This window comes from Bombilactobacillus mellifer, assembly GCF_000970795.1.
GTDB lineage: Bacteria > Bacillota > Bacilli > Lactobacillales > Lactobacillaceae > Bombilactobacillus > Bombilactobacillus mellifer.
On sequence record NZ_KQ034028.1, the window covers coordinates 67,541 to 182,883 of the forward strand.

At 41.5% G+C, this 115,343-nt stretch carries 112 protein-coding genes, 1 tRNA gene, 1 riboswitch and 1 other annotated feature (1 of these 115 cut by a window edge); of the genes, 79 read left to right on the forward strand and 34 right to left on the reverse strand.

Annotation, left to right across the window (positions count from 1 at the left end; translation table 11 throughout):
* From sufC to JG30_RS00340, 9 genes are all read left to right on the forward strand, one after another.
* A partial coding sequence (gene sufC, locus JG30_RS00300) for a Fe-S cluster assembly ATPase SufC (protein WP_046315170.1) occupies window positions 1–751 on the forward strand: 751 nt, incomplete at its 5' end.
* 30 nt (window positions 752–781) lie between these two features.
* Window positions 782–2,062, forward strand: coding sequence for a Fe-S cluster assembly protein SufD (sufD, locus tag JG30_RS00305; protein WP_046315172.1), 1,281 nt, complete (start codon window positions 782–784; stop codon window positions 2,060–2,062).
* Window positions 2,055–3,284: a cysteine desulfurase gene (locus JG30_RS00310; RefSeq protein WP_046315173.1), complete on the forward strand. Its 1,230-nt coding sequence runs from the start codon at window positions 2,055–2,057 to the stop codon at window positions 3,282–3,284. Before sufD ends, JG30_RS00310 begins: the two co-directional genes overlap by 8 nt.
* Window positions 3,281–3,727, forward strand: coding sequence for a Fe-S cluster assembly sulfur transfer protein SufU (sufU, locus tag JG30_RS00315; protein WP_143443864.1), 447 nt, complete (start codon window positions 3,281–3,283; stop codon window positions 3,725–3,727). Before JG30_RS00310 ends, sufU begins: the two co-directional genes overlap by 4 nt.
* An 18-nt stretch (window positions 3,728–3,745) precedes the next feature.
* Complete coding sequence (gene sufB / locus JG30_RS00320) at window positions 3,746–5,152, forward strand: Fe-S cluster assembly protein SufB (protein WP_046315175.1); 1,407 nt, start codon at window positions 3,746–3,748, stop codon at window positions 5,150–5,152.
* A gap of 633 nt (window positions 5,153–5,785) precedes the next feature.
* Window positions 5,786–6,379: a hypothetical protein gene (locus tag JG30_RS00325; protein ID WP_046315177.1), complete on the forward strand. Its 594-nt coding sequence runs from the start codon at window positions 5,786–5,788 to the stop codon at window positions 6,377–6,379.
* Window positions 6,380–6,406: 27 nt separating this feature from the next.
* Window positions 6,407–11,731: a prealbumin-like fold domain-containing protein gene (locus JG30_RS00330; protein WP_046315180.1), complete on the forward strand. Its 5,325-nt coding sequence runs from the start codon at window positions 6,407–6,409 to the stop codon at window positions 11,729–11,731.
* A gap of 178 nt (window positions 11,732–11,909) precedes the next feature.
* Complete coding sequence (locus tag JG30_RS00335; protein ID WP_143443865.1) at window positions 11,910–13,010, forward strand: YibE/F family protein; 1,101 nt, start codon at window positions 11,910–11,912, stop codon at window positions 13,008–13,010.
* Window positions 13,007–13,753: a YibE/F family protein gene (locus JG30_RS00340; protein ID WP_052725138.1), complete on the forward strand. Its 747-nt coding sequence runs from the start codon at window positions 13,007–13,009 to the stop codon at window positions 13,751–13,753. Before JG30_RS00335 ends, JG30_RS00340 begins: the two co-directional genes overlap by 4 nt.
* Here the strand turns inward: JG30_RS00340 and JG30_RS00345 are convergent.
* From JG30_RS00345 to JG30_RS00360, 4 genes are all read right to left on the reverse strand, one after another.
* Window positions 13,722–14,249 carry a macro domain-containing protein gene (locus tag JG30_RS00345; RefSeq protein ID WP_046315185.1) on the reverse strand — a complete coding sequence of 176 codons (528 nt, stop codon included), beginning with the start codon at window positions 14,247–14,249 and terminating at the stop codon, window positions 13,722–13,724. The genes JG30_RS00340 and JG30_RS00345 overlap by 32 nt on opposite strands.
* A 222-nt stretch (window positions 14,250–14,471) precedes the next feature.
* Window positions 14,472–16,268 carry a heavy metal translocating P-type ATPase gene (locus JG30_RS00350; RefSeq protein WP_046315187.1) on the reverse strand — a complete coding sequence of 599 codons (1,797 nt, stop codon included), beginning with the start codon at window positions 16,266–16,268 and terminating at the stop codon, window positions 14,472–14,474.
* A gap of 92 nt (window positions 16,269–16,360) precedes the next feature.
* Window positions 16,361–17,308, reverse strand: coding sequence for a nucleoside hydrolase (locus JG30_RS00355; protein WP_046315189.1), 948 nt, complete (start codon window positions 17,306–17,308; stop codon window positions 16,361–16,363).
* On the reverse strand, window positions 17,301–17,756 hold the full coding sequence (locus JG30_RS00360; RefSeq protein WP_046315191.1) for a MarR family winged helix-turn-helix transcriptional regulator: 456 nt from the start codon (window positions 17,754–17,756) through the stop codon (window positions 17,301–17,303). The genes JG30_RS00355 and JG30_RS00360 overlap by 8 nt, the downstream gene beginning before the upstream one ends.
* A 153-nt stretch (window positions 17,757–17,909) precedes the next feature.
* Here JG30_RS00360 and JG30_RS09010 point away from each other — a divergent pair, with 153 nt between their 5' ends.
* Window positions 17,910–18,068, forward strand: a complete 159-nt coding sequence (locus JG30_RS09010) for a hypothetical protein (protein ID WP_179854004.1) — start codon at window positions 17,910–17,912, stop codon at window positions 18,066–18,068.
* A gap of 98 nt (window positions 18,069–18,166) precedes the next feature.
* On the forward strand, window positions 18,167–18,853 hold the full coding sequence (locus JG30_RS00365) for an FAD-dependent oxidoreductase (RefSeq protein WP_046315193.1): 687 nt from the start codon (window positions 18,167–18,169) through the stop codon (window positions 18,851–18,853).
* Window positions 18,854–18,996: 143 nt separating this feature from the next.
* On the opposite strand, the gene JG30_RS00370 is transcribed toward JG30_RS00365, so the two are convergent.
* Complete coding sequence (locus tag JG30_RS00370; RefSeq protein WP_046315195.1) at window positions 18,997–19,995, reverse strand: D-2-hydroxyacid dehydrogenase; 999 nt, start codon at window positions 19,993–19,995, stop codon at window positions 18,997–18,999.
* 332 nt (window positions 19,996–20,327) lie between these two features.
* Here JG30_RS00370 and JG30_RS00375 point away from each other — a divergent pair, with 332 nt between their 5' ends.
* Window positions 20,328–21,614, forward strand: a complete 1,287-nt coding sequence (locus tag JG30_RS00375) for a nucleobase:cation symporter-2 family protein (RefSeq protein WP_282433251.1) — start codon at window positions 20,328–20,330, stop codon at window positions 21,612–21,614.
* A gap of 306 nt (window positions 21,615–21,920) precedes the next feature.
* Here JG30_RS00375 and JG30_RS00380 read toward each other — a convergent pair whose 3' ends face one another.
* The 5 genes from JG30_RS00380 to JG30_RS00400 all read right to left on the reverse strand — a co-directional run bounded on the left by JG30_RS00380 (window position 21,921) and on the right by JG30_RS00400 (window position 28,138).
* The gene (locus JG30_RS00380; RefSeq protein ID WP_046315200.1) at window positions 21,921–22,751 is read right to left on the reverse strand and encodes a phosphoenolpyruvate hydrolase family protein; all 831 of its coding nucleotides are present in this window, start codon (window positions 22,749–22,751) and stop codon (window positions 21,921–21,923) included.
* Between the two features lie 6 nt (window positions 22,752–22,757).
* The gene (locus tag JG30_RS00385; protein WP_046315202.1) at window positions 22,758–23,972 is read right to left on the reverse strand and encodes a Tm-1-like ATP-binding domain-containing protein; all 1,215 of its coding nucleotides are present in this window, start codon (window positions 23,970–23,972) and stop codon (window positions 22,758–22,760) included.
* Between the two features lie 85 nt (window positions 23,973–24,057).
* Window positions 24,058–25,239: a phosphoenolpyruvate hydrolase family protein gene (locus JG30_RS00390; RefSeq protein WP_046315204.1), complete on the reverse strand. Its 1,182-nt coding sequence runs from the start codon at window positions 25,237–25,239 to the stop codon at window positions 24,058–24,060.
* A gap of 154 nt (window positions 25,240–25,393) precedes the next feature.
* Window positions 25,394–26,737 (reverse strand): M20/M25/M40 family metallo-hydrolase, encoded by a 1,344-nt coding sequence (locus JG30_RS00395; protein WP_046315205.1) that lies wholly within the window; start codon window positions 26,735–26,737, stop codon window positions 25,394–25,396.
* Between the two features lie 165 nt (window positions 26,738–26,902).
* Entirely contained in the window at window positions 26,903–28,138 is a 1,236-nt protein-coding gene (locus JG30_RS00400; protein WP_046315207.1) for an MFS transporter, read from the reverse strand.
* Window positions 28,139–28,316: 178 nt separating this feature from the next.
* On the opposite strand from JG30_RS00400, the gene pyrF reads away from it, so the two are divergent.
* The 3 genes from pyrF to JG30_RS00415 all read left to right on the forward strand — a co-directional run bounded on the left by pyrF (window position 28,317) and on the right by JG30_RS00415 (window position 31,294).
* On the forward strand, window positions 28,317–29,027 hold the full coding sequence (gene pyrF, locus JG30_RS00405) for an orotidine-5'-phosphate decarboxylase (protein WP_046315209.1): 711 nt from the start codon (window positions 28,317–28,319) through the stop codon (window positions 29,025–29,027).
* Window positions 29,027–29,671, forward strand: coding sequence for an orotate phosphoribosyltransferase (gene pyrE, locus JG30_RS00410; protein WP_046315211.1), 645 nt, complete (start codon window positions 29,027–29,029; stop codon window positions 29,669–29,671). Before pyrF ends, pyrE begins: the two co-directional genes overlap by 1 nt.
* Window positions 29,672–30,010: 339 nt before the next feature.
* The gene (locus JG30_RS00415; protein WP_046315213.1) at window positions 30,011–31,294 is read left to right on the forward strand and encodes a solute carrier family 23 protein; all 1,284 of its coding nucleotides are present in this window, start codon (window positions 30,011–30,013) and stop codon (window positions 31,292–31,294) included.
* A gap of 77 nt (window positions 31,295–31,371) precedes the next feature.
* Here JG30_RS00415 and JG30_RS00420 read toward each other — a convergent pair whose 3' ends face one another.
* On the reverse strand, window positions 31,372–31,800 hold the full coding sequence (locus JG30_RS00420) for an Hsp20/alpha crystallin family protein (protein WP_232354680.1): 429 nt from the start codon (window positions 31,798–31,800) through the stop codon (window positions 31,372–31,374).
* A gap of 202 nt (window positions 31,801–32,002) precedes the next feature.
* Window positions 32,003–32,740: a TerC family protein gene (locus JG30_RS00425; RefSeq protein ID WP_046315215.1), complete on the reverse strand. Its 738-nt coding sequence runs from the start codon at window positions 32,738–32,740 to the stop codon at window positions 32,003–32,005.
* Window positions 32,741–33,083: 343 nt separating this feature from the next.
* Here JG30_RS00425 and lplA point away from each other — a divergent pair, with 343 nt between their 5' ends.
* The 16 genes from lplA to rhaD all read left to right on the forward strand — a co-directional run bounded on the left by lplA (window position 33,084) and on the right by rhaD (window position 47,778).
* Window positions 33,084–34,097, forward strand: coding sequence for a lipoate--protein ligase (gene lplA, locus JG30_RS00430; RefSeq protein ID WP_046315217.1), 1,014 nt, complete (start codon window positions 33,084–33,086; stop codon window positions 34,095–34,097).
* 175 nt (window positions 34,098–34,272) lie between these two features.
* Window positions 34,273–34,602, forward strand: a complete 330-nt coding sequence (locus JG30_RS00435) for a PTS sugar transporter subunit IIA (RefSeq protein ID WP_046315219.1) — start codon at window positions 34,273–34,275, stop codon at window positions 34,600–34,602.
* 135 nt (window positions 34,603–34,737) lie between these two features.
* Entirely contained in the window at window positions 34,738–35,193 is a 456-nt protein-coding gene (locus JG30_RS00440; RefSeq protein WP_052725139.1) for a CopY/TcrY family copper transport repressor, read from the forward strand.
* A complete protein-coding gene (locus JG30_RS00445) occupies window positions 35,186–35,572 on the forward strand; it encodes a cupredoxin domain-containing protein (RefSeq protein WP_046315222.1) in 387 nt (128 codons plus the stop codon). The genes JG30_RS00440 and JG30_RS00445 overlap by 8 nt, the downstream gene beginning before the upstream one ends.
* A gap of 3 nt (window positions 35,573–35,575) precedes the next feature.
* Window positions 35,576–35,845 (forward strand): cupredoxin domain-containing protein, encoded by a 270-nt coding sequence (locus JG30_RS00450; protein WP_376856426.1) that lies wholly within the window; start codon window positions 35,576–35,578, stop codon window positions 35,843–35,845.
* Window positions 35,842–37,761 (forward strand): copper-translocating P-type ATPase, encoded by a 1,920-nt coding sequence (locus JG30_RS00455; protein ID WP_046315224.1) that lies wholly within the window; start codon window positions 35,842–35,844, stop codon window positions 37,759–37,761. The genes JG30_RS00450 and JG30_RS00455 overlap by 4 nt, the downstream gene beginning before the upstream one ends.
* A 595-nt stretch (window positions 37,762–38,356) precedes the next feature.
* Entirely contained in the window at window positions 38,357–39,163 is an 807-nt protein-coding gene (locus JG30_RS00460; protein WP_046315226.1) for an SDR family oxidoreductase, read from the forward strand.
* Window positions 39,164–39,178: 15 nt separating this feature from the next.
* Window positions 39,179–41,032: a BglG family transcription antiterminator gene (locus JG30_RS00465; RefSeq protein ID WP_046315228.1), complete on the forward strand. Its 1,854-nt coding sequence runs from the start codon at window positions 39,179–39,181 to the stop codon at window positions 41,030–41,032.
* A complete protein-coding gene (locus JG30_RS00470; protein ID WP_046315230.1) occupies window positions 41,033–41,548 on the forward strand; it encodes a transcriptional regulator GutM in 516 nt (171 codons plus the stop codon).
* On the forward strand, window positions 41,545–42,099 hold the full coding sequence (srlA, locus tag JG30_RS00475; RefSeq protein ID WP_046315232.1) for a PTS glucitol/sorbitol transporter subunit IIC: 555 nt from the start codon (window positions 41,545–41,547) through the stop codon (window positions 42,097–42,099). Before JG30_RS00470 ends, srlA begins: the two co-directional genes overlap by 4 nt.
* A 15-nt stretch (window positions 42,100–42,114) precedes the next feature.
* The gene (srlE, locus tag JG30_RS00480; protein ID WP_046315233.1) at window positions 42,115–43,158 is read left to right on the forward strand and encodes a PTS glucitol/sorbitol transporter subunit IIB; all 1,044 of its coding nucleotides are present in this window, start codon (window positions 42,115–42,117) and stop codon (window positions 43,156–43,158) included.
* 19 nt (window positions 43,159–43,177) lie between these two features.
* Window positions 43,178–43,558 (forward strand): PTS glucitol/sorbitol transporter subunit IIA, encoded by a 381-nt coding sequence (locus JG30_RS00485; protein ID WP_046315235.1) that lies wholly within the window; start codon window positions 43,178–43,180, stop codon window positions 43,556–43,558.
* 15 nt (window positions 43,559–43,573) lie between these two features.
* On the forward strand, window positions 43,574–44,257 hold the full coding sequence (locus JG30_RS00490) for a fructose-6-phosphate aldolase (RefSeq protein WP_046315237.1): 684 nt from the start codon (window positions 43,574–43,576) through the stop codon (window positions 44,255–44,257).
* Window positions 44,258–44,660: 403 nt separating this feature from the next.
* Window positions 44,661–45,428 (forward strand): DeoR/GlpR family DNA-binding transcription regulator, encoded by a 768-nt coding sequence (locus JG30_RS00495; RefSeq protein ID WP_046315240.1) that lies wholly within the window; start codon window positions 44,661–44,663, stop codon window positions 45,426–45,428.
* Between the two features lie 247 nt (window positions 45,429–45,675).
* A complete protein-coding gene (locus tag JG30_RS00500; protein ID WP_046315241.1) occupies window positions 45,676–46,482 on the forward strand; it encodes an SDR family oxidoreductase in 807 nt (268 codons plus the stop codon).
* A gap of 477 nt (window positions 46,483–46,959) precedes the next feature.
* Window positions 46,960–47,778 carry a rhamnulose-1-phosphate aldolase gene (gene rhaD / locus JG30_RS00505; protein WP_046315243.1) on the forward strand — a complete coding sequence of 273 codons (819 nt, stop codon included), beginning with the start codon at window positions 46,960–46,962 and terminating at the stop codon, window positions 47,776–47,778.
* A gap of 215 nt (window positions 47,779–47,993) precedes the next feature.
* Here rhaD and JG30_RS00510 read toward each other — a convergent pair whose 3' ends face one another.
* The 8 genes from JG30_RS00510 to JG30_RS00545 form a co-directional block, all read right to left on the reverse strand.
* A complete protein-coding gene (locus tag JG30_RS00510; RefSeq protein ID WP_046315246.1) occupies window positions 47,994–48,509 on the reverse strand; it encodes a YjbQ family protein in 516 nt (171 codons plus the stop codon).
* A gap of 2 nt (window positions 48,510–48,511) precedes the next feature.
* Window positions 48,512–49,189, reverse strand: coding sequence for a triose-phosphate isomerase (locus tag JG30_RS00515; protein ID WP_046315248.1), 678 nt, complete (start codon window positions 49,187–49,189; stop codon window positions 48,512–48,514).
* 14 nt (window positions 49,190–49,203) lie between these two features.
* The gene (locus JG30_RS00520; protein WP_046315249.1) at window positions 49,204–50,037 is read right to left on the reverse strand and encodes a class II fructose-bisphosphate aldolase; all 834 of its coding nucleotides are present in this window, start codon (window positions 50,035–50,037) and stop codon (window positions 49,204–49,206) included.
* 11 nt (window positions 50,038–50,048) lie between these two features.
* On the reverse strand, window positions 50,049–50,906 hold the full coding sequence (locus JG30_RS00525) for an L-ribulose-5-phosphate 3-epimerase (protein ID WP_046315251.1): 858 nt from the start codon (window positions 50,904–50,906) through the stop codon (window positions 50,049–50,051).
* Entirely contained in the window at window positions 50,903–52,474 is a 1,572-nt protein-coding gene (locus JG30_RS00530) for an FGGY-family carbohydrate kinase (RefSeq protein WP_046315253.1), read from the reverse strand. Before JG30_RS00530 ends, JG30_RS00525 begins: the two co-directional genes overlap by 4 nt.
* Window positions 52,475–52,881: 407 nt before the next feature.
* The gene (locus JG30_RS00535) at window positions 52,882–53,466 is read right to left on the reverse strand and encodes a glycerol-3-phosphate responsive antiterminator (RefSeq protein ID WP_046315255.1); all 585 of its coding nucleotides are present in this window, start codon (window positions 53,464–53,466) and stop codon (window positions 52,882–52,884) included.
* Between the two features lie 272 nt (window positions 53,467–53,738).
* A complete protein-coding gene (locus JG30_RS00540; protein WP_046315257.1) occupies window positions 53,739–54,179 on the reverse strand; it encodes a universal stress protein in 441 nt (146 codons plus the stop codon).
* Between the two features lie 26 nt (window positions 54,180–54,205).
* A complete protein-coding gene (locus JG30_RS00545) occupies window positions 54,206–55,786 on the reverse strand; it encodes an Nramp family divalent metal transporter (protein ID WP_046315259.1) in 1,581 nt (526 codons plus the stop codon).
* A gap of 275 nt (window positions 55,787–56,061) precedes the next feature.
* Here JG30_RS00545 and JG30_RS00550 point away from each other — a divergent pair, with 275 nt between their 5' ends.
* From JG30_RS00550 to JG30_RS00590, 9 genes are read left to right on the forward strand one after another with little or no spacing between them, the layout of a single operon-like run.
* Entirely contained in the window at window positions 56,062–56,907 is an 846-nt protein-coding gene (locus JG30_RS00550) for a class II aldolase (protein WP_046315261.1), read from the forward strand.
* Window positions 56,908–56,933: 26 nt separating this feature from the next.
* A complete protein-coding gene (locus JG30_RS00555) occupies window positions 56,934–58,817 on the forward strand; it encodes a BglG family transcription antiterminator (protein ID WP_046315263.1) in 1,884 nt (627 codons plus the stop codon).
* A 16-nt stretch (window positions 58,818–58,833) separates the two neighbouring features.
* Window positions 58,834–59,241: a PTS sugar transporter subunit IIA gene (locus tag JG30_RS00560; RefSeq protein ID WP_046315265.1), complete on the forward strand. Its 408-nt coding sequence runs from the start codon at window positions 58,834–58,836 to the stop codon at window positions 59,239–59,241.
* A 12-nt stretch (window positions 59,242–59,253) separates the two neighbouring features.
* A complete protein-coding gene (locus tag JG30_RS00565) occupies window positions 59,254–59,730 on the forward strand; it encodes a PTS sugar transporter subunit IIB (protein ID WP_046315267.1) in 477 nt (158 codons plus the stop codon).
* A gap of 13 nt (window positions 59,731–59,743) precedes the next feature.
* Window positions 59,744–60,520, forward strand: coding sequence for a PTS mannose/fructose/sorbose/N-acetylgalactosamine transporter subunit IIC (locus tag JG30_RS00570; protein WP_046315269.1), 777 nt, complete (start codon window positions 59,744–59,746; stop codon window positions 60,518–60,520).
* Complete coding sequence (locus JG30_RS00575) at window positions 60,513–61,358, forward strand: PTS system mannose/fructose/sorbose family transporter subunit IID (RefSeq protein ID WP_245626278.1); 846 nt, start codon at window positions 60,513–60,515, stop codon at window positions 61,356–61,358. Before JG30_RS00570 ends, JG30_RS00575 begins: the two co-directional genes overlap by 8 nt.
* Window positions 61,359–61,380: 22 nt before the next feature.
* A complete protein-coding gene (locus JG30_RS00580) occupies window positions 61,381–62,424 on the forward strand; it encodes a zinc-dependent alcohol dehydrogenase (protein WP_046315273.1) in 1,044 nt (347 codons plus the stop codon).
* 14 nt (window positions 62,425–62,438) lie between these two features.
* Window positions 62,439–63,917, forward strand: a complete 1,479-nt coding sequence (locus tag JG30_RS00585) for a xylulokinase (RefSeq protein WP_046315275.1) — start codon at window positions 62,439–62,441, stop codon at window positions 63,915–63,917.
* Window positions 63,914–64,453: a hypothetical protein gene (locus JG30_RS00590; RefSeq protein ID WP_046315276.1), complete on the forward strand. Its 540-nt coding sequence runs from the start codon at window positions 63,914–63,916 to the stop codon at window positions 64,451–64,453. Before JG30_RS00585 ends, JG30_RS00590 begins: the two co-directional genes overlap by 4 nt.
* Before the next feature lie 71 nt (window positions 64,454–64,524).
* On the opposite strand, the gene JG30_RS00595 is transcribed toward JG30_RS00590, so the two are convergent.
* Window positions 64,525–65,361 carry an aldo/keto reductase gene (locus tag JG30_RS00595; protein WP_046315277.1) on the reverse strand — a complete coding sequence of 279 codons (837 nt, stop codon included), beginning with the start codon at window positions 65,359–65,361 and terminating at the stop codon, window positions 64,525–64,527.
* A 148-nt stretch (window positions 65,362–65,509) separates the two neighbouring features.
* Here JG30_RS00595 and JG30_RS00600 point away from each other — a divergent pair, with 148 nt between their 5' ends.
* Entirely contained in the window at window positions 65,510–65,980 is a 471-nt protein-coding gene (locus tag JG30_RS00600) for a hypothetical protein (protein WP_046315279.1), read from the forward strand.
* Window positions 65,981–66,057: 77 nt separating this feature from the next.
* On the opposite strand, the gene cls is transcribed toward JG30_RS00600, so the two are convergent.
* The 3 genes from cls to JG30_RS00615 form a co-directional block, all read right to left on the reverse strand.
* Window positions 66,058–67,515, reverse strand: a complete 1,458-nt coding sequence (cls, locus tag JG30_RS00605) for a cardiolipin synthase (protein ID WP_046315282.1) — start codon at window positions 67,513–67,515, stop codon at window positions 66,058–66,060.
* A gap of 61 nt (window positions 67,516–67,576) precedes the next feature.
* On the reverse strand, window positions 67,577–67,969 hold the full coding sequence (locus JG30_RS00610; protein WP_046315284.1) for a hypothetical protein: 393 nt from the start codon (window positions 67,967–67,969) through the stop codon (window positions 67,577–67,579).
* Between the two features lie 4 nt (window positions 67,970–67,973).
* Entirely contained in the window at window positions 67,974–68,834 is an 861-nt protein-coding gene (locus JG30_RS00615) for an alpha/beta hydrolase (RefSeq protein ID WP_084616611.1), read from the reverse strand.
* 79 nt (window positions 68,835–68,913) lie between these two features.
* Here JG30_RS00615 and JG30_RS00620 point away from each other — a divergent pair, with 79 nt between their 5' ends.
* The gene (locus tag JG30_RS00620; RefSeq protein WP_046315286.1) at window positions 68,914–69,579 is read left to right on the forward strand and encodes a ribonuclease H family protein; all 666 of its coding nucleotides are present in this window, start codon (window positions 68,914–68,916) and stop codon (window positions 69,577–69,579) included.
* 242 nt (window positions 69,580–69,821) lie between these two features.
* On the opposite strand, the gene JG30_RS00625 is transcribed toward JG30_RS00620, so the two are convergent.
* Window positions 69,822–70,670: an alpha/beta hydrolase gene (locus JG30_RS00625; protein ID WP_046315289.1), complete on the reverse strand. Its 849-nt coding sequence runs from the start codon at window positions 70,668–70,670 to the stop codon at window positions 69,822–69,824.
* A 177-nt stretch (window positions 70,671–70,847) separates the two neighbouring features.
* Between JG30_RS00625 and JG30_RS00630 the strand changes: the two genes are divergently transcribed.
* The gene (locus JG30_RS00630) at window positions 70,848–71,252 is read left to right on the forward strand and encodes a MerR family transcriptional regulator (protein WP_046315290.1); all 405 of its coding nucleotides are present in this window, start codon (window positions 70,848–70,850) and stop codon (window positions 71,250–71,252) included.
* A gap of 50 nt (window positions 71,253–71,302) precedes the next feature.
* On the opposite strand, the gene JG30_RS00635 is transcribed toward JG30_RS00630, so the two are convergent.
* On the reverse strand, window positions 71,303–72,244 hold the full coding sequence (locus tag JG30_RS00635) for a DUF1002 domain-containing protein (protein ID WP_046315292.1): 942 nt from the start codon (window positions 72,242–72,244) through the stop codon (window positions 71,303–71,305).
* 151 nt (window positions 72,245–72,395) lie between these two features.
* Here JG30_RS00635 and JG30_RS00640 point away from each other — a divergent pair, with 151 nt between their 5' ends.
* The 22 genes from JG30_RS00640 (at window position 72,396) to prdC (ending at window position 92,061) form a co-directional block, all read left to right on the forward strand.
* Window positions 72,396–73,457 carry a D-alanine--D-alanine ligase family protein gene (locus JG30_RS00640; protein WP_046315294.1) on the forward strand — a complete coding sequence of 354 codons (1,062 nt, stop codon included), beginning with the start codon at window positions 72,396–72,398 and terminating at the stop codon, window positions 73,455–73,457.
* Window positions 73,458–73,737: 280 nt separating this feature from the next.
* Window positions 73,738–74,739, forward strand: coding sequence for an ornithine cyclodeaminase (locus tag JG30_RS00645; protein WP_046315295.1), 1,002 nt, complete (start codon window positions 73,738–73,740; stop codon window positions 74,737–74,739).
* A gap of 214 nt (window positions 74,740–74,953) precedes the next feature.
* Window positions 74,954–75,289: a sulfurtransferase-like selenium metabolism protein YedF gene (yedF, locus tag JG30_RS00650; protein WP_046315297.1), complete on the forward strand. Its 336-nt coding sequence runs from the start codon at window positions 74,954–74,956 to the stop codon at window positions 75,287–75,289.
* 87 nt (window positions 75,290–75,376) lie between these two features.
* Window positions 75,377–76,042 (forward strand): 5-methyltetrahydropteroyltriglutamate--homocysteine methyltransferase, encoded by a 666-nt coding sequence (locus JG30_RS09325; RefSeq protein ID WP_046315299.1) that lies wholly within the window; start codon window positions 75,377–75,379, stop codon window positions 76,040–76,042.
* Window positions 76,043–76,099: 57 nt separating this feature from the next.
* Complete coding sequence (locus JG30_RS09330; protein ID WP_046315301.1) at window positions 76,100–76,561, forward strand: methylcobamide--CoM methyltransferase; 462 nt, start codon at window positions 76,100–76,102, stop codon at window positions 76,559–76,561.
* A 212-nt stretch (window positions 76,562–76,773) separates the two neighbouring features.
* On the forward strand, window positions 76,774–78,717 hold the full coding sequence (gene prdA, locus JG30_RS00665) for a D-proline reductase (dithiol) proprotein PrdA (RefSeq protein ID WP_046315303.1): 1,944 nt from the start codon (window positions 76,774–76,776) through the stop codon (window positions 78,715–78,717).
* 6 nt (window positions 78,718–78,723) lie between these two features.
* Window positions 78,724–79,068 (forward strand): CBO2463/CBO2479 domain-containing protein, encoded by a 345-nt coding sequence (locus JG30_RS00670; RefSeq protein WP_046317094.1) that lies wholly within the window; start codon window positions 78,724–78,726, stop codon window positions 79,066–79,068.
* Window positions 79,049–79,501: a glycine/sarcosine/betaine reductase selenoprotein B family protein gene (locus JG30_RS09335; protein ID WP_046315304.1), complete on the forward strand. Its 453-nt coding sequence runs from the start codon at window positions 79,049–79,051 to the stop codon at window positions 79,499–79,501. Before JG30_RS00670 ends, JG30_RS09335 begins: the two co-directional genes overlap by 20 nt.
* Window positions 79,502–79,528: 27 nt before the next feature.
* The gene (locus tag JG30_RS09340) at window positions 79,529–79,774 is read left to right on the forward strand and encodes a hypothetical protein (RefSeq protein WP_218837825.1); all 246 of its coding nucleotides are present in this window, start codon (window positions 79,529–79,531) and stop codon (window positions 79,772–79,774) included.
* Between the two features lie 52 nt (window positions 79,775–79,826).
* A complete protein-coding gene (prdD, locus tag JG30_RS00685; protein ID WP_046315308.1) occupies window positions 79,827–80,567 on the forward strand; it encodes a proline reductase cluster protein PrdD in 741 nt (246 codons plus the stop codon).
* A 19-nt stretch (window positions 80,568–80,586) separates the two neighbouring features.
* Window positions 80,587–81,066, forward strand: coding sequence for a glycine/sarcosine/betaine reductase component B subunit (locus tag JG30_RS00690; RefSeq protein WP_046315309.1), 480 nt, complete (start codon window positions 80,587–80,589; stop codon window positions 81,064–81,066).
* Window positions 81,067–81,111: 45 nt separating this feature from the next.
* Window positions 81,112–82,128 (forward strand): proline racemase family protein, encoded by a 1,017-nt coding sequence (locus tag JG30_RS00695; RefSeq protein ID WP_084616613.1) that lies wholly within the window; start codon window positions 81,112–81,114, stop codon window positions 82,126–82,128.
* Between the two features lie 14 nt (window positions 82,129–82,142).
* Window positions 82,143–83,033: a sulfite exporter TauE/SafE family protein gene (locus JG30_RS00700; RefSeq protein ID WP_046315311.1), complete on the forward strand. Its 891-nt coding sequence runs from the start codon at window positions 82,143–82,145 to the stop codon at window positions 83,031–83,033.
* Window positions 83,034–83,175: 142 nt separating this feature from the next.
* Window positions 83,176–84,228 carry a selenide, water dikinase SelD gene (selD, locus tag JG30_RS00705; protein ID WP_046315313.1) on the forward strand — a complete coding sequence of 351 codons (1,053 nt, stop codon included), beginning with the start codon at window positions 83,176–83,178 and terminating at the stop codon, window positions 84,226–84,228.
* A gap of 40 nt (window positions 84,229–84,268) precedes the next feature.
* Complete coding sequence (gene yedF, locus JG30_RS00710) at window positions 84,269–84,943, forward strand: sulfurtransferase-like selenium metabolism protein YedF (RefSeq protein ID WP_046315315.1); 675 nt, start codon at window positions 84,269–84,271, stop codon at window positions 84,941–84,943.
* 17 nt (window positions 84,944–84,960) lie between these two features.
* A complete protein-coding gene (locus JG30_RS00715) occupies window positions 84,961–85,239 on the forward strand; it encodes a putative Se/S carrier protein (RefSeq protein WP_046315317.1) in 279 nt (92 codons plus the stop codon).
* Between the two features lie 4 nt (window positions 85,240–85,243).
* Window positions 85,244–87,142: a selenocysteine-specific translation elongation factor gene (selB, locus tag JG30_RS00720; protein ID WP_046315319.1), complete on the forward strand. Its 1,899-nt coding sequence runs from the start codon at window positions 85,244–85,246 to the stop codon at window positions 87,140–87,142.
* On the forward strand, window positions 87,139–88,296 hold the full coding sequence (locus JG30_RS00725; protein WP_046315320.1) for an aminotransferase class V-fold PLP-dependent enzyme: 1,158 nt from the start codon (window positions 87,139–87,141) through the stop codon (window positions 88,294–88,296). Before selB ends, JG30_RS00725 begins: the two co-directional genes overlap by 4 nt.
* Window positions 88,297–88,298: 2 nt before the next feature.
* On the forward strand, window positions 88,299–89,720 hold the full coding sequence (selA, locus tag JG30_RS00730) for an L-seryl-tRNA(Sec) selenium transferase (protein ID WP_046315322.1): 1,422 nt from the start codon (window positions 88,299–88,301) through the stop codon (window positions 89,718–89,720).
* Window positions 89,698–90,021, forward strand: coding sequence for a metal-sulfur cluster assembly factor (locus tag JG30_RS00735; RefSeq protein ID WP_143443868.1), 324 nt, complete (start codon window positions 89,698–89,700; stop codon window positions 90,019–90,021). Before selA ends, JG30_RS00735 begins: the two co-directional genes overlap by 23 nt.
* Window positions 90,022–90,070: 49 nt before the next feature.
* Entirely contained in the window at window positions 90,071–90,661 is a 591-nt protein-coding gene (locus JG30_RS00740) for a VIT1/CCC1 transporter family protein (protein ID WP_046315326.1), read from the forward strand.
* Window positions 90,662–90,747: 86 nt separating this feature from the next.
* Window positions 90,748–92,061 carry a proline reductase-associated electron transfer protein PrdC gene (prdC, locus tag JG30_RS00745; RefSeq protein WP_052725141.1) on the forward strand — a complete coding sequence of 438 codons (1,314 nt, stop codon included), beginning with the start codon at window positions 90,748–90,750 and terminating at the stop codon, window positions 92,059–92,061.
* A 317-nt stretch (window positions 92,062–92,378) separates the two neighbouring features.
* On the opposite strand, the gene JG30_RS09015 is transcribed toward prdC, so the two are convergent.
* Window positions 92,379–92,475 (reverse strand) — tRNA-Sec (locus tag JG30_RS09015).
* A 373-nt stretch (window positions 92,476–92,848) separates the two neighbouring features.
* Here JG30_RS09015 and JG30_RS00750 point away from each other — a divergent pair.
* Window positions 92,849–94,441, forward strand: a complete 1,593-nt coding sequence (locus JG30_RS00750) for an APC family permease (protein ID WP_084616688.1) — start codon at window positions 92,849–92,851, stop codon at window positions 94,439–94,441.
* 72 nt (window positions 94,442–94,513) lie between these two features.
* Here the strand turns inward: JG30_RS00750 and JG30_RS00755 are convergent, their stop codons facing one another.
* The 3 genes from JG30_RS00755 to JG30_RS00765 are packed head-to-tail and all read right to left on the reverse strand — an operon-like array spanning window position 94,514 to window position 96,979.
* Window positions 94,514–94,987, reverse strand: coding sequence for an S-ribosylhomocysteine lyase (locus JG30_RS00755; protein WP_046315330.1), 474 nt, complete (start codon window positions 94,985–94,987; stop codon window positions 94,514–94,516).
* A gap of 17 nt (window positions 94,988–95,004) precedes the next feature.
* Window positions 95,005–95,841 carry a MetQ/NlpA family ABC transporter substrate-binding protein gene (locus tag JG30_RS00760; protein ID WP_046315332.1) on the reverse strand — a complete coding sequence of 279 codons (837 nt, stop codon included), beginning with the start codon at window positions 95,839–95,841 and terminating at the stop codon, window positions 95,005–95,007.
* Window positions 95,831–96,979, reverse strand: coding sequence for a 5-methyltetrahydropteroyltriglutamate--homocysteine S-methyltransferase (locus JG30_RS00765; RefSeq protein ID WP_046315334.1), 1,149 nt, complete (start codon window positions 96,977–96,979; stop codon window positions 95,831–95,833). The genes JG30_RS00760 and JG30_RS00765 overlap by 11 nt, the downstream gene beginning before the upstream one ends.
* A 706-nt stretch (window positions 96,980–97,685) precedes the next feature.
* Here JG30_RS00765 and JG30_RS00770 point away from each other — a divergent pair.
* The gene (locus JG30_RS00770) at window positions 97,686–99,104 is read left to right on the forward strand and encodes a glycoside hydrolase family 32 protein (RefSeq protein WP_046315336.1); all 1,419 of its coding nucleotides are present in this window, start codon (window positions 97,686–97,688) and stop codon (window positions 99,102–99,104) included.
* Between the two features lie 7 nt (window positions 99,105–99,111).
* Here the strand turns inward: JG30_RS00770 and JG30_RS00775 are convergent, their stop codons facing one another.
* The gene (locus tag JG30_RS00775) at window positions 99,112–99,873 is read right to left on the reverse strand and encodes a tyrosine-protein phosphatase (protein ID WP_046315338.1); all 762 of its coding nucleotides are present in this window, start codon (window positions 99,871–99,873) and stop codon (window positions 99,112–99,114) included.
* 86 nt (window positions 99,874–99,959) lie between these two features.
* Here JG30_RS00775 and JG30_RS00780 point away from each other — a divergent pair, with 86 nt between their 5' ends.
* The 3 genes from JG30_RS00780 (at window position 99,960) to JG30_RS00790 (ending at window position 102,409) form a co-directional block, all read left to right on the forward strand.
* Window positions 99,960–100,703: a glycosyltransferase family 2 protein gene (locus JG30_RS00780; protein ID WP_046315339.1), complete on the forward strand. Its 744-nt coding sequence runs from the start codon at window positions 99,960–99,962 to the stop codon at window positions 100,701–100,703.
* 43 nt (window positions 100,704–100,746) lie between these two features.
* Window positions 100,747–101,127, forward strand: a complete 381-nt coding sequence (locus JG30_RS00785; protein WP_046315341.1) for a YueI family protein — start codon at window positions 100,747–100,749, stop codon at window positions 101,125–101,127.
* Between the two features lie 133 nt (window positions 101,128–101,260).
* Window positions 101,261–102,409, forward strand: coding sequence for an oxidoreductase (locus JG30_RS00790; protein ID WP_046315343.1), 1,149 nt, complete (start codon window positions 101,261–101,263; stop codon window positions 102,407–102,409).
* A 53-nt stretch (window positions 102,410–102,462) separates the two neighbouring features.
* On the opposite strand, the gene JG30_RS00795 is transcribed toward JG30_RS00790, so the two are convergent.
* On the reverse strand, window positions 102,463–104,763 hold the full coding sequence (locus JG30_RS00795; protein ID WP_046315345.1) for an HAD-IC family P-type ATPase: 2,301 nt from the start codon (window positions 104,761–104,763) through the stop codon (window positions 102,463–102,465).
* Window positions 104,764–104,875: 112 nt separating this feature from the next.
* Between JG30_RS00795 and JG30_RS00800 the strand changes: the two genes are divergently transcribed.
* From JG30_RS00800 to asnA, 7 genes are all read left to right on the forward strand, one after another.
* Complete coding sequence (locus JG30_RS00800; protein WP_052725142.1) at window positions 104,876–105,523, forward strand: HAD hydrolase-like protein; 648 nt, start codon at window positions 104,876–104,878, stop codon at window positions 105,521–105,523.
* A 2-nt stretch (window positions 105,524–105,525) separates the two neighbouring features.
* Window positions 105,526–106,449: an alpha/beta hydrolase gene (locus tag JG30_RS00805; RefSeq protein WP_046315349.1), complete on the forward strand. Its 924-nt coding sequence runs from the start codon at window positions 105,526–105,528 to the stop codon at window positions 106,447–106,449.
* A gap of 10 nt (window positions 106,450–106,459) precedes the next feature.
* Window positions 106,460–106,834 (forward strand): iron-sulfur cluster biosynthesis family protein, encoded by a 375-nt coding sequence (locus JG30_RS08540; RefSeq protein ID WP_052725143.1) that lies wholly within the window; start codon window positions 106,460–106,462, stop codon window positions 106,832–106,834.
* 109 nt (window positions 106,835–106,943) lie between these two features.
* On the forward strand, window positions 106,944–107,810 hold the full coding sequence (gene fba / locus JG30_RS00815; protein WP_046315351.1) for a class II fructose-1,6-bisphosphate aldolase: 867 nt from the start codon (window positions 106,944–106,946) through the stop codon (window positions 107,808–107,810).
* A 102-nt stretch (window positions 107,811–107,912) separates the two neighbouring features.
* A riboswitch (TPP riboswitch) is annotated at window positions 107,913–108,013 on the forward strand.
* A 74-nt stretch (window positions 108,014–108,087) separates the two neighbouring features.
* A complete protein-coding gene (gene cytX, locus JG30_RS00820) occupies window positions 108,088–109,269 on the forward strand; it encodes a putative hydroxymethylpyrimidine transporter CytX (RefSeq protein ID WP_046315352.1) in 1,182 nt (393 codons plus the stop codon).
* A gap of 171 nt (window positions 109,270–109,440) precedes the next feature.
* Window positions 109,441–109,659 carry a hypothetical protein gene (locus JG30_RS00825; RefSeq protein WP_143443869.1) on the forward strand — a complete coding sequence of 73 codons (219 nt, stop codon included), beginning with the start codon at window positions 109,441–109,443 and terminating at the stop codon, window positions 109,657–109,659.
* 103 nt (window positions 109,660–109,762) lie between these two features.
* Window positions 109,763–110,011 (forward strand) — a binding site (T-box leader).
* A 55-nt stretch (window positions 110,012–110,066) separates the two neighbouring features.
* The gene (asnA, locus tag JG30_RS00830) at window positions 110,067–111,074 is read left to right on the forward strand and encodes an aspartate--ammonia ligase (protein WP_046315357.1); all 1,008 of its coding nucleotides are present in this window, start codon (window positions 110,067–110,069) and stop codon (window positions 111,072–111,074) included.
* 256 nt (window positions 111,075–111,330) lie between these two features.
* On the opposite strand, the gene JG30_RS00835 is transcribed toward asnA, so the two are convergent.
* The gene (locus JG30_RS00835; RefSeq protein WP_046315359.1) at window positions 111,331–112,170 is read right to left on the reverse strand and encodes a DNA-binding domain-containing protein; all 840 of its coding nucleotides are present in this window, start codon (window positions 112,168–112,170) and stop codon (window positions 111,331–111,333) included.
* Window positions 112,167–113,465, reverse strand: coding sequence for a sensor histidine kinase (locus tag JG30_RS00840; protein ID WP_046315361.1), 1,299 nt, complete (start codon window positions 113,463–113,465; stop codon window positions 112,167–112,169). The genes JG30_RS00835 and JG30_RS00840 overlap by 4 nt, the downstream gene beginning before the upstream one ends.
* A 112-nt stretch (window positions 113,466–113,577) precedes the next feature.
* On the opposite strand from JG30_RS00840, the gene argF reads away from it, so the two are divergent.
* Window positions 113,578–114,573 (forward strand): ornithine carbamoyltransferase, encoded by a 996-nt coding sequence (gene argF / locus JG30_RS00845; RefSeq protein ID WP_046315363.1) that lies wholly within the window; start codon window positions 113,578–113,580, stop codon window positions 114,571–114,573.
* Between the two features lie 13 nt (window positions 114,574–114,586).
* A protein-coding gene (gene arcC, locus JG30_RS00850; RefSeq protein ID WP_046315365.1) for a carbamate kinase crosses the window boundary here: on the forward strand, window positions 114,587–115,343 show its 5' portion. It continues 188 nt past the right edge of the window; only the first 757 of its 945 coding nucleotides appear in the window; its start codon is at window positions 114,587–114,589; its stop codon lies off the right edge, out of view.

Genomic DNA, 115,343 nt, shown 5'->3' on the forward strand with positions numbered 1-115,343 from the left:
CCGAGATCTACACGTTGAAGTGAAGGCTGATCAAGAACAATCAGCCAAACCGATTTTAAAAGGGGTTAATTTAGTTCTAAAAACCGGCGAAATTCATGCCATTATGGGCCCGAATGGTACGGGGAAATCAACCTTGGCAGAAACCATAATGGGAAATCCCACGTATCAGGTAACCCAAGGAGACATTTTACTGAATGGCGAAAGCATTTTGTCCATGCCGGTCGATGAGCGGGCTCGCAAGGGGCTTTTTTTAGCAATGCAATATCCCGCAGAAATTCGCGGGGTCACTAATGCTGAATTCTTAAGAACCGCGATTAATGCGCGCCGCCCGGATGATGAGCGGTTGTCGATTACGGATTTTTTGCAGGAACTCAATAAAAATCTGGATTTATTGGAAATGGATCAAGCCATGATTGAGCGTTATCTCAATGAAGGCTTTTCCGGCGGTGAAAAAAAGCGCAATGAAATTTTACAATTATTAATGATTAAACCCGAATTTGCTATTTTAGATGAAATCGATTCCGGCTTAGATATTGATGCGTTAAAAATCGTGGCCCGCGGAGTGAATTCCATGCGCGGTTCCGGTTTCGGCTCGTTAATTATTACCCATTACCAGCGGTTATTAGACTATATCGTGCCAGACACTGTGCATATTATGATTGATGGTAAAATTTCACAAACTGGGGGCCCCGAATTAGCGGCCCAGTTAGAAAAAGAAGGGTATAAAGATTTAGAAACTGCCGCCAAATAAGCAGATTATTGAAGTGGAAGGTTTTATAAAATGACTACATTTGCTGTAAATCCAGAAATGGTGAAACAATTAACCCAAGCGCATGCAGAACCGTTAGGTTTGGCACGGCGCCGCAATCAGGCATATCAATTGTGGACGGACTCCACTTTACCGGAAATTCGGCAATTTAAGTTTCGCAATTGGGATTTTTTCGATCCTTTGACGATTCAATGGCAAAATTCGGATCCACAACTCTTGGACCAGACGCAAGTTTTAAAGCAAAATCAAGGACTAGTACAATTCGGGCAAACGACCACGGCTGTCCATTTGTCGGCAGACTTGGAGGAGCAGGGCGTCATTTTATCCGATATTTTTAGTGCGTTTCAGATGTATCCGGAGCTGTTGGAACAATATTTTAATCGCGCTTGGGAGCAAATCACTACAGATCAATTACTTAATTATAATAATGCCTTTTTTACATCAGGGATCTTTTTATATATTCCGCCGCAAACCGTGATTTCCGAGCCGCTCGAACTTCAGATCATTCAAGATAGTACTCGCAAACAGCCGCTGATTAGTCATTGTTTAATTGTGGTCGCCGAGAATAGTGCGGTGACCATCGATGAACATCTCTCCACAGTGGGAGCCAACTCGAATCAGGCGAATTTGTGTACAGAAGTGCTCGCCGGTGCTAATAGTCAAGTTAAGTTTGCAGCGTTGGATGAATTGGCCGAGGCGACTACTTTTTATTTTCGAAAGCAAGCGCTTTTAGCCGACAATGCCCATATCGAATGGTCTGTGGGTTTAATGAATTCCGGCAATACGGTAGGACAGATTGAATCGCGGTTAGCAGCTCCCGGTAGTCGGGCCGATTCCAATGTCATTGCCGTCACGGAAGGCCAGCAACAAGTGGGTATCAATAACACGGCGATTAATGAAGCGCCGCATACTGTCAGCAATATTAATCAGCACGGAGTTTTATTAAATGACTCCCAATTAGTTTTTAATGGGATTGGCAATATTATTCACGGAGCACATGGTTCCCAAGCTGAACAAAAGAATAAGATTTTGATGATGTCCAATCAAGCTGTGGGAAAAGCAAATCCGATTTTATTTATCCATGAAAATGATGTGGAAGCCGGACATGCAGCTAGCGTCGGACCTGTTGATCCTTCTCAGTTATATTATTTGACCAGTCGCGGCATCCCTTATGCGCAAGCCAAACGGTTAGTAATTCGTGGATTTTTGGGTTCCGTGATTGGCTCCGTGACCTCGAAGGCTACGCGGCAGCGGATGATTGCGGTTCTGGAGAGGAAGTTACAGCGTGAATAAGGGCTTAAAGAATTGTAAAAAGGACTTTCCGCTTTTAAGCCGTCAGGTTAATCACCAGCCGCTGGTGTATCTGGATAATGCCGCCACCACTCAAAAACCGCAAGCAGTGATTCAGCGGATTGTCGATTTTTACCAGCAGTCGAATGCTAATGTTCATCGCAGTGTCAACACTTTATCTCTCCAAGCCACAGAGCAATATGAACAAGCCCGCAGTAAGGTGCAACATTGGATTAAGGCGGCCAAGCCGCAAGAAATTATTTTTACGCGTGGGGCGACGGAGGCTGTCAATTTCATCGCGTCTACTTATGGAGCAGACCATATTCAGGCTCAAGATGAAATAGTAGTCACAGTGGCGGAACATCATAGTAATTTGGTACCGTGGCAGCAGTTAGCTAAGGCCTGCGGAGCGCAGCTCAAATATATTAAAGTGGATGCTCAAGGTCATTTGGATTTACAAGATGCAGCTCAAAAAATCACCGCCCGGACCAAAATCGTGGCCTGTACGCAGGTCAGCAATGTTTTAGGGACTATTTTTCCTTTGAAACAAATTGCGGCTTTAGCACATCAACAAGGTGCCATTGTGATCGGTGATGGTTCACAAGCCGTACCCGTCATGGCTGTGAATGTCCAAGACTTAGATGTTGACTTTTATGTGTTTTCGGGACATAAAATGCTGGGACCGTCCGGCATTGGCGTGCTATATGGCAAAGAAGCCCTCCTGCAAGCTTTAACTCCTTATCAATATGGAGGAGAAATGATTAATGAAGTAGACTGGGAAGACAGTACTTTTAGTGAATTACCCAGTCGCTTAGAAGCCGGCACCCCGAACATTGAGGGCGCGATTGGATTGGGGGCGGCGATTGATTATCTTGATCAGTTATCGATCCGCGCGGTGACCCAATATGAACAAAAGCTGATGCAGTATTTGTTACCCCAATTGCAGGCCTTAGACGATGTTCAACTTTTGGGTAGCGAGGATTGGACGCAGCGCACCGGAATTGTTTCTTTGAACTTAGGCAATATTCATCCTCATGATGTCGCCACGGTCTTAGATTTTCAAGGGATCGAAGTACGGGCGGGTCATCATTGCGCGCAGCCTTTAATGCGCTTTTTCAATGTCACGGCGACGGTGCGGGCGAGTTTTTATATCTATAATACTAAAGAAGATATTGACCGCTTCGTAGCGGCCTTAAAAATGGCGAAGGAGTTTTTTGAACAGTGATATCCAACGAGTTGAGTCAATTATATCGAGAAATGATTTTAGATCACGCCAATCATCCCCACCATAAAGGTGCGTTAGCACATTATACAGATCAAGCGCATCTGCAAAATACTACTTGTGGTGATGATCTAACTGTTCAAGTCGATATTTCACCGCAAAAAGTCATTGAAAAAGTCGCATATACCGGCTCTGGTTGTACGATTAGCCAGGCTTCAGCTAGTATGATGACGGATGCCATTCAAGGGCAGACTCTTGCCGTGGCCGCTCAAGCAGCTAAGAGTTTTTCGGATATGGCTTTGGGCAAACCCGTGGCTGCCGCCGATTTAGCGACGCTGCAAGATGCGAAAATTTTAAGCAATATTATGCAATTTCCGACCAGGATTAAGTGTGCTACGTTAGCATGGTGGGCGCTACAAAACATTTTGGCGCGATATAATTTTTAAGCAAATAAGGAGATCATTATGAGTAAAGTCGCGGAAGTTTTGGGGGATCGGCAAAGTTATGAGTATGGCTTTCATGACGATATTCAACCGAAGGTTACGACCGGACGGGGGCTGAATGAACAAGTCATTCGAGAAATTTCCCGTACCAAGCATGAACCGCAATGGATGTTAGATTACCGGTTACAGAGTTTTAAAATTTATCAACAGTTAGACATGCCTCACTTTGGTCCGGACTTGTCCCAGCTGGATTTGGACAATATGTATTATTATCAAAAAATGACTGATAAAAAGTATCGTGATTGGTCCGAAGTCCCGGAAACGTTAAAACGGACTTTTGAACGTTTAGGAGTTCCGGAAGCAGAAAGAAAATACTTAGCCGGTTCATCAGCCCAGTATGAATCGGAAGCGGTTTATAATAATATGCGAGCCGAATTTCAAAAATTAGGGATTATTTTCACGGATACCGATACGGCCTTGCGGGAATACCCGGAATTATTTAAAAAATGGTTTGGCAAGTTAGTACATCGTAATGATAATAAATTTGCGGCATTAAATGGTGCCGTCTGGTCCGGGGGCTCTTTTATTTATGTGCCGCGGGGCGTGCAAGTCAAAACGCCTATTCAATCGTATTTCCGGCTAAATTCTGAAAATTCGGGTCAATTTGAGCGGACGTTGATTATTGTCGATGAAGGAGCGAGTGTGGACTATGTTGAAGGCTGTACTGCTCCGAATTATTCTTCGGATAGCTTACATGCCGCAGTGGTGGAAGTGTTTGTTAATCAAGATGCATATTGCCGATATACTACCATTCAAAATTGGTCCGATAATGTATACAGTTTGGAGACCAAACGGGCTTCGGCCGGCACGAATGCCACGATGGAATGGGTCGATGGCAATTTAGGTTCGCGGGTCACGATGAAATATCCGAGTGTTTACTTAAATGGCCCGGGAGCCAAAGGGACAATGCTATCGATTGCCGTAGCACAAAATGGAATTCATCAGGATTCGGGAGCACGGATGATTCATAATGCTCCCAATACCTCCAGTTCCATCATTTCCAAGTCCATTGCCCGCACGGGCGGCTCCACAGATTACCGGGGCCAAATCCGCTTTAATAAAAATGCCGCGGGTTCTAAAGCCCACGTCGAATGCGATACTATTATTATGGATGATCAATCTTCCTCCGATACAATTCCCTATAATGAAATTAATAATTCCGATACGACCATGGAACATGAAGCGCGGGTTTCTAAAATTTCCGAAGAAAAATTATACTACTTGATGAGCCGTGGGATTTCGGAACGCAAAGCAACGGAAATGATTATTATGGGTTTTATTGAACCTTTTACCAAGACCTTACCTATGGAATATGCAGTGGAATTGAATCGTTTGATTAGTTTTGGTATGGAAGGGTCCATCGGCTAAAAAATGCTACAAAATCTTCAAGCCCCGTTAATCGGGGCTTTTTTGCTGATCTTTAAAAATTGTTTTTACTAAAAAGTCCGGATTTTGGGTTTTCAAATGATTCTCCAATGACTATAATTAAGATCGATTGAAATAATCTTGTAGAAATAACTAATAAATAAAGGGGTGACAATTAACAATGACAAAAAAGTCAAGATATAATTTAAATATCAATAGCAATTACCCCGCTCTGTATCAGCAGTCAAAGGTTTTGAAAGCGTTTACGGGGGGGGGGCCGTAATCCGCAAGCAAAAACCGAACGTTTAAATGCCCTGCTTGCTCAAATAATCACGATTACTGATAATCCCGCTTTGAAGCTCTGGAGAAGCAGCGACGTTGTTTAGTCGCTGTTTTTTGATGCGCTTTTTAACAAGTTAGTGTGATAAATAAATAATAAACGAGTGATTTTTTAAATATGCGATTAAATTTAGAAAGATTTACATAAAAATAACTTTTAATATGGATTCTCGGGGCAGCTTCGAAAGAGCTAATTTTAATTATTAGAGCTGGTCTGCTTATTTGGCTGCCCAAAATTTCTTGGAGATTGGCATATCCAGTTGAAAAGCAGATGTATGTGGTAATGAAGGGGTTTAGATGCAAAAAAAATTATTTCAGTGGTATCAGCAGTTACGACAGCAACTGTGTATGATTTCGCGGCATTGGTGGTGGTTAACCGGAATTCTGGCCTTGTGCTTGGTACTTTGGAGCGGTCAACAAATTTGGGAAAGCCGACATATTAGTCAGCAAAATTTAGTGGGCATTGTGAATCCACGGGCACATTTACAAACCAGCACCCATCAAAATGTTGCCGTTTCTCGGCAAGCCGGTAGTGTATGGGTAGTCGCCACCCGACCCCCAGCACGACAACAGGTGAAAATAAAAGTTTATTTTTTAGGTAATTATGGGCGGGTGCCTGATAATTTACGAATTTTTCTAGTTCCGCTAACTCGTAAGGGACGAGTAATCCATGTGCGCCACGTTATAACTACTGGGGCTCACTGGCACATCAGCCATCATTGGCCTTCCGGTTTAATTCAACTGCGGACGCGTCAAGCTTGGCGGGCCCCAGAACACACTAGTTATCACTGTACTTTACAAGTGCGTGATAATCACTTGATTCATCATTTTCAATTTGCGGTTCTATGGCCGGACGGTCAAGGCATGAATCAAGGACAAGTATCATTATAAATTCAATATGGCAAAGGAAGAGTAAGGATGAAAAAATCAAGGTTATGGTCATTAATTATTCAGGTTATTTTAACCCTGATCTTAATGGTGGGACAATTACCACTCTCGGCTTGGGCGGATACCGGTTCTACTCCAACCCCGGGACCTAAATTGGTAACCCCAGCTAAAGCTAAGAACAAACAAGCAACTTTTCAACAGGGCGTGATCCAATCACCTCAAGCTCAAGATAACCGTTATCAAATTACAACCAATTTAGCGGCTTTTCAACAAACTCCAAATTTGCAGGCTGTAACGATCCAAATCCAACCGCAAGCACAAAAAATTGTTGCGCATACTAAGTGGATTCTACAAGTCCCTGTTTTAGCAGTAGATCTCACGCAGTTGAGTAAAGAATTACCTGCGGGTTTGCAGCTGACAAAAGATGACGAACACGGGATTGTAACTGTTAAAGCAGACCACGACTTGAAACTAAAACGGCAGCAAAATGTTCAATTAAACTTTCCAGTACGTGCCGTAGCAGGAGAATTTCCCTTTTATTTGGCTATGGTTTATGGACAGACTCAAACTACGTTACCAACAACTAGTCTGGGGACTTTGAAATTAAGCGGCCTTTTGGCGCACTATCAACCCCAAACTCAAACACGGTCCCTTGAAAAAGTTTTAGGCCACCCCGTTGCCACTCCTGCCAAAACGCGCTCAATTTCGCCAGAACATGCAAAACCCAGTTCACCTGCCACACACTCTTCAAATTCTGCTACCCCAGCTCCAGCAAGACAGGTTAAATCAGAATATCATGCACCAACTAAATCGCAAACACGTAAACCTCAGCCATTTTCCCAAACGCCCACTACTGCTGAGCCCACTACAAATACGGCAAAAGTAATTCAACAGTTGGCACATAAACCGCAATTGAAATCCACTGCAACTGCTTCAACGAATACGACGCCGCCGGCTAACGCTTTTAATAGCAGTATTGCCCAACGCTCCGATACCCCGCCGGCAGCCATTAATAATAGCGATCAAGGAATCAAAATACACGCTGAAAATACTCAAACTCACGAATTAGTCCAAAAACTTAACGATGATAGCATTAGTACTCAAGACGTGACGCCGGAGTTTGCGGCCTATTTTGACGGTGAAGGCATGGATAATCCGGATACTACTCCCACGGCCACGGTCCGGGTGGACGCTCATGGGAATGGCACTTTGAATGTAAAGCAGAGCGGCTGGTATATTTTACACCAAACGAATAATTATCAAATTAATAGTGGCTGGACTTATCTGGTGCTGAATATTGATGGTTCGTATACGCATAGTACAATGGCCAATTACTATGCGGCTTATTATGATGCTGATAAAAATCAAGTCACCCAAGCCATGAGCGGCGGATCACAATTTTTATTGCCGGTGTATGCCAGTGATGTTACGGAATATTTAAAATATATGAATGATTATTTTTCGAGCTCAATATATTATTCGTGGTCTCAAGCGTGGAATTATATACAAAAAAATGGTGGGGACGTCACTTTCTATGGCACTGGGGATTTAACTAAACAACTAGGTCAATATGAAGGGACAACCTATAAGTATATGGGTTTAAATTCCTTTGCATATGATAGTAAACATAAAACTCAGTATTGGAACTATGTACCCGAAGATCAACGTTATAAATACGGTTTATGGTTGCGAAATGCCATGCAGTATTCAAAAGTGTTGAAGCACCCGTTGCCCCAAAATATTGATGTGACCCAGACGCCGTTGGCTTTAAGTACAACAAAGCCCGCTTTACAAAAAATAACTACTACTTCATGTAACAGTGCGGATACTTCTGTGCAGTGGACTTCAGATTTAGTAACTTTGGGTAGTCGCAAGATGCAGCGGGTTAATATCTCGACTCAAGACCGAACCACTCAGAAAACTTTGCCGGCCAGTCAATATAATGTGTTTTTTGCTGGAGTAGAAGGTAATGGTAATGATGGTACTTTGGGGGTAACCTTACAAAAACAGCGGGATATGGTAAATCAGCTAACCGGGAAATTGTACTTAAGTAATTTTAATCGTGATGGTTGGTATATTTTACAGCAAAAAGACGTGACGAATAATGAAACCGATAATGAAACCGATTATCAGGTTAATGGCAGTTACTATGCGGTGAAATTTTCGGTACTAAAAGGTATTACTGAATATTTTCGTGTCAGTCAACAATATGGAGATCAGATCCCCCTGCCGCCCTTTGTCAGTGATGTCACGGAATATTTAAAATATATGAATGATTATTTTTCGAGCTCAATATATTATTCGTGGTCTCAAGCGTGGAATTATATACAAAAAAATGGTGGGGACGTCACTTTCTATGGCACTGGGGATTTAACTAAACAACTAGGTCAATATGAAGGGACAACCTATAAGTATATGGGTTTAAATTCCTTTGCATATGATAGTAAACATAAAACTCAGTATTGGAACTATGTACCTGAAGATCAACGCTATAAATACGGTTTATGGTTGCGAAATGCCATGCAGTATTCAAAAGTGTTGAAGCACCCATTGCCCCAGGCGATTAAGGTGGATGAAACGCCGCTTGATTTATCCACTAAGAACCAGGAGTATCTGGATTTGGCACCAGATCAACCTGCTTATAATCAAGGCTTGACTACTGCGGATGGATTTCTCACCGGACAAAATGGGGCGCTCAACTTTCGTGATAAATTTATTGGTATTCAAAAAGTGGATCAAGATGATAATCACCAGACTCTCTCAGGGGCTACTTTTAAAGTTTTTGATTCCGGGCTCGATGGGAAACAAACTCCTCAATCTAATCCGAAAGTCAGCAAATCAACAGATAGTCACGGAATTACCCAGATGCCGGTAGCCGGTGGAGATTGGTATATTATCCAAGAACAGGGTCCACCGGAAGGCTATAGTCAAAATCCCAATTATTATGCGTTAAAGATTGATGCCACGGACGGGATTGTAGCTATGATGAAGGACTATTCACCGACTTTGCAGCCAGTGTTTAAGTCGAGTGGGCAGTCCAATTATGGCACTGAACTATCTTTAGCTCCAGACACGCCCGCTTATAAGCAACCTGCATTAACTACGGATGGGTTTTTAATTGCTCAAGCGGGGCACTTAATTTTTCAAGATAAGTTTACGGGATTAGCTAAACTAGATTATTATGACTCTACGGTACCTGTCAGTGATGCCCAATTTCACCTCTGGTATACGGGGATAGATGGAGATCAAGCTCCTGTAGTAGTAGATAATCATAGCCGCATACCGACAGATAGTGGCTACGACGAGACGCAAACCACGTTTACCACTCAAGGGAAGGGTTTATTGAAATTAAACATGACGGCTACAGGCTGGTATGTATTGGCGGAGGGAGAACCTGCGCCAGGTTATCGGGATCATCAAGGCTTTTATTATGCTTTTCACTGGTCGGGAGGCAGTGGTGTAGATCAATTTTGTCAAGGGCATGAACTACATTTAGTCCAACCCTTTGCCAGTGATGTTACGGAATATTTAAAATATATGAATGATTATTTTTCAAGCTCAATATATTATTCGTGGTCTCAAGCTTGGAATTATATACAAAAAAATGGTGGGGGCGTCACTTTCTATGGCACTGGGGATTTAACTAAACAACTAGGTCAATATGAAGGGACAACCTATAAGTATATGGGTTTAAATTCCTTTGCATATGATAGTAAACATAAAACTCAGTATTGGAACTATGTACCTGAAGATCAACGCTATAAATACGGTTTATGGTTGCGAAATGCCATGCAGTATTCAAAAGTGTTGAGGCATCCGTTACCCCAAACAATTAAGCTGGATAAGACGCCGTTGGCTTTAAGTACTAAGAGTCATAGTATTGTTCAATTACCGTATGCAGATAAACAAAACTATAATGCGCCTTATCGTAAGGGAGTCACGAGTTTTGATGGTTTCTTGACTGCTAAAAATGGTGCCTTATATATGCGTAATGTCCCCGTAACGTATCTCACTTTAGATGAAGATAATCCTTTGGTCATTAGACGCAGTGATTTGGGAAAAGTGAGTTGGCGTGGTACGTGGCATGATTTGTATTGCCAGCCTAATAATCAACAAACTGCAAAGGTTAGTTTACAGATTGATGATCAAAAGGCTGCTGATATTACTCAGCCGACAACTGCGCGAATAGTGGGAACTGATGAATTTGGTCAAAATGATTTTAGTGTGCAATTTCTCAATGATACCAGTGCGCCGACGGCAATAGATGCTACTCATGGCAGTGCCGGACTCATTACAGCAAATCATGATACTGCTTTGGGAGAACACACCTTGACCTTTCAAGCCCATGGCAGTGTAGATTCAGCCGTCATCAAGAAAAAGCTCATTGTAGTGCCGGACAATTACCCTTACGGTGCACAAATCACCAAGGACTTTACAGTCAATCAAAAAAACAAACATCAGACCCAAGCCGTCTTAAGTGATTTGCAACATGGTACTGGTGATCTAGTAACAGTCTATACGCATTTAAAGAATACTGGTGATCCACTGCATGCAGGCAAAATAACTACCCAAATTCCGAGCCAATTTAATTATTTAGGCCCCACTCAAGGAACCATTGAGCTAACTACTCAAACGCAAGAAAAGGTGTCCGCAGCGGTCACTTTTGATGGCACGAATTTAACTGTAACTTTACCTGATCCTTTGCCACAAAATAGTGAATATACGTTACAGTATGATTTACAACAAATTGCCCCGATGCCGCTATCTTATCCCGGACCTAGCGGTGGTGCCCAAGCGCAAGATCATTTTAGTGCTGATAGTGGCAATACAGAGTATCCCTATTATGGGACGAACTCTAATACAGTACATTGGTATAGCAATCAAGCTTTGTGGGTGCAATTATTGCGTGTTCCGCCATTGGACTTTGGGACGAAGCTTTTGATTAAAGATTATAAAAATGCCTTTTTCAATAATACTGCTACGACGGAAGATGCTACACAAAATGTGCTGCAATTAAAAGATCGCGGCTATAATCAACAAAATACCTGGCAGTTAACAGCTAACCTATCGGCTTTTAGCAATCTGCAAGACCCGACAGCAACGTTACCGGATGCTTATATCCACTATGGTAATGACCAAACCTTTAATCAACCAGCCAATACGACTTTCAATAAAGATATTTATCCGAACCAACCGCCAGTAGTGTTATTAGAACGCACTTCCGGTAAGTTGCCCGGTGGGGCTGATATTATTCAGCAATTAAAACAAGTTCGGTTGCAATTAGGTTCTCAAGATCCTAAACCCGGCAGTTATCGTGCGACTATGACTTATACTTTGACACAAAGTTTGCAATAATTTAGCTGATCTTTAAAAGCAGACCCTAAGGGGTCTGCTTTTTTTTTCAGAATGTGTTTTTCTAAATTAGCAGTACATCATAGTCCATATTTCTACGCGGCCGTGTCGAGAAATATTTTCTTTTTTTCTTAGAATTGGTTATGCTAATACCAATAATTAGAAAGTCAGGTTTCTGGATGTGACTCAACTAAAGCAACTTTCCAATCGGCGGCAGAACTACTGGCTCATGGTGGCTGGTTTCATGATGATCGGTTTAGTATGGGGATTGTTTCAACTTCAATCCACAACCACTATCGGTGTTGTAGAAAAAGTACAGGTTCTACAACGCCAGCCCATAACCAGCAGCTACCAGAATCATGACCAGCAAATTACTCAACGTTTACAAGTCCGATTAGTGACGGGTCCAAAACGTGGTCAACGTTATCAAGTGCGCAATCGTTATATGCGCTCACAAGCTGTAACCAATCGCTATTTTGTAGGTACGCCGGTTGTGGTCCAGCGAGCATCTGCCTCCACCTTGATTTTATTAGGACCCCAACGCAGTGCTTCGCTCTTAGTCTTATTGAGTGTGCTGCTTTTCGTCTTGGTGGCCGTGTTGCGACAATCTGGTTTGGTGATAATAATTAGTGCCGTTTTAAATAGTTTGTGGTTTGTGGCAGCGTTGCTGGTGATGACCCATTGGCAAAATCAACACATGCTTTTAATTACCAGTTGCGCGGCCTTACTGATGACTTTAGGAACCGGTATTTTAGTTTTTGGGCTCTCTCGTCAAACCCAAGTAGCTCTGAGCGCTACGTTGATTAGTATTATTTTGACTTTAGGGATCAGTTTATTGTTCCTCACGCTGAGCCATGATCAGGGTTTGCACTATGAGACGCTGGCTTACGGGGTGCAACCCTACAAAACCGTCTTTATTGCCGAAACTATTTTGGGTTTATTAGGTGCAGTCATGGATGAAACTACGGATATCACGGCTTCCATTGAACAATTAATGCAAGAAAATCCGGATTTAAAACCGCGCCAATTGTATCAAAGCGGGTTGCAGGTAGGGCGCGAGATTGTCGGGCCGTTAGTTAATATTTTATTTTATCTATTTTTAGCGGAGTTAATGCCGTTGATTATTTTATATTTACGCAATGGAAATACTTTACAATTTACCTTATCGCGGACGATGACCTTAGGCTATACGCAAACGGTAATTAGTGCCATTGGGATTGTCATGGCAGTACCAATTACTGCTATTTTGGCGGAGAAGTGGCTACAAGGTGAAAGCAAATGATTTATTTAACGGGATTGTTGTTATTGCTACTCTGGCTGGTCTGTGGCCGCCATGGCTGGGTAATTTTTGGCAGCTTGGCCGGTAGTTTTATTACTTTAATGTTATTAGTTATGTTAATCGCTGATGAATTTAACCCGGTGGTGGTTGGCGTAATTTTAGCAGTGGTACTCGTCTATTGGGCCATTTATCCTAATACGCCTAATCCGCAAGTGCGACGCACGGCATTAGTTTGCACTCTAATGACTTTATTATTGTTGTTAGCGTTGGCCGTTGTGTTTATTTATGGCACTTTTAGTTATGGCTTTGCTAGTGAAGATACGGAAGAAATCGAACAATTTGTCACCAGTATCGGGATTTCTTTTCCGCAAATTCAAGTCATTGTAGTTTTGTTAAGTTCTTTAGGGGCCGTGGCGGAAGCTAGTATTGCGATCAGTGCCGGAATGTGGGAGCTGGTTGCTTATCAGCCGCAGATTAGTGCCCAGCGTCTGTGGGCTGCGGGTCTGGCTTTAAGTCGGAAGAATTTAATCACTGCTTTTAATACATTATTGTTTGGCTTTTTTGGCAGTTATCTAACGTTAGGATTATGGTTTTTACAACTGCATTATGCTCCTGTCAAAATTATCAATAATGTGATTGTGAGCACAGCAGTAGTTGAGTTGGTACTGGCTTTTGGCGGGATTTTATTGGTGATGCTTCTAGTGAATGGCTATATCATTTGGCAGCGGCGCCACCAGACGAGGTAATTTGTTGGAACGCTTCTTGATAAGCTTGTAAGGTGGAAGAATCAAAACAAACCATAGTCACTGCCAAGGCAGCCGGAAATTGTAAAATAGTCTTGACGGCAAGAAGAGCTGCTTGAGCCAATGGGTATCGATAGACCCCCGTACTGATGGAGGGGAATAAAACAGTCTGGCAATGGTGAGTTGTTGCCTGCATTAAGCTATGGCGATAACAGGCTTGCAGTAGCTGGGCTTCGTGGTATCCGCCACCATGCCAGATCGGACCGACAGTATGAATGATAATGTGGGCTGGTAAATTGAAAGCAGGCGTAACTTTGGCTTCGCCGGTAGGGCAGCCGTGTAATTTTTGACAGGCGGCTTGTAATTCTTGGTTGCCGGCGGCTTGATGAATTGCACCGTCGACACCGCCACCGCCGCTGAGTTGGGTATTCGCCGCGTTGACGATGGCATCAGCTGGAATTTTAGTAATATCGCCCGTAATAATTTGTAAATTACTCATCTTTACACTCCCTTAATTGAATTCAATCATCCTCAGTAGCTGGATCTTGTTCTGGGTAAACGCCACAGATACTGCACCAGTCTGGAAACTCTGGTTACTCTAATTGTACTACGAAGATTGGGAGTTGATTGGAGCAAGATGTCGTCCCAGCCAGCAGCAATAAAAAAAAGAAGGCCTGCTATAAGCACCTTCTTTTTTGAAGTAAATATCTAATGTAGAGATTTAATTAAATTGGGTAACTCCACGACGTGCACGTAAGGACCACAGAATAGACACTGTATCAATTACTTCCTGGAGTAAAGCACCAATAATTGTCGGAATAATACCAAAGGCGGCAATTAACATCAGTGCAGTACAGATAAAGATCCCAATGAGCACGGCTTGTTTAGCAATGACCATCGTTTCGCGCGAAATAATAATGGCGCGTTCCAACCGACTGAGGTCATCTTTTAAAATCACGACGTCCGCCGACTCACTAGCTGCAGTAGAACCTTTGGCGCCCATGGCAATACCCACATCGGCAACAGCTAAAGAAGGGGCATCGTTGACCCCGTCACCTACCATGCCCATTGGCCGTTGGTTGTCGGGACAACTTTTTAAGGCGTCAATTTTATCTTCGGGTAATAATTCTGCTTGTACTTGGGTTAGGCCGACTTGTTGGGCTACGGCTTGAGCCGTAGCTTGGTTATCGCCGGTTAACATGGACAGATTGTTAATTTGTAATTTTTTTAAATGCGCGATGGTGGAAGCCGCCTCATGGCGAATCTGATCGACGAAGGTAATTTTACCAGCATAGTGTCCATCTAAAGCAACGTAAATCGTGGGTTGATCAGTGACCAAGTGTTGGTCAGGATCTACAAATTCAATCCGTCCCGCTTTGACTTGATGCCCATTAATTGTCGCACTGACTCCTTGAGCTGTTTTTTCCGATAAGTTTTCCGGAGTTAATAATTTACCATGATAGGAATGTATCAAAGATACCGCTAAAACGTGATTTGACTGTTGTTCGGCACTGGCTGCATATTGCAATAACTCGTCTGCAGACAAAGGAGCGACTGGTTGCACTTCGTCAAAGGATAATTCACCGGTGGTAATAGTTCCTGTCTTATCAAAGAAAATAGTCTTCAATAAGGCCATCTTTTCAATTGCTGTCCCACTTTTAACAATGATCCCGTTGCGACTGGTCCGACTCATACCGGAAACTAAGGCAATGGGTGCTGCTAAAATTAAAGGACACGGAGAAGCCACGACTAAGACCTGGGCAAAACGATTTGGATCGCCGGTCATGATCCAGGCGATACCGGAAATGATGATGGCGATAAGCGTAAAGGGCACAGCATAACGATCCGCTAAACGTACAAAATGCGCCGGTTGATTTTGCGATTCTTGCACTAAACGAATAATCTTCTGATATTGAGAATCAGCCGCTAGTTTAGTAGCTCGAAATTCAATCGGGCTATCACCGTTCACAGAACCGGACATCAGGTCACTACCTACGGTTTTATTTACTGGTTTGGATTCGCCTGTCAAGGAAGATTCATCGAAAGTCCCGCTACCTTTGGTTACTCGACCATCGACGGGGGCTTGTTCGCCGGGTTTAATTAATAACAAATCATTAATTTGCACTTCATCCAGTTGGAGATCTTTTAATTGACCGTCGGCTTGAATTAAATGGGCCTGTTCCGGCGCTTGCTCTAAGAGGGCCTTTAGTTCACTGCCGGCTTTGTTCGCAGCGTAATCTTCCAGGGTATCGCCGCCCACCAACATTAACAAAATAATCAAACTGGCCCAATATTGACTCACGGCTAAGGTCGATAAAATGGCCATGATAGCTAACAGATCAACGCCATATTTTCCCGAACGTAAGGTCTTAATCATTTCCCAAGTCATGGAAATGGCTAAGATTAAACCGACAATAGTGATCAGTACTTGAGCCCATAAATTCTGATGAAAGCCAAATTCTAAAATACAAGCAATAATGCCGATTCCGAAGATGACTAATAACTTTCTATAATGCAACCAAACCACCTCGTAGTTTTTTCTAGTTTATAATCATTATAAACTAGCAGCGAAAAAGTACAAGGCTTTAGCCTAAATTCTCTTCCAGCAGTTTAACTTAATTGTTGGTCTAACCAAGTTAAAGAATCAAAAAGAAGCTGAGCCACTAATGGGCGATTGACTTGATTCAAAACTAAAATGTTCGCAGGCTGAGACGAGTTTTCTACCGATTGGACTTGACCACGCTGAGCGCCCCAAGAAGTATCCACTTGTAAAGTTGTCTGCCAACCATGAAAATATTCCGGATGTAAAAGATAAGAAATTGTCGTTAAATCATGAATAGCGGCGATGGAGCTAGCAGCAGTGGTTTCGCCGGTTTCGGCGGCAAAATAAGGTACGAGAATTTGATAAGCCAATTGACTAGCTGGTCCGCGGTGGGCTAATTGTTGGATTTCAGTGGCAGTTAAACCCGTGTGATTGGTAACATCCAAACCACATAAGACAATGTTTAACCCCGAAGTGAGTACAATCTGTGCAGCATCTGGATCTACATAGAAGTTAAATTCTGCCACCTCAGTGACATTACCTTGACTTAAACTGCCCCCCATAACAATAACTTGTTTAATCTTGGTTTGATCTTCGGGGAACACTTTCAGTAATAAAGCGATGTTAGTTAAAGGACCGGTGGCAACGATTGTTACTGGAGTTGTACGAGCTTGGAGTTGTTGATGTAAAAAGTAAACACCATTTTGACTGGCTAGCGGATAGTGATCGGCACTGGCAGGAAATGTCGGCCCGGCCAAGCCATTAGCTCCATGGATTTCGGCAGCATTTTGAAGATTTTTAATAATAGGTCCTGCTTGTCCGGGGGCTATGGGTGTTTTTTGGTGTAAAAACCACAGTAAATGTTGTAAATTACGGGTGACATAATTTAAGGTTTGATTGCCTCCCACTGTGGTCATTGCGATCACTTGCAAGGACTTGGGGTGCGCAAAGGCTTCTAAAATGGCAATAGCATCATCGCTGCCGGGATCACAATCAAATAAAATCGGTTCACTCATGGGTGTAGTCCTCCTGTTTTTCCTCACGGGCTAATTCTTGGGGCATTTTTTCTAAGGCCTTCAAAAAACTATGTCGCTGGAGTGTGCTCAGGCAACTTAATAATTGAGCATTGCTGCTTTCTAAAAATTGACTAATTTGCGGTTGGAGTTCTTCTGCTTTCGGTAAGGCAGAAATCACTTTAACACGGGAATCAGAAGGAGAAACGTTACGCACAATCAATTCGTTTTCTTCCATTTTTTGCAAAACGCTGGTAGCCGTCGAACGGCGAATATTAAACGCTCGTTCAATGTCTTTTTGATAAACAAATTGATTTTGAGGTAAATGATTTAAGTAATCAATAATTTGCACTTGTACACCAGTTAAACCAAACTGTTTGGCAAAATTATTAATTTTTCGGGACAATTGATTGGAAAGAATTTTAATCATGTGCATGATATTTTCTGTCATAAATTAACCTCCTTAATATAATGCTAGCATACTAACTAATAAATTACATGTTGGGTAAATTATTTCGAAATTGCTACTGGAAAAGCTTGAATAATAGCTGATTATTTTTTAGAATGAAGGGGTTAAGTTGAGAATAGGGAGGAGGGTTGATCGATGGCTAATACGCACAAAGGTGTGACTGGACGCCGCCGCCCAACTAATAAAGTAAATGAGGCTAAGCGGGTGCGCCAAACTGAACAAGTTCGGGAATTTTTATTTAATGGCCTAGATGATCTAAAAAAGCAAGCTGCTAACAAAACCGCTACCAAATAATTTGGGTAGTGGTTTTTCACACTAATGCGATTTTGGCCGGCAGTGATATAATTAATTTAATCGATCAGACTGATTGTTTAATTAAAGGGAGATCAATAATGGCTAATGAAAAACAATATACCTTAGAATTTCAAGCAGCTCAGCATTTAACCCAAGATTATTATGAGATTACCTTAAAAGCTCCGGCGAACTTTACTTGGGAACCGGGACAATATACACATTTCAGTTTGCCCGACCATGAAATTGAAGGCAAGAAACAACGGGCGCTATCTTTTGCCAGCTTGCCGGATGAAAAGCATATTTTGTTAGGGACCCGGACGCGGCAAACGCCAAGTAGTTTTAAAGCTACTTTCTTAGGTTTAGCTCCGGGGGCTCCGGTAGTCTCCGATGGTCCTCAAGGCGAGTTTTTATTACCGGAAGCCGATGTACCGCTAGTCTTTTTTGCTGGTGGTGTAGGGATTACGCCTATTCGGGCTTTAATCCGAGCTTTGACCTTAAGTAACCGGCAGCAACCTTATACATTGATTTATTCATCAGATGACTTTTACTTTTTTGATGATGATTTCAGTACTTGGGCTCAACAGCAAGCCCAGTTTACGTACGTTAAGACGCAAACAGTAGACCAGACGCATGAGCAATTACAAAGTTTAGTACAGACGGCGTCAGCACAAACACAGTATTATCTGTCCAGTTCACCAAAGATTGTACAATCGATGAAAGAATTTTTGGGAACCCTGGCTGTCGATCCGGAACAAATTCATCTAGATCAACTTTATGGCTATTAATGGTCTGGAAAGTAACCGCAGAATTTCAGAAAGAAATTCTGCTTTTTTATTGAGCTAAACTTCCCACTCTGTAGTTCCCATTAACAAAAAACTCTTGAGTTCGCTGCTCAAGAGTTTATCTATGGCTATTTATAAATTGAGGACTAATCTAATTTAACTAAATTATCAGCTTTTTCGCCTTTAATTAATTGGACGTTGCAGTTATGTGAAATTTGAACCATGTTTTTAACAGCTGTTTCAGTGTAAAAGGCTGTATGAGGGGTAATAATCACGTTTTTGCGGTTTAACAGGTTTTCTAACCGTTGATCTGGGAATGCTTTACCTTCCCAATCTTCATTAAAGACACCGACTTCTTTTTCATACACGTCTAAGCCGGCAGCGCGAACTTTCCCACTATCTAGGCCGCGAATTAAAGCATCTGTATCTACTAAATCACCCCGTGCCACATTGATAATAATGACGCCATCTTTCATTTGAGCGATCGAATCATCGTTAATCATATGGATATTTTCTTTGAGTGATGGAACATGCACAGTTACAATATCGGCTTGTTGATAAAGATCGGCTAAATTATCTACATAAACGCCTTCTTTTTCTAATTCCGGGTTCTTGAAGACATCATAGCAAACAATTTTAGCGCCAAAACCTTTGAGAATATCAATTAGTACGCGGCCAATATGTCCAGTACCGATGACTCCGACCGTTTGCATCCGCATTTCCCGGCCTATTTCTGGAGCCCAACGTAAATCATGTCGGTTGATTTTAGCGGTGTATTCGGGTTCCCGCCGCAACAAGCGCCCCATTAACCAAGCAGCATGTTCGGCAATGGCATTAGGGGAATAAACTGATACGTTGGTAATTTGGAAGCCTAATTCCTTAGCAGCCGCCATATCAATGTTATCGGTACCGACATTACGCAGAGACATTTTATTAATACCTGCATCATGTAGAGCTTGCAAAGTAGCGCGATCATAAGGTAGTTGTTGATACACCACGACCCCATCGGCTCCTTGAGCTTTAGCTGCTGATTCGGGGGTCAAAAGTTCATGTTCAATTTGAACTTCGACGTCGGGATGTTGTGCTTGCCATTCTTTCAAGGCCGGCATTTCGTCATCTCGAATACTGTAGCTGACAATTTTCATTTTAAAATCCTCCTTTAATTATACACTTTTATTCTAGCCTTTTGTGGATAAACGATCAATCTTTTTCAATCTTTTGAATCGAATAGGATCGGGAGTAGAGATTTTTCTTATTTTTTAAAAATAGCTATTTACAAATTGGTTTCAAGTGAGTAATCATTGATAATGAAAGGAAGTGAGCTACTTTAAGCGGGATAATATAATACTATTTCTGAAAAATAAAGAGCAGCAATACTTACTAGTCAGCGTTAGTCAGCACGATCAGCGATGACGGCTTGGGCAATTTTGGAAGAAAAACTGCCGTGGAGCAAACAACATTGGAGGAGGATTTATTGGTGGAAAAGCAACAATCAACCTGGCATACGGCCATTTTAGGCTTGCAACACCTACTAGCGATGTATTCCGGCGATATTTTAGTACCACTGTTAGTCGGGAGTGCTTTAAAATTTAACAGTCAGCAGATGGCATACTTAATTTCGGCGGATATTTTTATGTGTGGCATTGCTACTTTGCTGCAAATTAAACGGACACCTTGGACGGGGATTGGTCTGCCAGTCGTCTTAGGGTGCGCAGTAGAATATGTCGCACCTTTACAACATATTGGGACCACTTTAGGGCATAGTTATATGTATGGTTCAATTATTGCCGCCGGCTTATTTTTATTGCTCTGCGGCGGAGTGTTTGCTAAATTACGGCGCTTTTTTCCCACAATTGTAACAGGATCGTTAATTACTTTAATTGGTTTTACTTTGATTCCAGTCGCGTTCCAAAATTTAGGCGGGGGCAATGCCCAGGCCAAAAATTTTGGTTCGCCTATTAATTTACTATTAGGTTTCAGCACGATTATTATTATTCTTGTTCTCAATGTTTGGACGCGGGGCTTTATCCAACAGATTGCGATTTTATTAGGCATTGTGGCCGGCTCGCTTTTAGCTGTGATATTAGGGCAAGTGGGCTTTGAGCCGGTGGGACAAGCCCAATGGTTTCAGTTACCGCAATTATTTTATTTTGCTCAGCCCCACTTTGAATGGTCGAGTATTGTGACCATGGTTTTAACCGCGATTACTTGTATGATTGAATCCACCGGAGTCTACTTTGCTTTAAGTGAAGTGGTAGGCCAGGATTTGAAGGAACAAGATTTAGCCGCCGGTTATCGGGCCGAAGGCTTAGCTGCGATTTTGGGGGGCGTGTTTAATACTTTTCCTTATTCGACTTTTTCTCAAAATGTCGGAATTGTTCAATTATCAGGCATTAAAACCTTAAGACCAGTTTATTTTTCGGCCTTCTTTTTGTTAATTTTAGGTTTAATTCCCAAAGTGGGTGCGATTGCGACTTTAATTCCGACTTCTGTCTTAGGCGGGGCCATGGTGGTCATGTTTGGAATGGTAGGTGCGCAAGGTATTAAAATGTTAGCGGCGGTCGATTTAAATACCAAGAATTTATTAGTAATTGCGATCTCACTGGGCTTGGGTTTGGGTGTGAGTGCCCAACCCCATTTATTTCAATTTTTACCGGCGACTTGCCAAACGGTGTTAAGTAATGGCATGGTAGTAGGTAGCTTAACAGCCGTGATTTTAAATCTATTACTTAATGGTGCACCGCATCAAGATACTGCTCATTAACTCTTCTAAAGTTGAGGCTGGAACAAAAAACTCCCTCTTGTAATAGTGACAAAAATTCATGCGCCATTAGATGGTAATTATTTTTTCTATGAGTTTGAAGGAGTTAGCAGCCCTGAGACTTTTTGAAGGGTTGGGTGACGGGGTATCAATTATTAAGATGCGATGATGGTAGATGAGTAGAACTATTCATGATGGTGATCAATAGATTAAAAACCTTGTAGGACTGCAATTAGTTCCACAAGGTTTTTTCAATGGCTCAATTTCTTGTAAAAAAAAAGCCCGCCAGCGGCGAGCTTTTGAGATTGATTACTTGGTAATTTTCTTGAAGGCTTCGGTTTGTTGTTTAATACCTTTTTCTGCTGCAAAGCGTTCGATACTGGAAGCTCCAAAGAAGCCGTCAATGCCATCAACACGGTCAATCACATATTGTGCATCTTGAGGTTCGGCAATTGGACCACCATGACAAATAACCATAATGTCGGGGTTAACTTTTCGACCAGCATCCAAGATAGCTTGAACCTTCTTCACGCTTTCATCCAAAGTAAGTGCAGTTTCGGCCCCAATGGAACCTTTAGTCGTCAAGCCCATGTGGGCAACTAATAAGTCTGCGCCGGCTTCAGCCATTTTAGTAGCTTGTTCAGGATCAAAGACATATGGCGTTGTCAACATGCCTAATTCATGCGCTTGGCGAATCATGTCAACTTCTAAGTCATAGCCCATGCCGGTTTCTTCCAAGTTTTGCCGGAAAACGCCATCAATAAGACCAACTGTCGGGAAGTTTTGAACGCCGCTAAAGCCTTGAGCTTGTAGTTGTTGAAGATAAATTTTCATAACCCGGAATGGATCAGTACCACAAACACCTGCTAAAACGGGTGTATGTTGCACGACTGGTAAAACTTCGTGACCCATGTCCATCACGATTTGGTTAGCATCGCCGTATGACAATAAACCAGCTAAAGAACCCCGACCAGCCATTCGGTAACGACCAGAGTTATAAATAATTAGCATATCCGCGCCGCCGGCTTCACTGCTTTTGGCAGTAATACCTGTACCGGCACCAACACCTACTAAAATTTCTTTTTGAGCACGTTTAGCTTGAAAGTCAGCAATAATCTGCTCGCGATTTCGATTGTCCATAATAATTTAATTCCTTTCTGCCATTAACTGTTGTAAGGCCTGCACACAATACTCGGTAAATTCGGGATCATTAATGTTATAAGGCAGTTCAATGATCTCGACTTGCGCATTTGTAATCTCTTGGTGCAAAGTTGTAATTAACGCTTGATCAGCCTCGGGATCATCAAAAGGTTGACCACTAGCATCTAATTGCGAAAAACCCTTAGTGGGCAAGACCAATTTCAAAGGTGCTTGGGCAGCATTAAGCTTTTGGGCGATAAAGTGCGCCATGCGGACATTTTCTTCCCTAGTGGTCCGCATTAAGGTTACCGATGAATTATGTTTGACTAAATTACGCTGCTGATAAGCTTCAGGGACCGTATCCCAGGCGCCAAAATTCACCATGTCTAATGCTCCTGGTGCAATAACTTGTGGAATTTTGGCATTAATACCGGCTTCCAAACGTTGTGGTCCGGCGGCTAAAACTCCCCCAAACAATTGATCGGCAATTTCCGTAGTAGTTAAATCTAAAACTCCTTGGAAATAGCCCTGGGTAATGAGTTTTTCTAAAGTACGGCCACCTGTCCCAGTAGCGTGGAAAACCAATGTATCAATGTTTTGTTGTGCCAAAAGCTCCCGGGCATGGTCCACAGCCGGTGTGGTCACCCCAAACATCGTAGCACCCACCACGGGCTTATCTTCGGCTGCCAAAGGAACTTCATTTTGAACCATGCCCGCTAAGGCACAGGCAGCATTTCTAAAGATCATGGTGGAAACAGGATTTAACCCTGAAACATCGACAATGGATGGAAACATGTTAATATCACTAGTGCCCACATACAAACTGGTATCACCGGAAGCCACAGTGGAAACCATGACCTTCGGCACACCTAAAGGTAATTCTTGTAATGCTGGAGTGACTAAAGAAGTGCCTCCTGAACCGCCTAAAGACATGATACCTTGGAAGCGATTTGCTTGATAAAGTTGAGGTAAAACTTTTTTTAAGCCTTGAGCCAAAATTTCGTTAATCTCACCTCGGGTGCTGTGCCCTCGTAAATCGGCTAACGTTTGACCTTGAGCTGCCGCTATCTGCTCGGCCGCGATATCCGGTTTTAACTTAGGGGTAAATACTCCCACATTAATAGTTAAAACTTGTAGTTTTAAATGTTCGAGTACTTCTTTAACATAGGCAAATTCTGCTCCTTTAGTATCAAAAGTCCCGACTAAAGCAACTGTTTTCATTAGCTACCCTCCTTGATGATTACGGTTACGATGATATCGTTTTACTTCGCAGAATAACAGGTCTTGATGTTTGAATAACTAGTGTTTAAATCCGGCTCTGATAAGTGCGGGGCGACAAATGAAAATATTTTTTAAAAGTTTTATTAAATTGCGCATAGTCCGCATAACCAACCATTGCCGCGATATTCGTTAAGGTTTGGGGACTATCATGCATTAATTCAATGGCTTTATTAAGTCGATATTCAATTAAATAGTTAGTAAAAGTTTGGTGAGTGCGCTGTTTAAACAAACTACTGAGGTAGTTCTTGGATAAATGTAAAGTTTGGGCAAAATCAGCTAAGTAGATGGGCTCGGAATAATGCTGGGTAATATATTCTTTAATATAAACTATGGGATCTACATAAGGTTGTTCTTGCTGGAGAATTTGGTTGGTTAAGGCATCGTTGGTAGTCACATTGGCGTGTTTAAAGGCTTTGATTTGTTCCATAATGGTTTGTTCAGGAATAATACGTTCAAAAGTAGAGCCCCCAATATAGCCCGCCAGATTAGGGAGTAAATTATACATATAACGCACTTCGGTGAGATTATTTAACACGCCGCCATAAATCATAATCAAACTGGTGCTGCGAGCTTTCTCTAATTTGGTACAAATATCTTGAGTAGTGCGAATCATATTTTCAAAACTAGTAATCCGATTGGCCCCTAAGCGACCGCCCGCCGTCAAACCTAAATGAATACAAATAATATCTGTGGGAATGCTACTAGCCGCTAGTGCTTCTTGACTGTTTGTGACAAAAGCCACCGTGAGTAGTTGGGCTTGATGCGCTAATTGGAGAAAGTCAAGTTCCTGCTCAAAAGTAATCCCGGCTTCCGTCAGTCCTTCGCGAAATTGCCCATCAATGAGACTGACGGTTGGATAATTCACCACCCCAGCCAAATTATGTTGACGTAAAAAGTTTAATAGGGAATTGAAATTAAGCTGCGGATCCGTCGCGTTGATCCCTAAAATACAAGGCGCCTTGGGAGCTACTGGTAAGATTTCTTGCGTAGCAATTTGTTGAATCTGCTGGTTACTATTAATAAAGGGTAAATAGCCGGCTAATGAGGAACGTCCCATTTGACGAAATTTGCCAGAATTTAAAATCATAATAAAATCAATCCCCGCATTCATGGCATTTAAAGCACTCATGCCGGTAGCGGTACTGAGGCCTAATAACGGTAGCTGCAGTTGGTGTTGGACCATTAATTTTTGTTGTAAATTTGTCATAAACGTACCTCATTCTTCACAGAATCACACCTTTTTACTTTTTATTATAAGAAAGTTTTGAGTAAAAATTGTGGTGCACTGAAGAATTTTTGACATTAAAAAACTCTGACGATGAAGTCAGAGCTTGTATTTTTATAAACTAATTAAGAAATATTTAATGGTGAGAGGCACCATAAGTGGCTAAAACGCGGGCGAGATAATAAGTTCCGGTTTGATAATCTTGTAAGCGGATATTTTCATTAGGGGAGTGGGGGTGACTGCCGGCATAGCGAACACCGACCAGGACAATCGGAGTGTGCAGTTGATCTAAAAATGGTTTGATTGGACCCGCGCCGGGCATATTAGGAATTAATTTGACCTGCTCTGCCCCATAAACTTGATCAGCAATAGTTTTGGTCATTTGAATAAAGGGATCTTCTAAATTACTGCGACCGGCAGCTTCGCCTAAACGGTACTCTACTTGGACATCCCCGAAACCGTTGTGTTCCAGCTGTTGTTGAATCAAGTGGACTATTTTGTGCGGGTCTTGGTTAGGCACTAAGCGGCAATCAAGCTTCGCATGGGCTTCTTTGGGAATAATGGTTTTACTGCCAGGCCCGGTATAACCTGCCGTGAGGCCATTAATGGTTAACGTGGTACCATTGACTAATTCCATTTTCGGATCTTTAGTGATCAGCGGCTGCTGTAAGTCATAATTACGTCGCACCTTATCTTCGTCAAAATCCATTGCTTGGGTAGCGGCTTGTTCAGCAGCCGTGAGCGGGCGAATATCATCATAAAATCCGGCAACCGCAATGTGATTATCAGGAGTTTTGAGAGAAGCCAGGGCTTGCACTAACCGCCAAGCGGCATTATCAGCGTAGACAGCTAAGGAAGAGTGGAGATCCGCCGCGGCCGTTTTTACATGTAAGTCGAAACTGACTGCGCCTTTAGCGCCACAAACAATTTGAAAATTCTCATTTTCGTCTTTACCACCGCCTTCCCAAATACAGACATCGGCTTTTAAATCAGCAGCATGGGCGGTGACATATTGAGCAATATGCGGACTGCCGATTTCTTCTTCACCTTCGATAATAAATTTTAAATTACAAGGCAGTCCGCCGTGATCTTGAAAATACTTAATCACTGTCAACCGGCACATCAGCTCGCCTTTATCATCACAAGCACCTCGAGCAATTAAGCGACCATCTTGGATGGTGGGTTCAAAAGCAGGTGTTTTCCATTCATCTAAAGGTTCGGGCGGCTGGACGTCATAATGATTGTAGAAAAGCACAGTCCGGTCACTTTGGCCTTGAAATTCAACAAACAGCACTGGATTGCCGCCTTGATCTGTCCATTGCTCAACGCGCTGGGCGCCTAAATCGGTAAATTGTTGTTGCAGCCAAGCACAAGTTTCCGTAATACCCTGGTTTTGGGCCGACACACTGGGTAGCGTCAGATATTCTTGTACTTGGGGGAGATGATCTAAAGCAAATTGTTCTAAAGTCGTTTTTTCCATAAACTTCTAACCTCACTTCTGTATGATTCCACGGCGATAGCTTGTGGGCTATTATAACACACGTTTTCTAATTAAATTAAAAAAATATAATAAAAGGCATAAAAAAACCTCTGTCGCAATTATTGAACAGAGGTTCAGCTTATAAAGTAGCACGCAGTGGCCAAGTTATTCGTTGATTTTACCTAAATGGCGGAAACTCGGAATACTAAGCATCGTCAGAAAACTAATAACATATAAAATCGATAAAAATCCCATTACAACTAAGAGAGAATAATGATCCATTAAAAAGCCAATAACCACTGAGGAAAAACCGCCAATTGCGCGTCCTACATTCACAATGACATTATTGGCGGTCGAGCGAATGGCTGTCGGATATAAGCGGCTAATCACGGCGCCGTAGCCACCAAACATTCCATTAGAAAAGAAACCTAAAATAGCACCTGCCAATAGTAAGGTGATTTGATTAAAGGCTAAAGTAATGCCAAACACGGAGAGGGCAGAAGCCAATAAGAAAATACCAAAGGCCCGCCGGGGACCAAAATAATCTAAAATTTTACCAAAAGTCATCATGCCGATACTCATGCCCACAATTGTGGCAATCATCCACAAGGAGGAACCGGAAATGCTCAAACCCAAGCGCTTTTGCATAATTGAAGGCAACCAGTTCATTAAGCCAAAGTAACCGGCAATTTGGACAATCACCATTAACATTAAGGCTAAAGTTTGATAAGTACGTTGAGGAGTTTGGAATAAAGCTAGCACACTGACTTTTTGTGCGGACGTTTGTTGTTGCTGTTTGACCTGTAAGAATTCTTCACTTTCGTGGACATGCCGCCGGATAAAATAAGTTAAAAGTACCGGAATCAGACCAAATAAGAATAATTCCCGCCAGCCAAATAAAGGCAACATAATCGCCGCACAGACGGCTGCCAAGATAGCGCCAATTTGACCACCAATCGCGGCGACTGACGTCATAGTACCAATATGATCCCGGTCAAAATTTTCAGCAATCAAAGTGATGCCGACACCATATTCACCGCCGGCGCCGATACCAGCTAAAAAACGTAAGATGTAAATCGTAGTGATATCTTGAGCCCAATACATTGCCGCAGTAGCAAAAGCAAAAATAAAAATAGTATAAGAAAAAGTTTTGACACGGCCAAAACGATCTCCCATGATGCCAAATAAAATACCACCCACTAACATGCCTAAATTAGTAATGGACGAAATCAAACCCGCTTGCGCGCCGTTGATTTTTAAAGTGGCGGCGATGGATGAAAGTGCAAAAGATAAAAACATAACATCCATGTTTTCTAAAGCAAACCCCGCCGAAGTGGAAGCAATGGTCCATTTCTGATTAGTAGTTAGTGCGTGGTGTTTCGCAGCAGTTAAAGCCTGCATAACTGATCCCTCCAAAATGAATGCTCACCGACATTCGATTATTTTGTTTAGCTGTCGCTATAATTACACAAAATTAAGGAAAAAGCAAATTTTAATTTTAAAATTTTTTGAGTTTGACGAAATTTCATTCTTGGTTTAAGCTACCGCTAGCAAATGTAATTGGTTAAAGGTGGTAATCATGAAACCGGTATTTATTGCTTTAGATTTTGCTTCACAGGCCGAAGCACTCGATTTTTTAGATCAATTTCCAGCAACACAACCATTAGCGGTGAAAGTAGGCATGGAATTATTTTACAATGCGGGTCCGCAATTGCTGCAAATTTTTCAACAACGCCACATTCAAGTGTTTTTGGATTTGAAACTATGTGATATTCCCCATACTGTGCAACAAGCTGCCGCACAACTAGCTCAACAACAAGTAGCTTATTTAACAGTGATGGCTCTGGGCGGCAGTAAAATGATTCAAGCAGCTCAACGTGGTTTAGCTCAAGGGCATCAACCCGGCACACCACGTCCAAAATTACTTGCCGTGACACAATTAACGTCGATGTCTGAACAACAGATGCAACAAGAATTGCAGGTACAGACTTCCTTGCCGGAATCGGTCACCCATTTAGCGCAATTGGCACAAGCAAATGGGGCTGATGGCGTGATTGCTTCGGCGTTAGAAGATCCGAAAATTCATCAAGCAACCAGTGCCAATTTCTTATGTATTAATCCCGGTATTCGGCTACAAACCATGACTGCCGACGATCAGGAACGCGTCGTGACACCGCAACAGGCGGCGCAATTGGGCAGCGATGGTTTAGTAGTGGGACGGCCGATTACCCGCGCCGCAGATCCTGTCGCCGTGTATCAGCAAATTTTACAAGAATGGAGTGCCGAATAATGTCTGATTTTAATCAACAAATTGCCACAGATTTGTTGGATATTCAAGCAGTGCAATTAAATTTATATCAACCGTTCACTTGGGCCAGTGGCATCCAATCCCCGATTTATACGGACAATCGTAAAACTATCGCCTATCCGCTGGTGCGCCAACATATTGCCGCCGGCTTGGCTGAGTTAATTCAAACTTATTATCCTCAAGCAACTGTCGTGGCCGGTGTGGCGACTGCCGGGATTCCACATGCCACTTTGGCTGCAGATCGTTTAGCACTACCTTTGAGCTACGTGCGCCCGCAGCCCAAAGACCATGGTACAGGGCAACAAGTAGAAGGCTATCAAATGCAGGCCGCTGACAAAGTTGTAGTTTTGGATGATTTGATTTCTACAGGCGGCAGTGCTTTAAAAGCAGTCCAAGTAGTCGCACAAACTAAAGCGCAAGTGCTAGGAGTGGCGGCCATTTTCAGTTATGAACTGCCTGACAGTCAAAATAATTTTGCCCAAGCCCAAATACCATTACACACACTGACTAATTACAGCACTTTGACCCAACAAGCCCATGCCCAGGGGCAGTTTAGTGCACAAGAATTCGCCTCCTTAACACAATGGCGTCAAGATCCGTGGCATTGGCAAGGTTTGCATAAGTAATTATTGAAAAATAGTTGTGCTTGCTCTCCAGCAAATTTGGGGGGGCAATTCTTTTTGCATAACTGCTAGTAGCAGTGCTAAGTTATTCACTAGACACTGCTGCATATGTCATTTGTCAACGAAAACTCGTAGAAACCAGGTCTTCAGGTGAACTCTTGAGGGGACCACTACAAACAAAAGAAGTCATAGTTGACAATTACTACTTTTCATTTTAACATGTACAAAATCAATCCTTTAAGAATAGTCCCGTGAGACTGTGAAGGTTAACTAAGAATCCTTGTAAACCACTTAACTCCTCATAGTTCACGACTATGGGGATTTTTTTCGGGAGGAAATTCAATGGCAACGAAAAATCAGGAAATTGTGCTGGATATTTCTGATCGTCCCACGCCCGGTCATTGGTTTGGCTTGTCGTTACAGCATTTGTTTGCAATGTTTGGTTCCACTGTCTTGGTGCCAATTTTAGTTGGACTCAATCCGGGGATTGCGCTCTTTAGTTCTGGTGTCGGCACGTTGATGTATATTCTGATTACTAAAGGTAAAATTCCTGCTTATATGAGTTCCAGCTTTTCTTTCATTGTACCGATGGTAGCTTTAATGAAAACTGTAGGCTATCCCGGCATTGCCCAGGGAACTATTGCAGTCGGAGTCGTATATTTAATTGCTTCATTAATCGTAGCGGCTATTGGGTCCGATTGGATTGATCGTGCTTTGCCGCCCATTGTCGTGGGCCCAATTGTGATTGTGATTGGGTTATCGTTAGCGGGTACGGCCGCCAAAGATGCCACTATGAACGGTAAGAATTATGATGTGAAATATTTTATCGTGGCACTGGTAACCGCGTTAGTGACAGTGGCTTTTAATATGTATCTCAAGGGTTTTTGGAGCCAAATTGCGATATTGCTGGGAATTATTGTCGGATATCTGATTGCTGTGGCCTGTGGCTTGGTGAATTTTACGCCGGTATTGCAGACCCCTTGGTTTAAGATCCCTGATTTTGAAATACCTTTTGTGACCTATCGACCGCACTTTTATTGGGGAGCCATTGTGAGTTTAGCGCCGATTGCTTTTGTGACGATGACGGAACATATGGGCCATATTATGGTCTTAGACGGATTAACTCATCGCAATTTCTTTAAAGATCCCGGTTTAAATCATACCTTGGCAGGTGATGGCACGGCCTCGATTTTGGCTGGTTTAATTGGTGGGCCACCGATTACGAGTTATGGCGAAAATATTGGCGTGATGGCCATTACTAAAATTTATAGTGTGTGGGTTATTGGTGGTGCCGCAGTTTTAGCAATGATTTTTGGTTTTGTCGGCAAATTGAGTGCCCTTATTCAAAGCATTCCTTCACCAGTTATTGGCGGGATTAGTTTCTTATTGTTTGGCGTGATTGCTTCCAGTGGGTTACGAATTCTCATTGATAATCAGGTTGACTTTAATCAAAAGCGTAATTTAATGATTGGTTCGTTGATTTTGGTGATTGGAATTGGGAATGCTTATTTGCAGATTGGACAGTATCAGTTTTCCGGGTTAGCTGTAGCGACTATTTTAGGAATTATTTTAAATCTAGTTTTGCCTCAGCAAGCAGCCAGTGAACAAGCTGCCGATCCACATTAACTTAGTACTGGTTTGATAGGACAAAAAAAGAGTACCTCTGGTTTGTAAGAGGTACTCTTTTTTAAATAGTTCATTAATTATTGAATTTCTATTTTATGATCATTGTGGGGTAATTCATGAGCTTTAGGTAGATGAATTTTTAAGCAGCCGTCTTCATATTTCGCGGTAATGCCGGGACGATCAACATTAGGTAGACGATATTGCCGGCTGAAGCGTCCAAAAGAACGTTCATTCATAATCATATCGCCTTGTTGATTGCTGGCGTCACTTAAAGAATCGCGATGAGCGGAAACCGTCAAGATGTCATGATCGTAATCTAGAGTAATGTCTTTTTTATCAATATCTGGCAGGTCAATTTTGACATCATAAGCTGCTTTGGATTCAGCTACATCTGTTTTCATATTGTTATTTGGTAAGGCATGATTCCAATCGTTAAACCACCGATCCATGTCATTAAACATATCAAACATATCACCACGCCGGTTCATTAAATTGTTTGCCATCATTGATTACTTCCTTTCTGATTACATCATTATAATAGTCCTTTTTTTGATAAGATGCAAGTAATTATCACTATAAATTGATGAGTGCTAATGATTTTTTTACTCCAGATCAAAGTCTGCTAGCAAAAGAGTGCAGCGCTAGGCTGAAGAGCAGTCTGTGCTAAATAAAAAGGCTTAGCTATGGGTTATAGCTAAGCCAGATCATTTAATTAGAACGGTGATGTTTTCGCCAAAAATGAATGATAAAAGTGATTACAAAAGCAACGACCAGCACGAGCGTAAAGATAGAAGTCGGAATTTCGATATCAATGGCTGGAATAGATAGGAAAAGTTTTGCCGCAATGAAAAAGATCAAGATATAAGCCATTGGTTCCAACTCGGGGATTTTATTCATGAGGTCCATAATTAGTTCAGCTACCCCTCTCATAGCCACAATACCTACAATACTACCGATTAAAATAATGACGGGATTATTGGATACCGCAATCAGTGTCAAAACGGAATCCAACGAAAACATGATATCAGTAAATTCTACAGAGATAACAACCTGCCATACTGGAGAGAGGCCTTTAATACGAAAAAGATGGATTTTCTTTTTCTTTTTAGTAATTTTTTCATGGAAAAAACGCCACGACATGTAAACCAGATATAAACTACCTAAGACCTTAATCCAAACTAAATTAATTAGATAAGTGCCAATACCAATAACTAAAAATCGGAAAATAAAAGCTCCCCAGATTCCGTAAAACAAAGCCTCTTCTTGTTGCTTGCGTTGAGGTAGCGTATGGGCTTGGGCAGCTAAGACAATCGAATTATCTACTGACAGTAAACATTCCATAATTACTAACGATAAAATTAACAACCAATCATTGGGAGAAGTAATAACCGTCTGCCAATTATGCAGATCAAAAAAAGGTTTATAGAGATTAATTAAAAACTCCAATCGTAGCTCCTTTACAAAATAAAAATTACATTTTTTCTGAATATCAATATACCATATCTCTCAAGCGGGGGTGTAGTTTTATCTGCTTTTACAGCTCAGCAAATTAAAGAAACCGCTTGCTTTTTGATAAGTAGTGAATTATTTTTAAATTAGACATTTAAGTAGGAACACCAGCAAAAAATTGGGGCTGCTCTCAGTGTTTAGCAATTCAGGGCACTGATTATCGCAACTGCTTTGTTCCACGGCCATTTTGTGCTGGAAAAAGCTAGTCATAAGATGGGATTATTTCAGTGGAAAATCGGCTAGCGTCAAGTTACTTTAAAGTAAAGGAGTACTGTAAGTTATGTATTATGTTGTCATGCCTTCGCGGGATATTCGCGAGAATTTAGCCACAGAACAATATTTAATGAATCAGAAAAACTTTGATGAACCTTTAGTATTATTCTATATTGAAAAGCCTTGTATCATTGTCGGCCGGAACCAAAACACAATGGAAGAATTAAATAATGATTATGTCCGTGAACATCAGATCACGGTAACTCGCCGGCTTTCAGGTGGTGGGGCAGTATATCAGGATTTAGGTAATTTATGCTTCAGTTTTGTGGTGGATGCGCAAGATGAAAAATTTGGCGACTTTCAAAAAATTACTCAACCCATGGTCGACGCCTTACATCAATTAGGCGCAACAGGGGCAGCAGTTTCTGGCCGGAATGATATTTTAATTGATGGCAAAAAATTTTCCGGAAATGCAATGTATACACGCAATGGCAAAACTTTCTCGCACGGAACATTGTCCTATGATGTCGACTTAGATGTTTTGACCCATGCCTTGAAAGTGAACCCTGATAAAATTCAATCTAAGGGAATTAAATCCATTCGCAGCCGCGTCACTAATATCCGTCCTTACTTAAAACCAGAGTATCAAAATCTGACCACAGAACAATTTCGGGATATTTTATTATTGGCATTGTTCCATGCTGATAATTTGGCAGATATTCAAGAGCACGAATATCAAATTACCGCGGCTGATCAAGCCCAAATTGATCAATTGCGTCAGCAATACTATGACAATTGGGATTGGGTCTATGGCAAATCGCCAAAATTTACTGTGAAAAATCGTAAGCATTTTGATATGGGAACAATTGATGCCCGGTTACAAATCGAGCATGGCAAAATTCAAGGTATCAAATTTTACGGCGATTTTTTCGGTTCGCAAGATGTACAGCAATTGGAACAACAGCTTGTGGGCGTGGTTTATAACTATGATGCTTTACAACAGGCGCTACAACCGATTGACTTAGATCAATATTTCCATGGCATTGATGCGACCGCTATTTTAAATTTAATTGCCCCTTAAAAGAGCAATCCAGTCAACACCCAATTAGTTTTGACTATTAAGGGCAGAATATTGTGTGCTCTTTAGGGCAGTAATTGTTTCTCATTTTAGGACACCACTGTCAACAGAACAGCTACCATTATGCCGCAATTAAAACCCCGATAACTAACTAAATCTGAAGATCACGGAGGAGTTCATGGCCGCTATCCCCACGCATTTAGAAATTCTGATGGGCTTGATTATTACTGGTTGTAATGCCAAAGGGGCTGCTTTTGAGGCCATTAAAGCAGCTAAAAAACAAAATTTTGTGCAAGCTCTGCAAAAATTGCAGGAGTCTGACCAATTCTTAAGTCAAGCCCAGCAAACGCAATCGCAAATGTTGACTGAAACCGTTGCAAAGAAGCAATCAACCGTTACCTTTTTAATGATTCACGCGCAAGATCATTTAATGAATGCCCGAACCTTTCGCGATTTGGCGGGTGAATTAGTCGATGTCTACCAGCAATTGCTTGATCATTCAAATTAATGTTTAAAAAGTCCACTTTTTTTCATCTCTCGGCTGAGAGATGATTTTTTTGAGTAAATGGTTTACAAATGTAAACCAAACGGGTATGATAAGTTCAGTTGACAAATGTAAACATTAAGAAAGGGAGGCCGATAGTTGACAAGTACAAGTAAGCAGATCAGCTCGGCGGAATGGGAATTAATGCGGGTTGTCTGGACTTTAAAAACCGCCAGTAGTAGGGAAATCATTCAAGCCGCCCAGCAACAGCAAGCTTGGAGTGCTTCCACCATTAAAACTTTATTACGGCGTTTAGTTCAAAAAGGCGCTTTACAAACCCAAAAGACACCGCATCATTTTGTCTATTCCCCACAAATTACCGAAGGGCAAGCGCAAGTGGACTTGGCCGAAAATTGCTGGCAGCAAATTTGTGATATGAAAAAAGGATCCATATTACAGCATCTAGTACAACAAAGCCCGTTAAGTCAAACGGATATCCACCAATTACAAAAAATTTTGACTACCAAACTGCCCAGTGCGCCCCAAAGCGTTCCTTGCAATTGTTTGGCAACTGCAGATCATTGTTGCATCGGAAAGGAGACGCAAGATGACTAAAATAATTGTTTTCTGCTTAGGTTTAGTATTAATCGGCTTGATTATTTGGTGGTTTTTATTACCCCATGCCACCACGACGGCAACAGCGCAAGTGCAAGACCAACAACAAGTAGTCGATGTGCAAGTGGCTGGCGGTTATGATCCGGAAACAGTGGTCTTGCGCCAAGGGATTCCAGCGGTCTTGAATTTTCGCCGCAGCGATCCCTCCAGTTGTTTAGATCATGTGGTCTTTCCGGATTTTGGGATTAATCAAGCCTTGCCCCAAAATCAAGTAGTTCCTATTAAAATTGATACGCAAACTGCAGGTGAGTATTCTTGGGCTTGTGGTATGGATATGTTTCATGGCAAATTAATCATTCAAGCGGCACAGGAGGAATAAATGATGGCAATGCAAAAACAAACAATTATCGTCGATGGTCAATATCAACCGGCAGTTGTGAAATTTCAGCAAGGGCAGCCGGCCCAACTAACGTTTGTGCGGACGAGTGATCGAGGCTGTTTACAACAAGTCCAATCGCAAAGTTTGGGTTTTAAATTAGATTTGGCATTGAATGAACCCCAAACAGTCACCATCGCCACAGAGCAAGCGGGAACCTATAACTTTGCTTGTGGTATGGATATGGTTCATGGCAAAGTTGTGATTGAGCCATGAGTTTAAAGTGGCGTTTTGGAGTATCTTTAATATTATCATTACCTATGGTATTGGAGATGGTACTTCATCCATTGATTCATTGGATGTTGCCTGGTGGGAACTGGACGATGTTAGGATTAACCACGATCATTATGATTATTTCTGCTCGACCCTTTGCTCAAAGTGCTTGGGCCGCCTTCAAAAAGCACCATGCCAATATGGATACCTTAGTTGCCGTAGGCACCACTACTGCTTATGTCTATAGTATTTATGCGATGTTGACCCACCAAGCAGTTTTTTTTGAGAGTGCAGCCTTAGTCACCACCTTCGTGTTATTAGGTCAAGTCTTGGAAGAACGGATGCGGTCCCGAGCCTCTACCGCTTTGGAAAAATTAATGGATTTACAGGCACAAACGGCTACCGTCCAACGGGCCGACCAATGGGTAGAATTACCGCTCAATGAAGTTCAAGTAGGCGATCTAATTCAAGTTAAGCCGGGGGCCAAAATTGCAGTCGATGGTAAAGTGCTGACGGGAGAGTCAACGGTGGATGAAGCCATGGTGACGGGAGAAAGCATGCCAGCGCTCAAAAAACCCGGAGATCAAGTAATTGGCGCTACGATCAATACTACCGGAACGTTGACTTTTCAAGCGCAAAAGGTCGGCGATCAAACCATGTTGGCGCAGATTGTGGAATTAGTCCGTAAGGCCCAAAATAGTCATGCTCCGATTCAAAAGCTGACAGATCAAGTATCCAATTTTTTTGTGCCAATAGTCTTAATCATTGCAATCATTACCTATTTGATTTGGTATTTGGGACTCAACGCCAGCAATGCTCAAGCCTTAATTTTTGCCGTTTCGGTGGTAGTTATTGCCTGTCCTTGCGCGCTGGGTTTAGCTACGCCCACGGCTTTAATGGTGGGCACGGGTCTGGGAGCCAAATTAGGCATTCTGATTAAAAATGGCGAAGTTTTAGAAGCTGCCAATGATTTACAAACTGTAGTCTTTGATAAAACCGGAACTATTACCCAAGGACAACCCACGGTCACGGATATTGTGGGGGATACTGTCCAAGTTTTACAAATCGCAGCCAGTTTAGAAAAACTGTCGGAACATCCCTTGGCCCAAGCTATTTTACAAGCCGCACAACAACAGCATTTGTCTTTGGCGGCGGTAACCAATTTTCAAACGCATACTGGTCAAGGCGTTACCGCTGACTTAGCTGGTAGTGCGACCTTTGTTGGCAATCATCGCTTAGCGGCCAATTACTCCATTTCGGATCAATTGCAACAACAAGCGCAAGTTTTGGAAGCAGCGGCTAAAACAGTTATTTTTGTAGGCCAAGAACAACAAGTAATCGGGCTCATTGCAATTCAAGATCAACCTAAGTCCGAGGCTGCGGCAGCTATCTCCGCCTTAAAAAAGCAGGGTTTGCAAACCGTGATGTTGACGGGGGATAATCAAGTAGTAGCCCAAGCGATTGCCCACCAAGTGGGGATTGATCAAGTAATTGCCGGTGTTTTACCGACGACTAAAGCCCAACAAGTCCAGCACTTGCAACAACAAGGCAAGGTAGCTTTTGTCGGAGATGGGATTAATGATGCTCCCGCTTTAAGTGCGGCAGATGTCGGTATTGCCATGGGTTCCGGTACCGATATCGCGATTGAAGCCGGGGGGATTGTTTTAACCAAAAATGACTTGTGGGGAGTACCACAAGCGTTGGCTCTCAGTCGAAAAACTTTCCAACGCATTAAACTCAATTTATTTTGGGCTTTTATTTACAATATCTTAGGGATCCCGATTGCCGCTGGTGTCTTTGCGGGTTTCGGGTGGACTTTGAGCCCCGAATTAGCAGGGCTGGCGATGGCCTTTAGTTCCTTATCCGTGGTCACCAGTTCGGTATTATTAGGACGCACAAAGCTGGAGAAGCTAACTTAAGCACTTATTCCTAAAAAAATAAAATTTGAACTACAAACAACTCCAAGAAGATCTTCTATCGGGGTTGTTTTTTTTGTTTTAAAAACTTAGTCAGAAGATTAATCGGAGATCTTTTTGGCTGTGGGAGCTGGCTGGTTTTCCAATATGGCTCATCCATAAAGATAAATAAAAAGCTCCGGTGTTACTAAAGTTCATCAATCTGGGCAAACGACTACCAGTGGATCTTATGTTGGGCAATTGTAAAACGGGCGATCGTTCAAAGTAAACAACAAGCAGAGGTAAGCTATCTTTGCCATGATGCAGATAGGTTCAGAGCTGAGCATTTCGCAATTATCTCTTCTATAGCAATTCTGACTAGTAATTGTATCAAACTAACTAGTACTGTATGGTAACAATTTTTGTTAGCTTTCGACTACAGTTTTGTTAGAAAACTGGCTTCAGTACTTCTTTAAAAGATAGTTTTGATAATCTTTGATTAAAACTCAAGATAGTGGATTAATTCCATGATTTTCTAAACGACCGGAAAATCATGGAATTAATTTTTGAAAGCGCTACCTCTAAGATGTAACTATAGTCGATTGGAGGAGGATTTAAAATGAGTAATTCGGATTGGTTGGGCCTTACAAATCGTGTTTACATTGTGACGGGAGGCTCCTCGGGAATTGGCGCTGCAATCGTGCAAGAATTATTGAATGATGGAGCTTACGTTTATAATGCTGATCTCCAGGCGGGTGACGAACAAGCCCCACGGTATACCTATGTTCAAACGGATGTCACGGCACCTGCGGATGTAGATAATTTAGTTGCGCAAGTGCAACAAGAACGGGGACGTTTAGATGGATTAGTGAATAATGCGGGTATCAACTTACCGCGATTATTGGTAGATCCCAAAGATCCGCATGGAAAATATGAGTTTAAGGTAGCCGATTTTGAGAAAATGTTTAGTGTCAATGTGAAAAGTGTTTTTTTGATGGCGCAAGCAGTGGGCCGGATTTTGGTAGCTCAAGGGCATGGAGCCATTGTTAATATGTCTTCGGAAGCTGGTTTGGAAGGCTCTGTAGGTCAAAGCGTTTATTCAGCGACTAAAGGGGCGATTAACGGTTTTACACGTTCTTGGGGTAAGGAATTAGGTGAATATAATGTCCGGGTGGTCGGCGTAGCACCAGGGATTATGGAAGCCACCGGTTTGCGAACTTTAAGCTATGAAGAAGCATTAGCCTATACGCGTCATAAAACGGTGGAAGATGTTCGTGCCGGTTATAAGAGTAAGACTACGACGCCGCTGGGTCGCAGTGGCAAATTGAGCGAAGTCGCGGATTTAGTAGCTTATTATTTGTCCGATCGAGCTAGTTATATTACGGGGGTCACCACGAATGTTTCGGGAGGCAAATCTCGCGGGTAAAAAAGGAAGTAGTGCATGGCAGATTTCAATTATGAATTACTAGACGAATTTATTAAACGTGATTCTTTAGATATGATTGCTCTCACTAAACAGTTTAATGTTTCTGCTAAAACGATTTTAAATCGGATTCATAATTTGAATGAGAGTTTAACAGGGATTGCAGAAATCAAGGTGAATAATCAGCGTTATCATTTAAAAGTTTATGATTTTCAAAAATTAACTGATATTCAAACTAATTATCTGAAATCGTCGTTAAATTTAAATAATTTTACGAAACGTAGGGCCATCATTCTTCAACATTTGTTGTTTGCTCAAGATTTTGTGACGCTGGATGATTTAAGTGAAGCCGTTTATGTCAGCAAGGCCACGTTAAATCGGGATATCAAACAAATTAAACGCGAATTACAAGCTTATCAAGCACATATCGTGTCTGCCCCGAATCATGGTATTTGCTTACAAATTAAGACTGATTGGACAGCAGGGTTACTTTTAGCCCACTGGGTTTATGATTATTGCAATTTAATAGATGCTTTTGCGAGTACAGGCACTCGCACGCGTTTTAAACACTTAATGCAGCCCATCGATGCCGCAAGTTATTCCAAAGTGGCCAAAAATGTGAATATTCTCGCCAATTTGATTCCGCGAAAACTACGCTTGGAACATGGTTCTCCCCAGTATCTGGATTTGTTGGATTATGCCAAATTACAGCCGGTAATTCAATATGTTGAACAAATTCTGCATACCCAATTGACGACTGCCGAATTACAGTTTCTATTTTATCCGTTAGCAATTAAGGCAACTAGCGTTTTAGACCCGGTCAAAGTAGAACAAGCGGTTCAGCAATTAAGACCGTTATTTGAGCAAATCACTCAAAAAATTAAAACACAGATGGATGTGTCATTGGATTTTCCCCGATTATTTCAACAAATTAAATATCATTTAATCTTTTTGATTAATCGCGCCTTATTTAAAGTGCAATTAGATGACAGTTTAAATGATGAAATCATGGAAAAATATCCGGTGGCCTTAGAATTGGCCTTGATCACTACCCAGACTATTGAACAAGACTTACAGTTGTCCATTGTGAATTCGGAAAACAGTTATTTAGCCGTATATTATCAAATGGAGTTGAATGCGGCGCCCAATGAACAGCCAGTGAAAACGGTTGCGATTGTGGGACACATTAGTTCCGGTGTGAAAAAATTTATTACGCAACAATTACATGATTTGTTTCAAACAGATATCCAGATTAAATCTTTTACAGATGCAGCTGAATTTCAAGCCAGTACCGAAGATTTTTTAATTGCTTTTTCCGATGTGCCGATTGCTACCAAAGATAAAGCCTTTCCTATTGTCCGGAGTAGTAATATCTTTCGGACAACAGAGCTGGTCGCGAAAGTTCTCGTAGCGCAAGTATATAAAGAGATTCGAGATAATAATTGCTATTTTACCATTAAGGCCATTGCCAGCCAGGATGGCTATTGGCAGGCAACCTATAAAATGATCGAAGAACAGATTGCTATAGGTCAATTAAATGAAGACTTTTTAGATAATTGGCAACAGCGTGAACGGCAGACAAATAATGTTTTTGAAAATGCCATTGCTTTACCGCATGCAATTGATACTTCGAAACACCAACGTATCTTTTTTGAAATCGGCGTCTTTGACCACAGTGTTGATTACAATAACGGACAGGTACGAATTGTTTTTTTAATTGGCATTCCATCGAAGCTGGATCAGGAGTTGCAGCGGACTTTAGCAACTTTATACGACATGATTGCAACGATTTCGCAAAATAAAGAAATGTATCAGAATTTGCTGAATTATGATCCACAGCAATCATTAATGCAGATTACGGAGGGAATTTAAATGCTTCTCATCTTTGGCATTGTTTTAGTATTAGCTTTTCTTTTTCAAGGAATCATGGGCTTTTTTCAAATTAAAAATTTTTCACGTAATTTTAGTGAAGTACGGCAGCAGGGTAAAGTGTTAATTGGCAAAAATCCGAAACACTTTCAGTCGGGCACACTAATGCTCATGGCAATTGATGAGCAGACCGGCCGCATTAAAGAAGCGCGGATTATGAAAGGCGTCACCGTCTTTGCCAAATTTCAGTCTTTGCCACAATTAAATAATCAGAATTTAGCCGTAGTGGCGGCGGATCACCAGTTTTTACAACAGTTTAATCGGTTAGTTCAACAATGTATTTTGAATGCTTATCAAAACTTCATTGACTTCAAAACGGGGACACTGAGTGCCAGTGAATTTGATACGAGTGTCAATGTCTTTACGATGCCTTTGTTTTCGCAGATGCATCTTTGGGGACAACAACTGGTGACGCGGGTGAAAAAGTTATCAAATTTAATAGGAGATGAACATCTATGAAATGGATTAGTGAATTTGCCAAGGCGTTTATGGGCTTGTTTCAAAGTGGTGCCAAAACGTTTATTGGCTGGATGAGTTCCATTGTACCAGTGGTGTTACTATTGTTGGTTTTGATGAATAGTATTATTGCGTTTGTCGGTGAAGAGCGAATGAATCGCTTTGCGCGTTTGGCTTCCCGAAACGTTTTGACGCGCTATCTGTTATTACCTTTTTTGTCAGCTTTTATGTTGGGTAACCCGATGGCCTTTTCGATGGCGCGTTTTTTACCTGAGTTTTATAAACCGAGTTATTACGCAGCGCAAGCCCAATTTTGCCACACCAGCAATGGGGTCTTTCCACATATAAATCCGGCAGAATTATTCGTCTGGATGGGTATTGCGCAAGGTATTGATAAATTAGGGTTGAATAATATGGATTTAGCTATTCGTTACATGTTAGTGGGGATTGTGATGAACTTTATTGGCGGTTGGGTCACCGATTTTACAACGGCCTATGTCTGCAGAACCACCGGTGTGCAATTGTCTAAAGAAGTTTCGGTAGAAGAGAATTAAGGAGGAGGTCTAAACATGAGTACTTGGCATAGTATTGTAATTTCCAAAGGTTCCGGCGGCTGGGGCGGTCCGCTCACGATTACTCCTACAGAAGAAAAACATCAGTTTATTTATGTCACTGGTGGCAGTCGCCCGGACATTGTCGACAAAATTGAACAGTTAACTGGTATGAAAGCAATTGATGGTTTTAAAACTTCAATTCCTGATAATGAAATTGCGTTAGCCATTATTGATTGCGGTGGAACTTTGCGGTGCGGCATTTATCCGAAAAAAGGGATTCCAACGGTGAACATCTTACGGACAGGTAAAAGTGGGCCCTTGGCTAAATATATTACCCCCGAAATCTATGTTTCGGGGGTCACAGAAGATCAAATTCAACTAACAGATGCAACCGCTGCTGCGACCACAACCACCTCGAATACCCCGGAATCTGCCGATGCAGCGTCCACTGCACAAGCCGCTGATCAGGCCGCGGATAATCAAAAATATGATACTAATCAGACCATTACGCAACAAACTAGCAAACAAAGTTTATTAGCTCGTATTGGTTTAGGAGCAGGGAAAGTTATTTCTACTTTTAATCAAGCTGCCAAAGATTCTGTTCAAACGGTCTTAAATACGATTATTCCTTTTATGGCTTTTGTCGCTTTATTGATTGGGATTATCAATGGTTCCGGTTTAGGGACTGCTTTAGCCCATTTGTTAGTACCACTGGCCGGTAATATATGGGGATTGGTTATTTTAGGCTTTATTTGTTCGTTGCCATTTTTGTCACCTATCTTAGGACCCGGAGCCGTTATTGCTCAAGTTATTGGCACACTCATCGGAGTGGAAATCGGCAAGGGGAATATTCCCCCGCAGTACGCCTTGCCGGCATTATTTGCCATCAACACCCAAAATGCCTGTGATTTCATTCCTGTAGGCTTAGGTTTGGAAGAAGCTGAATCCAAAACCGTTGAAGTAGGAGTTCCTTCCGTTTTGTATTCCCGCTTTTTAAACGGTGTTCCGCGAGTATTGGTAGCTTGGCTAGCTAGTTTTGGCTTGTATTCCAATCACTAAAATTAAGGAGATATTGGTCATGGATCGATCTAATGCAAAAATTATTTATGAAACTCAAGTGCAAGATATTGGCGCAGAGGCCAAAGAATTTGCCGAAATCAAAATGTTAATTCTGTTTGGTAATGAAGCCCCAGATGCTTTACGTTCTTCTTGTTATATTATCGCAGTGAACCCGCTACAGGGCACTATCGTTCCGGGAATGATTTTACAGATTGATGATCATGAGTATCAAATTACCGCTGTAGGCAATGAAGTCCAACGCAATTTAGGTAATTTGGGTCATATTGCAATTAGTCTGACAGGAAAACAAACAGCGGAGTTGCCAGGCACATTATATGTTGAAAACGGTAACTATCCTGATATCATTAAAGGTAGTACTTTAAAAATAATTGAAAATTAAGAAAAGGGGTCAAGTATGGAGTTATTATTAGATACGATTCATTTAGCCGATATTCAACGTTATCAAAAAACGATTCAGTTAGCTGGTGTTACCTCTAATCCAACTATTATCAAAAAAGAAGGTCGTGTACCTTTCTTTGATCATTTGCGCAAAATTCGCCAAATTATTGGACCAAAAGCTAGTTTGCATGTACAAGTAGTAGGCGGTCAAACGGCGGAAATGGTGGAAGATGCGCATGAAATTTTACAAAATATTGATTCAGAGGTATTCATTAAAGTTCCAACTAATGAAGCCGGCTTGGCAGCAATGAAAATTTTGAAAGCCGAAGGCGTTCATATCACTGCTACTGCTATTTATACGGAAATGCAAGGTTATTTAGCAATGTCTGTAGGAGCTGATTATTTAGCACCTTATTACAATCGGATGCTGAATATGGGAATTGATGCCAGTCAAATCATTGCCGCTTGGTCCAAAAAAATCGCGCACGAACATTTATCAACGAAGACCTTGGCGGCTAGTTTCCACAATGTGGATCAGATCAACCAAGCTTTACGCAGTGGAGCACAAGCGATTACCACGGGACCGGACATTTTAGATACGGCACTCGCTACGCCGGCCATTGGGGCAGCTATTCAAGACTTCACCCATGATTGGGAAAGTGTTTATGGAGCAGGCTGCCAGATTAAAGATCTCAAATAAAGTTTACCCCGAGGCGTTGTTTTCTTCAGGGAACGTTATTTTTTCAGATTTGGCACCAGCCAGTTGTAGTCAAAAGCAAAGATTAAACTGAATTGCGAACTAAACGTTGCTACTTCGACAAGTAGCAACGTTTTTTATTGTTTAAAAATCACAGAAAGTAAGGGGGGTCATTGTGGAACCTGAGTTGTCAAACGAGATTTGAAGAAGAGCTTGCTTACTCAGGACTTAAGTAACCAGTGATATTGCAATTGTTTGGCTTATTAGCTTAAAAATTACGTATATAAGCGGTACTTGCAATAATTTATATGGCTTTATAAACGATAAAGCCAAAAATAAATTGGCAAAATCTGGTCAATTATGTTATTTTTTAGTTGTTCCAGTGCAAAGAAAGAAGGTCTAGCTTGTGAACACAACCGCTCGTCGGGCAGTGATTGTTAAGTTACTGAAAAAGTATAATTCAGTGAAAACCGTGGAATTATGTAAAACTTTAAACGTGACGCGAGAAACGGTGCGCAGGGATCTGTATTATTTAGAAAAGCAGAACATTGCCCGCACAATTCGAGGAGGGGCTATTTTAAACGTGGCCTTGAATGAAACCAATTACGAACGCCGTTTGCATCACAATGTAAAAATTAAGCAATTGATTGCAGAACAATTCTGCAAATATGTGCATAAGGGAGACACGGTATATTTAGATTACGGCACTACCAGTTTAGCGGTAGCCAAAATTTTACATACCCAATCTGAATTAACTGTGATTACCAACTCGATCCCCATCATTAATGAGCTGTATAAAACCCGCGGGTTGAATTTGATTGTTTTAGGAGGAGCAGTTCGCCAAAATGAAGGCTCATTATATGGTTTAGATGCAATTCAGGCTCTGCGCCATCTCAATATTAATATTGGTTTCTTCTCCGGCAGTGGGATTGATTTAGCTAAGGGTTTGTCCAATCATCACATTGGCGAGTCGCAATTAACCAGACAGGCCTTACAGCAAAGCCAAATTAAAGTTGTCGGTGTGGAACATGAAAAATTCAATAAAGTTTTTACTAATCACATTATGTTAATTCAAGATATTGACATTTTGATTACGGATCAATTAACGGATGCGGCATTGATTAATGCTTTAAACCAGCAGACGCATTTAGATCAAGTCAATATTATGGATTAGAGCAACTGGATGGGAGCCATAGCTAGGGTGTTGTTGAAAACAGCGGCAGTTGATCATTGTAAGAAGGATTGACGCAAAGTTAATGCAGAGCTCAAAGATAGTAATTACCCCAACAGGCTGGACCAAGTGTTTCAGCCAGCAAGCACAGGGTCCGGTTTGTAAAAGTTGTCGAGTGGGCGGGTATTTCTTAGATAGGGTTTTTCCAATGTGAACAATTAAATCAAGTAAAAGGAAGAGAGTGGCAGTCATGACAAATGATAATTGGTTGAATTTAGCAAAGAAAACTTTCATCGTCACAGGTGGTTCTTCAGGTATTGGAGCCGCAATCGTGCAGGAATTATTGGCAGATGGGGCCAATGTAGTCGATGCCGACTTACACGCAGGGACAGTGACCCATGCCAACTTTTTATATGTGCAGACGGATGTCACCCAGGCTCAAGCAGTTCAGGAAGTAGTTACGGCAACACTCCATAAATTTGGTCGGATTGATGGTCTCGTCAATAACGCGGGGATAAATATTCCACGAGTTCTAGTAGATCCGACGAATCCAGCGAGTCCTTATGTAATTGATGAGGCCAATTTCGATAAAATGTTTCAAGTGAATGTTAAAAGTGTGTTTTTAATGTCTTCGGCGATCGCACCGATTCTAGTAAAGCAGGGTCAAGGAGTAATTGTGAATATGTCTTCTGAATCCGGGCTGGAAGGTTCACAAGGAGCAGGGGTTTATTCTGGGACAAAAGGAGCGATCAATGGTTTGACACGGGCTTGGGCCAAAGAATTAGGTCAGTACAATGTGCGCATGATTGGCGTGGCCCCGGGAGTGTTAGAAGAAACGGCTTTGCGCACCCATGACTATGAACAAGCCTTGGCTTATTCACGTCAAGAAACTATCGAAGATTTACAAAAAGGATATGCCAATACGTCAACGATTCCTTTGGGGCGCAGTGGCAAATTGAGTGAAGTGGCGAATTTGGTGGCTTTCTTTCTTTCGGAACGCGCCAGTTACATGACTGGACAAACGGTCAATGTTTCTGGCGGTAAATCCCGAGGTTAAAAATTTTGAGTGTCATTTCTTTTGCTCCAATATAAATCAAGTTGGCGCTTCTTGAACAAATAAAAGTCATTAATCAGCGCTTTGAAAATTTTACGATGGTACAAAATAGGTATGCGCACAGGTAACTGAGGGCCACCATTACGAGTCGCAAGTGTCCAAATAAACTAGATCATCTATTGATTAATCCAATTTGAGAGCTTAACATTGACTTTATAGTGATTATGCTGTCAATGGGCATTAATGCGGATCCTGATCTCCCTGCAAACCAAGTATTGTCAGTAATAATGGAGGCAATGCTAGCAGGGAGTGAATCTTTGACCTTAGCATTGGAATCGATTACAACACTTGCGGCCAAGTGCCACGGTAGATGAGAAATCGTATTGTTATGCGGAGCAAAAATTGACGGTTTAATGACGGATATCTACAAATAATAAGAAGCGTAATCAGGGTTTAATTACACAAGGAGTGAAAAAGATAATGACTAGTTTTGGCAAGTCCCAGTTTGTACAACAGATTTGTAAAGTATCGCAGGCAGCTTATCAACAAGGATGGGATGAACGCAATGGAGGCAATATATCTGTGCGTTTGACTCCAGAAGAAGTGCAAGCCTTTGATGATGTGGCGACTGTTCATCGAGTTATCCCTTTAGGCTTTGCTGTTCCAAGTTTAGCGGGACAATACTTTTTGGTTACGGGGACGGGTAGATATTTTCGTAAACTGATAGATCAACCAAATTTAGATCTAGGTTTAATTCGCATTAGTAAAGATGGTAATCAAGGCGAATTAGTCTGGGGTTATGAAGATGGGGCCGCACCTACTTCGGAATTTCCTAGTCATTTGATGTCTCATGTAGCGCGGTTGAAGTATGATTCCCAGCAACGGGCGGTCATGCACTGTCATCCAACTAATGTGATTGCGCTGTCGTTTACGCAAGATTTAGATGAACGGCATTGGTCGCGTTTGTTATGGAAGATGCAAGCGGAATCGATGATTGTATTTCCCGAGGGCGTGGGAATTATTCCGTATATGACCCCAGGCACAACGGTGATTGGCGAAACCACCGCTGCCAAAATGCAGGACTTTCGGATTGTCATTTGGCCTCACCATGGGATTTTTGGAGTCGGTCAAAGTATTGATGAAGCTTTTGGTTTGATTGAAACTGTCGAAAAAGCAGCGATGATTTATTCCCAAATTGGGGCACAAGGTGGTCATATCAAACAGATGATTACTGATGATCAGTTGCGCGACATAGCCCAGAGTTTTCATGTGACAGCCAATTCCAAATTTTTAGATTAATTACTCATTAAAATGCAAAATGAAAAGACCTGTCAAAATGTCGTTTTGGACAGGTCTTTTTGTAATGATTGCCTCGTATGAAGCTCAGAAGGCTACTGTTTAAAGGGAATAAAAATCCCTCTCCGCTAAATAAATCCGTAAACGACTGTGTTTACGGATTTTTTGACTAAAAAAGGTCTGCTTCTTGTGAATTAAGCCGACCTCTAAGAGTGTTTTTAACCTAAAATAGCGACATGGCAAACGCGATTTCGGGGGCGATTTTGATCCCAGTCGACAAAATAGATGTAGCCGACGGTGCCAATGAGTAACTCGCCGTTTTTAATCGCAAAAGTTTGATTACTACCGAATAAAGAACCCCGAATATGAGCATCACCATTTAACACCGTAGCGGGATCATTAGGATAATTGGGATCTTGTTGGGCTAAGCCTTGCAAAAAAGCCACATGTTTAGGTCCGGGATATCGATAGTTACTATTTTCCGACCATTCCCGTGGAATCATTTTGTCTAACAGTCGATTTAAATCAACTTGTAAGTATTCATCACCATTAAAATCTTTATCATGAACATATTCTTCAAAAAGAACCGAGCAGGTGGTATGGGCGGTTTGGACTAAGCAGATACCATTTTGAATTTTACTGGTTTGAATAATCTTTTTCACATCGTCGGTAATATTTTGATAAGTTATCCGCGCTGCAGTTGGGATCTGCACATCATCTTGATATACTTGCATCACTATTCTCCTTTAAATTGAACTAAGGCTGACATCATTTCCGTAAGTTTGGCTTGCCAATCGGGTGCTTGAATGATGCCGCTAGTCCCACCAGTCCCATCCGCTCCTAATTGCAGAACATGGGTGACATCAGCTCCGGTGCTAACCCCGGCCGCTTGCATAATTAAAATCTGCGGATCTACTTCCCGCACTGCTTGATTGGTTTGTTGAATATAATCATCATTGCTGATGGTCCCGGTACCAATCACACTGGTAGGTTCACAAATCATCATAGTGGGATGTAATTGGGCCACAGCACGGCATTGTTCAGGAGTATCTGCGCAAACAATACTCATTAAATTTAAGGTGCGGGCCCGTTTAATAGTCCAATCCAAAGCCGCGATAGTTAGCGGTTTTTCGGCATGATTTAACACTACTGCGCCGACACCTTGGCTTTGTAAACCCTCTGGTAACACCTGCCCCATTCCACGTCCGGGTTCAAGGGGATCCATAGTTTGGGCGGTAATAATGAGGTGCTGTGTAGCTTGTTTGAGAGCTGGTAAATCAATCAATTGACCAGTAAATAGACAATCAATGTGATACTGTTGGGCCAGTCGATCAGCAATTTGAGCTAATTTGACTACCTCGGCACCATACAGATAAGATTTTGGATTAACAATAAAAAAAGGAGCTTTAATCATGGGTAGTTTCACCTCTAAACTTCGTATTGATATTTGTGGGTTTCAAAGATTTCAAAATAATGCTCCGCCAATTGTTGGATTTGGTCTCGTTGAGCCTGGGCCATGGCAGGTTCATCCGGAAAAGTTTGACTCCGTGTGGCAGCTAAAGAAGCGTTAGCCAAGTCGGTATAAATATTAACTTTTGTAATACCAGAGCGAACGGCCTGATTTAAATTCTCATCGCCCGACGACGAGCCGCCGTGCAACACTAGTGGAATCGCTACTTGGGCGCGTAGTTCTTGTAACCGGTCAAAATTCAAGCGCGGTGTTCCCTGAGCATAGACCCCATGCGAAGTGCCAATGGAAACGGCCAAAGAATCAACTTGCGTTTGTTGGGCAAAAGAAGTAGCCGCAGCTGTTTCTGTATATAAGCTATTATCAGTGGATTGGTTAGTGCCCACATGCCCAATTTCGGCTTCGACGGCGACACCACGTTGATGGGCAAATTTAACAATATCTTGTGTGATTTGAACATTATCGGCAAAAGTGTGATCAGAAGCATCAATCATTACCGAGGTAAAGCCATGTTCAATGCCCCATTTAATGATTTTTGGATCTGTACCATGATCTAAGTGTAAGACCACGGGAACTTGGGCTTGGGCGCCAAAATGTAGTCCGAGAGCTAAAGCATCGTTAATTGTGATTTGCGGAGAATGTTTTTGGGCCCAAGCACAGATCACCGGCAAATTTAATTTTTCGGCGGCCGCAATTTCGGCACGTAAGGAGTTGCTGTCCCAATAGTTGAAATGCGGAATAGCGTATCCTTGCTTGCGCGCGTTTTTTAAGAGAGTCCCAGATGTAATAAGCATTGTTTCCTCCTTTAGTTGGAAAAATATCGATTTAAATAAGATAATAAAAAATTTTTCGCTGTAATAATTTGTTCTTGATAAGGCTCATGCACTTGAGCCCATCTTTCAATGACCCAAGGTCCTTGATAATTTAGGCGGTGTAGTAATTTCATACAACCATCAAAATCCACATCCCCTTGACCATAGGGCACATTACGAAACTGACCCTGGCCATCACGACTGACATAGCGAGCATCTTTAAAGTGGATTTCGGTGATTTGGCCAATGCCGCGTTCGATTTCGGAACCGACATTATTTTCTTCCCACGCAGTTAAGTTCCCCAAATCTAAATAAATTTTTAACCAGGGCGAAGCAATTTGGGATATTAGTTTTTGAATGACTGAGATGTTTTTAGCAAAACTATCGTCCATCGTTTCAATGGAAAGCATGACTTCTTGCTGGGCGGCGTAATCAGCACAAATTTGTAAACTTTCCAGATAATTCTCCCGCGTTAAAATAGTTTTAGGAGCTTGAAAGACGTCATATCCTGAAATTAAAATATTTCGGGCTCCCAGATCTGCCGCTAAATCAATAGCTTTCTGAAGGATATTTCGGCCTTGTCTGCGGATAGAGTCTGTGGGCGAGCCTAGAGGATATTGACGGTTGGCACTAACACATAACGATTGAATACGGATTTTATGGGCAAATAAAAAATTGACTAATTGTTGGCGTTGAGAGCGATCCCATGCCAGCCGTTGTAAACGATGAGGATTTTCATCAATGCTTAATTGCAGATAGTCAAATCCGAGTTGTTGACAAAGGGTTAATTTTTGAGTTAATGGCACCTGCAGTGGAATCGCTTTTTCGTATAATCCAATAGGAGACTTCATTGCAGATCACCCGGTTGTCTTGAAGTGTTGGCCGCCAGTTGGGTAACTTGTTGCATCCAAGGTGCCAACAATGGGTAAATTTGCGAATAAGCCGCAAAATATTGTTGGTAGCGCTGGTGGTTGGCGGCAATAGGTTCAATAAAGCGCTCATAGTGCACCATAGCATCTACGGCGGTGAAAATGTCTTGATAACTCCCGGCCGCAACGGCAGCTAAAATTGCGGCGCCTAGACAAGGAGCTTCCAACTGTTGCGGTATTTGCAACGGCATATTGGCCACATCCGCATGAATTTGTAAAAATAAGTCATTATGAGCGGCGCCACCACAAACAATAATCTTTGTAGGTGTAAAGCCGTGCTGTTGAAAGGTTTGAATAATATTGGAGGTTCCATAAGCAATGCCTTCTAAAATGGAACGATAAATTTCCCCACGTGTCGTGCTTAAGGATAAGCCGTACAGTAATCCCCGAATATTGCCATCGGTATAGGGGGAGCGGTTACCTTGCCAAAAATCGGTCATGATCAGGCCATTGGAACCGGGCGGAATTTGTTGGGCTTCGGCATTTAACAGCTCGAAGATCGATGTCTTTTGCTTTTCGGCAGTAATAAGGAGATCAGGGCATAAATTCTGAATAAACCAATTGGTGATGGAGCCAGTCGATATTTGTCCGCCTTCAATTAAATTCAAGCCCGGTGTGATGCTATTGGTATAAGTACCCCAAATCCCGGATTGATGAATATTTTGTTTGGTGACGGCAAACAAGAGATGCGAAGTCCCGGTGACTAAAGCGGTTTCATTTTCGTGAATTGCTCCCATGCCAATCATCCCCACATTGGCATCCACTCCGCCTTGACCGACGATGGTCCCGGGCAGTAATCCCAGCTGCTGGGCTGCCTCAAGGCTCAAGGTTCCTAAGAGATCACCTAAGCGATTAATATTCTGTGGGAATTTAGTAAAAACATCCCCTACACCCATGCGTTCATAAAAACTAGTAGGCCAACCACCTGCATTTTCGTCATAAAACCACCGCAAAGAAATATTGTTAAGATTACAAGCCCACTGCTGCGTTAGTTTATAGCCTAACCAATCGGCAGCTTCGCAAATGCGGGCGGCCTTTTTATAAAGCTCTGGCTGCTGTTCTTTTAACCACATAATTTTGGGCAGCATCCATTCTGGCGACACACGGCCATAACCGGTAATTCTTAAAGTAGGGTCGTGACTGTGAGAAATGCGCTCAGCCTGCGCTGTAGCCCGTAAATCCATCCACAAAATGGCATTTCTTAAGGGCTCGGCGTTTTGATCGCAAGCTACGACGGTGCAACTAGTCACATCATAGCTTACTCCCAAGATATCCTGGGGAGCAAGATGTGCCATGTGGCGGGCTCGTTGCGCTGCTTTCCCCAAGGCTTGCCACCATTCAGCAGGAGATTGCTCGGCCCAACCATTATGTGGAATCATCGTAGTTAAATTCTCGGTGGCAAAAGACAGTTGCTGACCTTGTAAATCAAAAATACCTACCCGGACACCGTTAGTACCATAGTCAATACCCATTACATATTTGGTTTTCATAGTAGTTATCCTTTCATCAGCCGCATTTTTTGAAAATTTCCAAAATTAGACTGACAATCTTATCTGTTCCGGTTATATGTCAACGCTGTCCCATAAGTGACCAGGGTAAGGCGGCTGGGCGGGGCTTGTCAGTAGTGAGAAACGGGCTATTTGGTTGACAAGAGTTAGTGAGCAATACCAAGCTAGTGTCTCGTTGGAAGTAATAATCGGAGCACAATGATGTTCCACGTTAAATAATTGATTTATTGAGAAGTGTGTCAAAGTTCATTACTAGGTGGTAGAAAAGTCTTTACAATCGAAGGTCAAAGAATTGTGCGCAACCATAAAAAATGGCGCTCACTTCTTGAAATCGTCTGTTGCCAGCAGTTTGGCTCTGTGATGCGGGCCAAGGCTTAGGTGCGTGCCAGCTACTTACCGTGCTGTTGAGCAGAATGAGGCTGGAGAGTGGGCCAAACACGCACATCGCTGGAGTCCACCGCCTGGAAACCACAATCGAAAATCTGTGTTATTAAAGCTTGATCACGGATAAAGCCGCCTGCAATCAAATGGGAATGCACAAAAATCTTTTGTAATAATTTCACCTCCTTTAAAGCATTAATTGCCGGCAAAACTTCAATCGTGCTAAAGTCATTATTCAGTAAGATTTGTTGACTGCGTTTTAAAGAAATAGAGTCTACTAAAAATAAGCGATAGACCACTTGTAAGTTACAGCTTTGAGCCATGACGAGGGCCTTAGCATTGGCAGAGACAATGCCATCCACTTGATATTCATTTTTGAGCAGTTTTAAGCCCTCTTTGTCTGGCTTAAAACCATCCATAAATTCAATATGTACATAAACTTGTTTGTGATGTTTATGTAACAGCTGGACAATGGCTTTGAGATTACAGATATTAGCTTTCATCAAAAACACTACGGGTGCTGGTGTTTGGCAAGCAGGTTGTAATTTTTTTAAATCATCAATAGCTGGAATAATATATTGTTTGAGATCCATAGCCGCTCCTTTATTTCTTGTAGGGGCCAAGCAACAAAAAAATCCAAAAATACTGCCTAAAAGCAATAATTTTGGATTTTCTTACTCTTTATCCGCTTGATATTCATTTTTACTAACCCAACTACAATATAATGGGTCGAAATAGTAATGTCAAGATAATTTTGGTTCACAGTTTGAGAGGCGATCAAGTTCTAGTGACTCATGATAAAACCACAGACCTCGTTGTCATGTACAACGGTGCCTGTGGTCGCAAAAATCAAGTTGACCAGAAACTAACGAATAACTAAAACAGAAATGGGGGCTCTTTTTGCCATATAAGCGGCTTGACTCCCAAAAAAGCGCTGGGGTCCTTTTTTATCTAAGGAGCCAATGATCAATAAGTCAGGCTGATATTGAGGAATGATGTCTTCCACAATCTTTTCGCCCGGGTTACCTTCGCTGATAATACCGCGGACATCTTGAACCCCGGCTGCTTGAGCAGTGGCGATATATTGTTGCAAATCTTTTTCGACATCTTCACGTTTATTTCGAACGTAATCATCATTTAAAGCTTCATAAACATTCATTGTCTGTTTTTCAAAGATGGAGACAATGAGTAATTGCGCGTGAGTTTGTTGGGCACGCCGAATCGCGAAATGAAAGGCTTTTTGGGCATCTGCCGACTGATCTACACCCACTAAAATACGTTGAAAATTATCTTCTGTTTCTGTCATGGTTGTCGCCTCTTTCAAATAAAACCCTACTCTTCTTGAGCTGCTGCTTTGGTTGCTTGTTCTTGTTCAAAGCGTTTGTTACCAAGATATAGTTCGACGATGGTCCAAATTAATAATGCTAAAACAGCCACAATAATAATATAAGCAATGATGTGCGCAGTTTGAATTTGGCTAGCAGTGGCTTTGTCGCCATAAAAATCGGCGATGGAATCTGGCAAACCAAGTAAGTTTAAATATGTTAATCCGATTACAGAAACCCAGCCAAATAATTTGACCCACCACGAATTGGAAAAACGCTCGCCCATTTCGACTTTACTATCCGTAAACATCAAGAGGGGCAACATAGAAAATGGTAAAGCAAACGCTAAGAAAACCTGAGAATTATTCATTAAGTTATTGAGCGCTTCGTGTTCTTCAATAGGTGGTTTGTTGCTGGTTAAAAGCACACAGATAAGCACGGGAATCACCGAAATCAACCGCGTAACCAGCCGCCGCAGCCATAAAGGCATCCGCATGTGAATGAAACCTTCCATAATGACTTGCCCCGTTAAAGTACCCGTGATGGTGGAATTTTGACCAGAAGCCAATAAAGCCACTGCAAAGAGGGTAGATAAAATACCAGTCCGGGCAACGTCTGCTAAAATACCGTTGCTTAGTTTGGAAGTGTCAGATAACGCTTGATATAAACCGAAGAAAGAAGGATCTTCCACAGTACCGGATTTGAACACAGCCACACCGGTAATTAATAGCAATGCATTTACGAAAAAGGCAAAGGTTAATTGAATATTGGAGTCCCAAGCAGAGAATTTAACAGCATTAGCGACATCTTCAATATCATCATGATCAATTTTCCGTGTTTGCGAAATAGAAGAATGGAGATACAAGTTATGCGGCATTACTGTGGCGCCGATAATTCCTAACGCTCCGGACAGCGGTGTTTGTCCACCAATATGCGGGTGTGTAGCTATGGTTTGTGTGGTTGGAACTAAACCTTCAATGACCATACCCCAATTTGGATCGGACAAAAGCACTTGATACACGAAGATAAATAAAATCACCATGATCAATGCGACGACAATTGCTTCAATTTTCCGAAAACCAATTTTCGTGAGCAACAATAAGAGCAAAACATCAAAGACGGTAATGAACACGGCAATTACCAGGGGAATATTAAATAAAAGATATAACGCAATCGCGCCCCCGATAACTTCGGCAATATCCGTCGCCATGATGGCTAACTCGGTCAAAATCCAGAGAACAATTCCTAAAGTTTTACTTGTCCGTGCACGAATGGCTTGGGCTAAGTCCATTTGCGTCACAATTCCTAGTTTAGCTGCCATGTACTGTAAAAGCATCGCAATCAAACTCGAAATTAAGATAACAGACATTAATAAATATTGGAAATTTTGCCCACCAGTGATCGAAGTGGACCAATTACCAGGATCCATATACCCGACAGCTACCAAGGCGCCTGGTCCGGAATAAGCAAATAAGGTGCGCCAAAAGCCCTTACCCTTCGGAACTTCCACGGTACCATTGATTTCTTCCAGTGAAGGGCCGTTGGCATATTCTATTAAGTGGTGTTTTTTCTTAGTGTTTTCAACCACAAGAATTCCTCCTAATCTTTTACTGAAATCATCATACTCCTTCTTTCAGTAAAATTAAACAAAAATTTAGGTATACTTAATTCTCGAGAATAATGTTTTGTCAATTTTAGAGAATAGGGCTCTTCACCGCGCAATTTGGCGGTTGAAGCGGGTGTTTTCTGGCGAGCATAATCAAAAAGTGCATGAAATATCCTGCAATTAGTTCGTTCTGCCACCACTTTTTTTTACCTTATAGTAATCATATAAAAGTTAGTTATAAGGAAAGGTGGTCTCCAATGCAGTTAGTTAATGGTTATACTTTAATGAAGTATGCACAGCAACACCAATTGGTTTTACCAGCGTTTAATACAACCGATTATGAAATGACGTTGGCGATTGTGCAAGCATTCAATAAAAAGCAGCTGGGAGGTTACATTCAGATTTCTTCGCATAATTTAAAGTTCTCGAATCCTCAAATTATTGCAGATATGACGCGTTCAGTCATGGAGCGGGAAGAAGTCCAAGTTCCAATCAGTTTACACTTAGATCATGGCAAAAGTTTTGCAGATGTCCAGGCCTGTATTGATGCCGGCTTCACTTCGATTATGGTGGATGCTTCCCAATTACCCTATGAAGAAAATATCAAAGAAGTACGTCACGCCTGTGAGTATGCGCACTTTTTTGGTATTCCCGTAGAAGCTGAACTAGGCGGAATCAAGGGTAAGGAAGATGATATAGTCTCCGATGTGAATGCGAAAACACATCCGGAAGATGTAGTCCATTTTGTAGAAGCAACTCATTGTGATCTCTTGGCCGTGGCTGTAGGGAATGTCCATGGTCTCAATTTGGCACCTAATTTGGACTTTGACTTATTACATCAAATTGCCCAGGTTTCACCCGTACCTTTAGTGTTGCATGGAGGATCAGGTATTCCATTCGATCAGGTGCGGCAAGCTAAAAAAGCGCAATTGCTCAAAGTGAACTATGGTTCCGACTTACGGCAAGCTTATATCCAAGCCTTCGGCCAAGCCTATGATGCTAATCACAAGGAATTCAATTTAGTCGATGTGGCACAAGCAGGAGTTGACCGAGTGGTGCAAACAGCCGAAAAGATTATTCATGAGGTGAATGAAGTTTCTTAAGCAAAATAGAAATTGAGGTGACTTTGATGTTAAATATCCGGCAGCAAAAGATTTTGAGTGAATTTTATCAATTTTCCTCAATATATTTAACATCAACTCATTTTGCAAAAGAATTAGATGTTAGTTTACGCACCATTCAAACGGATTTGAAACAAATTAGACAATGTTTAGCAGCGGATCATTTTGCGGTGCTCAAATCGGTGCCCTCTAAAGGCAGTTATTTAGAGATTTTGGATCTACCGGCATGTCAGCGCTTTATGCAAAGTTTGTCGGCCACCAAAAGTTCCAGCGAGCAATCCCAACGTGTCCGGGAATTATGTAGTTTCTTGTTAAATCAGCACCGAGCTTGTAGTAAACAAAAATTATGTACCCAGCTATACGTAACTTCTTCGACCTTAACGTTGGATTTAAATAAAGCAGCGACTATTTTTAAAAAATATCAGTTACAGTTGCAGCGCTCTTCACATCAAGGAATTAAAGTGGTTGGCAGTGAGGTGAATAAACGGCAGTGCCTTTTAAAGTTGGGTTTGATGGAAGCGCCTTCACAACCAACTCAAATGGCGCGGCAAGCCGTGATTAAGCGTATCGTGATTCAAGTATTATTAAAGCGGCATTATCAGATTTCTGATGCTTTATTTCAAAATTTGCTGGTGCATATTGATATTTCGATGACCCGGATTCAAAGCGGCTTTCCGATTAAAACGACGCTTCCTTCATTGCAGCAACGCTTTCAGCGTGATTATGGGACCGCTACGGAAATTTTCAAACATTTGGAAAAGCAATTTTATTTTCAAGCGCCGGCAGGTGAGATTTTTAATTTAGCGATTTATCTAAATGGTAAAAGCGAATATGCCGTGAATAATTATATTTCGGCGGCCACGGATCAATTTATTTTGGCAGCTTTGCAGGAAATCAAGGAAAAATTTAACATTGATTTTTCGCAGCAATTGGATTTACGCCTCTCATTAGCTTTACATCTGATCCCTCTGTTTACCCGCGTGGAATTTGATTTACAAAATCAAAATCAATTATTAGATCAGATCAAACATTCCTATCCCTTGGCTTTCGATATTGCCGCTTATATGGGGTTATTAATTCAGAAGAAAATGCACAAAAAAGTGGAAGAAGGCGAAATTGCCTATTTAGCCATTTACTTTAATCAATATTTGACGGAGATTAACCATCTCTCCGGCCAATCCAAAATTTTAATTATTACTAATGTGAAGCGCAGTGAAGGTGTATTACTAAAACAACGTTTTATTACTTGGTTTGCCCAACAAATTGCCGTTTTAAAATTAGTTAATTTACAAGAATTGCCCAATTGCGATAGTGGACAGTTTGATGTCATTTTTACCACCGTTCAAACCCCACAAACGGAACAATTGGGGGCAATTGAGATTAGTTCTTATCCGGAAAGTACGGAATATTCCAAAATTAAACTGGCCATTGATGGCTTTAAAAGTGCCACAGAAATTATTAATCTCTTTTCGCCGAAGCGCTTTTTAGTAGGTAATTTTGCCAATAAAAAAGATGTTTTGCAGCAACTATGCCAAGTGTCGCAACCCCAGTTGACGCATAGTAAACAAAACTTAATGACCGCGGTGCAATTACGGGAGGAATTAGGGAGCAGCTATTTTGGTAATCAAGTGGCCTTACCACACCCCATTAATCCTTTTTCCATGTCGACATTAGTCTCTGTGGCCGTTATTAATAATCATTTGCAGTGGGATGAAGATGGTAATCAAGTTCATGTGGTGATGTTAGTAATTATTGAAAAAAATAATGCCAAGGTATTTCAACTATGGAATTATCTGGGGAAAGTCATTCAAGATCCCGATTTTACCAATCGGATTTTACGCCAGCCCACCTTTGAAAATTTTAAAACAGAATTAATTAATTTATTAGAATAAAGCGGAGATGATCAAATTGGAATTTATTTTAGTATCACATGGGGATCTGGCGAAAGGGATGTTAACTAGTGCGCAGATGATTGTGGGACCGCAAGCGCAAGTGGCTGCTTTCGGACTTTATCCACAAGAAGATGTGAGTACTTTGCGCCAACAAATTGTTACTTACTTACAACCCTTAGATGCCAATCAGATTATTTGTTTCACCGATCTGTTCAATGGCAGTCCGTGTAATGTGGTCACTTCTTTGATGGATCAGTATAACATTCGTCATTTAACAGGGATGAACTTGGCCTTGATTTTAGAAGCGTTTATGATGCGTCAAGATCCCCATAATAGTCGCGAAGATCTGTGTCACGCATTATTGCGGCAAGCACCACAAACTTTTGTCGATATTAATCAATTTTTAGATGAATCTAAAGAATAATGGAGAGAAAAAATGAGAAATATTGTGTTTACCCGAGTAGATGACCGGTTAATTCATGGCGAAGTTGTGACGGCGTGGGTGCCGGCCTATCGCATTAATCATATTCTGGTAATTGATGACGCTATTGCCAGTGATCAATTTCAAAAGCGAATTTTGAAATCGCTATCACCGACTAATGTGCGTGTGACCCCGCTATCGGTCGCCCAAGCCGGAAAATATCTCCAAGAAACTTTTAATGAAAAGGAACGGATTTTGCTGTTAAGTAAATCGCCAATTGTGTATCAACAGCTGGTGGAGCAGCAAGTACAGTTAAAAGAGGTCAATTTAGGCGGGATGGGAATCCGTGGGGAGCGGAAGACCTTTGTCAAAAATGTGGCGTGTGACGAACAAGAAATAGCAGCAATTAAGGATCTCATCGCACATAATGTTCATGTGTTTTATCAACTCGTGCCCGAACAACGAGTGATTGAGGTGCAAGATTTAGTCTAGGAGGTTGACAGCAATGACAATTATGCAGGCGTTTTTATGTGGCTTAGTCTATTACTTAGCCATTGGCAATATGCCTTTTGTCGGATTATGGACCTTACAACGCCCCTTAGTTTGCGGTTTAGTGACCGGTATTATTCTCGGCAAACCTTTAGTTGGGGCCATGACAGGAGCATCAATTAATTTAGTTTATTTAGGCTTTATTTCTGCCGGCGGTTCCATGCCCGCGGATATGGCATTGTCGGGTATCTTGGGAACGGCTTTTGCGATTACCGGCGGTTTGGATACCAAAACGGCATTGTCTTTAGCAGTACCGATTGGCTTATTAGGAACGATCGTTTGGTATGCGCGAATGACTTATGGTTCCATCTTTGTGCACGTGGCAGATCGTTATATTGAAAAAGAACAATATCAAAAAATCTGGCGGGCCAATGTCTTGTACCCACAATTGTTAACGGCCTTAATTACCATTATTCCTTGTGGCTTAGCCGCTTATTTTGGTGCTAGTTATATCAATGGCTTTGTCCATGCTTTAGGAGGTACGGTGTTAACCATTTTTAAAGTGATCGGGGGCTTGATGCCGGCTTTAGGGATCGCAATTACTTTGCAATATATCTATAAAGAAGACGCGCGTGTCTTTTTATACTTGGGTTTTGTCTTAGCGACTTATTCCAAATTAGGTTTGCTGCCTTTAGGTGTAATTGCCGGTTTGGCGGCCGTGATTTATGTACAGTTAATAAGTAAAAAAACTTCCGCCAATCAATTAGATGAAGAAGGTGAAGATTTTGACTAAAACTTCAACACCAAAACCAACAGCACCGTTAATTAGTAAACGCCAATTATTTAAATCTTGGCTCATTTGGGAAAATTTTCCCCAGACCTGCTATAACTACGAAAGAATGATGGGTCAAGCCATTGCCCATGTCTTTGTACCGGTTTCGAAGAACTTTTATCCACACGATCCCGCCAAGAAAAAAGCCATGATGCAACGGGAAATTGAATTTTTTAACGTCCACGTGGAATTTGGTTCGGTGATTATCGGGATGATTATTGCGATGGAAGAACAAAAGGCCAAAGGTAAGGAAATTCCGGGAGAATTTATTACCAGTTTAAAAACTTCCATGATGGGACCATTATCCGGTGTAGGAGACACAATTTATCAAGGGGTACTTATTCCCATTTTGTTAGCAATTTGTATTGATATGACTTTAAAAGGCACCATTTGGGGATCCATTGTGTATTTTATTGCGATGTTGGCTTTTTCGTTTCTTTTTAGCTATTTCAATTTTATGTTTGGTTACAAAGCGGGCGCGGAAGCCGTCATGGATTTTTTGGAAAAAGGCATTCTCAATACAATTTTAAAAGGTGCCGAAGTAATGGGTTGCATGGTCATGGGCGGCTTAATTTCCAGTTATGTCAAAATCACGGTCCCTTTAAAAATTGTAACTTCGACACAAACGTTCCATATTCAAAAGCAGTTTTTGGATGTGATTATGCCTAATATTCTACCATTTGGCTTTACTTTATTAGCTTTGTTCTTACTTAAGCGGGGCTGGTCTTCCTTAAAAGTGATTGGCATGATGATTGTAGTAGGCGTTGTCGGTGGTCTGTTCGGCATTTTAGGAGCGTAAATAACGAAAGAAGGAGCCAATAATGAAAGTAATTATGGAATTAGGGCCGAAAAAAATCAGCCTACAGGAACAGCCGCAACCTCCAATTCAGGCTGACGAAATTTTGATGAAAGTTAAAATCAACGGTCTCTGTCAAAATGACGTGCGCGATTATACGGGAGATACGCAGTGGACTTATCCGCGCATTGGCGGGCATGAGTTTAGCGGTGAAATTGCACAAATCGGTGCGGCTGTGGACCCGGAACAATTTCATGTCGGAGATCATATTGTGAAGTATATTTTGCCAAATTGTGGCAATTGCTATTATTGCAAAACCCATCGGGAAAATTTATGCACCCAGATATATTCATCCCCGACTTTTCATAATGATACCGGGATTTCCGGTTTTTTGGGGATGTCGCAATATATAGCAGTCAAAGCTACCGATGTCTTTACTTATCCACAAACCACGAGCTTTATTGATATGGCTTTTACTGAACCCTTAGGCTGTGTGATTAATAGCGTGGAACGCGCTGACTTACATTTGGGTCAAGATGTATTAATTATTGGCGGTGGTGTGATGGGGCTTTTACATGTCTTAGTAGCGAAATTACAAGGTGTGCGCATTTTAGTTTCTGAGCCGGCAGCGGCCCGTCGCCAGCTGGCCCAACAATTAGGAGCTGATTTAGTGGTGGATCCTACTACAAGGGATGCTGCCGCTTGGGTACACGAGCAAACGCAGGGTCGCGGCGCCGATGTGGTTTTTAATACTACCGCCAATCCACAAATTGCGCAACAAGCATTAGCTTGCACTGCTTTTGGCGGACAAACATTTATGTTTAGTTCCTTACATCCTAATGATCCGGTGGCTGTGGATTTAGGCGCCGTTCACAGCCATGAAAAATTTATTAAGGGAACTGTCAGTCCGACGCGCAGCTCTTATTATCAAGCTACCCAATTAATTGCCAAGAAAATAGTGAATCCCCGGCCGCTATTGGATAGAATTTTTCCTTATCAAGAGGCGGTGGCGGCGTTTGAATATGCTTTGCGTCCCGAAACCTTAAAAACGATGATTAGTTTAGATTGAGGACTGCGATAGATATGACACAAAAATACTATATAGGTCTGGATTTAGGCTCTTCGGCTTTAAAAATGGTAGCAACTGATCAGCAATTGCAGGTAATTTATAACCAGCAGTATGCTTATTCATATGAGACGCTGGATTCTATGAGTCGAGAAATTGAACCCACGGTATGGCGGCACTTGATGTTGGACGGTCTGCGCGAACTATTTACACAACTGCCCGCAAGTGATTGTGCCGGTATTGGCCTTACTGGCCAGATGCACACAACAGTTTTTTTGAATGCTCAAGGCCAAAGCATTCGCCCGGCCATCATGTGGAATGATAATCGTACTAAAGCCTTGATTCCCCACTTGCGGCACCAATTAGCCCAAAATCCGGCAACACGCACCAATGCGCAAAGTATTTCTCCGGGCTCGCCTTTAGCTAACTTAGTCTGGTTACATCAATTTGAGCCGCGGCATTGGCAGCAAGTAGCACATGTTTTAATGCCGGTAGATTATTTGGTGTATTGTCTGACAGGGCAATATGTGACAGATTACTGTGAAGCTTCAACCACTTCATATTATGATTGGCAAACTCATCACTGGTCTTTGCCCATTCAACAAGAGTTTCACTTGCAAGCTAATTGGTTTCCCCGTATTTTACCAGCCAGTACGCTAGCCGGAGCGCTGACTGCAGTGGTCCAACAAACCTTACACATTCAAAAGCCGATCCCTGTGACTGTGGGCACGGGGGATAATGCCGCAACTACCTTCATTAACCGAGGTTTTAGTGATCAGCAGCCGCTGATTTCTTTAGGAACTTCCGGAGTCGTGATTATTCCTAACACCACTTCCACTTTGAAGCCGGTGGGCAAAAATGTTGTCGTGCAGATTACTCCGCAAAAGCGGTACCTTCTAACGCAAGGGACCATTCAAGCGGGCGCCCAATTAAATAGTTGGTGGGTAGAAAATATTTTGGGTACGCACAATTTTACGGCTGAACAGGAGCAAATTGCGCCCAGTCGCCTTGGTCAAAATCCCGTTTTGTTTTTTCCACATGTTAATGGTGAAAAAACGTTATTCGCTAATCCTAATTTACAAGGCAGTTTGGTGGGCTTGACTTTAGATGTGACACGTGCCGACTTATACCAGGCCATCCTAGAGGGAGTAGCTTTTGGAATTAAAATGTTATATGAACAAATGAAAAATCCCGTGGCTCCTCATTACTTTACTGCCGTAGGTGGCGGGACGCACAGCACGTTGTGGCTCACGATGATTGCTAATGTGTTGAATTTGCCCTTGCGTCGTTTACAACCTGTGCGCCAAACTGTCCAAGGCGCCGCGGCATTGGCGTTGCTAGCTACGGGCGGGCAATGGGAACAAATCCCCTTTCACCAGCAATTAATTCAACCAACCCCGCAATTAGCTGCACGTTATCAACAACAGTATCACCGTTATCAACATTTAACGACCACGATGATCAATTATTTTTCAACAAAGGAAGCTGAATTGTGAAACAATGCATTTTGTGCCACTGTCGGTTAGGATTAGTCAAATTTAAATCACGCGCAGGTTGGGTGTGCAAACAGTGTTATGCACTAGTCAGTTTGAATTACACGCAGACGATTACCAATTTAGATTGGCCCCAATTGCAAGCACTCTATCACCAGCAAACGGCCCGGCAAACTCTGGAACCGCAGGAATTTGTGATTACGCGGCGTATTAATCAATATATTTTGTTAGATGATACTCACCAGCTGCTGTGTTTACCCAATAATGTTAAATTTAGTGGTGCTGAATTAGCCCCGGAATATTTTCAGTATCATATGTTGCGCCAAAGTTATTTGGAACAGCAAACACGCACCCAAGCGTCTTTAGTCTGCAAAAATATTATTGTGCAGTTAAAGTTTCAAGATACGGCAACGGTGCAGCAGCGGGCGATTGTTTTAGTCCCAAAGCCAATCGATATCCACAGTCTGATTTATGCTACCCAATTAAAAGTGGCTCACCAGTTACTGGCGACCCTCCATCAAATTGCGACTCCATCTTAGATTTATAATCTAGTAAAAAGGATGTGACTACTTGCTAGCAGCCACATCCTTTTAATTATATAGTAAATTATTTAAAACTCTTCATATACGGCGGGATCCTGATTTTGCAGACGGCCATTCGGACGATCTAAATTGGTAATGGTCTGCATTTGAGCCGGAGATAATTCAAAATCAAACAGCTGGAGATTTTCCACTTGACGTTGAAAATGACTCGATTTGGGAATCGGCAGCACTTGTAATTGCGTTTCCCAACGTAAAATGACTTGACTCGGGCTACGATGCACCTCCGCAGCAATACCTTTAATGACCGGATCCTGTAATAAGGAACTGGCACGCCCAATAGGGCTCCAAGCCCAAGTGATAATTTGATGTTCTTGATCATACTGGCGCTGTTTTGGTTGAGAAAAATAAGGATGGAGTTCAATTTGATTGACGACAGGAGAAACACCAGTTTCTGCGATGAGACGATCAATATGTTCTGGTAAAAAGTTAGAAACGCCAATGGATTTCACTAATCCCAGCTGTTGAGCGGTAATCAGAGCTTGCCAAGCTTCGACGTAGAGGTCTTGGTGGGGATCAGGCCAATGAATTAAATAGAGATCATAATAATCTAAACCAGCTCGATATAAAGACTCTTGAATAGCTTGTAAAGCGGCTTGATAGTGATGATAACGTCCTGGCAGCTTGGAAGAAACTACAATTTGACTGCGATCGATAGGGCTTTGGCGAAGCGCTGCACCGACGGCACCTTCATTTTCATAATTATAGGCCGTGTCTAATAAACGATACCCGGCAGCCAACGCGGAAGTAATAGCATTGACCCCTAAGGCGCCATTTAATTTATAAGTACCAAAACCCACCGCCGGCAAAACTAATCCGTCTTGGGTAGTTAATTGGGGAATATTCATAAGAGACTCCTTTCCATAATAAATGATGCTTGTCCATAAATTTCTCTTTTAGTGTAGCATTAATTAACTGGTAAAAAATAGGGGAGAAGATTAATATTAAGCCAGTTTCCGTTGTGTCCATGGTAAAATATGGCAGGAGGGTCCCACGATGTCAGATCTATTATTAAGTGCTATAGATATCTTTTTTTTAGCAAGCCTGATTTTTAATCTCTATTGGCAGGCGCAAATAATTGTGCCTGCTAAATACAAAGTGTCCAGTCTTGTTTTGACGGCGCTGTTTGCAGTGTGGATTTTAGCCATTCCGATCCATTCCTGGCTGTACATTATCATGGTGGCTGCAGTGTTGACTGTCACTATTATGCAAGGAACCGGAGGACTAGGGTCCCGCTGGTTAGTAACTAATGGTTTTTTTGCGGGGGTGGTTAATTATCAAAAATTAGCCCATATTACCTTGATCCCAGTGCAATTACCGACAATGCGGCCACAAGTCATTACCATTTTTACTACCATCAGCCGCCAAAATATTCAAATGACTTTTAATCATTCTTGGAAAGAAATCCAACGCGAATTACGTCAGTTAGTCCCTGACCATATTCCGATTGATGTGACCCAGCTATAACTGAAATTTGGGTCTGACAATGACCTATGAGGTGGCGCGTCAAAGAATTGCTCTAAGCCAGTGCCGTTCTGGGTCTGTTAAAGAATCGGGGATAATAACCGTGAAAATAATTGTTTAAAACGCAGCCAAGATGATTGTTGCGCAATGATTTCCGGTGTTAATAAAGTGCTGTCTTGCATATCCTGTTGGAAAATATCAGTCAATTCTTGGCTCATACGCGCATCATAGAAAAAAGCGTCCGCTTCGAAATTCAAGCTGTAACTGCGGTAATCTTGATTCATTGAACCAATCGCGGCAACTTGATTATCAAAGACGGCCGTTTTGGCGTGCATAAAACCTTTGTTGTAAATATAAATTTGAATATTATGAGTAGTTAATAAATTAGCATAAAACTGCGTAGCGCGATAAATAAAAGGATGATCCGGCATATCGGGAATCATAATTTTGACATCTACTCCCGAACGAGCGGCTACTAATAAGGCATCCATCATTGAATCATCCGGGATTAAGTAAGGAGTTTGCAATAAAACACTTTTTTGGGCATTCATAATAAAACTCAAAAAACCGCCTTTTAAAGTGTCAAAGTTGCTATCGGGACCATCAGAAACAATTTGTGTGGGGGTAATTTCCGTAACATCCAGTTGTGGAGGAAAATATTTTTCTTGAAACATAATTTTGGGTTGGCGCTTGCCGGCAGAAGCGTTCCAATCTAAGATGAACCGCTCTTGAAGCGATAAGGCCGCATAACCATGAATGCGTACATGTGTGTCGCGCCAATAACCAAATTTCTTTTTTAAACCGATGTATTGTTCACCAATATTAAAACCACCAGTCCACCCAATTTGACCATCAATGACAACAATTTTACGATGCAGATGATAGTTTAACCGGTTTTGCGTAATTGCATTTTGCGAAGTGATGAAGGGCATCACTTGACCACCGGCGGCGGTTAAGCTGTGAAAAAACTTACGGTTAGCCCCTGGGGAACCCCAACGATCGTAAATGACGCGCACTTCTAGGCCCGCTTGGGCTTTTTTGGCCAAGGCGGCGACAACTTGTTGACCTAAGCGATCATTGATAAACGAATAGTATTCGACATGAATGGTTTCTTGGGCGTGCTCGATATCTTTTAGGAGTGCGGCAAATTTGGCCGGACCATCTGTAAAAATCTGAGTAGCATTATGAAAAGTGACTAGGGAATCTTCAGAACGATTGAAAAAATCGATTTGTCGGGTATCTAATTTTTGTATTTGTGGTGAATAGGCCAAGCGGCGCTGGGCCACTTCCTGCGCTTCAATTTCTTTGAGGCGTTGTAAGCCCACATGCTCGGCATTGCTAATGGCAAAGAGGTTTTCTTGAGCAATTCCGCGACCAAAAAAGGCAAAAATCAAAAAACCGATTACAGGCAGTAAAATCAACACAATGAGCCATGCCAAGGTGGCGGGAATGCTACGAGGTCGGTGAAAGACAGTGATAATGGCCGCAACCGTGTTCGCAAAAATAACAAATCCCAAAATCAAAGCAAACCAATGCATAAAAAAATCCTCGTTTTACTTAATTAGGAATCATTTTAACTTACTTTAATTAGGAGAGCCACTATTTCAAAAAGTTTTTCACGAATTGCCGATCAATCATTTGGCAAGTAATGGTAATTTGTGGAAATTTTAATTGTTGACGAATAAATATTTGCATATAGTCTAAAATTTCTGAGGGAACAGTTGTATTAAAGACAATTTGCAATCGCACAGCAGTGGCACTTAACGGGTGGATTAAGCACAAACCTTCGAACTGATCAGTGTCCTTGGTTGTAATCCCCCAGATTAAGCGGCGATTAGCCATAACATCCAGCATGGCTTGGGTCATAAAGTGGGCCGAAGTTGGTAAATCAGTTTGTAAAAAACGTTGTATGTCTTGCGCGGGGAGATTACTTAAGAATTCTAATTGATAGTTAGCTGTAATAATGGGATGGTATTGATATAATTTTTCCATGAAGTCACTTCTTTAAGGGTAAACTGGCTGCTAACTGGGGAAAGAGAAATTGATTCATTTGCTTTAACACTTGAGAATCATCATGCATTTTGGAGTGTTCGCCACTGCTGCCGGTAGCACGATATTCGCTGAATTCTTGCACTTGCGTTTGTAAAATATATTTAATCGAACGTGCGGAACTGACGGACACATATTTATCGGTATTGGAAGAATCATTAATGTTGCCGTAGACATTCAAAACGCGGGCTGTCGCAGGGAACTTGCTGCGATTTAAATAGGTCCATAAATAACGCGGCGTCATAAAGGCGGGCTTACCATTGGCCGCTAAGGGATTAATATTGGGTAAATCTCCTAAGGCCACGACCCCGTCAAAAGGACCGGCAATTAAAACCAGGCGATTAATGGGCGGCAGCGGCCGCTTGCAACTATTAATTAAAAAATTGACCAAAGCCACTGCTCCTAAAGAATGACCGACCGCATTATAAGTTTGGAAATGATAACGTTGGCTTAAATCATTGATGATTTGGTTAACCCAGCGCTCAATGGTATTCGTGGGGATCCAGCGATCTTTAAAAACTAATTGCACCAAAGGATATTTAGCAGTGGACCAGTAACCGGAATAGTGAATTTTACTATTCCAATCCACCGTAGCGCGTAGAAACACGGGTGAATGGGTTACAATTTGCGCTGATTTGACCATTTCTTGGGTCGTATAGTTACCCCCCCGAAATCCATGGACAAAAAAAGTGGGAATCTGATCCGTACTGGAAGTAACAGAGTCAATGGTTTCCACTTTACAAATGGGAATTTGTGCAGATTGATTGATGTGGTGTGTTATACTTTGCCAAAAGCCCATTTCTCTCATTTACCTCCACAATCATCATCCATGCACTACCATGATACAAGTATTTGTAATGTAATTCTAGTTATATGGAGCCAGTTTTATGAAAAAATATTACGCAGTCAAAAAAGGACGCCAACCAGGTATTTATCCAACCTGGCCCGCAGCTCAGCAGCAGGTTCAAGGATATCGGCAAGCAGTTTTTAAAGGCTTTGATAATTTGGCTGCCGCACAGGCATTTATGGAAGAAAGGCTCGCAGTAGCCGCCGAGCAGGACCTAGCAGCTTACTCAATTTTATTATATACCGACGGTGGCAGTCGCAATCACGGTAATTACGCGGGCGGTCACGTACAAGCACAAGACAAAGCAGCGTGGGCTTATTTGATTAAGTATCAAGGCCAGCGTTATAGTGCCAGTGCCGGACAATGGGGCGCAACGAACAACCAAATGGAATTAACCGCTGTAGCACAAGGTTTACAAAAGCTCATTTCGTGGCAGTTACAAACACAAAAAGTCTTATTGGTAGCAGATTCTCAATATGTGCTCAATGCTTTAACCAAAGGGTGGCTGTCTAGTTGGCAACGGCGCAATTGGAAAAAAGCTGATGGACAACCGGTTTTAAATCAAGCTTTATGGCAGCAGATTAGTCAGCAAGTCGCGCAGTTTCCCCATTTACAATTTGCTTGGACGAAAGGTCATGCCCAAAATAAGGAGAATAACTTTGTAGATAGCTTATTAAATCAAACAATGGATCACATGACCAAGTGAACCCTGATTGGGCAAACCATCCTTCCAACGTGTAATAGCAGATGAGAGGTACTCAAGGTTGCTTCTTTCAGCATCCAAAATTGAGGATCCGTTTTTAAATGGAAGTAAAATTAATTATGACAATCGCTGATGAAGCATTCATGTGGTGGTCTCTTGGTTTTGCAGCCCTGCTATGGCATGGAGGCGAAGCTTTTTAAGGTGTTTTGGCGTTGTTAATGGGACCTAGTGGTGATGATTTAAGGCTATTTGTGCCATAAAAAATTAATCAACAAACGATCCACTTGGGAATTTTCATGCAGTTGACTGTGTTGGGCCTGCGCGCCGACGATTTTTTGTTCACGATAGCTGCGGGCTCGTGAACGGACGAGATAGCGCAACGATTGGGAAGATGCATTACTAACAGCGCCATCAGAGTGTGTTCCATCATGGCGATCACCATAAATATTCAAAACGGCCGCTGATCGGGGATAAGTTTGTCTTAAGGGTAACAATGGCCGATATTCCGGATTCATCGGTTGGGGACGGCCGGCAGCATTAAGCTGCATACGATTGGGACGATCATCATAGCCGAGAATACCGTTAAAATGCCCGGCTAAAGCAACTTGTTTATTTAACTGAGGTGCTGATTGAACCGCAGCATGATTTACTAAGTAATACATAAAAGTCATATTACCCATGGAATGCGCGACCACATTAAATTTGTGAAAGGGATATTGCTGCTGGACAGTTTGAAAAACTTTTGCAGCCCAGCGGCTGGTTAACTGATAGTCTGCATGGCGGTTGTCTAAAAAGTTCACTTCAATTAGTGGATTGCGGGCTGTCCGAGGAAGCCGTTGCCGAAGACGTACTTGACCATGGGTAGTAACATCGGCTCGAATAATTGTCTGAGTGACACCGGCGTGTTGGATAGCATGCGTCATTTGTTCTTCTGAACGATAACTGCCGCCCCAACCATGGAAAAAGAAAGTTGGAATCCGTTGGGCGACATATTTATCGGGAATGGCTGGTGTCATATGCGTGGGCAGCCAGAATCCCAAAACCAGCCCACCCACTAGTAAGAGCCAGCAGATATTGCGTTGCCATTTTTTCATGTACATTGCTCCTTGATTAGCTTTATAATTAAAAATATTGTAGTTAAACTAATAATCCTATTTCTTTTAGAATTATTTTTAGTTTAATGCTTACACTATACTTGAAAGCAAGTCCCAATTAACAATTTATTATCTGAATGATGATTGAGATATAGCAAATAGGAAGCTGGGATTACTATGGAAATTGCTGCCGTAGCCCATAAGTACCATATCTCTATGGCAACTTTACGTTATTATGAAGAATTAGGTTTATTACCGCCCATTGCGCAAGCACATGGCCGGCGGGATTTTTCGCCTGCTGATTTACAGCGTCTGGAATTTATTCTCTGTATGAAAGATGCTGATATGTCGCTGCAAACCATTAAGCAGTATTTTGAATTGTATGATCAGGGCAGCGCTACTTTACCACAGCGGTTGGCCTTATTAGAAACGCAAAAGCAGGCGACGGAAAAGAAGTTACAAGCAATCGCTCAAGCTTGGGCTTATCTGAATTATAAAATTGGCTTGACTAAAGGTCACTGGGAACATTACAAGCAGGAGCACGAAAAGGTCAATACGCTAAAATTAAAAGACACGGATTGAGATTAACCGTGTCTTTTAGTAATTAAGGGCATAAATTTAATTGCCGCTACTTAATGGAAAAAACCACTCACAAAATTAACAATGTTTTGCCAAATTTGTTGTAGCAAGTTTTGATTTTCGGGAGTGTTGACTTTATTAAAAATCGCATGGGCATTATCTTTAATAATCGAACTGACTTTGCTTGCTTGTTGTTTAAAATTATTATCTTTGAGAGCCCCGGAATCACGAATTTTAATCATTAAATTGATGATTTGTTGTTTTTGATTATTGGTGATGACATTTTGCAAATGATTATCATTAATCGTGTTATTGACAATATTTGTAATTTGATTAACCGTAATATTCGGACCTATCTGAGCCATCTGTCTTTTGGCTTGCGCTACGGCATTGTTTAATTGGGCATCACTATAGCCATTTTGTCCTTGATTTTGATTATTAATTTTACTTAAAGTTCCCATTTCATCTTGGGCCGCGGTTACTTGACTTTGATTGAGTTGTTCGCCATTTTGCGCGAAAGCAGCGTACACACCCGCTAAGGCACCGGAACCGTCAATGGGCGTAGCAGAGGTCACATAAATGTTGGCATCACTAATGCCCGCAGTTAAAGCGGCATTACGATACTGATTGGCAGTAATAGTCGTGATATTATTGCGGCCATTATATTTGAGAATTTCGACGTTAATGCCTGAACCCCGGCCCGTTTTTTCAATTAAAGCGGACGACCAGACGCCGGAATTGGAAGTAAAATCAGCTCCGGCAGGATTTAAATATTGGACTAAGGTATTACCGTTGACCGCTACTTGTTGAAAATTTCTGTTATTAATTTTACTGGATAAAACATCAATAGTCCCTTGCCGCTGACTATTGGTCAGCGAGGCTCCCAGGGTCATCACGGGCGTTTGCCAGTCGTCAGCTTGGGCCATAGTGGTCTGAGTGCCACCAATCAAGAGCGCGATGCAACTGATGATCAGGATACGGAGAGATTTTTTCATAGTGAACCTCACTTTCGCTTATTCAAAGCACACTTTTATTATACCAGCATCGATAAAAAACGTCATTAGCGATGGGTTTTATGTTAAACTAAAGGTTCTAGGAATTACTGTTAAATTGGATGTATTAAATTCAAGTGAAGGAGTTAAAACGATGAAAATTGTAGTTTTAGCTGGTGGTCGCAGTACCGAACGCAACGTTTCTTTGTCTTCCGGGACCAAGATTAGTAATGCTTTGCGTAGTAAAGGCCATCGTGTTGCCTTAGTGGATCTATTTTTAGGGCAGGAATTGGCTGGCGATACGGACGTTGATGATTTATTTACTACCGAACCAGGGGATGACAGTAAATTAAATATCAGCGATGAGATTTTAAATGATGACAAGATTAATGCTTTACGACCGGATCATGGAGCTAAGGGCCTTTTTGGACCGAATGTTTTAACGATCTGTCAAGCGGCGGATATCGTCTATTTGGGTTTACATGGTGAAGATGGTGAAAATGGTAAAGTTCAAGCCGTTTTAGATTTGTTTAATATTCATTATACGGGCAGTGATACACTAGCTTCCGGCTTGGCCATGAATAAGAAATATTCCAAAGAAATTTTTATACAAAATCACATTCCGACAGCAGCTTATATTGCTACTAAAACGTCCCAAGTGACGGCAGAGCAAATCCCGTTTGGTTTTCCAGTAGTGGTTAAACCTGCTAGTGGAGGTTCAAGTGTAGGGACACATATTGTACCGACTGCGGATCAATTACAAGCTGCTTTAGCTGATGCCTTAAGTTTTGATGAGGAAGCCTTGATTGAAGAGTATATCAAAGGCCGCGAATTTTCCATTGCCTTGTTAGATGGAGCCGCTTTACCTGCGGTAGAAATTGTAGTGAAAAAGGGTTGGTATGATTTTGAACATAAATTTCAAGCTAACGATGACACCCAACTAATTTCGCCACCCGATATAGATGATCAATTACATCAAGAAATGCAAGCTTTAGCCCTGCAAGCTTTTAATGCCCTAGGAATGCAAAATTATGGCCGGGTCGACTTTTTAGTTCGCGAGGGTCAACCGTATGCTATTGAAGCTAATTCTTTGCCGGGCATGACCCCACTATCGTTAATTCCGCAAGAAGCTCGAGCAGCCGGCATTGAGTATGCCGATTTGTGTGAGCGGATAATTGAAAGCAAAGTTCGTTTTTATCAAAAGCAGCAAGCTTAAAATTTAATTTATGCTCCGTCTCTTAAGACGGGGCTTTTTTTGTGCCACAACATCCAGATGCACTATCCGCCTAGCGAGCCATGAACTTTAGGACACAGCCATAATGATCGGCCAACTAGCAGTTGATTCTAAATTTTTATCGAAATAATGATTGGCTAAATACATAATTATTCTATAATAAAGGCGATTTTGGAGAGCAGATCTCAGAAACGAGGTGAGGCATGGGAGTAGCGAAACTGTTCAGCTGCGGGATTAATCAAGCAGAAGAGGAGACTTAATTATGCGATATTTATCAGCAACCGATATTCAAACTCTATTTCCCATGACGGCAGCCATTGAAGCCGATAAAGAGGCATTAGCGCTTTATAGTGCTCAAAAAGCGAAGATTCCTTTACGGACGAATATTGATATTCCTGAATACCAGGGGCAAAGTCTGTATATGCCGGGGTATATTCAAGGGGCGCAGCCGGCTTTAGGTTTAAAAATTGTTTCGGTGTATCCGAATAATCCCCAATTGCATTTACCCAGTGTGCCGGCCACGATGGTGACTTTAGATCCTCAAACCGGCCAAGTTAGTGCATTGTTAGATGGCACTTTTTTAACGCAATTGCGGACAGGAGCAGTTCAAGGAGCGGCGACCCAATTGTTAGCCAATTCCCACGTGCAAAAGGCATTATTAATTGGCGCTGGGGGACAAGCCATGAGTCAATTAGAGGCTATGCTAACCGTGCGTTCGTTACAGGAAGTTTATATTTTTGATCGGGATGTGGACCGGGCATATAACTTTTGTCGCCAAGCGAGCGTTAAGTTTGCGCACCAATTTCCAACGCATTTAATTGTTGTGGACGATCCGAATCAAGTAGTGGCTCAAGTAGGCTTGATTACCACGGTAACTACTGCTAAGCAACCAACTTTTGATGGAAATCTCGTTCAGCCCGGTACACATATTAATGGAGTGGGCGCTTACACGCCCCAGATGTGTGAATTACCAGTGAGTGTTTTACAAAGAGCTCAAAGCATTATTTGTGATACGGTGGATGGAGTTTTGGCAGAAGCAGGAGATATTATTCAACCTTTACAAGCTCAGACTCTGACACGGCAAGCCATCACGGGCGAATTAGGACAGATTATTAATCAAACGTTACCGGGACGGCAAAATGAAAAGGACATTACAGTTTTCAAAACTGTCGGTACCGCGGCTTTGGATACCTTGGTGGCCGCCCGGATTGTGCAACAAGCCCAAAAGCAAAATGTAGGGACCATTTTTGGGGAGAATAAATAAGCTTTTCTTACGTTAAAGGTCATTAAATTGCTGAATTAATTGTCAGCTTAAAGATTACTTATTTCCAAAATAAAACTCAGCTTTGTTTAGCTAAATGCAAACAGTTTAGTTTTGACACAGGTTAACTAATCTTTACTTAATTTATTTAGTATGGATTTTGCCGAGAGTTTGTGCTACATTGAACAATGTAATCAATTTTGTGGAGGTAATCAAGATGGCTTATGATGTTTTGCTCAAAACTACTGAAATGGGAACGGGCGATAAAGCGCTGACCGAGAATTTAATGAATGCTTTTATACATACTGTGGCTCAAAGGGAAGAAAAGCCGCAGAATGTTATTATGTACGGCACCGGGGTTAAGCTGGCAGCCAAGGGCTCAGAAGTAATTGAAGATTTGCAGACCTTAGTCGATGCAGGAGTTAAAGTTTTGTCTTGTGGCATTTGTGTCGATTACTATGAATTGAGCAAAAAAATTGTCGTTGGCGGAATCACTACCATGGATGAAGTGGTGGATATTTTGGCCAATAGTCAAAATATTGTTACGCCATAAATTATGACTAAAGATGATTAGCCCAAGACTAGCTGGATTGATTAGCTAGTCTTTTATTTTATGAACATGGAGTTAGAGGAGGTACTTATGAAAACTAAGTTTCAACCTTTTGCGACGGCTTTAATCGGCAGTATGCCGCGTAGCCAAGCAGTAGCAACAGCCAAGGCCGATTTAGCACAAAAAAAAATTAGTCACCAAGAGTATGACCAAATCCTTTTACAGGAAACTCAAAAAGTGGTGCAGCTGCAAACTGATGCAGGATTAGACATTATCGTGGATGGTGAATTAGGTCGGGATAATTATATGTCCTTTGTGGCAGATAAAGTGCCGGGGATTGAACTCAAATCGCTAGCGGAAATATCACAATACATTAGTGACAAGGTTAATTTTGAAAAATCTTTGGAAGAATCTGATGTCACCAATGCCCAGATGAATAATCCGGTAGTGACACAACGGATTGATGTTAACGCACATTTAGAAGATCAAGAAGTACAAGCCTTACAAACGTTAACCAAAAAGCCTATCAAAGTCACTATTCCTAGTCCCTATTTATTGACCCGAACCATGTGGCTGGAAGAAATTACTGGTGAAATCTATGAAGATCGACAAGAATTAGGCCAAGATGTCGTGCAATTGTTGTCCAATGAGGTACGACGGTTGATTGCTGCCGGCGTGGATATCATTCAAATGGATGAACCCATTTTGTCTGATGTAGTTTTCAATCAAGATCAAAAATCGGACTCTTTTTACTGAGGCGTTTTATCATCGAAGGTCAAGGTTGACCGAGAATTAAACTTTGCACATGATTTGATGCAACCTATTTTAGATATTATTAATGCTAGTGACACGATAAGTTCCGTTCACGTTTGCCGGGGGAATTGGACCCAAAATGATGCTGCTTTATTGTCGGGGTCTTATGATAAACTCTCTCGCTTCTTCGATTCTTTGGATGTGCAAGTATTAGCTTTGGAATTTTCTACACCTAGAGCCGGAGAAATTAAATCTTTATTTAAGAATAATAGTTTAGAAGACAAAATAACTTTGGGCTTAGGAGTGATTAACCCGCGCAATCAAGTCATTGAAACCAAAGAATCCATTGTCCAAGCCGTGCAGCCGGTTTTAGATTATTTGCCGCCAGAAAGAATTTGGTTGAATCCGGATTGTGGTTTCGCTACTTTTTCTAGTTGTCCTCTAAATAGTTATCCAATTATTGAACAAAAAATCCAACAGTTATGCGCTGCGGCTAATGCATTAAGAGAAAAATATTGTTAAAGCAGTTAAGAATTAAGACTTGATCTACTGGATTGTGAAATATAGAATTAAGGTGTCTAGAGATATATTTCACAATTGTCCTCTAGATAATAAATTGCTGATTGAACACGGTTAGTCCTGGCTTTATTAAAATAATAGGGAAGGGAGAGCACACATAGCTGATTTACTTAATAAACCAGGCAACGTTTAATCACAATATAGGAGGTAGTTATATGTCAATTTCACCGGAAATGGCTAAAGAACATGCAGCAGATCCGGCAGTGCTTTGTTGTCGACGTGACGGTGGCAAAGTTTTGGAAGCGGCAGATTTTGAAGATCCGACGTTATTTGATGACTATGTGGCATCAGGTTTATTAACAATTCCGGATAATGTTTTGAGTATTGGCGAAGCATTAGGCGGAACGTTGAAAGAAACCACGGATGCTTTAATTCCGTTAGTCCCAGATCAAGTACAGGTTGTGGCACATGAAAAAGAGCCTGAAGCCAAGGCACAAGAGCCTACTCCAGCAGCGACATCCTCTACTGCACCTGCTGTCGACAGTGAACCGACAGCTGCTAGTTCTCCAGCACCTAGTCCAAGTTTTGCGGTGCAAGATAATTTATTGCATTTATCGATCAGTGAAGGTAAAGGAATTGACTTACAAGTTCCATTAAATGCTCTGACCACGGTCTCTCAGAATATGGGTGAAAAAAAAACTAAACCCCAAGTAGACACTACGGCCCCTGCATCCGCTGCAACCACAGCGCCAGCCCCAGCTACTTCGGACCAAGATGTCAGCGAAAAAGTGGTTCGCAAGTTAGTGAAGAAGTATTTTCCGATTGAGAAAGTTACTTTTGGCGAGCAGACCAAAATTGACGGTAAAACTTTAGTTTTGCGGGATGCACAACAATTATGTGACGAAGCAGTCAAAACGCAAGATATTGTCAAGGATATGGCCATCGAGATCATCACGCCGGACAAATATCATGAGTATAGTAACACCATTATGGATGTCCAACCCATCGCTACTAAGGAAGACGGCGAAATCGGTGAAGGTGTAACCAGAGTCTTAGATGGTGTCGTCATGGTCTTATCCGGCACCGATGAAAACGGAGTTCAAATTGGTGAATTTGGTTCTTCTGAAGGACCGATGGATGAAAATATCATGTGGGGCCGTCCGGGATCTGTCGATAAAGGCGACATCATGATTAAAGTTAATCTGACTATTCAAGCGGGGACGAACCGGGAACGTAAAGGACCGTTAGCCGCGCATTTGGCTACCGATACAATTACCGAAGAAATTCGGGAAGCTTTAAAAAAGGCTGATGATAGTTTGGTATCGCGTTCCGAAGATTTTGTTCAAACCCGCCATCCACGGCAAAAACGGGTTTTAATTGTCAAGGAAATTATGGGCCAAGGAGCCATGCATGATAATTTAATCATGCCTGTGGAACCGGCAGGAACTCTTGGGGCAAAACCAAATGTTGACTTAGGTAATGTCCCAATTATGCTGGCACCGACCGAATTATTAGATGGTGGCATTCATGCTTTGACCTGCATTGGGCCCGCTTCGAAGGAGACCACGCGGCATTATTGGCGTGAACCGTTAGTAGAAGAAGCCATGCGGGACAAAGATATTGATTTAGTGGGAGTTGCTCTTGTTGGGTCACCACAAGAAAATACGCAAAAATCCTATGTTTCGAAACGTCTAGGGATGATGGTAGAAGCAATGCAGTTAGATGGCGCTATCGTCACGACTGAAGGCTTTGGTAATAATCACATTGATTTTGGCTTTCATATTGAAGAAATTGGTAAGCGTGGCGTCAACGTAGTTGGGGTCACTTATTCGGCTGTTCAAGGTCAATTAGTTACGGGAAATAAGTATATGGATGCCATGGTGGACAATAATAAATCCCGCCAAGGTATTGAAAATGAAATTTTATCTAATAATACTTTATCCCGCGAAGATGCGATTCGCGCTCTAGCTATGTTAAGCACCAAAATGGCTGGGGGCACCATCAAAAAACCAGAACGGCAATGGAATCCCAATGTTAAGCAAAATAATATTGAAGTTATTGAAAAAGCTACTGGTCAAAAAATTGATTTGGTAGACAATGAACAGTCCTTGCCAATGAGTAAAAAACGGCGCGAAATTTACGAAAAATCGGAGGAATAGTTGGGCGTGTCAGCTCGAAAAATCGGTTTTGACGAATTAAATTATCCTTCCACAGAAACCGTGTGGGAGGGTGTAATTATTGAAGTAACTGGATCCAGCGTCGTAATTGATTTGAAAGGGCGCATGGGACGTTTGGAAGTACCCAAGCGTTTAGTGATTACCCAATATGAGCTGCAAGTAGGACAAGAAGTGGCCTTTTTAATGTCCTATCCGGAAGTTCTCGAAGAACAACCTAATGAAAAATATGTCAGTGCTCTTGCAGCTTATCATCAACGCATGCGCGCCATTCAAGCTAAATCCAAACGTAATTTTAAAAAAGGAGAAAATACAGATGAGTCTCAAAAAGATTGATGGGTTACAATCTGAAGTCTTTGTACCCATTACTCCTAAGCCTGTCTGGGCACCTGTTACAAAGCCGCTCAAAGATATGACAGTGGCAATTGTAACCGCCGCAGGTGTGCACTTGAAGAAAGATAAACCGTTTAATCTAGCGGGTGATACTACTTATCGGGTAGTTCCCGGAGATGCGAAAACCAGTGACATGATGGTTTCTCATGGGGGCTACGATAATACCGATGTCAATCGGGATATTAATTGTATGTTTCCCATTGATCGTCTCCGTGAACTAGCCAAAGCGGGTTTCATCAAAGCCGTAGCACCCAAAATGTATACTTGCATGGGCGGTGGCGGTAACGTCAAAGTCTTTACGGAAAAAACCGGTCCGGAAATTGCTCAAAAACTATTACAAGAGCATGTTGATGCTGTTGTAATGACTGCTGGTTGAGGTACCTGTCATAGAACTGCCGTGATCGTGCAGCGAGCTATTGAATCTGTTGGTATTCCAACAATTATTATCGCAGCTTTACCTCCAGTGGTGCGTCAACAAGGGACTCCGCGGGCTGTTGCTCCTCGAGTACCGATGGGTGCCAATGCAGGTGAACCAAACAACGTTGAAATGCAAACCGGGATCTTAAAAGATACGTTGTTGCAATTTGAAAAATTGGATCAACCCGGGAAAATTGTTCCGTTACCGTATGAATATATCGCTCAAATTTAAAGCTTGTGTGAGAGTTAAAGGCTAATTATTTAATTGAAAAAAGGTTGATGCTATGGCCGATGAAACTTTGAAAATCAAAGAATTCGTGATAAAAGATGTTCAATTTGGGCCTAGTTATTCTCTTTCCGAGCACAAGCTGGTAATCCCACAAATTACGCCAGAGACAATTCCTGAAACTTTTCGAAAAGTAAACGTCACAATTATCCATCCGCATCACTTAGATGTAGCCACGGATTCAATTATGGATGTAGTTCCCATTTCTACAAAAGTTTTAGGAACGCTAGGCACGGGGGTTACGCATACACTGACGGGCGTTAGTATGATTATCACCGGATCGAATGAGAACGGAAAGCAAATTCATGATTTTGGCTCTTCAGACGGTACTTTAAGTAAGCAAATGATGCTGAATAAAGATGGAACCCCTGATGAAAACGATTTTATTATCATGTTTAATGTCGTTTTAAAAAGCCAGGTCGTAATGGATCGGCAAATGATGACTACCGTATTTTCCTATGCTGACGATTATTTACAGCCGATCAGGGAGATCTTAAAAAAGACTAATGGTCGATACGCTGATTATAATCATGAATATTCGAATACAGTGCACCCTGGCAAACCTAAGGTCGTGGTTATTAAGCAAGTTTCCGGTCAAGGAACAATGTATGACAATATCTTATTTCCACAAGAGCCTAACGGAATTAAAGGCGGTATTTCGATCATTGATCTCAATAATTTCCCGGTCTTATTAACTCCGAATGAATATCGTGATGGCGCTATTCATGCTTTAGTTTAAGTGACGGAGGAAAAAGAATATGGGAGTTGGTCCTTCTACTAAAGAAACAACGATGCACCACTTTAAAGATCCTTTGGTGAGAGTATTTGGTAATGATCCAGATATTGACTTTCAAGGAGTTATTGTAGTTGGTACACCTCAAGATAATGTTTTAAAAAATCTCGTCGGTCAACGAGTGGCAAAATGGTTAAAAGCCATGCGGACAAATGGTGCTGTTTTATCAGCCGATGGATGGGGCAATTCTGATGTCGATTTTATGCACACTATGGAATGTATCGGTCAGGAAAATATCTCCATCGTAGGTTTGAAATTTATTGGTAAACAAGCAACTTTTGTAGTTACTAATGAATACACGCCATTTGTTCTAGATATTAATAAATCCGCCAGTGGAACCGAGACTACTGTGCTAGGAGAAAATAATTTGGACGCTCGAGATGCGCAAAAAGCATTAGGGCTGTTGAAATTAAAGATGCGAGCAGATCAGCAAAAAGTAGACTAATCATGGGTTTTGATCTGCTAGTCATGAGAATTGGAGGTAAGGTTATTGAATTTTTCACGTATGCTTTCAGGAATTGATACACATACTGCCGGTGAAGCAGCACGTCTAATTACTGGAGGTATTCCTAAGCTAAAGGGAAAAACAATTGCCGAAAAAAAGCAGTATTTAATTGATTACAAAGATGATTTGCGTAAATCTTTAATGTTGGAACCGCGCGGACATAAGGAAATGTTTGGGGCTTTCTTAATTCCGGCAGTGAGTGAAGAAGCAGATTTTGGCATTATTTTTATGGATACTGGCGGCTATTTAAACATGTGCGGGCACAATACGATTGCCGCTGTAACTGCGATTGTGGAAACCGGCATGGTAGATGTGAGCGCAGATGATCGGGAAAAAGATGTGGTTTTAGAAGCTCCCGCAGGGATCATTCATGCCACTGCACATTTGGATACGCCGTATCATGTTTCCAGTGTGTCCTTTAAAAATGTACCGGCCTTCTTATACAAGCAAGATGTGGCCATAACAGTACCAGATATTGGTCAAGTAACCGTTGACGTTTCTTTTGGCGGCAGTTTCTTTGCGATTGTTAAGGCCGCCGATTTAGGTGTGACGATTGATCGTCAAAATAGTCAACAATTAGCTGATGTTGGGATGAAAGTTTTAAAGGCGGCTAATGAACAAATTGAGGTCCAACATCCAACCATGGATTACATTCATACGATTGATTTAGTAGAAATGTATGGTCAACCCCAATCTGAAGATGCAACGTTGCAAAATGTCGTCGTCTTTGGTGATGGTGAAGTTGATCGCTCACCTTGTGGCACGGGCACCAGTGCTAAATTAGCCACATTATATGCTAAGCATCAGATTGGTATGAACGAGAAATTTGTTTATGAGAGTATTTTGAATACCAAATTCGTGGGTCGGGTTGTAGAAGAAACTTCGATTGGTGGTTTGGCAGCGATCACTCCTGAAATTACCGGGTCGGCGTATATTACTGGATTTAACACCTTTTTGTTTGATCCTAAGGATTCTTTATCCGGAGGGTTCACATTAAAATAAAGAGGTGAAGTAGCATGTCTAGTAAAACGGTCCTCCAATTACTATTAGCAGTGTTAGCAATCTACTTCACTGTTTTGTGGGTTGGTGATCTAGTTCGCAATAGATCCAAGATAAAAGATGGCAATATTTATGTGGCCGGAGTCATTGGATTTATCGTTAATTTTTTTGATACTTTAGGCATTGGTAGTTATGCGCCCACGACAATGTTTTTAAAATTAACGAAGTTTTTAAAATCAGATAAATTACTTCCTGGCACTTTAAATATTTCTTGTTCCATCCCTGTGTTATTTGAAGCCTTTTTGTTCATTACTTCGGTGAAAGTCGGAGGCGTGACGCTCATTTCATTAGTGGTCGCCTCAGCTATTGGCTCGTTTTTTGGGTCCAAATATATGTCTAAGGTGGACGAAAGAAAAATTCAAATTATTATGGGCTCCGCGTTAGTCATTACTGCGATTTTGATGATTCTACAAAATACGGGTTTCCTAGCAGCTTTAGGTAATGGTAACAAAGCCATTGCTTTAACTGGTTGGAAATTAGTAGTCGGAATCGTCGGCAATTTGATTTTAGGAGCTTTAATGACTGCTGGCATTGGGCTGTATGCACCATGTATGGCGATGATTTATTTATTAGGTTTAACGCCGATTGCGGCCTTTCCTATCATGATGGCTTCTTGTGCTGCGTTAATGCCCGTCGCTAGTCGGGAATTTATTCGTAAAGGTGAATACAATCGCACAGCTACCATTGGAATTACTGTTGGGGGAATTATTGGGGTGTATATCGCCGTTAAATTCGTCAAAAGCTTAGATATTAAAGTGTTGACCTGGTTAGTGATCATTGTTATTGCTTACACTGCAGCTACAATGCTCTATCAAGGTTTGCACAAAACCAAAAAGGTTCATGCCTGATAAAGGATTAGTGCAATCATTAGTTCTGATAGTTAGTCGGTTTAGACTAGAAGGGAAGGGTTCTTTTGATAAAAGTATTAGGGACTAAAATCCCTAATACTGATACATATGTTAAAGATCTTAGCTTGTAAGGAGAATGCTTATGGAAAAAGAGGGCACCAAAAATGATTTGCAACTTTTTGTCTGTGGAGGTTGCAATGCCAAAATTGGCCCGGGTGATTTATCCCAAATTTTAGCGGATCTACCCCAAGCACAAACTGATCCACATTTATTAGTCGGTTTTGATTCTACTGATGATGCTGCGGTTTACCAAGTTGCTGATGATTTAGCCATGATTCAAACGTTGGATTTTTTCCCATCGATGGTCACGGATCCTTATTTATTCGGCCAAATTGCAGCAACGAATGCTTTAAGTGATGTTTTTGCTATGGGAGGGGATGTTTTATTAGCCTTAAATATTGTTTGTTTTCCTGAAAAAGGGAATCTAGATATTTTGAAACAGATTTTACGTGGCGGTCAAGAAAAGGTAAATGAAGCCGGAGGCGTGATTGCAGGTGGACATTCGATTCACGACCGCTTACCCAAATATGGTTTGGCGGTCACGGGCCGGATTAATCCGCAAAACATCGTTAAAAATAATTCTGTGCAGGAGCATGATGTTTTGTTACTCACCAAGAAATTAGGCGTGGGAATTATCACTTCTTCTTATCAAGCCCATGCAGTAAGTAATGCTGCTTTTGCCGAGGCGGTGGATTCGATGACGATGTTAAACCAAACTGCCTCTGAAATTATGCGGCAATATCACGTCAGCGGGTGCACGGATGTAACTGGCTTTGGCCTAGCAGGACATTTATCCGAAATGTTGCAAGGTTCCAATTTGCAAGCCGTTTTGGAGGCAGAACAACTGCCGATTATTCCAGCAGCATATTCGTGTGCCGAGCAATTTTTAATTACTGCTGGCGGACAAAGAAATCGGAAGTTTTTAGGAGACAAGATTCACTTTACTTTTGAGGACTATGCACTGGAAGAAATAGTCTTTGATCCGCAGACTTCGGGCGGTTTGTTGATGAGTGTCCAAGAAACTGAAGCACCCCAAATCATGGCCGACATGAAGGCCCATCAAGTGCCAGTACAGCAAATTGGCCGCATCCAGGCCAAACCGGCTGCCGATCCAGCCACGATTGTTGTTGCTTAGTAAATACAGTAATTGATAAAAAAATAAAGGAGATTTTAAGATGGAAACAATTGATGCCAAAGGTTTGGCATGTCCCACACCGATTATTAAAGCTAAAAAAGCATTACGGAGTAATTCGGAAATTGCAGTAGAAGTTGATGATGAAGAAGCCGCAGAAAATCTAGAAAAAATGGCTCAACAATTGCAATATGACTTTGCTAAAGAAGATTTAGGTTCCGGAGTCACTAAAGTAACTATTAAAAAAACTACTTCTAAAGCAGCTTCAGCGGCTGATTATAACGGTTCGTCAATTACAAATATGATGTCAGTCACGCAGACTGCTGAGGAATCCACGGTCCAAAAAATTGAGCCGGCACTGGTTAATAATATTCGCTTATCCGATGGTTATATTGTCGCTATTGGCACCAACGTTATGGGACATGGGGATGATCAATTAGGCAAGATTTTAATCAAGAGCTTTATCTATTCGCTGACAGAACAAGATGTCTTACCACAATATGTCTTATTTTATAATGGCGGCATTAAATTATTACTGGCAGATTCGGAGTCAGTTCCGGATTTAAAGAAATTAGCCAGCCTGGGGGTTCAAATCTTAGCTTGCGGTACTTGTGTAGATTACTACAACGTTAAAGGACAACTGCAAGTAGGGGAAATTACTAATCTTTATCACATCCTAGAATTAATGCGTACTGCCCAGCGGGTAGTGCGGCCGTAGTTGAGGAGCATTGTGTAATGGGAAATGATTTTGGACTGGTGGTGTTTGATTCAACCCATGCTGCCATTCAAACGCAAACTTTATTCGAGCAAGCACAGCTCAAAAATCGGATGTTAACTACTCCGGGCAATTTAAGTGCCGGTTGTGGTTTAAGTATTTATTTTGATTTGGCGGATCTGGCCCAAATTACCAGGCTTTTGCAACAGCAACAGGTCACTTACCGGGCTTTATATCAAGTCCATAAAGATGGATTACATTCACAATATCAGTTAATTAAAAATGAAGTTAGAGGATAGTTCAGTGGATCAAGTCGTAATTGCCACCGCGGGGCATGTAGATCATGGAAAAACCACACTCATTAAAAGCCTCACAGGTGTAGATACTGACACGACCAAGGAAGAAAAGCAGCGCGGACTGACGATTAATCTAGGGTTTACTTTTTTTCAATTACCTAATCATCAACGGGTGGGCATTGTTGATGTACCCGGACACGAAAAATTTTTAAAGAATATGTTATCTGGTTTATCCGGCATTGATTTGGTGTTGTTGGTCGTAGATGTCAATGAAGGTGTCATGCCGCAAACCAGAGAACATGCACAGATTTTACGGTTGTTAGGAATTACTAATTTTATTATTGTCTTAACCAAGGTCCAGACAGTTGATGCAGACATGGTTGAATTGGCTGTTGAAGATATCCGGACCACTTTTGCCGCCGATCCGGTGTTAGCCGCGGCACCAATGGTTCAAACAGATGCCGTTAGTAATTATGGCATGGAACATTTAGTACAAGTGATTCAACAGCTGGTCAATCATATCCCGCCGCGAAAAAATACAGGCCAGGCGCGGATGAATATCGATCGCAGTTTCACCATGAAGGGCTTTGGTACGGTGGTCACTGGTACTTTATTGGAAGGCCCAATACACACGGGGGATAACATCTGCCTTTATCCCACCCAAAAGACTACCCAAGTCAAAAATATTCGCACCTACGATTACGCCACCGATATTGCTTTACCCGGACAAAGAACGGCTTTAAATTTAACCCTTCCCCATGATGAAATTCGTCGGGGCGATGTGCTTGCCACCGCGGATAGTGTCCAGGTGACGAAAGAATTTAATGCACAATTAACTACGTTAGCGTTACCGCAGTCCGTTTTAAAATTAAATACTCGGGTGCGGGTGTATGTAGGTTCGATGGAAGTGATGGGACGCCTTTACCCTTTAGGTTCAGAACAGATCCCAGCGCATGCCACAGCAAACGTGCAAATTCGCTTGGAAAAACCGGTGACGATTAAATATGGCGATTATTTTATTATTCGCTCTTACTCACCGATCACGACCTTGGGCGGGGGACAGATTTTAGATGGCGCACCCCCTACACGTAAGAGATATGATGCCGCGATGCTCAACACTTTAAAAATTCGCTCGCAAGGTCAATTACCCGCGATATTGCTAGACTATTGTCTTGGACAGTCCCTGTATTGGTTTGATCCGGCGGCGGGAGCAATAGCTTTTAATGAATCCAGTACTGAGATTCAAAAAGCAGTGCAGCAGCTGGTTCAAACAAAAGATTTGATTGCATTAGCTGGTGAATTATTAGTAGCACAAAACGTTGCGCAAGCGGGGCAACAAATTCAAACGCAATTGAATCATTATCACCAACAATTTCCTTTGCGTTGGGGGATACCCGTTTCGATTTTGACTTCGCGCTGGACTAAGGATGTGGGGGCTAAAGCAACCCATTTAATTTTTCAATACCTAAAACAACAACAGGCTCTAGCCGTAACTAAAGGCTGCTATCATTTAGTTAACTTTCAGCCGCAAATTAACTCCCAAGACCAACAAGTGCAAGCCACGATTCAAGCTAAGTTAAAAGCGGCGGGCAGTAAACCACCTGCGATAGCGGAGTTAATCGCACACCAGCCTAATGGCCAAGAGGTTTTAAATGCCATGATCGGAGATAGTGTGGTCCTATTAGATAATACAACGGTTATGGATCAAGCTGTCTATCAACAACTAGTCGCACAGGTCGTGGACTTTTTACAACGCCATCACACGATGAGTTTGGCGGATTATCGGGATTTAACTCATTCCAGTCGTAAATATGCCATGTTGGTTTTAGAAAGAATGGATAAAGATCAAATTACCGAACGTTGGCAAAATAAACGAATTTTAAAGAAATCAGTGATTAATAAATGATTTATTTAGATAATGCAGCGACAACGTTAATAAAACCGGCAGCGGTGGGGCAAAGTGTGGCAGACGTAATTAATAGTCAAGCCTATGGTAATCCTTCCCGTGGCGCGCATACAGCTGCGCTTAATGCTTTTAAAATTGTTTATCAAACCCGCCAATTAGTCCAACAATTATTTCATTTGAGGGATTCCGCTTTAGTAGCTTTTACCAATAATGCCACGACGGCTTTAAACTTAGCGATTAAGGGATTACTGCACCCGGGTGATCATGTAATTGCGACTGTCTTGGATCATAATTCGGTTTTACGGCCAATTTATGCGTTGCACAAGTGGGGCGTAGCAGCGGATTTTGTGGGTCTCAATGCGAAACAAAGCTTGGATTATGCGCAATTTACGCAACTATTACGTCCGAATACCAAGATGGTCGTTTGTACTCATGCTTCCAATGTGACCGGTGAAGTGCTGGATTTGGAGTTTATTGCTCATTTTTGTCAACAACATCATTTGTTATTCGTGGTAGATGCGGCGCAGACGGCGGGAGTGCTTCCGTTGGATCTGCAACGCCAAGGAATTGATGTACTTTGTTTTACGGGTCATAAATCTTTGTATGGACCACAAGGCACCGGGGGTATTTGTTTCAATAAGGAATTACCCATTACCCCCTTATTGGCTGGTGGTAGCGGCATTGATTCTTTTAATCACGAGCAACCGGCAGCTTTACCTGAACGTCTGGAAGCCGGAACATTAAATGTACCGGGGATTGCGGGGTTAGCTGCAGGGATCCAATATGTCTTGAACAAAGGAGTTACGACTTTAGGTAACCGTACGGTGCAATTAGTGAACGAATTTATTGCAGGAGTAACTCAGTTGCCGCAGGTTCAAGTATATGGTGATTTATATTGCCAGCGCGTGGGAACAGTCAGTTTAAATATTGGTAATTTAAATTCCGCGGAACTGAGTGATCTTTTAGCTCAGCAATATGATATTGCGACCCGTGCAGGCGCTCATTGTGCACCCTTGGCTCATCAAGCTTTTCGGACCCAAGAACAAGGCCAGGTACGTTTTTCGTTTTCCAGTTTTAATACTGAAGCAGATGTGCAAGCTGCCTTGGCGGCGTTAACGCAAATTACCCAGCAATATCAAGAAGGTGATGCTTAGAAATGGTAAATCAGGATTTATTGCGGCAACTACCGGCGGTGAATGATCTTTTACAAGATGAGCAGATTCAACAATTAGCACAAACTTATAATATGCAATTCATTAAAGAAAATGTCCAGCAAGTGATTGCAAAACAACGTAACAAAATTAGTATCAATGCTAAAGTAGAACTGGATCCTCAAGTGCTGGTAAAAAAAGTCAAAGAGCAAGTCACCCAACAGACTGCGGCTTCGTTAACGGCGGTGATTAATGCTACCGGAATTATTTTACATACTAATTTGGGACGGGCGGTTTTAGCACCAGCGGTGCAACAAGAATTGCAGGCCATTGCTTTTAATTATTCTAATTTAGAGTATAACGTGTCTGCCAAAGCTCGAGGCAGTCGCTATGATCATGTTGAAAAACTATTAACGCAGCTTACGAAGGCCCCAGCAGCGCTGGTGGTTAATAATAATGCCGCAGCGGTAATGTTAATTTTGGCTACCCTGGCGCAGGATCGAGAGGTTATTGTTTCTCGGGGCGAATTAGTTGAGATCGGGGGCTCGTTTCGCATTCCGGAGATTATTACCAGTATCCAGGGACACTTAACCGAAGTGGGAACAACGAATAAGACCCGCTTAAGTGATTATCAAAGAGCTATTAATGAACAAACGGGGGCCATTTTAAAAGTTCATACCAGTAACTATAAGATCGTAGGCTTTACAGAGACTGTGGCCGAGGACCAATTGCTGCAGTTGGCACGGTCTAAGGGTTTGCCGCTCATTACAGATCTGGGCAGCGGTTTAATGGTCGATTTGAAAGCTGCGGGGATCGAGTCGGAACCCACGGTGGCTCAAGTGGTGCAAAATAGCGATTTAGTGGCTTTTTCCGGTGATAAGCTATTAGGAGGACCCCAAGCAGGCATTATTGTGGGTCAAAAGAAGTATATTGATCAACTAAAACAAAACCAACTATTAAGGGCTTTGCGGATTGATAAACTGACTTTAGCGGCTTTAGAAGCGACGTTGCGCATTTATCAGCAGGGAGCAGATGTCTGGCAAGCCATTCCGACTTTACAAATGTTAACCAGTAGTTCCGAATTGTTGTTGGCCAAAGCTCACAAACTGCAAAAACTACTGGCCCCAATCCCGCATTTAACTACTCAGCTGTGTGAGGGATTTTCCGCGGTTGGCGGGGGAACTTTTCCCGATTTGCAGCTGCCGACTTTTCTTGTAGAAGTACAGCCAAAAAGCTTATCTGTAACACAATTAGATACCAAGCTGCGACAAGCAGCTCCCCCGATTATTACACGAGTGAAGGATAATACGATTCAACTTGATGTCCGGACATTATCCGACACTAATTTGTTACAAATTGCACAAACTTTTAAAGAAATTATGGCAGACAAGGGAGCTCATGGACATGAAGAAAATTTCAAAAGATGAATTATTAGAAGATGATGTTTTAGGTCAATTGGAAAAAGTAATTGATCCGGAGTTGGGCATTGATATTGTTAATTTAGGTCTTATCTATAATATCAGTTGCCATGATGCCAAATGCTTAATTACGATGACATTAACGATTATGGGCTGTCCATTGAGCGACTGGTTATCGCAAGAAATTATTGCCAAAGTCACTGCTTTGGATGGGATTGACGAATGTGAGATTAATTTAGTCTGGGAGCCGGTTTGGACTACTGATAAAATGAGCCGCTACGCCAAACTATTTTTGGGGATTCACGGATAAGGCAGCTGTTTCAACCAGGCCTGGGTTGACGATTAATGAGGATAGATCAATGTTGAATAAAATACTTAAAATCAGCGATAAAAAAAGTCCCTACTTTTGGGATTATTTAAATACTTTGCGAGCCAGTATTTTAGGCGCCAATGATGGAATTATTTCTGTCTCGGGCATAGTTTTAGGAGTGACCGGCGCTAATTTGGGTTCGCAGGCGTTATTTATTAGTGGCGTTTCGGGAATGCTGGCCGGTGCTTGTTCGATGGCTGGCGGTGAATGGATGTCAGTGAGTACACAGCGTGATCTGCAATTAAAAACGATTGAGGAACAAAAAGATCTCAGCCGCTGTCAGGACTGTCCCGTGAAATTAAAAAGCAGTGATTTACTGATGCCCTTACACGCAGCTTGTATGTCCTTTACCTCTTTTATTTTTGGCTCGTTAATCCCGTTGCTGGCGATTACTTTTTCCCTTCCGCGGTTTCGCATTATGAATACCGTGGTGGCTATGAGCTTATCTTTATCGTTAAATGCAATTATTAGTACTTATAATACCAATATTTCTACCCTCAAAACCTTGTTCCGAAATAACATTACTGGTTTTGCTACCATTCTGATTACTTTTATTTTAGGAGTAATTTTTTCTACTTAATTGAGTTTAATAGTGATTCTTTTTACTATAGAAAATGATATAATATAGTTGCTATGTGTGTTCTCCCTGAAGAAGGGAAGTATATTTTGACTTTAATTAAATTACCCTTAAAGCAAAGTGTGGGTGGACCTGATAAACCCACAGTGAATGTGGGTGACAGTGTCAGATGTGGTCAGGCAATTGCTGTTCCTCAAGGACTAGGTGCTAAATTGCATGCTAGTGTAGATGGGGAAGTGACTAACGTTACCGATAAGGTAATTGAAATTAAGGCTTCCGACCAACAAACTTACGATTACGTTAAAATCCCGGCCGAGCTTTCTAATTTAGAGGCAATTAAAGAAGCCGGAATTGTCGGTTGTGGGGGAGCTGGGTTCCCTGCGTATAACAAATATGCGCAACAAATTCCGGATGGTCATTTATTTATTAATGCCGCGGAGTGTGAACCGATTTTAGGCCATAATATTTCACGGATTATTACTGATGCTGAAAAAATCATTCGGGGCATTGAATATGTTAAAGAAATCGTGGGCGCCAAAGATGTGGCCATTGCTATTAAACGTAAACATACCAATGCTGTGGCACTTTTAGAAGAAGCTATTCGGGGACATGATGATATTTCTTTGGAATTAATGTTGAATCGGTACCCGGAAGGTGAGGAGCGCGCGATTATTCGTGATTCTAAATTGCATAAATTACTAAAAACTGACGACTTGCCTTATGCGGCGAATGCGATTGTCACTAATGTCGAAACCGTCTTTCGTGTAGCAGAAGCCATCGAAGATCGCAAACCAGTCATTTCTAAAGATATTACAGTGGCTGGTCGGTTGCATGGAGATAATGAGGTTGTAGAAGTAAAAAAGGATGTTCCGATTGGGACGATGGTTGGCAACATTTTAGAGGATTATCCCAACATGGCCCAATATGGGGAATTAATTATGGGTGGTCCTTTTACTGGAAGCCGTACGGATATTGCCGCTCCGATTACTAAAACTTCCGGAGGAATTATTGCGACAATTCCATTTCCAAGCTTAAAGGGTAAAAAAGTTGGTTTATTGGCTTGTGCCTGCAGTGCTACACCGGAGCGTATGAAAGAGATCGCTGCTTCCATGGATGCCGAAGTTGTGGGTGTCGAATGGTGTAAAAATGCAGTAGTTAATGAAAAAACAGGTCATGCTAAATGTATTAATCCGGGTATCTGTCCGGGTCAAGCGGAAAAAGTCTTAAAATTACGCGCTGATGGTGCTGATACTTTATTAGTTGGTAATTGTACGGATTGTACCAATACGGTAATGGGAATTGCTCCTAAGTTGAATTTGCCGGTTGTTCATACAACCGATTTTGCGCGCCGGGCTACAGGTGAACGCATTATGCGGCATATGTTACCGGAAAATGATCAATAAACATCTTGTATACTACCAATGTACGATGACTAACTTCACAGCACTGCAATGTGGGTATTAAAAATTAGTTAGTAGTTTGCAACAACGTGAAAGTGTTCCAATTAATTGGTAATATAACAATTTTTGGAGCACTTTTTATATTTAACAATAAATTATTTTGGTATTACTTGTGATTAATTTAATTTTTGGGTGAAGCTTGACAATCAAATAAAAAAACGACTAATCATTAGTCGTTTTTTGCTTCAGAAATCAGACGAAAGTATAATTTCCGGAAGAGATTTTTAATCTTCTTGATAAACAAGAAGTTTGATTGTCAATGGCGGGAACGTGTGGGAATTGAACCCACCCAAGAAGCTTTCAACTCCTCATACTGGTTTTGAAGACCAGAGGGAACACCAGAACCCATCCGCTCCCACATCCGATTCTAACATAAAGATTTTCCAAAGGAAACCATTCTTTCAGAACTAGAATCGAAAGCCAGTGCAAAACTGAAAACTGTGGTGGTCATTGATAATTGCTTTGTAACAAATCAAAAAAGATGCACCAGATAGGAGTTTTCGTTGTAGTGGGTTCAGGACCACAGCGCACATTGAAGTAGTTACAATTGTGCAAATAGTATTGACTAACGGAATGGATAAAGAAAATGATGATGCGAACGCGGTAAATCTGTTTGTGCCATGAAAGCTCTCAAAAGCAGGTGTTAGCAAGGACAATTCATTGCATTATCAAGTCAATACAATAATGTAAAACAAAGTTAGGGTGGAGATAATTGAAAAATAAAAAAAAGATGAGTCTTTTTTCGATTGTCATGATAGCTTTAAGTTCGTTAATCGGCTCCGGGTGGCTATTTGGATCGTGGGAAGCCTCAAAAATGGCTGGTCCGGCCGCAATTTTATCATGGATTATCGGCGGATTGATTATTTTTTTAATTGCGTATAATTACATTGAAATTGGTACCATGTTCCCAGAGTCAGGAGGAATGAGCAAGTACGCCCAATATTCCCATGGATCTTTATTAGGATTTATCGCCGCCTGGTCGAATTGGATATCATTGATTACCATTATTCCCATTGAAGCAGTAGCCACGGTACAATACATGAGTAATTGGCCGTGGAGTTGGGCCCGCTTTGCACGCGGCTTTTTAGCACACGGTGTTATTACCAATGCTGGTCTCTTAGTGGTAATTTTAATCATTATCATTTTTACGTTAATTAATTATTGGTCAGTGACACTGATGGCCAATTTTACGTCATTGATTTCCTTTTTCAAAATTGGCTTGCCAATCTTAACTATTCTAGTGATTACTTTTGCCAGTTTTCATCCGTCGAATTATGGCACCAATATGCATCAATTTTTCCCTTACGGAACGGCTCCGGTGTTAGCTGCAACTTCTTCGGCAGGAATTATTTTTTCTTTTAATGCTTTTCAAACCATTATTAATATGGGTAGTGAAATCGAAAAACCTGAAAAATATATTGGCAAGGGTATTGTCCTGTCATTATTAATTTCGGGTATTATCTATATTTTTTTACAAAGTGCTTTTATTACCGCAATGCCACATAGTGCTTTGGCTCAGGGTTGGCAGCATTTAAATTTTGAGTCGCCTTTTGCCGATTTGGCGATTGTTTTAGGCATTAACTGGCTGGCTATTTTGTTATATATTGATGCCTTTGTCTCACCCTTTGGGACCGGAGTTTCCTTCGTTGCTTCAGCTTCACGCGCTTTAGCAGCTATGGAGAGCAATCAGCATTTACCTAAATTTGTTGGCCATATTAGTTCCAAATATCGCTTGCCTCGGGCAGCGATGGTGGTTAATGCTTGTTTGAGTATTGTGATGGTCTTCTTCTTTCGGTCATGGTCGCTTTTGACGACGGTCTTATCTGCCGCAACTTTAATTGCTTATTTAATGGGACCCGTCACGGCGGTATCTTTGCGTAAATTAGGACCCCAGTTATATCGCCCGATCAAACTCAAAGCCTTGAAGGTGATCGCACCGCTCGCTTTTGTCTTAACGTCGCTAGCCATTTATTGGTCTTTGTGGCCCACCACGATTGAAGTCATCGGGATTATTTTATTAGGTTTGCCATTATATTTATTTTATGAGCAAAAGCAGCATTTTGTGGGGTTCAAAGTCAATTTTCGAGCTGCACTATGGATGATCGTCTATTTATTTGTGCTGTCCGTGATTTCTTATTTGGGTAGCCGCCATTTTGGAGGCATCAATTGGCTGATCTATCCGTGGGATCAAGTAGTGGTGATTATAAGTGCTCTAGTGTTTTACGAATGGGGTATCCAAAGTGCCGTTAAAACTAAAGATTTACAAGAAGCTTTTCAGTTAAATGCGTTGGTGCAAAAATCCGCAGCAGCTGAGGAGAATTAAAAAGACTAAGCGACAGCATTCAAAAAGGGTCTGCTATTACAAGCAGACCCTTTTTAAGTGTTACGTCAACTTTTAAATAACGTGGCGTTCAAATGGTTGGTCGCTGATACCTTCTTCGAGAATTTTTTTACACCATTCTTTAGCAGAGAAGAGCGAATGATCGCGGTAGTTACCGCAACTTTCGATGGTTGTACCTTGAACATCTTCCCATTGAATATGGTCACGAATTTCGGTAAGCGAATCCTTCAAAGCTTGGGCGACCTCCGTAGTAGAATGTTCACCCCAGGTAATTAAATGAAAACCGGTGCGGCAGCCAAAAGGTGAGCAGTCAATAACTCCGGTTAGCCGATCCCGCAATAAACCAGCTAACAAATGCTCGATGGTATGCAAACCAGCTGTAGGAATTGCGTTAGCATTGGGTTGCACTAAACGTAAATCATAATTGGAAATTTTATCGCCGTTAGCTCCTGTTTCAACAGTAATCAGACGGACATAAGGTGCTTTAACTTTAGTATGATCTAATTCAAAACTTTCAACTTTAGCCATTTTAAAAAACTCCTTTACTATTTTAATGAACTAACAGGTTTGTGCACAGCAATTTTAGTGTTGTGGAAACTACTTTTAATATAACGCTGAATGGCAGCATTGTGATACAGTTTTATTAACTTTTTAGCTTCGGGATATTTTGCCGAAGTCCGGTTACCGACTAAAACATTAACGTTCTTTTTAGTGGTTTGGTTGAGCTTTTCGCGGGTAATTGTATCGTGGAACACATTTAACCCGCCTTCTTGGGCGACCGTATTGGCGATCAGGGCAGCCGCGACGTCTTTAAGCACCCGCGGGCCAGTCGCACCATCAATTTGATAGAATTTAAGATGTTTAGGATTCTTTTGAATGTCAGTCAGGGTTATTTTATTAGACTTTGGATGTTTGACGCTGATTAAGCCCGCAGTATTTAATAATTTCAGACCTCGAGTCAGATTCGCCGGATCTTGAGGAATCGCGATTTTAGAGTTCGCGGGTAATTTTTTCAAACTATGATACTTTTTAGAATACAAGCCCATCGGTTCCAAATACGTAGTACCGATAGCTATTAACTGATTATTGCGATTGTCTTGATTATAAGCTTCTAAATAACCGTAGGATTGGAAGGCATTATAATCGACTACTTTTTCATAGGTTGCTTTGTTTAATTGCAAGCTGTCTGTAATTTCTTTAATTTTGATTTTGACATGGGCTTTTTTGGCTTGCGGTGACTGGGCAATATGGTGCCAGATTTGCTCATCGGATCCACCTTCGACGCCTACGGTAACGGTGCGGGCGGAAGCTGGTTGATTAAAGAAAAAGAAAGTGGCGCCCACTAGTAGCAATAAAGTCAGAAATTTTTTGTTAATTTTCATCAGTCCAAACCTCCTGGGCAATTTCTTTGAGTAGTTTAATTTTTTGCCATTGCTGTTCTGCAGTTAAAATATTACCTTCTTCGGTAGAGGCAAAACCACATTGCGGACTCACTGCTAAACGATCGAGATCCACGTATTGACTGGCTTCATGTATCCGTTGAATAATAGTTGCTTTGTCTTCCAAAGTTCCGGATTTACTGGTGACTAATCCTAAAACTACTAATTTATTGGGCGCTACTTGTTGCAAGGGTTCAAAGCTGCCTGCGCGCTCAGAGTCATATTCTAAATAATAGGCCTGGACATTTTCATCAGTAAATAATGGATCCGCCACACTGTCATAACCGCCACTATTGGCCCAAGTGGAGTGATAATTGCCCCGACAAATATGGGTATTAATGACTAAATCTTGCGGAGCTTGGGAAATGGCGGCATTATTTAATTGGAGGTAGGTTTGTTTGAGGTCCGCCAAGTTTTGCGGGTCAATCCCGTAGGCAACGTGTTCTGGATGAGTTTGCCAATCGGCGAGTGCCCCCCAGGTACAATCATCTAATTGTAAAGTACGACAACCTGCATCATATAAATCCTGGATCACTTGTTGATAAGCTTGGGCAATATCCGTGAGCAAACTGTCAGTATCTGCATAAAATTGGTGCACCGCGGCTTGATTTTCCGGACGCTGTAATTCCGCCCAAAATTGACTCGGAGCGGGAATGGTTTGCTTGACTTGGGTTTGTTCATGAACGTGATCTTGGACAAATTGAAAATGTTGAATAAAGGGATGCTGCTGACCATTAATCTTTCCTGTTAAGGTCGCAGTCTCTGCGCGGGTTGTTTCATCATGAAATTGATAACCATTGGGTGCACTGTGTTTAGTGACGCCATTTAATCCCCAAAAGAAGTCCAGATGCCACCAACTCCGCCGAAATTCACCGTCAGTGACCGCGTGCAGTCCGACTTGTTCTTCTTGCTGTAGTAAATCAATAATACATTGATCTTCGACGGACTTTAATTGGTCTTGGTTAATTTGACCAGCTTGAAATTGAGTTCGGGCCTGTTTTAACGACTCTGGCCGTAAAAAGCTGCCTACAATGTCATAGCGAAATGGTGAATGTTGGCGGACTGTAAAATGATTTGTCATACTAATTTTTCCTCCCTCAAATTCTCTCAATGAGAATAAAAAAAGCGCCCCTAATCACAATAAAAACTGTGAATAGGGACGCTGACGCGTGGTACCACCCAAAAATTCGTTAATTTCTCACGAAATTAACCTTTACAAGTACACTGTACAAGCTATACTTGAACGCAATATCGAGCGTTACCCCGCAAATAATTTACTTTCAGTTCATTATTTGATTTGCTCCCAGACCATATTCAGTGTCTTTAAAGTATCGCTTCTCAGCACCTGCGACTCTCTGTCAACTTTAGCCCCACTTACTCATCTGTTCTTAGCAATTTTTAATTATGGCTATCATAAAATCAGAAAGGAAACTTGTCAAGGCTTTTTCTCGAATATTTTGACAATTAATTACTAATCTAAAAATTGTAGTGCAGATTCTTTATAAACTCAAACGTGTCTTGCAAATATCAAAGCAGACACGATTTCGGGGTAGTCGATGGCCCAAAACGTTGATGACAGACAAGCTCCTAATTGTGCAAACTAATAGTTACAATAAGATTAAACTAACGAAGTGGGGATTGAATAGCGGCGCAAAATTTGCGGCAGAGCCAATGAATTGAGCAAAAAGCCTCGGCAGCGCTGCAAGTGTATTTAATTGAAGTTTACTTTATGAAGATTACAATAAAACATATATTTAGGGGGCTAAAAAAGGTTGCACGGAGGAACTATGAATGAACAAGTTTGGTTAAATATCAGTGATCAACGCTATCGCTGCGGCTATCATTTAATGGCTCCTAGTGGGCGGTTAACAGTTCCCAGCGGTTCAATCTATTTTAAAAATTTTTTTCATGTCTTCTTTCTATATAATAGTCCCCAAGTAACTTCGACCATACCCAATGTTTGGGGTCATGCCCGGAGTCGAGATCTCATTCATTGGCAATTATTAAAACCAGCTTTACAACCAGATTCCATAACTGACCAAGCTGGCTGCCTAGCTGGCAGTGCGCTAATTAAAGATGGAGTTTTATATATTTTATATTTAGGACTCCAAGCACAATCTGACTTTCAGATTCTTCCTAGTCAAAATCTGGCTTACAGTAAAGACGGTTTAAATTTTAATAAATATTTACAAAATCCGGTCATTAATATGCTTCCGGTCAGTCACTTTACTGAAACCAAGGCGGCCAAGATTTGGGAACATGATGGACAATATTATCTGTTAATGATTAGTCAAGACAATGGCCAAGATGAACAAGTAGTTTTATATACTTCCTATAGTTTGACTTATTGGAATTATTTAGGTCCGATTTTAGAACGTCCCCTGCTGCAACCATGTAACTTCTTGGAATTTTTTCATATTAACGGGCACGATATAGTTTTAGTAACAATGACACAGCGACAGGTTTCCACTTCTAATTTTGATCCGCAGGGAATTTATTATTTGGCCGGTGACTTAGACTATGATCGCCCTTATTTTAGTGGGCAGGTTTGGCAGCGCTTAGATTATGGGCACGATTTATTTGCTTCCCAAATTTTTCAAGCTCCCGATGGTCGGTTAGTGACTATTGCCGCTTTAGGTGGTGAGGATTTTGATCAATTGCAGGAAAATGATAAGGGCTGGGAGGGGGTTTTGTCCTTGCCCAGAGAATTAATCTGGGAACATAATCACTTAGTCATGCGCCCAGTTCGCGAATGTCAAACTTTACGTGAACGGCTTTTGCAACAACAAATCTATCAAATTCACACGCCCAAGATTTTGTGCGATAGTGTTACGTATTTAGAAATGAACTTATACTTCTTTTTAGCACAGTGGGATGGGCAAATTTTTCAATTGATTTTTACAGATCGGGTTACAAAAAACCAACTGGTTTTCGAGTATCTCCATGCGCAACAAAGCGTCAGTGTACGGCGCTCTGATCGCCCTCATAGTAATTCTACAAAGATCGCGACTGATAAGTTTCTGCGGTTACAGATTTTTATTGATCAAAGTACAGTAGAAATTTTTGTGAATGATGGTCAAGTAGTGTTTTCAGAACGTTTTTATTTTCAAGGCAATCCCCAAATTAGTCTAACCAGTGATCAAACCTTACAGGTTGATTGTCAACTATACCAGTTATCAGGGCAGTCACTAACTTTCGGCGATTAAACGAGGCTTAGTTTTGCGGTCGGATTGTATACAAGTCTTGCAAGCGTTGATAATCACTGGTTGACAAGTTTAAAATTTGTTGTTGAAAATTCGTCCAGCTGCCATAAATATCCGTAATTGCCCTTTGAATAGCCGGCACTGCGGTTTGTTCAGCACGGGTAAAATTCATTGCTTGAATGGTGGTATCTTGCGGATTATCCAAAGCTCGCAAATCAACGTCTTTTTGATACATTAAGTTGGTTAATAAATAATCTTGAATAATGTAGTTGACAGGCACTTTCATTAATAACAAAAACAGAATGGCTAAAATCCCGGTTCGGTCTTTACCGGCGGCACAGTGAAAAACCAGTGACTGATTCGGTTGATCGTTGGCTAATAAGATTTGGAAAAATTGACGGAACACCTTTTGGGAGTGCCGATCTAAAACCGCTTGTTGATAAATTTGACCGAGATCGTGATATTGATCGCTAGGTGGCAAGGTCTGATAGAGTCGCGCCCCATTGCCCTCAGCAGGATACAATGGTAGTGAATAGATGGTTAAAAAATTGGGCGTCGGATCGGGCCAACTCTGCTGTTCATAATCAGACCGTAAATCTACCACATAACGTAAGCCGTATGCTTTTAATTGTTGAAGTTCACTTGAAGTAAGTTCCGTTAAATATCCCGAACGTAAAATTTTATGCCAGCGGATTTGACGGCCGTCTTGGGTCGGATAGCCGCCGAGTTCGCGAAAATTATAAGTACGTGAGAAGGGAAAAATACGTTGCATGGCTTTACTCCTTTCGCTCAGTCAAACCTGGGGATCTCTTAGTGCAATTGATGTGGTTTTCTTTTACAATACAACTAGGTGATTAAATGCCGAAATTATCGATAATTATGCCTTTATATAATGAGGCTGCGCGTTTAGAGCGTTGTCTAAAATCTGTTATAGCCCAGCAGGATCAAAACTTTGAATTAATTATGGTAAATGATGCATCCACTGATCAAACACCTCAAATAGCAACCCGGTTTATCCGCCATCATTCTAACATGTCTTTATTAACCCAACCAAGTAATCAGGGAATTTCGGCTGCCCGCAATCGCGGTATGCGTGCGGCTCAGGGCGAACTGATCACGTTTATTGATGGTGATGATTGGTTGGAGCCGCAATATACAAGTTACTTTTTGCAAAAATTTGCGCAGCGACCGCTGGATATGGTAGTTTGCGGCTACGTGCGTGAACCACAACGGGCCCCCGCTTTATTACGTTCAAAGCATTTTCAAGGTTATTGTGGGCGTGAAGAAGTTTTACGCCATATCACCAAGAACAGTGGTCAGGTCAAAGGGTACACGTGGAACAAAGTTTACCACTTGGCCCTCATTAATAAATATCATTTACAATTTGAATCTGACTTATCCTTGATGGAAGATCAGGTGTTCAATGTGCAATATGCCACGCATGCGCAGCATTTTTACATTGGCACCCAGCCGCTATATCACTATTGGCAGCATAATCAAAGTGCCACCCATACTTATGACCTGGAGTCTGCCAAAAGTGTTGGGTTAGCCAATTACCGCATTGTCAAGACTCTCTTAAAATCTAAAAAGTCTCAAAAATAGTCCAGCAATAAGTCTAATTTCTTAAAGGTCAGGAGCAAAGCCCATGAGTGATGTAGAAGATTATTTAAAAAAGAATATTTTTGGCACGCCGCAATTAAAACCTGATGAGCGCAAAAAATTTCTTGGTAATTTTCAGGAACGGGTGGCCTTAGCTTTAACAGTAGCTCAAGTTCGTAATCCCCAAAATTTGCCGCTGATTAAACGGGTTATGCAGCGCTATCCACAATATCATTTATATATTAATGGCCGCCTGTCAACGTCCTATCGACAGGAATTGATTAGGTTAGCGGTTACTTTGAATTATCAATTTACAATTATCGCTCAAAAAAATCGACGCTTGCCGACCCCCGAATTGAGTGAACAAGAAATGGGCTTAGTAATTGCCGATGAACGCCATAAAGTAACCCGTCCCACTTTATTATGATCTCTGTTTGTTAAAGGTGGTCTTTTTGCCGTTCCCCAAGTACAAAGTGCAAAAAATAGGGTGGAAGCTCCAAAATTTTCACGATAGCGTCAGCAGATACGATGCTGTTTATTAATGAGTAAAGGAAAGTCATATGCAAACTAAATATCAACCATTATTTACTGATTTGAGGTTAAATAACGGTGTCGTCTTACATAATCGGATAGCAATGTGCCCGATGTTAATTTTTGCAGCCCAAGCTGATGGGACACCATCTGCTCAAGACTGTGCTTATTTTCAATTACGTAATGAATTTGGACAGCTCTTAATTACGGGGGCTACAACTATTGCACCGCATATTCAATGTGCCCAACAACAAATGTCGCTGGACACTGATGCAGCGATTCCCGCCTTTAGGCAATTGGCGACTGTCATGCAAGCTCAGGGCAATAAAGGGATTGTGCAGCTGCAACATCCTGGTCGCCAAGCTTCAATAGGCTATGCTCAAAGTCATCAAGCTTATGCACCGACGGCACTCGATTTTCCTTTTTTAGATTATCCGGTTCAAGGATTAACTAATAGTCAAATTGAACAAATTATTCAAGCCTTTGGTCAAGCTACGGCGCGAGCAATTGCGGCAGGCTTTAGCGGTGTGGAAATTCACGGCGCCAATCATTACCTCTTACAACAATTTTTTTCCCAATATTCTAACCGACGCACAGATGCCTGGGGTGGCAGTTTAACCAAACGAATGGCTTTCCCGTTAGCAGTGGCTCAAGAAGTTTTGCGAGTGGCGCGCCAATTAAAACCGGATTTTATTGTCGGCTACCGTTTGTCGCCGGAAGAAATTCATGGTGCTAATATTGGTTATACCATCGATGAATCTCTACAATTGATTGAGCACTTGGCGCAATTAGATTTGGATTATTTACATACTTCCATTTACAGCAGCGCAACTTTTCGCGTTCCGGCTTACAAAGCTTTTGCGCTGAGGGGAAATCGGACTAAGCCGATGAACGCCTTGATTCATGATCAAATTGCCGGTCGGAGTGCCCTGATGGTTTCCGGCTCGATTCGGACACCAGCAGCAACTTTAGATGGTTTAAACTATGGCGATCTTGTGGCCTTAGGAGTGGTAGCCTTAAGTGATCCGCGATTTACCAACAAAATTCGCACAGATCATTTGGATCAAATTAATTTAAACGTTCACGGCCGAGAACGAGACTTACAACTGCCCCCTGCATTAATTCAAAAATATCGTGCTAAAGCGCCGTTGCCGCCGGTGTTGGGTTTAAGTGAATGAGGATCATCCTTTGATATTTGGGGCTAAATTATAGTTGATTCAGCAACGCGGGCTTATTTTAAGATATAGCGTACGACTAACTCACGTGAAATCAGAAATAGTGGGTAAAACAGTATAATAATGAGCAGACTAGGGAATTGTAAATTACCGATCAAAATATTCTGTATTTTGAAAATCCCACCACCACCAACAAAAACCCCCGCATTAACGCAGAAGAGCAATAAGAAAATGACAATAATACCCCGATTAATGGGCCGTGCGATCGTCCATAAGGCGGCAAAGCCCAGTAGACTAATAGCTAAAACTGCCAGCGTGGAAGTTTGAGCATAAGACCAATTTTGCCAATGTCCCCACTGGGTGAGTAATCCCACCGTTAAGGTGACATCCACAGCTGCGGGCAAAGCAACTTGAAAAACATTCCGGTAAAACCGTCCCGCCGGGGGGCGAAAATCTGGTTGTAAGGCTAAAAAGAAGGTCGGAATCCCGACAGTTAAGGCATTCACCGGAGTCATTTGGGCGGGATAAAACGGATAATTAGCATGCAATAAAATAAAAAGCAGGGTAAGCAGGATCGAATAAATGGTTTTGATTAAATATAAAGCCGCTACCCGTTCAATATTGTTAATAACCCGGCGTCCTTCATTCAGCACGAAAATTAAGGAATCAAAGTTTTTATTTAATAAGACGAAATCGGCCGCACTTTCGGCAGCATCACTATTGCCAGCAATGGCAATGCCACAATCGGATTGACGCATAGCTAAGACATCATTAACGCCATCGCCAGCCATCGCGACTTTGTGCTGATTTTGTTGCAGCGCTTGAAGCAGTTTTTGTTTTTGTTCAGGCAAAGTCCGCCCAAAAACCGTATATTCTTGGACCAACTGGGCAAAATCTGCATCGTCAGGAATTGTAGACATATCGACAGCTTGGTTGGCTGCAGGTAATTGAACTTGCTGAGCAATAGTTTGGACAGTTTGCGGATCATCACCGGAGATAACTTTGATCTTAATGCCTTGTTGCCGTAAGTAATCAAAAGTGTCTTGGGCGGTAGCTCGAATTTCATCACTAATCAGACAAAAACCTAAAAGTTGTGGTTGTTCGATTGTGGTTTTGATGGGTTGTGGGCTTTGGACTACGGCTAAAACACGATAGCCAGCTGCCGCAAATTGTTGGGCTTGTGTCAATTGCTGTTGATTGTGCAAAAGAAAATTGGGCGCCCCGATGGCATAGGATTGGTGCTTGTTGAAATTAGCTGCGGACCATTTGCGTTGCGAGGAAAAGGGCACAATACTATCCACCTCACCCGGAGCTAATTGGAGAGTGCAGTCTTGGAGCAAAGCCTGCGCCGTTTCATTGCTTTCTTGAGTAGCCAGCATAATTTTTTGGGCAATGGTACGGACCTCGTTGGAGCTCACGTGCTGTGGAACAATTTTAGCTAATTGCAAATTGCCAGTAGTTATTGTGCCCGTTTTATCCAAACATAACGTATCCACTCGCGCTAAAGCTTCCAAGGCCGTCATGGATTTGACAAGAACTTGTTTATGACCTAAATGCATGGTTCCGACGGCTAAAGCCACAGAAGTTAAAAGAACCAGACCTTGCGGGATCATTCCAATAATGGAAGCGGAAGTCCCTAAGATAGCTTGATTTAAATGGTGATTTTTAAAATAGGAACTACAAAAGAGGATTAATCCTAAGGGAATAATAATATAGGTTAGAACTTGAATAATGCGGTTAATAATGGACAGCAGTTGAGAAACATGATGCTGCTGTTGGCGGGCACTTTTGGCCAGACGATTGGCAAAGCTGTCGGCCCCCACGGCGGTCAATTCTACTTCTGCTTGACCACCGACAACAATGCTTCCAGATAAGACGGAATCCCCGATTTGTTTAATAATGGCTACCGATTCGCCTGTTAAATTAGATTCATCGATTTCGAGTTGCTCAGTTTGACAAACACGCCCATCAGCGGGAACTTGATCACCGCGGCGTAAGCAAATAATGTCCCCTAAAACTAAATCATCTTGAAAAATTTGTTGCCGCTGGTTATCACGCCAAACGGTGACGCGTTGGCGATTTAAAAAAGTTAATTGATCTAGTTGTTTTTTGGCTTTAATTTCTTGATAAGAACCAATAATAAAATTGGCAATGACTGGTCCAAGAAACAATAAATTCGCATAACTACCAGTATACATAATTAAACCGGCAATCACTAAATTGATCAAATTGAAAAGTGTGAAAAGATTTTTGGAAATAATTTTACTCACAGGCGTAGAAGTCGTGGCCGTACGATTAACGTGGCCGGCGGCTTGCTGTGCTTGAACTTGGGCGGTAGTTAAACCAGTATGTGCCATGTAAAGTCTCCCATTCTTGAAAACTAATCTAGGGATTTGAACTTGCAAACCAATATAAAAAATCCTTTAATATAATATTATATGCAAATCTGATTATGAAAGAGGAACAATTTTGATTAAAAATATTTTTTTTGACCTGGATGGGACCATTATTGACAGCGCGCCGGGAATTATTAAAGCCTTACGTTATGCTTATCAACAAGCAGCCTTATCAGTTCCCGATGATAGTGTGTTGCGTAAATTTATTGGTCCCCCGTTATTGGAAAGTATTGAAAAGTATACCAAGATTTCACCAGAAAGTGAACTTGCACGACAATTGCTCCGGGGTTTTCAAGAATATTATGGGCGCAGTGGATGGCAGGAGATGCACCTTTATCCCCAAATTGTTCCGGTTTTAAAACAATTACAGCAAAATGGTCATCGACTTTATATTGCAACTGCAAAACCCCAAACTTTTGCGAAGCAAATTGTTGATTATTTAGAGATTCAGCAATATTTTGTGAACCTTTATGGCACAGATTTAGATGAAAAGATGCAAAAAAAAGATGTTATTCAACGAGCTCTTAAAATTGAAGCAATCTCTGATCCACAACAGATTGTGATGGTAGGAGATCGCGATACCGACGTTTTAGGAGCAGCGGCTAATCAAGTAGCAACGATTGGTGTGCTCTATGGTTTTGGCACAGCTACGGAATTAACGCAAGCGGGAGCCAAAGCTTTGATTAAGACGCCGGAGCAATTAATTGAACAGGTGAGTTAATTATGAAAAAACATTGGCGTTCGCTTCTCCTGGGCTTCGTGGCCATTTTACTCGTGATTGATTTAGGAATGGGGTATTATTTATTTAACTTTGCTCTGGGTAAAACCGGCTACAGCGCCCGGAATGCTAATCGTCCCTTAACTACCAGTGAAAAATGGGCTCAAACTCAGGAACAAACCACCTGGCGGCAAATGAGTGCTGATGGTTTAAAACTCCAAGCAAGATATTACCCGGCAACAAAGCCTACTGATAAGACAGTGATCATGATTCATGGTTTTGGGGACAATAGTTTAACCGTTGGCCCTTATATTAAACTGCTGCATCATGCAGGTTATAATGTTTTAGCTCCAGATGCCCGGGCAGCAGGTCGTAGCCAGGGCCGCTATATCGGTTATGGTTGGCAAGATCGCGCGGATTTGCAATTATGGGTGCAACAGCTCATTCGACGACAAGGACCACATTGTCAAATTGGCTTATATGGAATTAGTATGGGGGCTGCTGAAGTGATGTATTATTTAGGATTGCGGGTACCGTCACAGGTGCGCTTAGCCATTGCCGATTGTGGTTATGCCAGTATCGTCGGTGAGTTGTCCTATCAATTAAAGCAAATTTTTCATTTGCCCAGTTTTCCTTTGATTCCTACTGCTAATTTGTTTGTGCAAACACTAGCTCACTATAATTTGTACGCTGCTGATACCCGGCAAACGCTCAAACACAATCACATACCATTGTTGCTTATTCATGGAACCAAAGATGATTTTGTGCCGACCAAAAATGCCGCCATTAATTATCAAAATGATCACGGACCTAAGAAGTTATGGTATGTCAAGGGTGCCGCACACGCGCAATCCTATCAAAAGCAGCCGCAAAAATATCGACAACACGTCTTACAGTGGCTCACTAAGTATTTTGATTTGACAAAGTAGGTGAATAAAAATGACAGGACAGCTTTTTTTCCGGCCGGAAGTCGCGCAGCGGATTCAAAAAGCCCAAAAGCCAGGCTGCGTTTTAGTGTTAGATTTCGAAGATGGTAGCGGGCCTTTTAACCAGCAAGCTTTATCTTGTTCATTTGATGTTAACTTTAGTTTGTTGGTGGTTCCGGTTCAGTCAGTGACAACGGCCTATCCGTTAGTTGTGACCTCAAATTTGGGACCGGTTTATACAAAAAATAATACTAAATTATATTTAGATTCCACGATTGTTTTTCAGCAACCACCACACACACGGACCATTCGGATGCAAAATGATTCGGGCATGATCAGCGGCAACATCCCCTTGCGGGTGATAAAGACTGCCGCCAAACCGGATTAAAGAAAGTGTAGAGGGAATCGATTACATTGATTCAATCTGTATTCAAGCCTGCCAAAATGCGGTAAAATGTCAGTGTATATGGAAAAACTGATTTTTTTAGGAGGCTATCATGGCTTTAGTAAACGGTAATGAAATTTTTAAAAATGCAAGAGCTGGTAAATACGCTGTAGGTGCATTTAACACGAATAATTTGGAATGGACACGGGCCATTCTCGCAGCTGCAGAAGAAACTAAAACCCCAATTTTAATTCAAACATCCATGGGTGCTGCTAAATATATGGGTGGCTATGAATTATGTTTGCATTTAGTGCAAGATACAGTTAAGTCTATGGGGATTACGGTACCGGTAGTAATGCACTTAGATCATGGTAATTATGAAGCAGCCAAAGAATGTATCAAAGTCGGTTATAATTCAGTGATGTTTGATGGTCATGACTTACCATTTGCCGAAAATCTCGAAAAAACTAAAGAAATTGTGAAATTGGCGCATGCTCAAGGTATGTCCGTCGAGGCAGAAGTCGGTTCCATTGGTGGTACTGAAGATGGCATTACCGGTGCAGGTGAATTAGCTAGCGTAGAGGAAGCTCAAACTTTAGCTGCTACAGGTGTGGATTACTTGGCTTGTGGTATTGGGAATATTCATGGCGTTTATCCAGCCAATTGGCAGGGGCTAAACTTTGATCGTTTACAAGAAATTGCAGCAGCAGTTCAGACACCTTTAGTGTTACATGGTGGTTCCGGTATTCCAAAGGAACAAATTGTGAAAGCTATTTCCTTGGGAATTTCTAAAGTTAACGTTAATACCGAATGTCAATTAGCTTTTGCCAAAGCTACCCGCCAATATGTGGAAGCAGGTAAAGATCAAGATATTGATGCGAAAGGTTATGATCCACGTAAATTATTGGCTCCTGGAACTGAAGCGATTAAAGAAACTGTTAAAGAACGAATCGCTTGGTTTGGTACGCCAGCTGTTTAATTTTTTGAATCAAATGCAATCCCTAGTGCGCTAGGGATTTTTTTATGCTGGCCAGAGGGGCTTGCTTTTTTCATGTAGAACTGCTATGCTCAATGGGCAAAACGAATACACTAGGGGTGCTGTGATCAGCTGAGATGGAATTTTTCCAATCCCTTTGAACCTGTGAAGTTAGAACTTGCGAAGGAAAGTGTAGCCGTCAGAGATATTTACTTTTTGATGATCTTTCCTAGTTAATTCTAACGGGAAAGATTTTTTTTTCGACTAGAGGAGGATCATCATGGAAGAAGTGAGGTTGCGCAGTTTATTTTTACTATGGTTTGGCGCGGCAATTTCAATTGCCGAAATTGTTACTGGTACTTTAATGGCACCGTTAGGTTTTGGACGGGGAATCTTGGCGATAATTATTGGTCATGTAATTGGCTGTTTCGGTTTTTTATTACCGGCAGGTTATATTTCCGCGCGTTATCAAAGTACGGCAATTAAAGTCACGCAGTTGACTTTTGGCAAGCAAGGGGTGCAGTTGTTTTCGTTATTAAATGTATTGCAGTTACTGGGTTGGACAGCGGTAATGATTGTCAATGCCCAATTGGCCATGAATGTATTAACACAATCTTTTTTTCATTGGCAATCAAAATTATTGATGTCAGGCATTGTAGCCGGGTTAATTATTTTATGGTTGCTGCTGCGGCATGATTGGTTGTTTAAAGTCAATAATTGGGTAGTGCTGTTACTGACGCTGGCTATGATTGTGTTTGTTGTGAGCTTGTTGCAAAAAGCTCCTACGACCCATGCCCCGCAGGCATCAACTTTAAGTTTTAGCAATGCCGTCGAATTAAACGTCACGATGGCTTTATCTTGGCTGCCGGTCATTGGTGATTATACAAAGCAAACCCGCCATCCAATTCAAACTAGTTGGTGCAGTGTCTTAGGATATTTTGTGGGTAGTGGGGCGATGTTTGTTGTAGGTTTAAGTATTGTCCTTTGGACAGGTCAAACTGATATCAGTCAGGCCCTCGCCCAATCACAATTAGGGTTAATTGCTTTACTGATTGTGGTTTTCTCCACTGTGACAACAACTTTTATGGATGCTTATTCTGCCGCCACAAATCTGCAGAATTTAAATGCTAAAGTACCCGTGAATGCTGCCGCCATTGGAATTACTATTGTAGGATTTTTTATTGCCATTGGCATTTCCTTACAATATTATGAAAACTTTTTATACGCGATTGGAGCTGCTTTTACCCCGTTATTTGCCATTGTCTTTGTCAGTGTATTTGTAATTAAACAGCGCTTAGCCCTGGTTTGGAATTTTGCCTGGTGGTTATTAGGAATCATAGCTTATTATGGCTTACAACAATTAAATCTGATTTTTGGTCCTACTTTTTGGTTATTAATAGCCGAAAGTTTAGCAGTTTATTTAACCAGTAAAGTCACGCCACGTTATCCCTTAAGTTGGTAGTCCAATAATCAACGGAGGTTAGATTACGGATTGGGTTTGGCGAAGAGAATTAAATTAAGGTGGTATTCAATAAATGACTTAGTCAATTGGCCGGACCAGCCAACGTGATCATGAAGCAAAGACAAACGAATGTTTTTACAATATAGATTTTATGCATTGAAGCAAATCTTTTTGCGAGAAAGTTTAAATACTAGTGATTTCTGGGTAGCTCCTAATAATACTAATGTGTGTTTGTATCAGCAAACTCTGCCCATTGATAGTAATCTAAAAACGCTGACCTTTTCCAAGATTCAGTTAAAAGTGCCACCCCAAGCTGACAATAGTAATGTCATTCAACCAGGCCGGTATAAAGCTAACTTAACTTATTCGCTCACTGCTTCCCTTCCCTAAGAGGGGAAATGATACGCGATAATTTTGAAAATTTGGTTAATTTCTTTTAATTTAAACCTTGCAATTTTAATTAAGGTCGTTATAATGAAAATCAATAATTAAGTTAAAAACAAAAAGAAAGACAAGTAAATTAAGATCAAAGTTGCCAGTGAATTGGGAATAGTGGAAACCCAAAACAATTTTGCTTAGTTGAATAACACTTTCTTGGTTGCCAATTGAAATAATCAGTTGTTTAGAGTAGATTGCGCCGTAACCAGTCCGTTACCACTGGTAATGTATGTTAGTACATTATTAAGCTGGCTTATTACAAATAAGCAAGTAGGGTGGTACCGCGAAGTCCTTCGTCCCTAAGTGGGGATGAAGGACTTTTTTTGTCTAACTTAATTAAATTCTAAGGGGGAAATATCATGCACTTAACTATTCCGAAAGATTATAAGGCAAAATTGTCCGTTCGTGAAACTGAAGCAGCTATTCGCTACATCCGAGAGACATTTCAAGATGAGTTTGGTCAAGAAATGCATTTGGAGCGTTTATCAGCACCGATGTACGTAGAACAAGCTACCGGCTTGAATGATAATTTAAATGGTGTCGAACATCCTGTCGCATTTACGATGAAAGAATTACCGGGAGAAACCTTGGAAATTGTTCATTCTTTGGCCAAATGGAAGCGATTTGCACTAAAAAAGTATGGCTTTAAATTACATGAAGGTCTCTACACCAATATGAATGCCATTCGTAAAGATGAAGACTTGGATAACCTGCATTCGATTTATGTCGATCAATGGGATTGGGAACGGGTGATCGCCAAAGAAGAACGAACAGAGACGACATTAAAGCAAACTGTTCGTTGTATTTTTAAAGTCATCAAACACATGGAACATGAAGTCTGGTATAAGTATCCGCAAGCAGTCTATCATTTGCCGGATGAAATTCATTTTGTTACAACCCAAGAATTAGAAGACCGCTATCCCGATTTAACGCCCAGTGAACGTGAAGATAAAATCTGTCACGAATTAGGAGCAGTTTTCCTGATGCAAATTGGGGGGCCACTCAAAAGCGGTCAACGTCATGATGGCCGCGCTCCTGACTATGACGATTGGCAGTTAAATGGCGATATTCTTTTTTGGTATGAACCTTTACAGCGGGCCTTCGAAGTTTCTAGTATGGGGATCCGTGTCGATGAAGCGGCTTTACAAAAGCAATTAAAACTGGCGCATGCTGAAGAACGGGCCCAATTGCCTTTTCACCAAATGATTTTACAAAAGCAATTACCATATTCTATTGGCGGCGGTATTGGACAGTCACGGTTGTGTATGTTGCTTTTAGGCAAGGCACATATTGGCGAAGTACAAGCAAGCGTGTGGCCCCAGGAAATGCTCGACGAATGTGCGGCGCATGACATTCAGATTTTATAAAAGCAGTCTTTTTCTCCCCTCTAGCTAATCATTAAAACGAAATTGTTGCATGAAGTGCTTTGAAATAAAATGTCAATCTATTAGAACCCCGATAACCTAATGCCAACACGATTCTCCAAATCCAACAGAATCGTGTTTTTTTAGTGTCGTAATGGGCCATAGTACATTATCGAAGCTGGTTGTTGGCCAAAAGCAGCCGGTAGCAAGCACCTTTTGCCATGTAACGCCAACAGTTGAAATTCCAGAACGCATTCAGTTATATTTCTTGAATCAAACCATCGAAAAAGTGTTTTAAGGATATTTTGCCACCGACAGCACGCTTGCCTTGTAAGTAATCAATTTCATGGCGGACATTTTTATATTCGTAAAGAGCATTTGCATACTCTAAGGAAATCTCATCATCTAGGCCATCTAAAAACATATTGGCCAAATTTATAAGTCCGGTTTTTACAGCTCTGCGAATACGTTGCAAGAGGACCTTTTTTTCGCGATCATTGATTTGGTAGATATCATTAAAGTTGAGCTCGTTAAATCGTAAATTTTGTTCGTTCATTAGTTTACTAATCAATAAAATATCCGCCGAGCCAGCCTCTGATGTAATGCCCAAAAAGCGCAAAATCGACATAGTTTTTTCTTTAGTCATTTGCTTGCGCTGGACACTGGGATCATAAGCATGGATAGGTTCCGTTGTTCCAATGACTTTTTGAATATTGTCTAGTTTGGTGGCCATTTGTAAACTTTGGCAGACACGTTTAATAACAGAATGGACTTCGATCACGTTAATCGGTTTGTCGATAAAAAATTCAATGCCGGCTTCATAAGCTTCGGCTCTTAATTCAGCATCTTTGACCTGTGAAATCATAATAAAGCGCAATTGAGGTTTTAACGCTGACAAACGTTTAATTAATTCAATACCTGAAATATTGGGCATCAATAAATCAATCAACACAATATCAACATCCATTAGAAATAATTCAGAAAGAGCCTTTTTCGAACTGTTAGCGATGCCGATAACAGTGTTTTGCGAATCTTGCTCAATGATCTGTTGCAACATCTTTGGAATAGCCGGATCATCGTCTATAATATAGAATTTCATTTGTCTACCTCGTTGATGAGTCGCCCTTTATTTAAAAATACTTTAAAGGTTGTCCCTTGATTCACTTGAGATTGCACATTGATACTACCTGCAAAAATATCTTCAACAAGCACTTTAACGTGAGACAAACCAATACCACGATAAACATTTCCAGTATTTTGATTGTATTTCGTGGTAAAACCGGGCTCAAAAATAAGTGCTAGGGTTTGCGCATCCATTCCTTGGCCATTATCACTGATATCAATTTCAATATTACGGCCTTGATCGCTCACAGTAATTTTGATTAAACCGTGTGACTGGTGCTGGAGTGCATCGATACTATTAAAGATTAAATTAGATAATATAGAAACTACATAATAATGATTCACCACTAATAAGTCGATCTGGTTGTACACTTCAATGACAACTTGCTGGGATTTTTTTTTAAGAGATTGACGAATATAGCTGGTTGTGACACGTAAAATATCAGCTAATTGCATAGGCTGGTTATTTCTTTCGCTAAAATAATCACCTAAACCACTGATTACATTTTGATAATCTTTTTTAATTTCGTGGACATCACGTGCAATGTTGAGCGCAGTTGTTTGATATTTGGGATCAAGACTGGTTTGGCTTAAGGCTTGATTCAATTGATAAGCATTTTTCATGACATTTTCGATATCATTGATGCTTTTCTTCATGAAATAAACTTCACTTTTAACGGAAGAAGCGACCCAGATGAAATATAAATAACGTTGTTCGTGATTTTCGTCACGAACCAAGAGTGTAAAGTAACGATAAAGAAAAATAATTAGACAACTACAAAGACTGCGAATTAATGCGGTAATAAATAAAATTTGAAAAAGTCGGTATGTATAATTTGAAAAATGAATTAAAAGACTGACTTCTAACAAATTAGAACAATAGTCACATAATAAAATAGTTAAGAAAAAAATTGAGTTATTTCTTTGGCTTTTGCGCCAGTATAAAACATAGTAAAGGAAGCCATACATTAAGTAAAACGCCATATCCGTCATAATAAATTGAAGGATGTTAATATTGCTGGCGTCGTGACTAATAAAAAGTAATAATCCTCTAAATAATGGTGAAGACAAGGCAACACCCAGAGCAATGACGAGGGGATTTAAATCGGCATTGAAATATAAAAACACTGGTAATAAAAAGACTGACAGAGTCAACGTAAACCCTAAAGTGTAAGTGGAAATACTGACTTGGGAAGCTAAAGATATACAAATGGCAGCCAAAATAACCCGTTTGATCCGGCTCCAGCTCACAAAATTAAGATTATTAAACAAAATGTTCAACCTCCTCAAAGATATTTTTATAAAGGCTTGAAGTTTCATGAAGTTCTATGAAACCGCTTTTATATAATTGCATCGTAGAAATGATTAAGGAGGAAAAACAAGAATGAACTTACACCATCGTAATTTTTTGACTTTACTTGATTATAATTCAAAGGAAGTAGAATTCCTACTTCAATTAGCGGCGGATTTGAAAAAAGCTAAATATGCAGGAACCGAAAAACCAACTTTAACCGGCAAGAACATTGCCTTAATTTTTGAAAAAGATTCCACGCGCACCCGCTGTTCCTTTGAAGTTGCGGCCCACGATCAAGGAGCTCATGTGACTTATTTAGGCCCAACGGGTACACAAATGGGTAAAAAAGAAACTGCTAAAGATACAGCTCGAGTGCTGGGCAGTATGTATGATGGCATTGAATATCGTGGTTTCTCGCAACGAACCGTTGAAACACTAGCGCAATATGCCGGGGTACCGGTGTGGAATGGCTTAACTGATGAAGATCATCCCACCCAAGTATTAGCTGATTTTTTAACCGTGCATGAGCTCACCCATAAACCGTACAACCAAATTCACTTTACTTATATCGGTGATGGCCGCAACAATGTAGCTAATGCTCTAATGATCGGGGGAGCTACGATGGGCATGAATTTTCATTTAGTATGCCCGAAGGAATTAAAACCAACACCTGAACTACAAGATAAGGTTCAAGCCATTGCTGCAAAAACCGGGGCTCAAATTATGATTACAGATGACATTGCACAGGGCGTCCGGGATTCTGATGTGCTCTATACAGATGTTTGGGTGTCCATGGGGGAACCTGAAGAGGTGTGGGCAGAGCGTATAAGATTATTACAACCTTACCAAATTAATCAATCCTTACTAGAACAAACTCATAATCCCCAAGTGCTAGTTGAACATTGCTTACCTTCCTTTCACAATGCAGAAACGAAAATTGGTCAAGCTATTCAAGAAAAATTCGGTATTTCGGAAATGGAAGTGACTGACGAGGTTTTCGAAGGACCACACTCAGTCGTTTTCCAAGAAGCTGAAAATCGGATGCACACAATTAAAGCCGTCATGGTCGCAACCTTAGGCGCTTAAGGGAGAATGAATAATGGCAAAAATCGTCGTTGCATTGGGCGGTAATGCTTTAGGCAATTCACCCAGTGAGCAATTAAATTTAGTCAAAAGTACAGCTGCCTCATTAGTAAATTTGATAACTTTAGGCCATCAAATCGTGATTAGTCATGGTAATGGGCCGCAAGTAGGCGCTATTAATTTAGGAATGAATTTTGCTGCAGAACACGGACAAAATGCAGCTTTTCCATTACCAGAATGTGGCGCTATGAGTCAAGGTTATATTGGTTATCACTTACAACAGAGTCTCGAAAATGAACTAAGAGCCCAACAAATGAAGCAACAGGTCGTCTCATTAGTGACACAGGTCGTTGTTGATTCCCAAGATCCCGCCTTTATGAAACCGACCAAGCCGGTTGGAGCTTTTTACAGTCAACAACAATCACAAAAAATTGCGGCAGACAAAGGCTATACCTTTATAGAAGATGCCGGAAGAGGCTATCGGCAAGTTGTAGCCTCACCGATACCGCAAAGTATTGTGGAGTTAAACAGTATTAATCAGTTAATCGAATCTGGTGCTGTTGTTATTGCCTGCGGCGGTGGGGGGATTCCTGTCGTACAGCAAGATAATGGCTGGCAAGGCGTACCGGCAGTCATTGATAAAGATCGCTCCAGTGCCTTGCTGGCAGCCAACTTAAAGGCCGATCAATTGATTATTTTAACGGCTGTTGATCAAGTATATCTGAATTATAATCAACCCAATCAGCAAGCTTTAAGTCAATTAACAGTTTCTC

Bases quoted from the DNA above. Each gene is read 5' to 3' on its own strand.
- sufD (WP_046315172.1), top strand. From the start codon at position 782: ATGACTACATTTGCTGTAAATCCAGAAATGGTGAAACAATTAACCCAA.
- sufB (WP_046315175.1), top strand. From the start codon at position 3,746: ATGAGTAAAGTCGCGGAAGTTTTGGGGGATCGGCAAAGTTATGAGTAT.
- JG30_RS00325 (WP_046315177.1), top strand. From the start codon at position 5,786: ATGCAAAAAAAATTATTTCAGTGGTATCAGCAGTTACGACAGCAACTG.
- JG30_RS00330 (WP_046315180.1), top strand. From the start codon at position 6,407: ATGAAAAAATCAAGGTTATGGTCATTAATTATTCAGGTTATTTTAACC.
- JG30_RS00340 (WP_052725138.1), top strand. From the start codon at position 13,007: ATGATTTATTTAACGGGATTGTTGTTATTGCTACTCTGGCTGGTCTGT.
- JG30_RS00345 (WP_046315185.1), bottom strand. From the start codon at position 14,249: ATGAGTAATTTACAAATTATTACGGGCGATATTACTAAAATTCCAGCT.
- JG30_RS00355 (WP_046315189.1), bottom strand. From the start codon at position 17,308: ATGAGTGAACCGATTTTATTTGATTGTGATCCCGGCAGCGATGATGCT.
- JG30_RS00360 (WP_046315191.1), bottom strand. From the start codon at position 17,756: ATGACAGAAAATATCATGCACATGATTAAAATTCTTTCCAATCAATTG.
- JG30_RS09010 (WP_179854004.1), top strand. From the start codon at position 17,910: ATGGCTAATACGCACAAAGGTGTGACTGGACGCCGCCGCCCAACTAAT.
- JG30_RS00365 (WP_046315193.1), top strand. From the start codon at position 18,167: ATGGCTAATGAAAAACAATATACCTTAGAATTTCAAGCAGCTCAGCAT.
- JG30_RS00370 (WP_046315195.1), bottom strand. From the start codon at position 19,995: ATGAAAATTGTCAGCTACAGTATTCGAGATGACGAAATGCCGGCCTTG.
- JG30_RS00380 (WP_046315200.1), bottom strand. From the start codon at position 22,751: ATGGACAATCGAAATCGCGAGCAGATTATTGCTGACTTTCAAGCTAAA.
- JG30_RS00385 (WP_046315202.1), bottom strand. From the start codon at position 23,972: ATGAAAACAGTTGCTTTAGTCGGGACTTTTGATACTAAAGGAGCAGAA.
- JG30_RS00390 (WP_046315204.1), bottom strand. From the start codon at position 25,239: ATGACAAATTTACAACAAAAATTAATGGTCCAACACCAACTGCAGCTA.
- JG30_RS00395 (WP_046315205.1), bottom strand. From the start codon at position 26,737: ATGGAAAAAACGACTTTAGAACAATTTGCTTTAGATCATCTCCCCCAA.
- JG30_RS00400 (WP_046315207.1), bottom strand. From the start codon at position 28,138: ATGCAGGCTTTAACTGCTGCGAAACACCACGCACTAACTACTAATCAG.
- pyrF (WP_046315209.1), top strand. From the start codon at position 28,317: ATGAAACCGGTATTTATTGCTTTAGATTTTGCTTCACAGGCCGAAGCA.
- pyrE (WP_046315211.1), top strand. From the start codon at position 29,027: ATGTCTGATTTTAATCAACAAATTGCCACAGATTTGTTGGATATTCAA.
- JG30_RS00415 (WP_046315213.1), top strand. From the start codon at position 30,011: ATGGCAACGAAAAATCAGGAAATTGTGCTGGATATTTCTGATCGTCCC.
- JG30_RS00420 (WP_232354680.1), bottom strand. From the start codon at position 31,800: ATGATGGCAAACAATTTAATGAACCGGCGTGGTGATATGTTTGATATG.
- lplA (WP_046315217.1), top strand. From the start codon at position 33,084: ATGTATTATGTTGTCATGCCTTCGCGGGATATTCGCGAGAATTTAGCC.
- JG30_RS00435 (WP_046315219.1), top strand. From the start codon at position 34,273: ATGGCCGCTATCCCCACGCATTTAGAAATTCTGATGGGCTTGATTATT.
- JG30_RS00445 (WP_046315222.1), top strand. From the start codon at position 35,186: ATGACTAAAATAATTGTTTTCTGCTTAGGTTTAGTATTAATCGGCTTG.
- JG30_RS00450 (WP_376856426.1), top strand. From the start codon at position 35,576: ATGGCAATGCAAAAACAAACAATTATCGTCGATGGTCAATATCAACCG.
- JG30_RS00455 (WP_046315224.1), top strand. From the start codon at position 35,842: ATGAGTTTAAAGTGGCGTTTTGGAGTATCTTTAATATTATCATTACCT.
- JG30_RS00460 (WP_046315226.1), top strand. From the start codon at position 38,357: ATGAGTAATTCGGATTGGTTGGGCCTTACAAATCGTGTTTACATTGTG.
- JG30_RS00465 (WP_046315228.1), top strand. From the start codon at position 39,179: ATGGCAGATTTCAATTATGAATTACTAGACGAATTTATTAAACGTGAT.
- JG30_RS00470 (WP_046315230.1), top strand. From the start codon at position 41,033: ATGCTTCTCATCTTTGGCATTGTTTTAGTATTAGCTTTTCTTTTTCAA.
- srlA (WP_046315232.1), top strand. From the start codon at position 41,545: ATGAAATGGATTAGTGAATTTGCCAAGGCGTTTATGGGCTTGTTTCAA.
- srlE (WP_046315233.1), top strand. From the start codon at position 42,115: ATGAGTACTTGGCATAGTATTGTAATTTCCAAAGGTTCCGGCGGCTGG.
- JG30_RS00485 (WP_046315235.1), top strand. From the start codon at position 43,178: ATGGATCGATCTAATGCAAAAATTATTTATGAAACTCAAGTGCAAGAT.
- JG30_RS00490 (WP_046315237.1), top strand. From the start codon at position 43,574: ATGGAGTTATTATTAGATACGATTCATTTAGCCGATATTCAACGTTAT.
- JG30_RS00500 (WP_046315241.1), top strand. From the start codon at position 45,676: ATGACAAATGATAATTGGTTGAATTTAGCAAAGAAAACTTTCATCGTC.
- rhaD (WP_046315243.1), top strand. From the start codon at position 46,960: ATGACTAGTTTTGGCAAGTCCCAGTTTGTACAACAGATTTGTAAAGTA.
- JG30_RS00510 (WP_046315246.1), bottom strand. From the start codon at position 48,509: ATGCAAGTATATCAAGATGATGTGCAGATCCCAACTGCAGCGCGGATA.
- JG30_RS00515 (WP_046315248.1), bottom strand. From the start codon at position 49,189: ATGATTAAAGCTCCTTTTTTTATTGTTAATCCAAAATCTTATCTGTAT.
- JG30_RS00520 (WP_046315249.1), bottom strand. From the start codon at position 50,037: ATGCTTATTACATCTGGGACTCTCTTAAAAAACGCGCGCAAGCAAGGA.
- JG30_RS00525 (WP_046315251.1), bottom strand. From the start codon at position 50,906: ATGAAGTCTCCTATTGGATTATACGAAAAAGCGATTCCACTGCAGGTG.
- JG30_RS00530 (WP_046315253.1), bottom strand. From the start codon at position 52,474: ATGAAAACCAAATATGTAATGGGTATTGACTATGGTACTAACGGTGTC.
- JG30_RS00535 (WP_046315255.1), bottom strand. From the start codon at position 53,466: ATGGATCTCAAACAATATATTATTCCAGCTATTGATGATTTAAAAAAA.
- JG30_RS00540 (WP_046315257.1), bottom strand. From the start codon at position 54,179: ATGACAGAAACAGAAGATAATTTTCAACGTATTTTAGTGGGTGTAGAT.
- JG30_RS00550 (WP_046315261.1), top strand. From the start codon at position 56,062: ATGCAGTTAGTTAATGGTTATACTTTAATGAAGTATGCACAGCAACAC.
- JG30_RS00555 (WP_046315263.1), top strand. From the start codon at position 56,934: ATGTTAAATATCCGGCAGCAAAAGATTTTGAGTGAATTTTATCAATTT.
- JG30_RS00565 (WP_046315267.1), top strand. From the start codon at position 59,254: ATGAGAAATATTGTGTTTACCCGAGTAGATGACCGGTTAATTCATGGC.
- JG30_RS00570 (WP_046315269.1), top strand. From the start codon at position 59,744: ATGACAATTATGCAGGCGTTTTTATGTGGCTTAGTCTATTACTTAGCC.
- JG30_RS00580 (WP_046315273.1), top strand. From the start codon at position 61,381: ATGAAAGTAATTATGGAATTAGGGCCGAAAAAAATCAGCCTACAGGAA.
- JG30_RS00585 (WP_046315275.1), top strand. From the start codon at position 62,439: ATGACACAAAAATACTATATAGGTCTGGATTTAGGCTCTTCGGCTTTA.
- JG30_RS00595 (WP_046315277.1), bottom strand. From the start codon at position 65,361: ATGAATATTCCCCAATTAACTACCCAAGACGGATTAGTTTTGCCGGCG.
- JG30_RS00600 (WP_046315279.1), top strand. From the start codon at position 65,510: ATGTCAGATCTATTATTAAGTGCTATAGATATCTTTTTTTTAGCAAGC.
- cls (WP_046315282.1), bottom strand. From the start codon at position 67,515: ATGCATTGGTTTGCTTTGATTTTGGGATTTGTTATTTTTGCGAACACG.
- JG30_RS00610 (WP_046315284.1), bottom strand. From the start codon at position 67,969: ATGGAAAAATTATATCAATACCATCCCATTATTACAGCTAACTATCAA.
- JG30_RS00615 (WP_084616611.1), bottom strand. From the start codon at position 68,834: ATGAGAGAAATGGGCTTTTGGCAAAGTATAACACACCACATCAATCAA.
- JG30_RS00620 (WP_046315286.1), top strand. From the start codon at position 68,914: ATGAAAAAATATTACGCAGTCAAAAAAGGACGCCAACCAGGTATTTAT.
- JG30_RS00625 (WP_046315289.1), bottom strand. From the start codon at position 70,670: ATGAAAAAATGGCAACGCAATATCTGCTGGCTCTTACTAGTGGGTGGG.
- JG30_RS00630 (WP_046315290.1), top strand. From the start codon at position 70,848: ATGGAAATTGCTGCCGTAGCCCATAAGTACCATATCTCTATGGCAACT.
- JG30_RS00635 (WP_046315292.1), bottom strand. From the start codon at position 72,244: ATGAAAAAATCTCTCCGTATCCTGATCATCAGTTGCATCGCGCTCTTG.
- JG30_RS00640 (WP_046315294.1), top strand. From the start codon at position 72,396: ATGAAAATTGTAGTTTTAGCTGGTGGTCGCAGTACCGAACGCAACGTT.
- JG30_RS00645 (WP_046315295.1), top strand. From the start codon at position 73,738: ATGCGATATTTATCAGCAACCGATATTCAAACTCTATTTCCCATGACG.
- yedF (WP_046315297.1), top strand. From the start codon at position 74,954: ATGGCTTATGATGTTTTGCTCAAAACTACTGAAATGGGAACGGGCGAT.
- JG30_RS09325 (WP_046315299.1), top strand. From the start codon at position 75,377: ATGAAAACTAAGTTTCAACCTTTTGCGACGGCTTTAATCGGCAGTATG.
- JG30_RS09330 (WP_046315301.1), top strand. From the start codon at position 76,100: ATGCAACCTATTTTAGATATTATTAATGCTAGTGACACGATAAGTTCC.
- prdA (WP_046315303.1), top strand. From the start codon at position 76,774: ATGTCAATTTCACCGGAAATGGCTAAAGAACATGCAGCAGATCCGGCA.
- JG30_RS09335 (WP_046315304.1), top strand. From the start codon at position 79,049: ATGAGTCTCAAAAAGATTGATGGGTTACAATCTGAAGTCTTTGTACCC.
- prdD (WP_046315308.1), top strand. From the start codon at position 79,827: ATGGCCGATGAAACTTTGAAAATCAAAGAATTCGTGATAAAAGATGTT.
- JG30_RS00690 (WP_046315309.1), top strand. From the start codon at position 80,587: ATGGGAGTTGGTCCTTCTACTAAAGAAACAACGATGCACCACTTTAAA.
- JG30_RS00700 (WP_046315311.1), top strand. From the start codon at position 82,143: ATGTCTAGTAAAACGGTCCTCCAATTACTATTAGCAGTGTTAGCAATC.
- selD (WP_046315313.1), top strand. From the start codon at position 83,176: ATGGAAAAAGAGGGCACCAAAAATGATTTGCAACTTTTTGTCTGTGGA.
- yedF (WP_046315315.1), top strand. From the start codon at position 84,269: ATGGAAACAATTGATGCCAAAGGTTTGGCATGTCCCACACCGATTATT.
- JG30_RS00715 (WP_046315317.1), top strand. From the start codon at position 84,961: ATGGGAAATGATTTTGGACTGGTGGTGTTTGATTCAACCCATGCTGCC.
- JG30_RS00725 (WP_046315320.1), top strand. From the start codon at position 87,139: ATGATTTATTTAGATAATGCAGCGACAACGTTAATAAAACCGGCAGCG.
- selA (WP_046315322.1), top strand. From the start codon at position 88,299: ATGGTAAATCAGGATTTATTGCGGCAACTACCGGCGGTGAATGATCTT.
- JG30_RS00735 (WP_143443868.1), top strand. From the start codon at position 89,698: ATGAAGAAAATTTCAAAAGATGAATTATTAGAAGATGATGTTTTAGGT.
- JG30_RS00740 (WP_046315326.1), top strand. From the start codon at position 90,071: ATGTTGAATAAAATACTTAAAATCAGCGATAAAAAAAGTCCCTACTTT.
- JG30_RS00750 (WP_084616688.1), top strand. From the start codon at position 92,849: ATGAGTCTTTTTTCGATTGTCATGATAGCTTTAAGTTCGTTAATCGGC.
- JG30_RS00755 (WP_046315330.1), bottom strand. From the start codon at position 94,987: ATGGCTAAAGTTGAAAGTTTTGAATTAGATCATACTAAAGTTAAAGCA.
- JG30_RS00760 (WP_046315332.1), bottom strand. From the start codon at position 95,841: ATGAAAATTAACAAAAAATTTCTGACTTTATTGCTACTAGTGGGCGCC.
- JG30_RS00765 (WP_046315334.1), bottom strand. From the start codon at position 96,979: ATGACAAATCATTTTACAGTCCGCCAACATTCACCATTTCGCTATGAC.
- JG30_RS00770 (WP_046315336.1), top strand. From the start codon at position 97,686: ATGAATGAACAAGTTTGGTTAAATATCAGTGATCAACGCTATCGCTGC.
- JG30_RS00775 (WP_046315338.1), bottom strand. From the start codon at position 99,873: ATGCAACGTATTTTTCCCTTCTCACGTACTTATAATTTTCGCGAACTC.
- JG30_RS00780 (WP_046315339.1), top strand. From the start codon at position 99,960: ATGCCGAAATTATCGATAATTATGCCTTTATATAATGAGGCTGCGCGT.
- JG30_RS00785 (WP_046315341.1), top strand. From the start codon at position 100,747: ATGAGTGATGTAGAAGATTATTTAAAAAAGAATATTTTTGGCACGCCG.
- JG30_RS00790 (WP_046315343.1), top strand. From the start codon at position 101,261: ATGCAAACTAAATATCAACCATTATTTACTGATTTGAGGTTAAATAAC.
- JG30_RS00795 (WP_046315345.1), bottom strand. From the start codon at position 104,763: ATGGCACATACTGGTTTAACTACCGCCCAAGTTCAAGCACAGCAAGCC.
- JG30_RS00805 (WP_046315349.1), top strand. From the start codon at position 105,526: ATGAAAAAACATTGGCGTTCGCTTCTCCTGGGCTTCGTGGCCATTTTA.
- JG30_RS08540 (WP_052725143.1), top strand. From the start codon at position 106,460: ATGACAGGACAGCTTTTTTTCCGGCCGGAAGTCGCGCAGCGGATTCAA.
- fba (WP_046315351.1), top strand. From the start codon at position 106,944: ATGGCTTTAGTAAACGGTAATGAAATTTTTAAAAATGCAAGAGCTGGT.
- cytX (WP_046315352.1), top strand. From the start codon at position 108,088: ATGGAAGAAGTGAGGTTGCGCAGTTTATTTTTACTATGGTTTGGCGCG.
- asnA (WP_046315357.1), top strand. From the start codon at position 110,067: ATGCACTTAACTATTCCGAAAGATTATAAGGCAAAATTGTCCGTTCGT.
- JG30_RS00835 (WP_046315359.1), bottom strand. From the start codon at position 112,170: ATGAAATTCTATATTATAGACGATGATCCGGCTATTCCAAAGATGTTG.
- argF (WP_046315363.1), top strand. From the start codon at position 113,578: ATGAACTTACACCATCGTAATTTTTTGACTTTACTTGATTATAATTCA.